This window comes from Lentilactobacillus raoultii, assembly GCF_900411375.1.
GTDB classification, from domain to species: Bacteria; Bacillota; Bacilli; order Lactobacillales; family Lactobacillaceae; genus Lentilactobacillus; species Lentilactobacillus raoultii.
The window spans coordinates 1-87,949 of the sequence record NZ_LS422985.1; the positions used below are offsets into that span (position 1 = coordinate 1).

Annotated in this window: 65 protein-coding genes and 2 pseudogenes; 45 read left to right on the plus strand and 22 right to left on the minus strand. The window is 43.0% G+C overall.

Annotation, left to right across the window (positions count from 1 at the left end; genetic code table 11):
- The first annotated feature begins 691 nt into the window (after positions 1-691).
- The 4 genes from ED605_RS05295 to ED605_RS05310 all read left to right on the plus strand — a co-directional run bounded on the left by ED605_RS05295 (position 692) and on the right by ED605_RS05310 (position 6,640).
- Positions 692-1,990: a glycoside hydrolase family 27 protein gene (locus ED605_RS05295; protein WP_121977862.1), complete on the plus strand. Its 1,299-nt coding sequence runs from the start codon at positions 692-694 to the stop codon at positions 1,988-1,990.
- On the plus strand, positions 1,983-3,347 hold the full coding sequence (locus tag ED605_RS05300; protein WP_121977863.1) for an MFS transporter: 1,365 nt from the start codon (positions 1,983-1,985) through the stop codon (positions 3,345-3,347). Before ED605_RS05295 ends, ED605_RS05300 begins: the two co-directional genes overlap by 8 nt.
- 161 nt (positions 3,348-3,508) lie before the next feature.
- The gene (locus ED605_RS05305; RefSeq protein ID WP_121977864.1) at positions 3,509-5,728 is read left to right on the plus strand and encodes an alpha-galactosidase; all 2,220 of its coding nucleotides are present in this window, start codon (positions 3,509-3,511) and stop codon (positions 5,726-5,728) included.
- A gap of 21 nt (positions 5,729-5,749) precedes the next feature.
- Positions 5,750-6,640, plus strand: coding sequence for an ArsR/SmtB family transcription factor (locus ED605_RS05310; protein ID WP_121977865.1), 891 nt, complete (start codon positions 5,750-5,752; stop codon positions 6,638-6,640).
- Between the two features lie 188 nt (positions 6,641-6,828).
- Here the strand turns inward: ED605_RS05310 and ED605_RS05315 are convergent, their stop codons facing one another.
- Together ED605_RS05315 and ED605_RS05320 are read right to left on the minus strand one after the other, a co-directional pair.
- On the minus strand, positions 6,829-7,437 hold the full coding sequence (locus ED605_RS05315) for a hypothetical protein (protein ID WP_121977866.1): 609 nt from the start codon (positions 7,435-7,437) through the stop codon (positions 6,829-6,831).
- A gap of 28 nt (positions 7,438-7,465) precedes the next feature.
- The gene (locus ED605_RS05320) at positions 7,466-8,356 is read right to left on the minus strand and encodes an ArsR/SmtB family transcription factor (RefSeq protein WP_121977867.1); all 891 of its coding nucleotides are present in this window, start codon (positions 8,354-8,356) and stop codon (positions 7,466-7,468) included.
- Between the two features lie 271 nt (positions 8,357-8,627).
- On the opposite strand from ED605_RS05320, the gene ED605_RS05325 reads away from it, so the two are divergent.
- From ED605_RS05325 to ED605_RS05340, 4 genes are all read left to right on the plus strand, one after another.
- Complete coding sequence (locus ED605_RS05325; RefSeq protein WP_121977924.1) at positions 8,628-9,599, plus strand: glycoside hydrolase family 43 protein; 972 nt, start codon at positions 8,628-8,630, stop codon at positions 9,597-9,599.
- Between the two features lie 152 nt (positions 9,600-9,751).
- Positions 9,752-11,023 carry an oligosaccharide MFS transporter gene (locus ED605_RS05330; protein ID WP_121977868.1) on the plus strand — a complete coding sequence of 424 codons (1,272 nt, stop codon included), beginning with the start codon at positions 9,752-9,754 and terminating at the stop codon, positions 11,021-11,023.
- 232 nt (positions 11,024-11,255) lie between these two features.
- On the plus strand, positions 11,256-12,326 hold the full coding sequence (locus ED605_RS05335; RefSeq protein ID WP_121977869.1) for a sialidase family protein: 1,071 nt from the start codon (positions 11,256-11,258) through the stop codon (positions 12,324-12,326).
- Between the two features lie 102 nt (positions 12,327-12,428).
- Entirely contained in the window at positions 12,429-12,770 is a 342-nt protein-coding gene (locus tag ED605_RS05340) for a hypothetical protein (protein ID WP_121977870.1), read from the plus strand.
- Between the two features lie 177 nt (positions 12,771-12,947).
- Here ED605_RS05340 and ED605_RS05345 read toward each other — a convergent pair whose 3' ends face one another.
- Complete coding sequence (locus ED605_RS05345; RefSeq protein ID WP_121977871.1) at positions 12,948-14,528, minus strand: amidohydrolase; 1,581 nt, start codon at positions 14,526-14,528, stop codon at positions 12,948-12,950.
- 135 nt (positions 14,529-14,663) lie between these two features.
- Here ED605_RS05345 and ED605_RS05350 point away from each other — a divergent pair, with 135 nt between their 5' ends.
- Positions 14,664-15,851 carry a DUF2075 domain-containing protein gene (locus ED605_RS05350; RefSeq protein WP_121977872.1) on the plus strand — a complete coding sequence of 396 codons (1,188 nt, stop codon included), beginning with the start codon at positions 14,664-14,666 and terminating at the stop codon, positions 15,849-15,851.
- A gap of 220 nt (positions 15,852-16,071) precedes the next feature.
- The gene (locus tag ED605_RS05355) at positions 16,072-16,431 is read left to right on the plus strand and encodes a YxeA family protein (protein ID WP_121977873.1); all 360 of its coding nucleotides are present in this window, start codon (positions 16,072-16,074) and stop codon (positions 16,429-16,431) included.
- 78 nt (positions 16,432-16,509) lie between these two features.
- On the opposite strand, the gene ED605_RS05360 is transcribed toward ED605_RS05355, so the two are convergent.
- Positions 16,510-17,190: a CPBP family intramembrane glutamic endopeptidase gene (locus ED605_RS05360; protein ID WP_121977874.1), complete on the minus strand. Its 681-nt coding sequence runs from the start codon at positions 17,188-17,190 to the stop codon at positions 16,510-16,512.
- Positions 17,190-17,540, minus strand: coding sequence for a VOC family protein (locus ED605_RS05365; RefSeq protein WP_121977875.1), 351 nt, complete (start codon positions 17,538-17,540; stop codon positions 17,190-17,192). The genes ED605_RS05360 and ED605_RS05365 overlap by 1 nt, the downstream gene beginning before the upstream one ends.
- Positions 17,541-17,715: 175 nt before the next feature.
- Here ED605_RS05365 and ED605_RS05370 point away from each other — a divergent pair, with 175 nt between their 5' ends.
- On the plus strand, positions 17,716-19,281 hold the full coding sequence (locus ED605_RS05370) for an ABC-F family ATP-binding cassette domain-containing protein (RefSeq protein WP_503100499.1): 1,566 nt from the start codon (positions 17,716-17,718) through the stop codon (positions 19,279-19,281).
- Positions 19,282-19,388: 107 nt separating this feature from the next.
- On the opposite strand, the gene ED605_RS05375 is transcribed toward ED605_RS05370, so the two are convergent.
- A complete protein-coding gene (locus ED605_RS05375) occupies positions 19,389-19,742 on the minus strand; it encodes a hypothetical protein (RefSeq protein ID WP_121977876.1) in 354 nt (117 codons plus the stop codon).
- A gap of 156 nt (positions 19,743-19,898) precedes the next feature.
- Between ED605_RS05375 and ED605_RS05380 the strand changes: the two genes are divergently transcribed.
- Positions 19,899-20,321 carry a hypothetical protein gene (locus ED605_RS05380; RefSeq protein WP_121977877.1) on the plus strand — a complete coding sequence of 141 codons (423 nt, stop codon included), beginning with the start codon at positions 19,899-19,901 and terminating at the stop codon, positions 20,319-20,321.
- A gap of 182 nt (positions 20,322-20,503) precedes the next feature.
- Here the strand turns inward: ED605_RS05380 and ED605_RS05385 are convergent, their stop codons facing one another.
- From ED605_RS05385 to ED605_RS05395, 3 genes are all read right to left on the minus strand, one after another.
- Positions 20,504-21,415 carry a proline-specific peptidase family protein gene (locus tag ED605_RS05385; RefSeq protein WP_121977878.1) on the minus strand — a complete coding sequence of 304 codons (912 nt, stop codon included), beginning with the start codon at positions 21,413-21,415 and terminating at the stop codon, positions 20,504-20,506.
- Between the two features lie 58 nt (positions 21,416-21,473).
- Positions 21,474-23,903: a Xaa-Pro dipeptidyl-peptidase gene (locus ED605_RS05390; protein ID WP_225419053.1), complete on the minus strand. Its 2,430-nt coding sequence runs from the start codon at positions 23,901-23,903 to the stop codon at positions 21,474-21,476.
- A 113-nt stretch (positions 23,904-24,016) separates the two neighbouring features.
- Entirely contained in the window at positions 24,017-25,240 is a 1,224-nt protein-coding gene (locus tag ED605_RS05395) for a helix-turn-helix transcriptional regulator (protein WP_121977880.1), read from the minus strand.
- A 190-nt stretch (positions 25,241-25,430) separates the two neighbouring features.
- Between ED605_RS05395 and uidA the strand changes: the two genes are divergently transcribed.
- Entirely contained in the window at positions 25,431-27,245 is a 1,815-nt protein-coding gene (uidA, locus tag ED605_RS05400; RefSeq protein WP_121977881.1) for a beta-glucuronidase, read from the plus strand.
- Positions 27,246-27,344: 99 nt separating this feature from the next.
- Here uidA and ED605_RS05405 read toward each other — a convergent pair whose 3' ends face one another.
- Complete coding sequence (locus ED605_RS05405; protein WP_121977882.1) at positions 27,345-27,545, minus strand: cold-shock protein; 201 nt, start codon at positions 27,543-27,545, stop codon at positions 27,345-27,347.
- Between the two features lie 405 nt (positions 27,546-27,950).
- On the opposite strand from ED605_RS05405, the gene ED605_RS05410 reads away from it, so the two are divergent.
- The 10 genes from ED605_RS05410 (at position 27,951) to ED605_RS05455 (ending at position 35,795) form a co-directional block, all read left to right on the plus strand.
- Positions 27,951-29,099 (plus strand): cation:proton antiporter, encoded by a 1,149-nt coding sequence (locus ED605_RS05410; protein WP_121977883.1) that lies wholly within the window; start codon positions 27,951-27,953, stop codon positions 29,097-29,099.
- Between the two features lie 28 nt (positions 29,100-29,127).
- A complete protein-coding gene (locus tag ED605_RS05415; protein WP_121977884.1) occupies positions 29,128-29,556 on the plus strand; it encodes a bis(5'-nucleosyl)-tetraphosphatase in 429 nt (142 codons plus the stop codon).
- Positions 29,557-29,562: 6 nt separating this feature from the next.
- Entirely contained in the window at positions 29,563-30,135 is a 573-nt protein-coding gene (locus ED605_RS05420) for a guanylate kinase (protein WP_121977885.1), read from the plus strand.
- 156 nt (positions 30,136-30,291) lie between these two features.
- Positions 30,292-30,735: a Fur family transcriptional regulator gene (locus ED605_RS05425; protein WP_121977886.1), complete on the plus strand. Its 444-nt coding sequence runs from the start codon at positions 30,292-30,294 to the stop codon at positions 30,733-30,735.
- Positions 30,736-30,810: 75 nt separating this feature from the next.
- Positions 30,811-31,470 (plus strand): hypothetical protein, encoded by a 660-nt coding sequence (locus ED605_RS05430; RefSeq protein WP_121977887.1) that lies wholly within the window; start codon positions 30,811-30,813, stop codon positions 31,468-31,470.
- Entirely contained in the window at positions 31,470-32,306 is an 837-nt protein-coding gene (locus tag ED605_RS05435; protein WP_121977888.1) for a DUF6681 family protein, read from the plus strand. Before ED605_RS05430 ends, ED605_RS05435 begins: the two co-directional genes overlap by 1 nt.
- Positions 32,307-32,838: 532 nt before the next feature.
- Positions 32,839-33,579, plus strand: a complete 741-nt coding sequence (locus ED605_RS05440) for an amino acid ABC transporter ATP-binding protein (RefSeq protein WP_121977889.1) — start codon at positions 32,839-32,841, stop codon at positions 33,577-33,579.
- 24 nt (positions 33,580-33,603) lie between these two features.
- Positions 33,604-34,437, plus strand: a complete 834-nt coding sequence (locus ED605_RS05445) for a transporter substrate-binding domain-containing protein (RefSeq protein WP_121977890.1) — start codon at positions 33,604-33,606, stop codon at positions 34,435-34,437.
- Positions 34,434-35,072 (plus strand): amino acid ABC transporter permease, encoded by a 639-nt coding sequence (locus ED605_RS05450; RefSeq protein WP_121977891.1) that lies wholly within the window; start codon positions 34,434-34,436, stop codon positions 35,070-35,072. The genes ED605_RS05445 and ED605_RS05450 overlap by 4 nt, the downstream gene beginning before the upstream one ends.
- 15 nt (positions 35,073-35,087) lie before the next feature.
- Positions 35,088-35,795, plus strand: a complete 708-nt coding sequence (locus ED605_RS05455; RefSeq protein WP_121977892.1) for an amino acid ABC transporter permease — start codon at positions 35,088-35,090, stop codon at positions 35,793-35,795.
- Between the two features lie 86 nt (positions 35,796-35,881).
- Here the strand turns inward: ED605_RS05455 and ED605_RS05460 are convergent, their stop codons facing one another.
- From ED605_RS05460 to hflX, 4 genes are all read right to left on the minus strand, one after another.
- On the minus strand, positions 35,882-36,568 hold the full coding sequence (locus ED605_RS05460; protein ID WP_121977893.1) for an MgtC/SapB family protein: 687 nt from the start codon (positions 36,566-36,568) through the stop codon (positions 35,882-35,884).
- A gap of 186 nt (positions 36,569-36,754) precedes the next feature.
- Positions 36,755-38,428, minus strand: a complete 1,674-nt coding sequence (locus ED605_RS05465; protein WP_121977894.1) for a Cna B-type domain-containing protein — start codon at positions 38,426-38,428, stop codon at positions 36,755-36,757.
- A gap of 372 nt (positions 38,429-38,800) precedes the next feature.
- Positions 38,801-40,201, minus strand: a complete 1,401-nt coding sequence (locus ED605_RS05470) for an APC family permease (protein WP_121977895.1) — start codon at positions 40,199-40,201, stop codon at positions 38,801-38,803.
- A gap of 40 nt (positions 40,202-40,241) precedes the next feature.
- Positions 40,242-41,534 (minus strand): GTPase HflX, encoded by a 1,293-nt coding sequence (hflX, locus tag ED605_RS05475; protein WP_121977896.1) that lies wholly within the window; start codon positions 41,532-41,534, stop codon positions 40,242-40,244.
- A gap of 318 nt (positions 41,535-41,852) precedes the next feature.
- Between hflX and ED605_RS05480 the strand changes: the two genes are divergently transcribed.
- From ED605_RS05480 to ED605_RS05535, 12 genes are all read left to right on the plus strand, one after another.
- A complete protein-coding gene (locus ED605_RS05480) occupies positions 41,853-43,469 on the plus strand; it encodes a peptide ABC transporter substrate-binding protein (protein WP_121977897.1) in 1,617 nt (538 codons plus the stop codon).
- 328 nt (positions 43,470-43,797) lie between these two features.
- A complete protein-coding gene (locus ED605_RS05485) occupies positions 43,798-45,423 on the plus strand; it encodes a peptide ABC transporter substrate-binding protein (protein WP_121977898.1) in 1,626 nt (541 codons plus the stop codon).
- Positions 45,424-45,740: 317 nt separating this feature from the next.
- The gene (locus ED605_RS05490; protein WP_121977899.1) at positions 45,741-47,363 is read left to right on the plus strand and encodes a peptide ABC transporter substrate-binding protein; all 1,623 of its coding nucleotides are present in this window, start codon (positions 45,741-45,743) and stop codon (positions 47,361-47,363) included.
- Positions 47,364-48,014: 651 nt separating this feature from the next.
- Positions 48,015-49,640: a peptide ABC transporter substrate-binding protein gene (locus tag ED605_RS05495; RefSeq protein ID WP_121977900.1), complete on the plus strand. Its 1,626-nt coding sequence runs from the start codon at positions 48,015-48,017 to the stop codon at positions 49,638-49,640.
- A 120-nt stretch (positions 49,641-49,760) separates the two neighbouring features.
- Positions 49,761-50,681 carry an oligopeptide ABC transporter permease gene (gene opp3b, locus ED605_RS05500; RefSeq protein WP_121977901.1) on the plus strand — a complete coding sequence of 307 codons (921 nt, stop codon included), beginning with the start codon at positions 49,761-49,763 and terminating at the stop codon, positions 50,679-50,681.
- A 14-nt stretch (positions 50,682-50,695) separates the two neighbouring features.
- The gene (locus ED605_RS05505) at positions 50,696-51,730 is read left to right on the plus strand and encodes an ABC transporter permease (RefSeq protein ID WP_121977902.1); all 1,035 of its coding nucleotides are present in this window, start codon (positions 50,696-50,698) and stop codon (positions 51,728-51,730) included.
- Positions 51,731-51,739: 9 nt separating this feature from the next.
- Positions 51,740-52,837, plus strand: coding sequence for an ABC transporter ATP-binding protein (locus ED605_RS05510; RefSeq protein ID WP_121977903.1), 1,098 nt, complete (start codon positions 51,740-51,742; stop codon positions 52,835-52,837).
- Positions 52,834-53,796 (plus strand): ABC transporter ATP-binding protein, encoded by a 963-nt coding sequence (locus ED605_RS05515; protein WP_121977904.1) that lies wholly within the window; start codon positions 52,834-52,836, stop codon positions 53,794-53,796. Before ED605_RS05510 ends, ED605_RS05515 begins: the two co-directional genes overlap by 4 nt.
- Positions 53,797-54,214: 418 nt before the next feature.
- Entirely contained in the window at positions 54,215-55,405 is a 1,191-nt protein-coding gene (locus ED605_RS05520) for a betaine/proline/choline family ABC transporter ATP-binding protein (protein WP_162919757.1), read from the plus strand.
- Entirely contained in the window at positions 55,402-56,031 is a 630-nt protein-coding gene (locus tag ED605_RS05525) for an ABC transporter permease (protein WP_121977906.1), read from the plus strand. Before ED605_RS05520 ends, ED605_RS05525 begins: the two co-directional genes overlap by 4 nt.
- Before the next feature lie 15 nt (positions 56,032-56,046).
- Positions 56,047-56,979, plus strand: a complete 933-nt coding sequence (locus tag ED605_RS05530) for an osmoprotectant ABC transporter substrate-binding protein (protein ID WP_121977907.1) — start codon at positions 56,047-56,049, stop codon at positions 56,977-56,979.
- On the plus strand, positions 56,979-57,629 hold the full coding sequence (locus tag ED605_RS05535) for an ABC transporter permease (RefSeq protein WP_121977908.1): 651 nt from the start codon (positions 56,979-56,981) through the stop codon (positions 57,627-57,629). Before ED605_RS05530 ends, ED605_RS05535 begins: the two co-directional genes overlap by 1 nt.
- A gap of 89 nt (positions 57,630-57,718) precedes the next feature.
- On the opposite strand, the gene ED605_RS05540 is transcribed toward ED605_RS05535, so the two are convergent.
- Positions 57,719-58,372 (minus strand): histidine phosphatase family protein, encoded by a 654-nt coding sequence (locus ED605_RS05540; protein ID WP_121977909.1) that lies wholly within the window; start codon positions 58,370-58,372, stop codon positions 57,719-57,721.
- Between the two features lie 546 nt (positions 58,373-58,918).
- Between ED605_RS05540 and ED605_RS05545 the strand changes: the two genes are divergently transcribed.
- From ED605_RS05545 to guaA, 4 genes and pseudogenes are all read left to right on the plus strand, one after another.
- On the plus strand, positions 58,919-65,815 hold the full coding sequence (locus ED605_RS05545; protein ID WP_121977910.1) for a DUF5776 domain-containing protein: 6,897 nt from the start codon (positions 58,919-58,921) through the stop codon (positions 65,813-65,815).
- 74 nt (positions 65,816-65,889) lie between these two features.
- Positions 65,890-68,185, plus strand: a pseudogene (gene helD, locus ED605_RS05550) (RNA polymerase recycling motor HelD).
- Positions 68,186-68,306: 121 nt separating this feature from the next.
- Positions 68,307-69,230 carry a type I pantothenate kinase gene (gene coaA / locus ED605_RS05555; RefSeq protein ID WP_121977911.1) on the plus strand — a complete coding sequence of 308 codons (924 nt, stop codon included), beginning with the start codon at positions 68,307-68,309 and terminating at the stop codon, positions 69,228-69,230.
- A gap of 84 nt (positions 69,231-69,314) precedes the next feature.
- Positions 69,315-70,868, plus strand: coding sequence for a glutamine-hydrolyzing GMP synthase (gene guaA, locus ED605_RS05560; RefSeq protein WP_306419367.1), 1,554 nt, complete (start codon positions 69,315-69,317; stop codon positions 70,866-70,868).
- Between the two features lie 262 nt (positions 70,869-71,130).
- Here the strand turns inward: guaA and ED605_RS05565 are convergent, their stop codons facing one another.
- A complete protein-coding gene (locus tag ED605_RS05565; RefSeq protein ID WP_121977913.1) occupies positions 71,131-72,363 on the minus strand; it encodes a DUF389 domain-containing protein in 1,233 nt (410 codons plus the stop codon).
- A gap of 166 nt (positions 72,364-72,529) precedes the next feature.
- On the minus strand, positions 72,530-73,666 hold the full coding sequence (locus ED605_RS05570) for a DNA/RNA non-specific endonuclease (RefSeq protein ID WP_370824545.1): 1,137 nt from the start codon (positions 73,664-73,666) through the stop codon (positions 72,530-72,532).
- A 524-nt stretch (positions 73,667-74,190) separates the two neighbouring features.
- Here ED605_RS05570 and ED605_RS14735 point away from each other — a divergent pair.
- Positions 74,191-77,007, plus strand: coding sequence for a DUF5776 domain-containing protein (locus ED605_RS14735; RefSeq protein ID WP_225419054.1), 2,817 nt, complete (start codon positions 74,191-74,193; stop codon positions 77,005-77,007).
- Positions 77,008-77,147: 140 nt separating this feature from the next.
- The gene (locus ED605_RS05580) at positions 77,148-79,682 is read left to right on the plus strand and encodes a M1 family metallopeptidase (protein ID WP_121977915.1); all 2,535 of its coding nucleotides are present in this window, start codon (positions 77,148-77,150) and stop codon (positions 79,680-79,682) included.
- 114 nt (positions 79,683-79,796) lie between these two features.
- Here the strand turns inward: ED605_RS05580 and ED605_RS05585 are convergent, their stop codons facing one another.
- Positions 79,797-80,138, minus strand: coding sequence for a metal-sulfur cluster assembly factor (locus tag ED605_RS05585; RefSeq protein ID WP_121977916.1), 342 nt, complete (start codon positions 80,136-80,138; stop codon positions 79,797-79,799).
- Between the two features lie 175 nt (positions 80,139-80,313).
- Between ED605_RS05585 and ilvD the strand changes: the two genes are divergently transcribed.
- Complete coding sequence (gene ilvD / locus ED605_RS05590) at positions 80,314-82,014, plus strand: dihydroxy-acid dehydratase (RefSeq protein WP_121977917.1); 1,701 nt, start codon at positions 80,314-80,316, stop codon at positions 82,012-82,014.
- Between the two features lie 92 nt (positions 82,015-82,106).
- On the opposite strand, the gene ED605_RS05595 is transcribed toward ilvD, so the two are convergent.
- Complete coding sequence (locus ED605_RS05595) at positions 82,107-82,451, minus strand: hypothetical protein (protein ID WP_121977918.1); 345 nt, start codon at positions 82,449-82,451, stop codon at positions 82,107-82,109.
- A gap of 236 nt (positions 82,452-82,687) precedes the next feature.
- Here ED605_RS05595 and ED605_RS05600 point away from each other — a divergent pair, with 236 nt between their 5' ends.
- Positions 82,688-83,254: a CvpA family protein gene (locus tag ED605_RS05600; RefSeq protein WP_121977919.1), complete on the plus strand. Its 567-nt coding sequence runs from the start codon at positions 82,688-82,690 to the stop codon at positions 83,252-83,254.
- Entirely contained in the window at positions 83,241-83,936 is a 696-nt protein-coding gene (locus tag ED605_RS05605; RefSeq protein WP_121977920.1) for a matrixin family metalloprotease, read from the plus strand. Before ED605_RS05600 ends, ED605_RS05605 begins: the two co-directional genes overlap by 14 nt.
- 53 nt (positions 83,937-83,989) lie before the next feature.
- On the opposite strand, the gene ED605_RS05610 is transcribed toward ED605_RS05605, so the two are convergent.
- The 3 genes and pseudogenes from ED605_RS05610 to ED605_RS05620 form a co-directional block, all read right to left on the minus strand.
- Complete coding sequence (locus ED605_RS05610) at positions 83,990-85,339, minus strand: MATE family efflux transporter (protein WP_121977921.1); 1,350 nt, start codon at positions 85,337-85,339, stop codon at positions 83,990-83,992.
- Between the two features lie 150 nt (positions 85,340-85,489).
- Positions 85,490-86,194, minus strand: a complete 705-nt coding sequence (locus ED605_RS05615; protein WP_121977922.1) for a beta/alpha barrel domain-containing protein — start codon at positions 86,192-86,194, stop codon at positions 85,490-85,492.
- Positions 86,195-86,269: 75 nt separating this feature from the next.
- Positions 86,270-87,519 (minus strand): annotated as a pseudogene (locus ED605_RS05620) (MFS transporter).
- A gap of 222 nt (positions 87,520-87,741) precedes the next feature.
- Here ED605_RS05620 and ED605_RS05625 point away from each other — a divergent pair.
- On the plus strand, positions 87,742-87,949 hold a 208-nt coding region (locus ED605_RS05625), incomplete at its 3' end, for a MerR family DNA-binding transcriptional regulator (protein ID WP_121977923.1).

An 87,949-nucleotide genomic window follows, 5' to 3' on the forward strand; every position in this document is an offset into this window, starting at 1 on the left:
AGCACTCCTTTGTATCTTTCTTTTGTCAATTAAAGTATACAGCGCAGGAGCCCTTGCGTTTTAATTTTGATCAGAAAAAGCCAAAAATCACGCAATATTGAAGTGATTTTTAGCTTTCAAGTTTCAGTTATGTTTAATAAAACAATATTGACTTTGTTTACGAAAACGATTACATTTATCTTGCAAACCAATTTATTTGAAGATACATTCAAGGTTGTTGTGAACTTTAGTATTAGTGTACCGGGAGAAGAAATTCATCGTGTATAAAGACGTGGTTGATTTTTAAATTTTAGTTTTAATAGAGTAAGTTAAGAAGCCACAACTAGTTTTATTTTTATTAGAACCAAAACAAAATTTTTATTAAGTCTTTTTTAGTAAAATCGATGGTTCAAATATCAATTATTAATGTTGATTTTTGAAGATAAATACAATAAAAATATTTATTACTGACAACATAATCCTTTTTAAAACGCTAAACAACTAATAAAAATGTTTAATGTTTAGCAAAAAAATCGAAACAATATTAAAAATGTTATTGTAATCGTTTTCTTGGATGATATTATATGGTTGTGCACAGGGACATGACCTAAATGTTAAAGGGGATTGTCTCAATAGATTCATTGGTTTATTGATGACTAGTCATAAAAAACTATAAAGTCACTTAAAGTCATTTAATGAAAGAAGGATGAAAATGCCTGAAAATTTCCGCCAGTTCGCCCAAGTGCCTCCCAAAGGATGGAATAGTTGGAACGGCTATGGTGCTTCAGTTCGAGAGGACGAAGTTAAACGAAATGCTGATCATATGAGCCGACATTTAAAGAAATATGGTTGGAAGTATATTACCGTTGATATTCAGTGGTATGAGCCTAAAGCGGATTCATCAACTTACCATAATTTCTACCCACTGGTAATGGACCAATATTCCCGCTTAATGCCGGATAGCAAGCGATTCCCGTCAGCAGCTAATGGTGTCGGATTTAAACCGCTAGCTGATTATATCCATAATTTAGGATTAAAGTTTGGCATTCATATTATGCGTGGTATCCCACGTCAGGCGGTTCATAGTGCTGCTCCAATTAAAGGGACAGATAAGACGGCCCGAGATATTGCCCTAAATAATATTTGCCCTTGGAATTCCGATATGTATGGCGTGAACGTTGATATGCCTGAAGGCCAACTTTATTACGATTCTCTGATGGCACTTTATGCGTCATGGGGCGTTGACTTTATTAAGTGTGATGACATTGCAAATTCAGTTATTTACAATGGAACATTGAAAAAAGAAGTCGAAGCGCTCCGAAAAGCAATCGATAAAACTAATCGTGAGATTGTGCTGTCACTTTCACCCGGACCGGCGCCAATTGCGAATGGGTCATTTTTTCAAAGAAATGCTAATATGTGGCGAATTACTGATGATTTTTGGGATGAGTGGCGATTACTTTATAACATGTTTGATCGTGCTGAGGAGTGGTCAGCACTCTCGCGACCTGGAAACTGGCCGGATTGTGACATGTTGCCGCTTGGACACATTGGCATCCGCTCTGTTGATGGGCCTGGTGGAAATCGCCAAACTCGGTTTACAAAAGCAGAACAAAAAACGATGATGACCCTTTGGAGCTTGATGCAATCACCACTGATTATGGGTGGCGAGTTAACGGACATGGATGAATGGACTTCTAATCTGTTAACCAATACTGAACTTCTTGAAATGGATAATCATATTATTGAAAAATATCAGCTATTTCGTGATAAGCGATTGATTGTTTGGAAAGCGATAAGTTCAGATGCTAATTACTATGGTCTGTTTAATGTTTCAAATGAAAAACTTAAATTAACTCCAGAACAGTTAGCAAGTATGGGGATTTCGTATACCGGACGGATGATTTGGGAAGACCATGAATTGTCAAAGCTGTCAGCTATTTTAATTGAATCACATGACGTTTGTTTAATTAAGCAAAATTTAGAAGGGAAGGTAACAGGCAATGATTAGTTCAGATCACGTGGAAATTGCGACAAAAAATAAGTCGGACAAACTATCATTAGGACAGCTGATTAATTATTCCTCAGCAAGCCTTGGTGAAAACATTGTTTGGGGACTTGTCGGCACTTATCTACTAATTTTCTATACGGATAGTTGGGGATTGAATGCTGGAGCAGTTGGACTATTAATGTTAATTGCACGATTCGTTGACGCATTTACGGATATCTTTATTGGGATTGGTGTTGATAACACTAACACACGTTGGGGCAAGTTTCGACCATGGATTTTTATGGGTGGAATTATCTGCACAATTGTGACAATTTCATTATTTATTTCACCGAATTTTAGTGCAGGTGGCAAGCTGATTTACGCATACATTACGTACATTGCTTGGAGCATTAGCTATTCAACTGTGGACATCCCGTATTGGTCGATTGCCGCTGCGATCACTCGTGACCCGGCAGATCGAGCAAAGGCAGTCACGATTCCCCGAAGCGTTGCCAATGTCGGTGGTTGGATCGCCAGTGTGATTGTACTACCGCTAGTGGCGCTATTTAACGGCTATACTGGTGCTGCCATTGCGATCTCACTTTTCTATCTCTTGTCAGTAATGGTAACCGCGTTTGGCGTTAAAGAACGCTATGTAGTTCCTCGTCAGGAACATCAATCCTTGATTAAGGTTGTCAAAGGCTTCTTTGGTCAAAATCGGCCATTCAGAATGGTTATCATTGCTTTATTCATTTTGGAAATTACCTACTATACCCGCGGTGCTATGCAGGTTTATTACGTTAAGTATAATTTGAATGCGGTTGCATTTACGGCAGTGTTCTTAGGTGTATGTACAGCTTTCCAAATTGTTGGCGGATTATTTGTTCCTTGGACTCAAAAACACTTTGGAAAACGAAAAACAGCTCTTTTTTCAAATGTTATGATGGGCCTTTCATTCTGCCTAACTGCATTAACGCCAACTAATGTCGTTTTAGTAACGGTTTGGAATTCGATGGTCTCATTCTTCTTTGGGCTTAGTTTTGTGACAATGTCGGCAATGCTACCGGATGTCGTTGATTATGATGAGTGGAAAGGCGGCGAACGTTCTGAAGGTATGATTTTTTCGCTTAACATTTTTAAATCAAAGGTTGCTGCTGGATTATCAAGTGGCGTCGCTGGTTGGGTACTTGCGTGGGCTGGTTACCAGGCCAACCCTACCCAAAGCTCACATACTTTATTTTGGATGATGATGATTTTCTCCCTGATTCCAGGGATCATTGCAATTTTAGGATTTATTCCAATTAAGCGTTATGGCATCACACCACAGGTCCAAGCACAAATGCTTAGTGATCTATCTAAAAAGACTAAAAACAATTAGGTTTAAAAATCGCTTGCATTTACTTCGAAAGTTTGAATAACACCCCAAGTCCATTATTAATAGTAAATGCAAGATAAAACTGGAGTGATTCTGACCACTCCAGTTTTTGATACACGTGGGTATTTTCAAATAACAATTTTTAAAATAAGGAGCAGTAATCTATGGCAATTAATGTGAATCAAAATCAAACACTTTTCCATCTTCAAACAGATCACACCAGTTATATCTTTGATGTGATGCCAAATGGTGAATTAGGACAGTTGTATTACGGCAGCAGAGTTCACCAGAAAAGTGATTATCAAAATTTAGCCTCACGAGAATGGCATAATGATACGCCATCTTGGACGGAGGAAGCACTTGATGTTCAACCGGAATTGTTGAAACAAGAATATGCATCCTTTGGGAAAGGTGATTTTAGATATCCTGCTTTTGAAGTCACTTTGGAAAACGGCAGTAACATTTCAGAGTTGCAATTCACAGGTTATCAAATCCACCCCGGTAAGAATAGATTGCAGGGGCTGCCATCGACTTTTGATGATAATGGTGACGATGCTCAAACATTGGAAATCACTTTGGAAGATTCGTTGAGCAAATTAGAGGTGGTTTTAAGCTATGCTGTTTTTCCACATCAAGATGTTATCATTAGGAGCGCTAAATTTATTAATCGGGGCAATCAAAAAATACAAGTCAATCAAGCGTTGAGTTTACAGTTAGATTTACCTGATGACGATTATGAATTGGTTCAATTTTCAGGAACTTGGGCCCGCGAACGCCATTTATACAGGAACAAAATTCATTCAGGAATTCAAAGCATTAGTAGTATGCGAACAGCATCCAGTCACCAACAAAATCCTTACTTTATGTTGGTACGTCCAAATACCGATGAAGATTCGGGAGAGGCATTAGGAGTTAACTTAATCTATTCCGGCAATTTTTTAGACCAGGTTGAAGTTGATCAATTTAACACCACGCGCATTTTAGCCGGGATTAATCCTACTGGGTTTGGTTGGAACTTAGAACCAGCTGCCAGTTTTCAAACACCTGAAGCTGTTCTAAGCTTTACTGATAAAGGGACCAACCAATTAAGCCAACAACTGGGACACTTTTATCAATTACATCTTGTCAACCCACACTTTGCGCATCAATTAAGGCCATTATTGGTAAACAATTGGGAAGCGACAACTTTTGATATTGATGAGCAAAAACTGGTAAACTTTGCTAAATCAGCAAAGAAACTTGGGTTGGAAATGTTAGTGGTAGATGATGGCTGGTTCGGTCATCGAAATAATGATCGAAGTTCATTGGGGGATTGGTTTGTTAATAAAGCAAAGTTTCCTAATGGCTTAGTCTCATTGGCTGAGCGGGTTCACTCGATTGGGTTGAAATTTGGGCTTTGGTTCGAACCGGAAATGATTTCAAAAGATAGTGAACTTTATGAAGCTCATCCGGATTGGATGATTAAAACACCGGGACGTCATAGCACACCTCAGCGTCATCAATTTGTTCTTGACATGACTCGGTCTGAAGTAGTTGATTATCTTTATTATGCAATGGCTAAGATGATCGATGAAAATAAACTGGATTACATTAAATGGGATATGAATCGCAATATTACTGAAATGTACGGGATGAAATTAAGGGCTGATCAGCAGACAGAATTTTCGCATCGGTATATTTTAGGCGTTTACAACCTCTACGAACGATTAACAAAACAGTTTCCGAAAGTACTCTTTGAATCGTGTGCTTCTGGCGGTGGTCGATTTGACTTGGGAATGATGTACTATGCGCCACAGGCTTGGACAAGTGACAATACGGATGCAATTGAACGACTTAAAATTCAGTACAGCACTTCTTATGGTTATTCCCAATCAATGATGGGAGCCCACGTTTCGGATGTTCCAAACGATCAGGATAAAAGGATTACGCCCCTTAGTACACGGGCTGATGTGGCCTTTTTCGGCGACTTTGGCTATGAATTAGACATCACTCATTTATCTAAAGAAGATGAGGAATTGATTAAGCGTCAAGTTCAATTCTATAAAAAATATCGACAATTATTTCAATTTGGTGATTTTTATCGAATTGATAGTCCTTATGAAAAAGGCGGTAATATTGTCAGTTGGGAAGTTGTTGACTCAAAGAAAGAGAATGCGATTGCAGCACGCTACCAATTGTTAAACGTAGCGAACGCACCATACGCTCGAATAAAATTTAAGGGGTTAGATCCCGACAAGCAGTATCAGGTTAATGAGGACACAGAGGTGTTTTATGGTAGTGAATTGATGAATGCCGGCTATTTTGTCCCGTCAGTTCAATCGACGGTTCAAAGAGGGGCGTCAGCTGATTTTAATGCCAAATTATTTGTTATAAAAGCCAGGTAATTGAAAGCTGAGGGGTATTTGATGGAATTAGATATTACGGACCGTTCGCTCGCTGCTTATAAAGCATTGGCGAGCCCTGTTAGGTTAAAGATTATTCGGGATTTATCAGAACGTAAAATGAGTATCAGTGAGCTTGCAAACAACCTTGGGTTGAGCAGTACAATTACAGCGATGCATTTGGATAAATTAGCTAAAGCAGGATTGATTCAGTTTGAAAAATCCGGTCACAATAAAATGGCAAAGTTAGTGGTAGACCGAATTAATGTCACATTTCCTACAGAAATCTATCCCTCCTTTGATGTCTATGAAACACAAATGCCGGTTGGCTATTTTACCAATTATTCGGTTTCACCATCTTGCGGTATGGCTGGGCCGACAGATTATATCGGTAAAGTAGATGATGCTTCATACTTCATGGATCCGGGCAGAATCAAAGCCGGGATGATTTGGTGGAATGATGGCTTTGTGGAATATCAGTTTCCTAATCACTTAAGCGATAAAGATACGTTACAAATGATAGATTTATCAGCCGAATTAGGGTCTGAGTTCCCGTTTTCCAATAACGTCTGGCCGTCTGACATCACGTTTTACATTAACGGTGTCAAAATTGGCACATGGACCAGTCCAGGAGATTTTTCCGATATTCGGGGCAAATTCACCCCACTGTGGGTACCGGATAATGTTAATCAGTATGGGTTGTTAAAAACAATTCGAATTACGGACCATGGCAGTTATTTGGATGGTCAGCCATTCACCAAAACGTCGATTCAAGATATCGATACGCACCGACATTCTTTTTCGGTTAGATTTGCAATTAGGAAAAATGCCAAACATAAGGGTGGCTGTACGATTTTCGGCAAGGGGTTTGGCAATTACAATCAGGATATCGACTTAAAACTATTTCATAGTTGAATGACTTTGGCAAAAGAACATTAAAAAGCCTTAAAGAATCCGTCATTAAATAAATTGACGGCTTCCCTAAGGCTTTTTTTGAAATTTGTCAAAAATAAATGGTTCTCTGATGATAAAGCTAAATAGTCAAGATCATGATTTTTAAAATAAGCGCGCTATTCTCTGTGGATTACCTGTTTTTGATTTACTCACTTGTCTTGGATTTCACTCGTTGTCGTAAATAGAAATCGGCGAGATAGCTCAACTAAAATTGGGTTCATCGGCGTTGCTAGTTCCCGCCAGTTTCGTTCAATAAAGGGTTGGAATTTGTTCAAGGCACCTTCTTCAAGCTTTTTACTGTCGGTCAGTAAATGGCGTAGGTCAATTGTAAACTCCTGGAGTGTGACTTTGTCGGCTTCAGTTTGCATCTTATCCTTGCAGGCAATTAACTGGGATAAGTAGCCGTCATACGCGGTATTAGTATTTCCAGCATCGCCGGGGGTGAAGTTTGAATGAATGACTTGACTTTCCTTGAGTTTCAATTGCCGTAAGTAGTTTCGACCATCCGGAGTTAACCAGTGCCTGGCTCTGTTACTGAAAAGCTTGACGCCATCCACATAATCCAACTCAAAAGTGGCCGTTAAAATCTTTTCATGTTTTTGATCCATTGATACCAGCTCAGATAAAATGTCGGGTGCCGAGTAGTTGTTATTCTTTCCAAACTCAATTAACTGGCGAACGACTTTTAAATTGATTTGATTAAGCTGGGTTTCCAAATAACTCAAAATAAATTCACGTTTTTTGTCATCAGTTTGCATGATATTGCCACCTCATTTGATAGATTTATTAACTGTGGAAAAGCTTCATCGAGATATCTTGGTCATAGTTGCCAAACCCTTGGCCAAAGATCGTACAGCCACCTTTATGCTTAGCATCATCCTTAATTGCAAAACGCACGGTGATAGTTGGTTGACGCCAGTCAATATCGTCGATTGAAATATCGGTAAAGGGTTGCCCATCTAAATAGCTACCGTGGTTAGTCACTCTGACAATTTTTAATTGGCCGTATTGATTAACGTTGTCCGGTACCCAATCAGGTGTGTATTTACCACGAATGTCAGAAAAATCACCAGGACTGGTCCACGTGCCAATTTCCACGCCGTTAATGTAAAACGTGATATCAGATGGCCAGACGTTGTTCGAAAAGGGGAATTCAGACCCTAACTCCATCGAAAGATCTAACATTTCTAATTTATCCTGCTTCTCCAAATAATTGGGAAACTGGTATTCGACAAAGCCGTTTGTCCACCAAATCATCCCGGCTTTGATTCGATCAGGACTCATGAAATAGGTCGGGTTATCCACTTTGCCGATATAATCATTTTTACCGGCAAGCCCGCAGGACGGGGTGACCGAGTAATTAGTGAACTGGCCAACCGGTACTTGTGTATTGTAAACCGCAAAGGCCGGATAAATGGTCTTAGGAAAATGAACGTTGATATTATCGACTTTCAAGTATGAAATCTTTTTATGACCATGACGTTCAAAACCAATAATGCCGGCTTCAGCAAGTTTGTTTAAGTGCATCAAGACGATGGCACTGCTTAACTTTAATGTTTTTGACAATTCTTGGACGCTCATTCGCTTGGTTGACAGTTCTTGAATAATATTAATTCGTACGGAACTTGCAAGCGCTTTATAGACTTCCAATGAATCTTGGGAAATATCCAAATCCATCCGGCATCACCTTTCAATTTCTATCTTATGTGTTTTTCTTTGTGACGGGTATCGTTATATCGAACTTTTGGATCTTTTGTAGTTAAGATTCATATTTTTATGAATCTTTTTAAATGTAACCGCTTAAGACAACCTTTATATTAGCAAAAAGCCAATTCTAAGTCAAAATAACAATCAAAGTTTACAAAAACCATTGTAATCGTTTTCGGATAACCATATGATAAGAACGTGCACAAGAGATTAAACAAATCACGTGATTGGAAAAGGAGAACTGACAGTGATTGAATACACAAGCCCGTTAATTGTTCAAAGGGCAGACCCCTATATTTATAAACACACCGATGGTTACTATTACTTTACCGCTTCGGTTCCAGCCTATAATTTGATTGAGATTCGCCGGGCCCATACTCTTGAAGGGCTTGCTCATGCGGCGCCACGAACTATTTGGCGCAAACATGAAAGCGGTCCCATGAGTCAGCTGATTTGGGCGCCAGAATTACATTTTATTGATGGTAAATGGTTTATTTATTTTGCGGCGGCTGAAACAACGGCGCTAGATAAATTAGGCATGTTCCAGCACCGCATGTTCTGCATCGAATGCGATGCGGCTGATCCAATGCGCAGTGAAGATGATTGGGTTGAACGTGGTCAGGTTGAAACCGGAATGGACACGTTCAGCCTTGATGCCACTACGTTTGAACACGATGGCAAGCTTTACTACGTTTGGGCACAAAAGGATAACGCGATTAAAGGTAATTCCAATTTGTACATTGCTGAAATGGCTAATCCATGGACTTTAAAGACAAAACCGGTCATGCTTTCAAAGCCGGAATATGACTGGGAAATCCGGGGTTTCTGGGTAAATGAAGGCCCCGCTGTGATTCATCGAAATGGTCGCTTCTTCTTGACTTATTCCGCTAGTGCGACTGATGAGAATTACGCGATGGGAATGCTGACGGTGGCCGATAATGTTGATTTACTGGATGCCGCAAACTGGTCCAAATCAAAAGAACCGGTTTTCAAGAGTGATTTGGCTACGCATCAATATGGACCCGGTCATAATTCGTTCACCGTTGCGGAAGATGGTAAGACCGATCTGATGGTTTACCATTGCCGTAACTATACCGATATTAAGGGTGATCCGCTTTACGATCCAAATCGGCACACCAAAGTTCAGCCGTTCACTTGGAATGAGGATGGTACACCCAACTTTGGCAAGCCAACCCCGTATAACTACGATTAGTTAAATGTCAGTGGGATTAAGGGTTTGTCTGTAAGTTATATAGAAGCTAAATAAATGATGATCAGGAACAGCTTCTGTTTTTGCAATTGTATAAGTGATCTTTTTCACATAATTACAAAATTAACAATTGATTATTTTAGGAGGCAGGCATTATGCAAAATGATGCAAATGTGCCACAAAAGAAAGTAAGTAAGCACTTCTGGGGTTTCCCATTTACCCACTTTACCTACTTCTTTATGTGGCAAATTATTTTTGGGTATTTAACTCTCTGGATGGAACAGGTCGGCCATATGAATGGTGCCGAAGCCGGGGTTGTTTTCTCGGCCATGGCTGGTTTATCACTCTTGTTCCAGCCGGCATTTGGTGTGATTTCCGATAAGCTGTTATTTAAAAAGAATCTGCTATTTACAATTTCAATTGCGGCGATGTTGATTGGCCCCTACTTCCAGTGGATTTTCCTGCCACTGATGTCGATTAACTCAATGCTGGTGGCCATTGTGACTGGAATTTACCTTTGCTTCATCTTTAATGGTGGTGTTTCGGTTATCGAACAATATGTTCAACGGGCAAGTTTGGCCAATGGCTTTGAATATGGACATTCCCGAATGGGTGGTTCGCTAGCTGGAATGGTTGCTTCATTCGTTGGTGGTCAAATTTTCCTGTGGCAGCCCAACTCCATTTTTTGGGCATGTACAATTTCAGCAACTATCCTGACCGGGTTACTATTATTCAGTGATAAAGTTGATATGGATAACGCTTCGGCAGCTGGTGATACTTCCAATTCATTGGATATGAAGCAAATTGGCAAAATTTTCAAATTGAAGAACTTCTGGTACTTGTCAATCTTCTACATTGGGACATCTGCTATTTACGATGTGTTTGATCAACAGTTTATCATCTTCTTCAAGACGTTCTTCCATTCTGCAGCTGCCGGAACGCAGGCTTACAGTTACATGACGACAGCGCAGATTGGTTTAGAATTTCTCTTGATGTTCCCGATGCCTTGGATTATCAACCGTATCGGATCACGAAACGGCTTAATTGCCTATGGTGTAATTTTGGCTATCCGAATTATTGGGTCTGCATTGTCACCAAGTCTGATTTGGGTGATTGTCCTTCGGTTGTTAGCTGGATTCGAAATGCCACTGGTACTGGTTTCTATCATGAAGTACATTGCTGGAGCTTTCGATGTCAGAGTTTACGCGACGGTTTACGCGTTGGCGTCCAACTTTGCTAAACAAATCTCAGTCTTCATCTTCTCAGCGGTTGCTGGTAGTATGTACGATTCAATCGGCTTCCAGCATGCTTATCTGATTTTAGGTGCAATCGTTGCCGTTGTAACGATCTTTGCAGCCTTTGTATTAAAGAAGGAAAATCCGGTTCAGGCTGGTGAACGAGATGAAAACGGGAAGGCTAAAGCCTAAATAATTTGATTAACGCTTGATTGTTAATTTAAAATTCTTGAGGGAATTATTATCTTCACTTGTTGGTAATAGTTTCCTTTCTTGTCTGAAAAAAGTGTAAGCGCTTCATGAAAATGTTGGGCTAATTGTTAATTAGCATAGGAAATAGTATATTTGGAAGTAAATGAGGGATGCTTTTGTTAAAAAGCAGTCAAGATCTTAACGATGTTATGAGTCTCTTCGGGAGGTGTTTATGATTTATAATCAAGTTTCTAATACAAATACCAGCACGGACAATCATATTGTAACTGTCGCCAATCGTCAAAATTTGCCTAATTCCACCGGGCCGGTAGTGTTATATGGCAGGGGAATGGTTACGACTCATCAAAATGATCCGGCTTATAATGGTCGTTTATATGCGACTTCAGAAAATTATGTAACAGGTGAACCATCTTTTAAAATTTTTGAGAGTGGCGATCATGGTAACACTTGGAATAAGGTTAGCGAGGTCAAGGATACCCAAAACCGAGGTGGAATGCGGTATCAACCATTTCTCTATGAATTGCCTGAAAGAATTGGGGATATGCCGGCTGGAACATTGATTTGTGCAGGTAATGCGATTCCCAAAGATTTGAGTACCAGTTCAATTGATCTCTACAAGAGTGTGGATCATGGTAGGTCGTGGACTTATTTGAGTACGGTTGCTCAAGGTGGTAAGGCCACGACAACGACCACCGGTAATGGACCGGTTTGGGAACCATTCTTGACAGTGATTGACCATAAATTGGTTTGTTACTACTCTGACGAGCGAGACAAACCAGCTCATAGTCAACTACTTGCTCATGAGACGTCAACAAATGGGATTAATTGGAGTAAGGAAGTCCAGGATGTTGCTGACCCGGATGCAAAGGGACGTCCAGGGATGGCAACAGTTGCAAAGATGGCAAATGGTAAATATATTATGACCTACGAGGTTGTTGGCCATAACGGCGGAAATTATTCTGCTTATAAGCTTTCAGATGACGGGTTTAACTGGCAACCAACTAATTTAGGTACTAAGTTTGCTTCCGGCGGTTCACCATATGTAACGGTTCTGAGCGATGGGACTGTTGTTGCTAATAGTACGGAAAGTAATGTCTATGTAAGCAAAAATGATGCAAAAGATTGGCAAAGTGTTGATACGCCAATGCCGGGTGCCTATTCACGATCATTAACACCATTGCCAAATGGACAAATGTTGATTGTTAACGGCGGTGGTTATGCCGGACCAACGAGTAATGCCAATCATAGTTTGACATCGTTAGTCTGGAAGCTGCCTTCCTAATATCTCTCTTTGGTGTTGGATAGAATACCTACTATAATTATTATCCAAAGTAGCTTAACATTTTATACTCTTTAATTTTTAAGAGGGAAGAAGGCGTCTTCAATGGCATCAAAAAACTGGGTTCTTTTTTTCATTAAACGAAATTTAAAACAAAAAGGTATTCCCTCCGATAACATTAGTTTTGAAGAAGTGGATGAGCATGCTGTGATTTGGATGGCTCGGCTTTTCTATCCGGAAAATGCGACACAAGGCATAGAGTTACTTTGGTATATTAATAACTTGCTGGAACAGTTTCATTCTCCACTGTACCGTATGCAAATTGAAAAAAGTAGGGACCCTGCAAAACGTGAAGTGGTCGATCAGGTAGCGTTGATATTTAACAAAAAAGATTTTGACGACGTTAATCAGCGCATCGATGACATGTTTGGCAAAGGTAATCGTTAAAGCTGAATGGTACTTGGTTGAGAGCTTAGAGCCCAAGTTGATATTTGACTGGAAGATAAGCCAAGATTTTAATGCAATAAAGAAAATAAGTCTGTGTCATCAACGCACTAAATGGCTTGATGACACAGGCTTATTTGATTGATGATCTTTTAAACCCGTTTCTAAACTGGCCTGAGATTAGTCACCCTTTTGATAAACTTTCTCGCCAGCCATCCAAGTCTGTTCAACCTGAATGTCTTTGATCTTGTCAGTTGGCACCGTGAAGATATCCTGATCAAGAACCACAAAGTCACCAGCATATCCGCGACGAAGCTGACCATTGTGGGTAAAGCCGCCAACTCTGGCACCGGTATTGGTGTAGGCCAAGACAGCTTCCGGCACAGTGATCGCTTCATCGGCGTTAACAACATCTTGGTTGGCTGCCTTTCGGGTAACGGCCGCATAAATGCCGACGAAAGGATTATCGGGTTCCGCCCACGGTGTGCAGGGGGCATCCGAACTTAACGCCAACATCGCGGTTGAATTCAACATCGATTTAATTCGGTAGGCGTTTTTGAACTGTGCTTGATTAAGATAGGACCGGTACGATTCATCTTCAGCGAAAAAGAAGATCGGTTGGGTCACCAACGCGTAGTTCATGCGGGCCCGATTAAGTTCTTTTAGCATTTGATCTGATAAAAGCGAGGCGTGTTCAATTCGAATGGATGGCCGATCATCCAACCAAGGGGTTAAATCAGCCGTGACGTCAATCACTAATTGAATGGCGGCATCTCCCATCGCGTGAATTGCGACTTGGAGGTGGTGCTCACTGGCATACCAAACAGCTTGTTTTAATCGATCGGCATTGGTTAACAGAACACCTGATTTGCCATCCGGATAAGGTTGCTTATTATAGGCGGTTTCACCAGAAATACTGCCATCCATAAAGACTTTAATCCCGGCAATTCGCAGGTCCTCTTGAGTCGTTGGTTTAACCACTTGGCCTGGCATCAACTCGTTGAAAACGTAGTAAATGGCCGTTTTGGGCTTAAAGCCGTCGGTGCGGGCATCTTGATAAAGCTGAAGCGAATCATAGGGTCGAAAGCGGCCCATTAGTTCGCCAATGGCAACGATCCCGTTCGTCAAATAATGATCGGAACTCTTGGCCATGTTGTCGACGTCAGCCAGATAACTTTGGGCCGACTTAGCCTGAATTAATAACTGAGTTGCCGCAACTTCTTTCATATAGCCGTTGGGTCGGCCATCCGGAAAATGGCCAATCACGCCGCCAGTCGGATTTGGCGTATTGGCGTCGATGCCGGCTAATTCCAAAGCCTTGGAGTTGCCGACCGATGAATGACAATCGGAACGATAGATAAAAATGGGTTGGCTGGTTGAGACATCGTCCAGGTCGTCAATAGTTGGGGAGCGGTGTTCGGCTAGATTGGACTCGTCAAAGCCCCAGCCTTCAATCCAAACTGACGGCCCCTGCCCATAAGCCGGTGAATTTTTAAGTGCCGTTTTCATTTCGGCAATGCTGTTAACTGCCGGTGGCGTGCAGGCAACCCCGTGTAAGGCATCGGCAATATACTTAGGATGAGTGTGGGCGTCGACAAATCCCGGCAACACCGTTTTCCCATGGAGATCAATGGCATCCGGATCGGTGACTTCATCAGTTTCGCCGACGTGGGTGACGACGCCGTCCGTAATATTCATGGCCGAGGCAAAATGATTAGCGTCAGTCCCAAGAAAAATCTTGGCATTTTTAAAGGTTGGCATAAGAAACCTCCTTTTCGTTTGTAGGTTACTTTTATTATTGGGGTCCTTGGAAGAAATTGCAATCAATTAAGTGTCTTGAAGGTGATAAAATAGAAACGATCTAACTAATCAACCGAATGAGGTGAATCAATTATCATGCAGTCTTTAGAATCGCATACGTTAAATGCCTTCTCTAAAAATATTCAACTGACCAGTCATCAAAAACAGGTTTTAAAACGAATAACGACTTTTACTAAGCGGCATCTTAATGAAGATGGCCATGCTGTGTTTGTCTTAATGGGGGATGCCGGCACTGGTAAAAGCTTGATTTTGAATCAACTATTTACCGATCTGGCTCAAAAAGTTAATGAGGCTTATTTTCTGGTTAATCATCCTGAACTGCTGAAAGTTTACCGGGAATTAGCTGGCGAGACGCCTCACATGCTTAAAAAGTATTATCAGCGGCCGACCAGTTTTATCAATAAACTGCACAAGCAGCAACGACACGTGAATTTAACAGTCATCGATGAGGCCCATCTGTTGTTAAGCAAAGCAGATCATTACAATAATTATTACGGCGAAAATCAGCTCGAGGACATTATTAACTTAAGCAAGGTGACCATCGTGGTCTTTGATCCGCATCAGGTATTACGAACCAAGAGCTTTTGGACTAAGGATCGATTGTTAAATTTGATTAAGCCTTATCCACATGATTTCGTGCACTTAAAGGAACAATTTCGGATGCAGGCCAGCCCACAGTTAATGGATTGGTTGGATCACTTCATTGACGGTGACCCGATTGGCCCGCTTCCCAAAGAGATCGGCGACTATGACTTTCGGGTTTATCCAGATGCTCAAAGGATGTTTCAGGATATTGTTCGAAAAAACAACCACTATGGCCTTTCCCGAATGACCTCTACCAGTGGTTATCCATCCACCCTAGATGGTGGTAAGCACTTAGTTAATGAAGGGAATTTTCATTTGCCGTGGGATCAATATAACTTTACCAGTACACCCTGGGCCGAACAGCCCCAAACGATTAACGAAGTTGGCAGTATTTACACGGTCCAGGGGTTTGATCTGAACTATATTGGCATTATCATCGGCCCACCGTTTTATTTAACGTCTGATCACCGTTTAGGGGTTGATCCAAGTAAGGTGACCGACGTGGAGATTTTTAAGCACCGTCAGGATTTAACCGGGAAGGATTATGAACACAGTAAAATTATTTTACTGAGAAATTCACTTAATGTCCTGTTAAGACGCGGAATCAAAGGGATGTATCTGCACGCCCATGAGCCAAATTTGGAACATTATTTGGAAAAGATGTCGCTGAAAAAGTGATCAATAAAATGTCACAATCCAAAGTGTTGAGCAAAATTGCTTGGCACTTTTTTTAAACCTATTATAATGATAATCACAACCATAATAGTGGTTTGATCATGATGGCGAGCTGGATTGGTAGGAGACTGGTTCACCAGAGGCTGAGAATAATAATTGACAATTTAGTGTACTACATATATAGTTAGTTGCGTAAGTAATTAACATGATAGGAGGAGCGCACATGAAGAAAGGGACACTTTATACCATTATCGTCTTGGTGGTTTTAGCGGTTGTCGGCGGGGTTTGGTATCACCAAAATTATGGTAAAACTTACTATTATGGCCAAGTTGGCAATCTGGCCCGAACAGAAAAAGAATCGGGTGGTCCCGATGCCTATTATTATAAGATTACCGGGTACAATCAAAATGGTCAGGCTAAACGAATGGAAGTCGGTTCTTTTCAAGGTCACAAGTTTGTTAAGGGCCGCTATATTAAAATCGGCTGGTCTAAAAAACATGGGGTAATGTCCTATGAACAAACCACTTGGAAGAAAATTCCAAAGAAAGCTCAATCAAAATTACCTAAGCCGGTTTATCCATAATTAATTAAGAAGGCTTGCAAAAAACGAGTTTGAAACCAACAGCTGACGGTTTGCTTCAAACTCGTTTTTTAGTGATTCTTAGATCATTGAGATGAAATTGTTTAAAAAGTGGAGGCCGATTGAATAGCGAATATCCCGGAAGTGCATGTAGGTGAAAGATAAGAAGCATCCTAGACCAGAATACATCAACCAGTTAACGTTAAACTGCAACTCATGCGCAAAGCCAAATAACAACCCACTGGCGATGATGGCCAACAAATTATTGAGACGGTTATCTTTATTAAAAAAGTAATTCATAAAGATTCCCCGAAAAATCAACTCTTCAAAAATTGGTGCCAAAACAACGGAGAAAATTGCGTTCCAAACCGGTAATCGGAGTTGATCGGCTTCGACAGCCTTTTGATTATCCGGCGTCATTAAGATGTGCTTGGCAATCAGGTAACTCCACAGCATTTGAAAGGCCAGCATTAACAGAAAGACCACAATAAATTCGGCAACCCGCTTTCGAGTCAGGCCGGTTTTGCCAAATCGACGAGGATTGCTGGCTTGAAGCTGTTTGCCATACCGCCATGCAATGAGTGATAGTGCGGCCGCTGTGACGACCAAAGCAATTCCTAGAAGATGGCGAGTTAAAAAAGGATTGTGAGTATACTCACCGGCGACTTCAAGGAGGCCTGAAGCAAAGAGGTAAACAATTAAAAAGCCAATCCATTTACCAATTTGCCAAGCCTTGGTACCTAAATATTGATGAGGTTGCATTATCTAAACTCGTTAACTTCAATCCGATTCTTATCCGGGTCAAGAATTGTCATTGAATTAACGTTTCTCCTATTTTCAGTTTTTTCATTAGGCTGCTCAACAATGTCGACAAAGTAGTTAATCAAGTGGGCTTGGATATCTGCCATTGAGTCCTTGGCAATTAACCCGAATGAAATTGGCGTTACTTGCTCGACGACTTTAAATTCCAAAAACATTTTGCGCATGTCGGCTCCCAGATGACCATTTGGCAATTTGATGATTGGCAAATCAAAGACCTCATGGTAGAATCGTCGACTGGTTTCGAGATCGGAAACGGGGATAGTAATATATTCGATTTCTCTGATGTTCATAAAAATTTCGTCCTTTTCACTGCGTAATGCTTACATTATATACCAATTGTTGCTCTAAATACTATTGATAATTGTTTAATGATTTACACGGATTGACTCTCCCTGCAATTTAGAGTAACGTATTGAATTGTATGCAGTTATTCAAAGTCAAACCTATTCATGTGAGGTGAACGAGTTGCCACTACTATCAGTATCAAATCTTTCAATGAGTTTTGCCGAGAAGGATTTGTATAAAGATGCCGAGTTTACCTTGGAAAAGGGTGAACATATGGGGGTGGTTGGCCAAAACGGGGTCGGTAAATCAACCTTAATTAAGATTATTACCGATTCGCAGCTGCCACTAACCGGCGACATCAAATGGCAAAAAAATATTAAAATCGGCTACTTGGATCAATACGCCGATATTGAAGATGATTTAACCCTGATCCAGTTTCTACGGACGGCGTTTGCGGACTTGTATCAAAAAAACGAAACGCTGACTAAATTGTATGAAAAGTACGCGGAAACCGCAGATGATAAACTGCTGGAACGCGCTGGGACTATTCAGGATGAATTAGATTCCAGTGATTTTTACGACATTGATACCCGCATTGAGCAAACCGTTGTCGGCTTAGGCCTTGATAGCATTGGTCGGGACCACTTAGTTGGTAAGATGTCCGGTGGTCAACGTTCCAAGATTATTTTGGCTAAAATGTTACTGGCCGATCCGGACGTGATTTTACTTGATGAGCCGACCAACTACTTGGATGTCAACCAAATCGAATGGCTGGTTGATTATTTAAATGGCTTTAGCGGGGCGGCCATGGTAGTTTCCCACGACTACGACTTTTTAGATCGAATCACCAATTGTATTATAAATATTGCTTTTGGTAAGATTACTAAATACCGAGGCAATTTCAAGAAAGCCATGCGTCAGCGACAGGAACGTGAAGAATTTCAACAGAAGCAGTATGAAAAGCAACAGGTTGAAATTGAAAAGGCTGAGCGATTTATTCGTAAGAACAAAGCTGGCTCCAAATCAACGATGGCTAAATCCCGTGAGAAAAAACTGGCCCATATGGAAAAAATTGATCCGCCTTCGACTAATATTTCCGCCAGCTTCAACTTTCCGTATGAAGATACCGGTTCCCACGAAGCGTTAACGGTCGATAAATTATCGGTTGGGTACAACAAACCTTTGTTGGCTCCGGTGACTTTCACCATTTCAATGGGCGAGAAAGTTGGCTTTAGCGGTTTTAACGGGGTTGGTAAGTCGACCTTAATTAAGACGATTCTGAAAAAGATCCCGGCAAAGGGTGGGACCGCCAAGTTTTCACCGTCGGCGATTGTGAATTACTTTAGCCAAGATTTAGCTTGGGACAATAAGCGAATGACGCCGATGCAGATTATCGCGGATAAGTATCCAAAATTGACGCAGCGAACAATTCGAACCAAGCTAGCCAAGTGTGGGCTGGACGCGCAAAATGCCGTCAAACCGATTCATGAGCTTTCTGGTGGCGAGCAGACCAAGGTTAAGCTGGCAATGATGGAGTTTGTTCCCAGCAACTTTTTAATCATGGATGAGCCGACCAACCATTTGGATGAAGAGACTAAGGAAGCCTTGAAGCGGGCAATTGACCGCTTTGCCGGCAACGTGATTATTGTCAGCCATGAAAGCAGCTTTTATGATGGCTTGGTCGACAAAGTCTTAAACGTCGAAAAGTTGAGTTTGCGTGAACGCGCCAAAAATGAAACGCTGTAAATAGTCATAAAATTAACTAAAAAAACGGTTCCTATTTCGATAATCGAAGATGGGGACCGTTTTTATTTATCTTAATTTTGTAAACAGAGATAATTTTAATCTGACGGCTATCTACCAGTATATTCTCTGTAATATTGGTGAATGCAGTGTTTTAGAATCCAACTATCCCGATCCGAAATACTACCGATGTAGTCGGCACTGGTTAAGTCCGGTTTCTTCACCGGCAATGATTGGCCAATATCGACAAATGAAGGTTCTTTTAACCCCGACAAATGCCAGTCTTTAAGTGGGCAAAAGCGGTTTAGTTCTTCATCTTCCTGACTCAGTAGTTTAAAGAAATACCAGTCGGCATCGGCTGGCGAATTCGGGATCTCTGGTCGCCAAGCCTCAGCTGTTGACGTGGGGTAAGGCAAATAAATCCCCTTAACGTGATTGACTCGAAAAATTTTTGCTCTCGACATCTTTTTTCCTCCAGTATAGTTAGCCCGTAATGGGGCCCTCTATATACTACATACGTAAAGAAAGTTTATTTTTTGACCTTTTTTCTAATTTGAAAACAATTTTTAGCCCATTCTGCTATGATTGACATCGACAAGAAAAATGATGGAGGAACTGAGATGCAAACAGGAAATAACCCACAAATCAAATACGATCTTAGTCTGATTAAAAAATGGCAAGCCCAACTTGGTTTTTCGGATGATCAGGTTCAATCCGTGCTTCGAGTGGCTAATTACGCCACCTTTATGGCTGGAAAGGCAGCACCCGAAGCTTATGATCCGGCCACCGACCGATTCAGAAAAGTGGCGTTTCAACGCTTAATGCCAAATTTGGATATGCGCTCAGCTTATCTATTAAACGGCATTAAGTTTGAAATTCGGTCACTAAAATTAACCCCTGATCAGGTTCAAAAAATTACCGGGGTGACTCAATCAGAATACGATCAGTTCTTGGCAGGGCAGTCGGATCGCTTGTTGTATGAGGATGCTTTTGACAGAATGGGCGTGTATTATTATCAGCATGTTGGCAATCAATTAAACTAAATCATTTCTCTTCTGCAAAGCCTTTTGTAAATGTTTGGTTGAGCTAATTTGTAGTTTAAAACCGGCACTTGTTTTCACTTTTGTGAGAATAAGTGCCGGTTTTTTCTAATCAAGAGAGTGTGATTGTTATATCGAAAAAGTCGGGAACCTGGTCATTTAAGTCCTCGACTTTTCATTAATGATTATTGATTAAATGTCCCATCCTCAACCTGACGGATAAAGTCAGCCAAATGTTTGTAGTAAACGTCTGGATTATCAACCATGTGGTGGTGACCACCCTTTGGCGTTGAAACAAATTTAGCATTCGGAATCATCTGCGCCATTCGTTTACCGGTTTCAACCGGCATTGTCTCGTGTTCGCCAAACGTAACCAGAGTTGGCACTTTGATATTTTTGAGGTGATCGGTAAAGTTCCATTCAGCTAATTTGCCGGTAATAACGAATTCATTATCACCTTGGAAGGCCCCGTAAATATCGTTATTGGTGACATCGATCAAGTGAGAGAGTTTTGATGGTTGTTTCCGATCAATATAACCCTTATTTAAGATGTCAACGTATGACTGATATTTTTGGTTATCGTAATCATTGTTAGCTTCACACTTTTTCATGTAAGCAACTTGTTCGGGTGTCAGCGCCTCTTCACGAACTTGTTCCAAGTGCTTGGTGTAATCGTCAATCCGATCCACCATGGAGGAAATAATGGCGCCCTTTAAATGCATCCCGTACTTTTCAGCATATTCCTGAACCAGTAAGCCACCCCAGGATTGGCCAATTAAGTAAAAGTTATCCAGTCCGAGCTTGTCCCGCACTTCATCAACTTCATCCAAGAAGTATTCGTATGTCAAAATGTCTTTTCTGACTTGCGGGTCACTGAAATCCGGACTGTCCGAATACCAAGAGCCTAACTGATCATACATTGTGACCTGAACGTTAAGCCCCTGTTTTTTTAATTGCTTGGCAGCATCTTCCCAGTATTCGTGTTCACCACCGGGACCACCATGAAGGGCTAGAAGATGAATGTCACCTTCGCCCTGAGTATTGGTCCACAAATGATAACCGTTGTTCAACGTAATGATTTTGGTTCCTTGTCGCATTAAAACCACCTGTGCTTTCTAAATTTGTCTAGTTAATCATATGATAACACTTTCGCTTTTATTCAGCATTGGCCCCAAGTAAGGGGAGGGTTAAAGTTGAATCGTCTAAATTGACGGTGTAGTTGATTGACTGATTCCCCCGAATTGTATAATTCATATCAGTTGCGTAAATCACAATTCCCAATTGATGGCCGGCCAACAATCGCCAGAAAGTTGGTTGAAAGGTCAGTTCAAATGAATAAAATTGCCCGGGCCTTAAGTCATCGACTCGATAGGTATTTTCACGGTTCTGCATGTTTAAATGAGCGTCAGTAAACTTTTTGTAAGCTGAGGCCTTTTTTTCAAGCGTAAATTCCTTTAAATCATCTTTTCGCCATTGATAACCGGTGATAATTTTTTGGGCAGCTAACACTTGTGGGGTGGCAGTTAAACGTTTGGCCTTTCCATAATCGATTAGTGCCACGCTTAACAGTCCAATGTCAGCGCTGCTGGCAGCTCGAAGCGTTATCTTGGCCTGGCCATCGACTACCAAATCATGTTTTAAAGGTTCGGAAACCAATTGAATAGCGTGTTGATCCATTTTAGAATGCGATTTGGTTAACAAGGCATGTTGCCACTTGGAAGGTTCCTTAACGTAGTGTTTGAACAAATCTTCATCTAAGTGATCGCTAAAAGTGTTGTTCTCATTTAAATTGGTAAACCGCCGGTCGGCCAGTGAATAGGTGTCGACGTTGGCATCAGCGCCCCAGTCCTGATATGTGCGCCAGGTTTCCGGTTGGGCATTATCCTGCACTAAAACATCTGGCAGCACTTGGTTGGCGTGATTTTCAATCTCATAGAGTTTGTTGGATAACCAGAGATTAACCAAATCGGTGTAATCAACCGATCGGAAATTGTTTAAGTACTCGTGTTGTCCCTGATGCAAAATCAGCTTTTGGGTGATTGGTTCCTGCTTTAACCGGTTTCGCAAATGCCAAACGTGGGATAATTTAACGTTCCAGTCGTTTAACCCGTGAACTAATAATAAGTCACACTTCACATTGACGTGCTTGAGTAAATTTCGGGCGTCCCAAAAGGCGTTGTAATTGCCGGTTGCGCGATCCTGGCCGGTGGTTAAGCTTTTTAGCTGTTTTTGCCAAGTATCCTTAATTTTCAAATAATCGGCAGCCGTCTGTTCACGGCTGAAAGTCAACTCGCCCAAGACGTCGGTATCCTCACCCTGAAAGCCACCCGGGGCAACGACTAATCCGTTTTCCCGATAATAATCGTAGTAATTTGAAATGCCGGCTTCAACCACCGCCGTTTTCAGTCCGGCAACGCCGGTTAAGGCGGCGGCCGTTGACAACGTCCCTAAGTAAGAGCGGCCGGTCATTCCGACGTTGCCGTTACTCCACCAGGCATCGATTTTAATCTGGTCGGTGCGATTGGTAAAGGCGGTGCGATCCCCATGAAGCCATTCAATAATGGCGGTTGCGGACAACGTTTCGTCACGAGTACCAGTGGTTCTGACGCCATCGGAATCCTTGGTTCCAATTCCAGCTGAATAAATGACCGCAAAACCACGGGCTAAGAAGTAATCATTAAGTGAGTAGGTCCAACCCTTAACAAAGGTTTCTTCAGCTACTTCGGTTGATCCTTTAATGCTTCGGGGTGCCGGCAACTCAGGTTGGGTTTCATCGGCCTCAATGTCAGCATAGGTGGCGTGATTAGGCTGCTTGTGTTCAAGTGGATGATTGACGTCATGAGTCAATCGATCAGCGGTTTTGTCATTGGTTCCCTGATCATAAGGACTGGCTGTAAAGATCACCGGGACCTTTAAGCCATCCTCGGTATTAGCCGGCCGAATGATTTCTGCTTTTAGCAAGTCGCGTTGACCATCGTGATCAGTGTCTAAGGAAGACTCAACATAGACGACATCGCGAATCAACTGACTGGTATCAAAGACAGCTTGGGCTTTGCCGTTAAAAAAGAGGGGTCGTTTTAACTGCTGATCGCCAGCAAATTGCGCGTAGTAACCTTGACCAGCCAATTGATCAATTAAAGTTTGGCCAAATTTGGTCCGGGTATTTAATAAGCGGTACCAGGCGTCGATCAATTGATCACGACTGAGGGAATCGGCAACATCAGCGATTGGCAAGCTAAATTTGGTCAGGGCAGCCAATGGATCAGTCAGGTCAAAATCCAAGCCGACTTGAAAACCCAGTAGTTGAAGCGCCACATTGTAAAAAGCCGTTTTGGAAACGCCGCTTTGTTTGATGGTGTAATCGTAAGCGTTAAGTTCGGGTGTGGCCATCAGATTAGCGACCTTTCGAATGCGAACAGCGCGACTTTGGCGTTTTTCTAAATAGAATTTAAGTAATAATGCCCGATACAACATGACCGGATCAGCCATTTTTTGGGTTCTGGCGGACAGAAAGCGAATGTCTGCCAATTCTTTGATGATTTGTTCGTGAGAAGGTTGAACATAGGCGAATTGATTGATTTTCAAAAAGAGACCTCCAATGATTTAAGAAAAATTCTAATTAACCATATTATACCGTAAGTCGCTGATTTTAATAGTGGGAGACAGCTATCTGCCAAAACTGGTTAGATAAAGCTCAGTCAAGGCAACAAATGATGGGGATTCCTTTTTCGGTACTGATGGGGCGTTTCACCGGTTTGCTGTTTAAATACCCTGGCAAAATAAGTTAAGTCGTTATACCCCAGCAGGCCGGCAATCTCAGTGATTGAAAGTTGGGGATTCATCAAATAGGTTTTAGCTAAAGCAATCCGCCGTTGATTAACGAATTGCGTAAAAGTTCGGCCGGTTTCTGATTTAAATTGCCGAGCCAGATAAGCGGGATTGGTGTGAAGGAAATGAGCGGTTGCCGTTAAGGAGATGAAATGACCAAGGTGAATCAAAATAAAGTCGATGGTTCGCTTGATCAAGGGACTCACGCCGCTTATGGCAACGTCTGCAACTAATTGGGTATATTCGTGGAGCATGGCACTCACCAAGTTTTCCAATCCCTGAAGCGTTTGTTGCTTTTCAATCAGGATTGCGTATTTTTCGGAAAGGCTGTCGAGAAATACCGGGTGGACCCCACCGCGGCCGGCCGCAATTCGGCACACGGTATTATTGACAAAACAGATATTTTTGCCTGAACGTAGTGGTTGGTTTGGAATTCGATTGCTGAAAAGAGACACTAGTTTAGGCATGGTTCGTTGAAAATGGGCCAAATTGGTCAGATCACCGGTTGAGACCAGTTGCATCATTTTGGCTTCTAATTGATAGCGCCGATCAATGGCAGCTTGGGTCTGATCGTTAATGGCCGTCACGGTTTGGGCTTGAAGCGGTTGGTCATGATGGTGTAGCCGTTGTGATTGGGGATGGGCAACCGGTCGTGAAAACAACGTGACCAGTAACTGGCCGGTTGCGGCGACGTTTTCAGCATCCAAAAGTGGCAGTGCATTGTAGAACTGGGTCAGTTGACGCTGCTCACTGGCAGTTAACGACGTTTTCAACAGGAGCTGGCTGACCATATTGACAGTCATCGTTTTGGCGATAAAGGGACCTACAAGACAAAGACCGGTTAGGTGAGCTTTCTCGAACATTCCGATGGCTAAATAATCCAATTGCGTGGCGTCATCATAATGTAGATAGAAGTTGGCCGAATGGGCTTTCAAAATTGATTGAACTTGATCGATGTTTGGTGAAAACTGAAATTCAGATGAACTAGCAGCGGTTGACTGATAGGCGACTTGGCCGTTTAAACTAATTAATTGAACGTCTAATTGAGTGATTTTGTGAAATAATTTAGCAGATTCGATGCTGGTTTGATACACGATAATTGGGCCTCCCTTTTGTATTGTGATCGCTTTCAATAAAAGTTAAATAAGTCCAACTTTAGTTAAAATAGTCCGAGTAAGTTAATCTTAAATCAATTATATTAAAGATACTTAATCAGCAGCAAGCCTCAATTTTTCCTTAAAAGGCTTGTTGAAGTCAATTAACTAATCAATGGAGGAATTCAAGATGTTATATCCAATTACGACGGCAAGTCGCACCCTGCTTGATTTATCCGGTTTATGGAAATTCATGATCGATCGGGAAGTTCAACCGATTGACCCAAAGCAGCCACTACCAACCGAAACGGTCATTTCAGTTCCGGCCTCTTTCAATGACCAAACGGCTTCACAGGAAATTCGAGAGCACGTTGGCTATGTTTGGTACGAAACCAATTTTCGAATTGCCAATCCCTTACGCGATCAGCGGCTGGTTCTGAGATTTGGCTCAGCAACCCATGAAGCCTGGGTTTATTTGAATGGTCAAAAGATCACCCATCACAAAGGTGGCTTTACACCCTTTGAAGTGGTGATTAACGACTATTTAAATGATGATAACAACCGCTTAACGGTCAAATTAAGCAACATGTTAGATAAGACGACGCTACCGGTTGGTAATTATAGCGAGTCAACCGATGAAAATGGGCATATAACCCGGCGACTAGATGAAAACTTTGACTTCTTCAACTATGCCGGCCTGCAAAGACCAGTCAAAATCTATTCGACACCCCAAGACTACATTCAAGATATCACGGTTGTTCCAGAGGTTGATCTGGCTCATTCCTCGGCCACTGTTCGGGTTAACACACAGGTGGCTGGTCATTTTGATCAACTGAAGGTCACACTTCTAGATCAGGCGGGCCAATCGGTCGCTGAGGCTTCTGGAACGACGGCTGACTTGACTTTGGCGAATGTCCATTTGTGGCAGCCATTACACGCTTATCTATATACAGCCAAAGTGACTGGGTTTCGAAATAATGAGATAGTGGATACTTACTCTGAACTGTTTGGTATTCGCAAAATTGAAGTTAAAGCCGGTCAGTTTTTAATTAATGGGCAACCCTTCTACTTTAAAGGATTCGGCAAGCACGAGGACACCTATGTTCATGGCCGTGGCTTTAACGAACCAGTGAATGTGTTGGATCTGAGCTTAATGAAATCAATGGGCGCCAATTCATTTAGAACGTCACATTATCCTTATTCTGAAGAAATGATGCGGCTTTGTGACCGGGAAGGAATCGTGGTCATTGACGAAACACCGGCCGTGGGGTTAATTGATTCGTTTAACTTCGATTTATCAGTTTTGGAAAGTGATGATTTTGAAGATGGTACCTGGAAAACTATGAAAACGGCGGCCGCTCATCAGCAAGTCATTCGCGAAATCATGGCACGGGACAAAAACCATGCGTGTGTGGTCATGTGGTCAATCGCCAATGAAGCAGCGACCTATTCGAAAGGTGCCCATGATTATTTCAAGCCGTTATTCGACTTAGCCAGAAAGTTGGATCCGCAAAAACGGCCGTGCACGTATACCAGTATCATGATGGCCAATCCGCGGACTGATAAATGCGTGGATTTGGTCGATGTGATTGCGTTGAATCGGTATTATGGTTGGTATGTTGGTAACGGGGATCTTAAAGCGGCTGAAAAGGCCACTCGGGATGAATTACTGGCATATCAGGCAAAATTCCCTGATAAGCCGATTATGTATACGGAATATGGTGCCGACACAGTCGCTGGTTTGCATAGTAACTATGACGAACCATTTTCAGAAGAGTTCCAGGAAGATTATTACCGAATGGCCAGCAAAGTTTTTGATGAAGTACCACACTTTGTTGGCGAACAGTTGTGGAACTTTGCGGATTTCCAAACTAAATTTGGTATTCAGCGGGTTCAAGGTAATAAGAAAGGGATCTTTACCAGAGCCCGCGAACCAAAGATGGCGGTGCGTTATTTGAAGGATCGCTGGGTCCGGATTCCGAGTTTGGGTTATAAGAAATTGTAAATTAATCAAAAAAGCGCCACGACAAGGATTGACTGTCGTAGCGCTTTTTAGGTAAAAGAAAAAGCCCCTCACCGGAGACTTTTATTTCTTGATTTAACTTTAAGCAGGTGTAACGTTGGCTGCTTGTAAGCCACGGTCGCCCTTTTCAACATCAAGGGTAACTTTTTGATCCTCTTCAAGGGTCTTGAAGCCATCAGCATTGATTGCTGAGAAGTGAACGAATACGTCTGAGCCGTTGTCAAGCGTAATAAAACCGTAACCTTTGTCGCTGTTAAACCATTTAACTGTACCTTGTTCCATAAGATGAAACCTCCGTGCGCCTAGCGCAATTATATATTTTGCATTTGAAACTTTTGAAGTAAGGAGACATCTTTGAAAACGCCGTACCAAATTTCGAAGTTAACTAATACATTGATGATAACTATACCCGCACCTTGGATAAATAGCAAGGATTATTAACCAGTTATTTTGTTATTTTCAAATTAGTTATTGATCAAATGTATGCTGGGCACGGGATGGCAGGTGAAAAATAAGTTAAAATTTATTTTGAAATTTCTGCTTATTAGTAGTTAAAAGTCGGTTGAGTTGGTGGAATGGTGGTTTTTGACTGAAAATAGAACGAATAATAGGCATTACCATGGTGGGAGACTAATGTAAAATGTTATGATTAGGGTAATTAATTTTGATTTGAAAGGCGGGTGTTTCATGGGCTATATCGGACAGATTGCATTGATTTTAATTGCGACATTGCTGGCTGGTGCTGTTAGCCAGCGACTAGCAATGCCGGCAGTCATCGGACAACTGGTAGTTGGCGTGCTTTTGGGTCCAGGTGTTTTTAACGTGTTGCAGAATACGGAGTTAATGCAGGCCGGAGCAGAAATTGGCGTGATTATTCTGATGTTTATTGCTGGGATTGAAAGTGATTTGGATTTATTAAAACGGTATTTTAAGCCGGCGATGAGTGTGGCGATGGTTGGCGTGATTTTCCCAATGGTTGTTTTTTATGGTTATGGTCAGATGATGGGCCAATCATTTGAACGGGCGATCTTTTGGGGCGTTATTTTTGCGGCGACTTCGGTTTCGATCAGTGTTGAAGTGTTGCGGGAGTACAAAAGCTTGAATACTAAGGAAGGTGCCACAATTTTGGGTGCCGCGGTCGTTGATGATATTATCGCGGTTATTTTACTTAGTATTTTTGTCAGCTCATTTGGCGTGGGTGAAGCACAACAAATGAACCTGATTCTGGCAACGTTGCTTCAACTATTATATTTTGTCGGCGTGGTCGTCTTGGTTAAATGGGTGGCACCACTCATTTTGAAATTGGCTAAGCGGCTACCGGTCCGGGGAGCTGTTCCGATTGTTTCGCTGTTTCTTTGTCTATCAATGGCGTGGTTGGCAGACGTGATCGGCTTGAGTGCGGTTGTCGGCGCCTTCTTTGCCGGTGTGGCGGTTTCTCAAACCAACTTCCAAGAAGAGGTTTCCGACAGTGTTAGTTCGGTTGGATACACGTTTTTTATCCCAATTTTCTTTGTCAGCATTGGCTTAGATATGACCTTTGGTGGCCTAATCGACAATCTATGGTTGGTGGTCGTCATGACCCTGTTGGCAATTATCACCAAACTATTTGGCGGGGCGTTTGGGGCGATGTTAGCCAAAATCAGTTGGCCTTCAGCGCTGGCGATTGGTTCAGGGATGGTTTCAAGAGGTGAAATGGCCCTGATCATTGCCCAAATTGGTTTGACTGCTAATTTGATTGCTAAAAATTTATATTCGGAAATGATTATTGTGATTGTTTTATCAACGATTATTGCACCGTTGCTATTAAAATGGAGTTTGAAGCGGGTTAATCATTAAGGATTGAGAAATGAGAGGAGACATTCAAATGGTAACTGAATACGCAAGTGGCGCAGTTGTTTACAACGTTCAAGATGGTGAAATTTGCTACCTACTGTTACAAAGTGCAACTGATGATTTTTGGGGCTTACCAAAGGGCCACGTTGAGCCACACGAAAATCTGATTCAAACGGCAGTTCGGGAAATTAAGGAAGAAACCAGTTTGGATACCCGGATCGATACCAAGTTTAAAGAAACGGTCGAGTATGATATGAAGAATGGTCATCATAAATCGGTGACATTTTTTGTCAGCAAAGTTGCACCGGACGTTAAAGTGACTCGTCAGGTGGAAGAAATTAATTCATTTGGCTGGTTTAACTATCAGCAAGCCTATGATAAATTAACTTATGATAATTTGAGACAATTGCTAAAAGACGCTGACTATTACATTCGGACAAAAGAAGGAATCGGGGCATAGTCATCAATGGAAAATCGCGTTTTTGTAATTACCGGTGCAGCCGGGAGTGGGAAAACCACGATTCGAAATTATTTACATGATCGTTATGGGATGCCAAGAGTGATCACCCATACGACAAGACCACCCCGGGCAAATGAAAAAGACGGGGTTGACTATTATTTTGAAACCAACCAGTCCTTTTTTCATAATCATTACCTGGAATCAGTGCGCTATGCCGGCAATTATTATGGTTCCTCGTATGAAGGGTTGGAAAGTGCTTGGCAAAAGAATCCCTATGTCTGCATTGTGTTGGATGGTGCCGGTGCAGTCACGTATAAACGAAAATTAGGCGAACGGGCCGTGATCATTTTTCTTAAAGTCGGCAACCCGGAAGTTTTAAAACGCCGCATGGAAGGCCGCGGTGATGATACAACTATGGTGACTAAACGGATTAAAAGCCAAGAGTACGTTCGCGACTTAGAGATGCCGGCAGCGTTAATCGGGCATGCCTATGAAATTGTTAATTTGGATTTAACGCAGACTAAAAATCAGGTAGATCAGATCGTGTCCAAGTATTGTCATCCAAATGGTCGTCAATAAGTCGATACACACTGTACTGACTGCTATTGTGGTTTATCCGATAGGTGGTGTAACCACTTGGTATTGGCTGGCGTTTCATGTTACTATATAAAAGATAGTAGATGGTAATTATTACTAGTGTGTCACTCATGTCAATAAAAAGTAAAGGTGATTTTAATGCCTGCAGCAGTTGAAGAAGCAACGCGTTTATTAAAAGATCATAATTTCAAAATTACAAAGCAACGAAAAGCGATGTTGGAATACCTTGTCGATACGGCAACCAAACACTTTGTGGAAGTGACCAGCATTGACAATTTCATGCGCCAAACGTTTCCCAAGATGAGTCATAATACGATTTATCGAAATATTTCTGAATTTGCTGATTTGGGGATTGTCGAGCGTCAGATTCAAGGCGATCGGGCGTCCGTGAAATTTCAATGTGATTTTCAGCAAGAACACCATCACCACTTTATTTGTAATAATTGTGGTAAAGTCATTGAATTACGGGACTGCCCATTAAGTGATGAAATCACGTCGCAGTTGGGTGACTGCGAAATCACGGGACATTTATTCCAGATTTATGGCCTTTGCCCAGAATGTGCTAATTTAAAGAATAATTAATCAAATATTCAGGTTTTGTTGAAGAAATTGTGCGATAATATGGTTTACTAATTCAGAGGATAGGAAGTTTTTTGAATGGATAATCGAATTCCGCCATTAGTAACACCATTTGCAATTTTATCGATTTGTTTGGCACTTGGTGCGACTAACGTTGTGGCTAATAAAGTCACGGGAACCAGTGAAGGAACACCTACTACCACTCAAACCACTAGTCAAAAGAATATGTCCAATTCGATTTACGGTAAGCCAAAGCCGAAAAAGACTGATACCAGTCTGAATGATGATAAAGATAAGGCTAAGACCTCTTCGCAAAAGGCAAAGGAATCTTCGGAAAAAGCTGCCAAAGCTTCTTCTTTAAAAGAAAAGCAGGCAAAAGAATCCTCCGAAAAGCAAGCTTCGTCCGATGTGAACGAAAGCAGTACACCGGAAACGGATCAAACTACCGGAACGAAAGATAATGGCACGACAACCAAAAAATCGGGCACAACCGGTAAGTCGACAACTAAGGCAAAATCAACAACCGGGACAACGAAAAAGTCCAATCAAAATACAGGGACCACAGATGGTACCGATCAAAATCAGAAGACCAATGATCAAACGACGACTGGTCAGACAGATGATAACGGGACAACAACTGGCAATACCGGTACAACCACTAACGATGGGACTGGTAATACCAATACCACCAATGATGGCACAACGACGACTCAACAGAATACTGGAGGTGGCCAATAATGTTTAGTTTTTTGGATATGATTAATCATTACCTTGGCTACTTCAATATTAATGTCGCGGTTAAGAGTCGAATTTACACGGTTCTTGGCTTTTTGGGGAATTTGTATTTGTTTTACATTAGTTTTCGCTTTTTGCAGAACAAATACTATTCCAAGGGGGCATTGCTGCTGGCAGTTTCTCTGATTCTGTTTTACTTTTTGATTTGTAATTTCTTTTACTATTTCACAAAGAAACAGCCATGGTTTGATATCTCGCCAAAATTGGCGCGGATGCTTCATTTGCAACCCCATGAAAAAGAAATTCAAGCAAATTCTAAAATGGGTAACACAGTGATTCAGGAGCCTTATAATCGGAAAGACAACGCGGCAAACGGGATTTTTGACGAGCAGCATGTACTACCTGCCAAAATTGCTATTTCACCGTCCGAGCAGATGAATCTGAATCGCTTGGTTGCCCAAATGGAGCAGCAACAGCTTTTCCGGGCTGACTATAATGGGATGACGGATCGAAAGATTTATGAACTCTTGAAGATTAATGGTAGCAAGCCGATTTATGCGATTGGTAAGGGTGTGATGATGCCTTACTTTGAGATGAAACGTCAGGGTGATTCCTTGATTGTTTATGCGGGGATGAACCAAGCCGAAATCTATCCGGTGGGGTCGATCAAACGGGTTGGTCTTCAATCCATTCGGTCGATTGATTTATCGGATCTAAAACTCTATTTAGCGTCTGTTGAATTATTTGGCGGCCCCTACAAAGAAATTGGCCGGGCCGGCGTTTTGGAACATTCGCAGGACTATACCCTACGAGTGAGTGTGGCGTATAAAAAAGTATAAACTGGTTTCTTAGATGATTGCAGCAAAGTCGGAACACGTGGTAGTGGTTCCGGCTTTTTGTATGCGTTGATCCACACACTGGAGTAGGACTGCTTCGTGAATTAACCGCTTTTCTGCACACACTGGATTAGGACTGTTCCGAAAAGCAACACCGCTCCTGATAAGAGATCAATCTGAAAAATCCAAAGGCAGGATTTCTCAGATTGACGTCTTATTATCCGGGTGTTAACCGCTTTTCTGCACACACTACTTTTCTTTTTTCCCCAATTCCTGTAAAATTGTAATACATTAGATTAATTTAACTGTTTTCTTTTCTTTTCACATTTTGGCTCAGCCATTGAATCATTTTTCTACTTTTATTTGTTATGGAAAACGTGAGAAAGGGTCGCTATGAAGGAACATGGCAGGAAATGTTACATGTTTGTAAAATTAATGTGACAATTTTTTGACCTGATATCACTTTTAACCTAAACTGAGGGTAGATACATTCTTAGACAATTCTAATATTGTCGACTACTTGGAGGAAAATAACATGGCAATGATCGAATTTCAAGATGTCCAAAAGTACTACGGTAGCTTCCATGCGCTTAAAGACATTAATCTTAAAATTGAAGCTGGTGAAACCGTTGTGTTGATTGGACCGTCCGGTTCCGGTAAATCAACGCTGATTCGAACGATTAATGGCTTGGAAACTATTCAAGAAGGGAAATTAATTGTTAACGGCCAGGATTTAGCCAATAAAAAGACCGATATTAACCGAATTCGTAAAAATGTTGGCATGGTCTTTCAGCACTTTAATTTGTATGCCAACAAAACCATTATGGAAAATATTATGTTGGCACCCCGGATTGTGCTGCATCGAAATGAAGACGAAAACCGTAAAATTGCGTTGGAATTATTAGATCGGGTTGGCCTTCGAAGCCAAGCTGAAAAATTACCGGCTCAGTTGTCAGGTGGACAACAGCAACGAATTGCGATTGCCCGTTCGCTGGCCATGCGTCCAAAATGCTTACTATTTGATGAACCCACCAGTGCGCTTGATCCCGAAATGATTGACGACGTGTTAAACGTTATGAAGGACATCGCTCATGATTCTGATATGACGATGCTGGTTGTGACTCACGAAATGGGCTTTGCTCGTGAAGTAGCCAACCGGGTAATTTTCATGGATGATGGTCGAATCTTGGAAGATGACAGCAGTAAAAAATTCTTTGATGGTGAACCATCCAATGAACGTGCCCGTCAATTTCTTGGGAAAATTATTACACACTAAAAACGCTGAATTGGAGGAGACATCATGAAAAAGATCTTATCGAAGATTGGGTTGATGATCGCCTTATTGGTCATGGTGGTTTCACTGGGGGCCTGCAGTAAGTCGTCTGGTGCAAAACGCGATGTTCTAAAGGAAGATCAACAATCTAAAACGATTACCTGGGGTGTCAAGGCCGATACCAAGCTATTTGGTCTTATGGACGTGAAAGATAATCAAATTAAAGGATTTGAAGTTGACCTCGCCAAGGCGTTGACCAAGCAGATAATTGGTAAAAAAGGAAAAGCCCGCTTTATTCAAGTCACTAGTCAGACGCGAATGCCGTTACTGGCAAATGGGAACATTGATGCCATCATGGCAACAATGACCATTACGCCGCAACGTGCTAAGCAAGTTGACTTTACCCGTTCATATTTTGATGCCGGGCAAGCGATTCTGGTTAAGAATGGTAGTCCCATCAAGAATGTTCGCGACTTAAACCATAAGGGAGCGGTTGTTCTGGGCGTGGTTGGATCAAACTCAGTTCAAAATATTAAAAAATTTGCACCAAAGGCCCGCGTTTTGCAGCTATCTGATTATTCGCAGGCTTTAACCGCGTTGAAGTCTGGTCAGGGTGATGCACTGACCACGGATAACGGGATTCTTTACGGGATGTCAATTGAAAACCCGGGTTATTCCGTTGTGGGCGGCACGTTTACCAATGAACCCTATGGGATTGCAACAGCTAAGGGTCAGCGGCCATTCCACAATGCCCTAAATCACGCGCTGACAAAAGTGGAAGACTCAGGTCAATATAACAAACTGATCTATAAATGGTTCCACAATGTTCGTGGCTTTGATATGAAGGGGGCAGAACGATGATAAGCATTTTTCAAAATTACGGTGGTGAATTGCTCACAGGACTTGGCCAGACGCTTTTGTGCAGTATTATTGCACTAATCTTCGCGTTGATTATCGGGTCTGCGTTTGCAATTATGGAAACCATGCCAAACAAAGCCGCTCGAGTGATTGCCCGAGTGTACATTGAAGTTTTTCGAAATATTCCACTTTTGGTCATTACCATGTTTTTCTACGTCGTTATTCCAATGTACGTTGTTAAAATTAGTGGCTTTGCGTCTGGAACTATCGGTCTAACATTGTACTCATCTGCATTTATTGCTGAGACCGTTCGTTCAGGAATTCAGTCAGTAGACCCTGGCCAAATGGAAGGTGCCCGGGCCAACGGGTTATCCTATTGGCAATCGATGCGTTACATTATCTTACCGCAGGCGTTTCGTTACGTGATCCCACCACTGGGCAACCAGTTTATTAATTTGGTTAAGAACTCATCGGTTCTAGCCTTTGTGGCCGGATTTGATTTGATGTATCAAGCAAATGTGATTGCATCGGATTCCTTACAGAGTATGAGCACATACCTATGTGTTGGTTTATTGTACTTGGTCTTGACGCTGCCACTGAGTTACTACATGCGTTATCTGGAAAAAAAATTAGCTTAAGGGAGGAATGACGATATGTTAACTGTATTGGGTGCTTATTCATGGGTTAATATCAAGTTCCTTCTAGAGGGAGCCTGGGTAACAATTTTGGTCTCCGTTTGTTCGATTGCCTTGAGTTACATATTTGGTGTAATTTTAGGGGTTGTGCGTTACGTTAAGATTAAATACTTGTCAGCCGTCGTTGGCTTTGTTATTGATATTATCCGTAATTTACCATTGATTTTGATTATCTTCTTTACCTACTTCGGCTTGCCACATTTAGGCTTTAAACCTGATCCGATTTGGGCGTCGGTGATTGCCATGGCGGTTTTTGAATCCGCAATGGTAGCGGAAATTGTGCGAGCCGGAATTGCCTCGATTCCAGTTGGCCAAATGGAAGGTGCCCGGGCTAACGGGTTATCTTATTGGCAGGCTTTAAGATATATCGTTTTGCCACAAGCAATTCGAAATATGATTCCGGCAATTGTCAGTCAATTTATCTCGTTAGTGAAGGATACGTCTTTGGCCACAATCATTGTCTTGCCTGATTTGATGAATCATGCGCAAATCATTTATGGTCAAAATACGAACTATACGATTCCAATGTTTTTAGCACTAGCGGTGATGTACTTTATCGTTTGCTACTCGCTGTCACTGTTCTCGAAATACCTTGAGAATCGAATTGGTGGCGGTAAGAAGAAATCCAAGGTTGATGAAGCTGCTGAGAATGCCAGTGATGCTTAATTAATGATTATTTCAACGCACAAATAAAATGAGATTAGCAACCACGTGCAGAGTGATTACTAATCCCATTTTTTGTTTGCTGCCACCTAATCAATTACTTCAATTTCCTGAACATCGGTAAATTCAGTCATCTTTTTGACAAATTCATTGGGACTAATCCGTTTCTTTAACCGAATGGTCACACCAAGGGTAAAGGAAGCCGGATCGTATTTTAAAATACGCATTTGAATATTCAGACTGCCAAGGGCTTTTAGTCGGTCCGGTAATTGATCCATTTCGATTAGTTGACCACGCAGGGTAACCTGTAGTCGCAATAAGGAGCGATTTGGGTAGCGTTTTAGGGCTCGAATCCGTCTGACAATCGTTTGGGTGACTAGAATGCAGAGTGTCCCGGCAATGCCGATGATGTACATGTCTGCTCCGATCGCCAACCCAATTGCGGCAGTGGCCCAGAGACCGGCAGCCGTTGTTAAACCATCAATTTGGTGATTGCGGGTCATAATAGCCCCGGCACCGATGAACCCGATCCCGGTGACAACGCCGGCAGCGATCCGTGAGGGGTCGACGCCGATAATTCGGGTATGGCCGGCCAGGTCAAAGAAACCATATTTGGAAATAATCATGAAGAGCGCAGAGCCAACTGCCACTAACATATGGGTTCGAATCCCAGCAGTTTTCAGGCGGGCCTTTCGTTCAAAACCTACCAGACCACCACAGATTGCGGCCACTAATAAACGGCCAATCCACTCTAATTGATAGAGGATAAAGGACATGGCATCACCTTCTTTTAATTGAATTTATTTGGAACATAAGAGTATCCTGTTGTCTATTATAAAATGGGTTGTCAAATAAATACCAAAAAGAAATCTGCATTATAAGATTAAAAAACGTGATCTGATAGCCGGTTGATTAACCGCTTTTCAGATCACGTTTTTTAATTAAGTGTCACAAATCAACTATTACCAGTGCCAGTGCCAAATCCAATCCCAGTCTGGTAAGCATGAATGGTGATGCTTGTGAGCATGATGTTCATGATAAACGTTGACTAGGGTCACTTGGTGATTAACCGGCGTTCGTTGACCCGGCGTAGTGGTTTGGTAATCATGAGGAACTTGTGGTTCTGCCACAGTATAAGTGTAAGCTTGACCCGCCTGATCGTATTGGGGCAGATTGTTAAATGTTGCGGTGTAGTCATTGCAGCTATTTAACCAAAGATCTCGATAAGGATTACCATTTCGGTAAAGGACAACCCTGACATCAGGGGTTACTTTAAGAAACGGCACGTTCTGCCACTGCTTGGTAACTTTAACATAGGTAAAGCAATTCTGCTTTTTGAATGTATTGGTCAGTGTGACATTCCCGTTTGAATCGGGGGCAATCGGCTGATTTTGATTATTTGATTGGTAGCCGGTTGGCACACTGGCTTCATTAACTGTGTATTTAATCAAATGACCGTCTTTGGCGTACTTCTCCAAGCCGGTGAAACTGCCTTTATAAGAGTTGCCAGTGTTTAGAGCAACGGTTTTGCCAGTATCTTGGCCATCAGCATATAATTTTGCCGTCACGGCTGGTGTTTTAACGTTGGTTGGGACGTTTTGCCAAACCTTTTGAACATTAAGATTGGTTGTTTGGTCGACATGATTCCCGTTGGCAGACCCTTTACCCATGGTTAAAACAACCGTCTTGGTATTGGACGTTTTAACCGAGGTGCCGGTCTTGGAATTAGTGACATCGGTAGCCGTCAGCGCAGCGGTATTGGGTAAATCTAATTCCTGACCCGCCGTACTGTATGCATTGTCGTTACTGATATTAGTGGTTGACATGATGTTGATGGCTTTATCCAAGGTTTGGTGCCATTGAAATTTAAAACCGGTTGAAGTGGCTTGGACACTATAATAACTCGTTGGAATGGTTTGTCCAGTCGCATTATCGGTCACGTAAATTGAGCTGGGATTCATGCTTTGAGCCGAAGTGTTACCGAGATTGTCGTTAACGACCACGTTATTCAGTCGATGGTTATTAGGGTTAACCAAGACTTGCCACGTGACTTGAGACAATGTGCCGTTTGGGCGGACAGACTCATTTTTAGCCCAGCCGTTTTTAGCAAGAAAAACAGTCGCCCCGTAGCTCGGCGTGAATTGGCGACTACCAGTGACTGAAAACTGGAGAGAGCCGCTGCGGTTTTGATTATACTTAGACCAGTAAGTTGCGTTGGTAAAAGTTAATTGCCCAGTTGATGTGTTGGGATCGGCTGAAAATTCACCAACGGTTTCGTTCGTATTGGCAGCCTTTACTGGAAACTTTTCCGGCGTTCGGAAACGGGCACCCGTTGGTAGTGTTAATTTAGCGGTATCGCCGTCATTGATTTGGACGCCGTTAGCAACTTTAAAGTGATAGGTTAACTGATGAACCGGGCCGGCATACCATTCGGAAGACGTGGTAGGTGACACTGTGTTGCCGTCTTCTTGGGCATCGGTTGCCGAAAGGCCTGTGACTTTAGCACTTAAATCAGCCGCATTTGCTCGTTGAGGACTGGCAGCTAGTCCAAAGAAGCAAAGGGCAACAGTTAAAGTCACCAGTAACCCAAAATGCTGACCGACAAAGCGTCGGATTTTAACCCAAAAATCATTCAATCTACATCCCTCCAAATTTCTAAGACAGCCAATGTGTCATGAGAATCAATATAAGGACCCACACAACTAATTAACCCCATTGATTATTTTACCTGTTTGAGTGATTTAACAATAACGATTCACATGACTTGGTGTCTTGAGTTACTTCCATGTTATCTTTGGATAAAATGAAATTCAATATATTTAAGTAAGCAGGTAATTATTGGAAAGCGGATGGTGCCTGTCATGCCGGTCTTTATTTGGTTTCGAAAAAATTTAAATTAATTCTCGGGTACGAATTTCTAAAATCTAACTTTGAGCAAAAAAAGCGTTGGCGATAAATCGTTATTTAACGATTACCGCCAACGCTTGGAGTTGATTATTTATTAAGTTTTAACCGTTACTTTTAACTTGGTTATCTTCAAGCGAGTCGTCCTCCTCAATAGGAGCATCTTCGTTTTGCGGTTCAACGATCCCGTGTTTTTTAGTTTCATAATAGAAAACAGGAACACCAACGAGAACGAACACAAAAGACGTCAAAACCCCTGGTAAGTCGGAAATAATCTCACTGATAATCACAAAGAGTGAGCCGCCAATTGCGACAATGGGCGTCAGCGGGAAGAATGGCGTTGAGAAGACCCGGTGCTGGCCAGAATTGCGTTTTCTGAGAAGAAAGACGCCGACAAACGCCATTACGTAAAAGCAGTAAACGGTAAAGATACAGAGTTCAGACAGCCGATCCGCGTTGGAAAAGACAATCATGATTGCCACGATAACTAATTCTGCAATAGTTGAGAAGATTGGCGTGTGAGATTTCGGATGTAAGTAGGCTAACGTCTTTGAGAACGGTAATTGGTTGCGTTTAGCCATAGCATACATAATTCGTGGGAACGTCATGATTTTACCGTTCATACAGCCGACAATGGAAATGATAATCCCAATGCTCAAGATTTTACCGCCGATTTCACCAAATGCGGTTGTGGCAATGAACGGAATGGCACCGGTGCCCATACTGTGGATTTTTTCAGCTGGAATGGCGCGATAAACACCGTAGGAAACCAACATATAGATGGCTAAAACAGACAAGATCCCAAACGTAATGGCTTGGGGCAGTCGTTTTCGAGGATTCTTAATTTCACCACCTAAATTGGCGATTAAGATCCAGCCGTCAAAGGCAAATAGGGTTGCCAGAATGGCGACACCAAAATTGCCGGCAGATTGATGGACTTCAGAAATGCTTTGACCCAGGGCACCCTGTTTGCCAAAGAATAAGCCAAAGATAATTAAAGCGGCCACTGGGACAAGTTTACACAAAGTGGTAATAATCGCAAAGGTAGCACCGTAGCGGTTAGAGAAAAGATTTAAAATCCCCACTAAAATGACGGTGCCAATTGCGATTAATGCGTTGTATCGACTGGGAAAACCGAAGAAATCTGATAAAAGAATCGCTAAGTAGGCGCCCAGTGAAGCAATCATGGCCGGACCATAAATAATAATCTGCATCCAACCGGACAGGAAGCCCCAAATTCGACCATAAATTTTTTCCATGTAGACGTAGAGGCCGCCGGTTTCAGGCATTTGTGAGGCGATTTCGGCAATCGTCAGGCCAGCGGTAATGGTGAGGACCCCACCCGCCAACCAAGCTAACAGGCCCATGGTAGTGGAACCGGCATCATCCAAAACGGCAGATTGACGAACGAAAACACCGGCGCCGATAATCGTTCCGATTACCAGCGATAACGCTGACCAAAGGCCAAGGTCTCGATCAAGCGACACTTCTTTTTGTTGCTTCATGATAGTTCTTCCTCTCTATTGTGACTTAATTTAGTTGAAATTATTGAGGTTCGTTGGGTTGTAAAAGGTACTTTTCGAATCGTTTGGCATCAACACCGTTTAACTCTGCGGTAATCACGGTGCCACTGTCACGATAGTCGGTTTTTAAAATGTTGGCATGATCATTAAGGTAGGAAACCAACTCACCCTTATCAAACGGAATTAACAACGAACGGGTTTGATAGTCTTTAAACACTTTTTCTTTAATCATTTCGCCGAGGGCCTTTAGAGAAGCCGGGTCGGTTGCCGACATCACCAAATTGTCTCCCTCACGAGTCGGGTAGGTGACGGCCATTTTATCGGCCTTGTTAAGTGCGATAATCATCGGAATATGATCGACCCCAATCTCCTTTAACGTCTCTTCGGTAGTCTTAATCATCATTTCGCGATGCGGATCGGAGTTATCAACAACTTGAATCAATAGGTCGGCGTTGGCTGCTTCGGCCAAGGTTGATTTAAACGCTTGAACCAATTGGTGGGGAAGTTGGCTGACAAAGCCGACGGTATCGCTGAGTAGAAAATGACGATGACCAGGTAACGCTAATTTTCGAACCGATGTGTCCAGCGTTGCAAACAGCATATCCTTGACCATGACTTGTTTATCGTCATTGTCACTGTACAGGTTGATCATGCCATTCATGATCGTCGATTTGCCGGCGTTGGTGTAGCCTACCAAAGCTACCGTCGGCGTCTCGCTTCGATCACGTTGCTTTCGCTTGATCTGATCGGCTTTAGCGGCCTCTTTTAATTCGTGGTTAACGTGAGTAATCCGATTTTCCAAGGTTCGTCGGTTTAACTCATACTGTGACTCACCGGCACCACGGTTGGTGAAGCCACCGCCGCTGCTGGTACCGGTTTGCTGATCAAGGCGTTGACTGGCACTGGTGTGCAGGCGGGGAAGTTGGTATTTTAATTTAGCCAACTCCACTTGTAGTTTTGCCTCACGTGACTGGGCCCGGTTGGCAAAAATTTCCAAGATCAGGCCGGTACGGTCAATAATACGAACTTTGGTGGCCTTTTCGATGTTTCGAATCTGGCTGGGAGAGAGTTCGTCGTTGGCGACAATTGTCTCAACACCATCATCGATCACTACTTGAGTAAGTTCTTCAATTTTTCCTTTACCAAAGTAGGTTGCCGGATCCGGTTTATCTAATTTCTGAACCAGGGTTTCGACAACCTTCATGTGGTTGGCTTCAGCCAAGTTGTTTAGCTCGGTCATCGAATAATCGAAGCGGTTCGGATGTTGATTCAACCCGATCGTTACTACTGGTGTCAATGTTTGTGTTAAATCCAAATGAGTTCCTCCTCTAAAGTTCGTGTTCAATTATAGCACACAAGTGTAAAAAAATAGTAGACAATTGTCCTTTTGACATCTAAATATCATTGAAAACGGTTGAGAGTCTCGAGAATATTAAAATAAATAATCCCATTTTTTGAAAAACACTTCATTATATTCTAATGAAGTTGTTGAAAGATCTTAGTGAACTACTGATTTGGTTGGATTATCGTTCAATTTTGATTATCATAAATAGGCGTTGATTTTAATTAAATTTTAATCTAAAATGGAATTCGTTCACATTTTTACAATGACATAAACAAAGGGGCGGTATTAATGAAAATTGGTTCATTTATAAAGTTAGGTGGGATCACGGCACTTGCCGCGCTACTGTTAGCTGGTTGTGGTCAAAACAGTTCACAATCCAAAAAGAAAGAGTTGACTTGGGTCCAACAGAGTAACATGACCACGATGGATATTTCCAAGGTCACGGATCAAATTGGCGCCCAAACGTTGAATAACTCTAATGAAGGATTATTGCGAATGGCCGAACATAACCGGGTAATTCCTGGTGTAGCTAAAAACTACACGGTTTCAAAGGATGGTAAGACCTGGACATTTAATCTGCGCCATTCCAAGTGGAGTGACGGCACGCCAGTTACTGCTAAGGACTTTGTTTATTCCTGGCGGCGAACGGTTAACCCAAAGACGGCCGGTCAATATGCGTACATATTCATGAATATCAAAAATGCTGCCAAAATCAACGCTGGTAAGCTTTCACCAACTAAACTCGGCGTCAGAGCGGATGGTAACTATCGGTTAGTGGTGACGTTGAAGAAACCACAAAGCTACTTTAAATATCTGGTTGCCGATGTTGAGTTTTTCCCACAAAAAGCATCAACGGTTAAGAAATACGGCCAAAAATATGGTACAACCAGCAAGGCCATGGTTTATAACGGACCATTTAAGATGACTGGTTGGACCGGTACCAACGACACTTGGCATTTAGTCAAGAATCCACGCTATTGGAATGCTAAGCAGGTTAAATTGGATAAAGTTAACTTCCGGGTTATTAAGACGCCTGAAACTTTCTTGAATGAATATCAAGACAACAAGGTTCAGGTAACACCGCTAAGTGGTCAACAAGTCAAGCAGTATCGCACCAACAAAGATTATGTTTTGAGAAGCAATGCGGCCACCTGGTACTTGGAAATGAATCAGCATAAGTACAAGTTCTTCCGAAATGTTAACATAAGAAAGGCGTTGTCGCTAACAATTGATCGAAAGCAGTTTACCGGTAAAGTGTTAGCCGATGGGTCGATGCCGGCCAAGGGCTTTGTTGCAGCTGATATGTCGACTCGAAACGGTCAGGATTACGCTGATGCGGCTTATGAAAAGGGTGCGGTTGCATCAAACTTGACATTGGCCAAAAAATATTGGGCCAAGGGATTGAAGCAGACTGGTAAGAAATCAGTATCTTTTAACCTGATGGCTGATGATACCGATGCCGGTAAAAAAACAACTGAATACCTGCAAAGCCGTTTCACTAAGCTACCGGGATTAAAGATCACCAATCAAAATATTCCTTATAAGACTCGGCTGGCCCGGTCACAAGATGGCCAGTTCGATATGGTCGTCACAGAATGGATTGCCGACTTCCCTGATCCAATTACCTTCCTGCAGTTAATGCAGTCAAATAATGCTTACAATAATGGGCCGTGGCAAAACAAGACTTATGATAAACTGACTACCGATGCTGAAGGTAAGGATGCTAATCGGCCAGCCGCCCGGTGGCGTGACATGGTCAAAGCCGGTAAGCTGCTTGCTAATCAAGAAGGGGTCATTCCGCTGTATCAACAGGCACAACCTCAACTGGTCAAACCGGGTGTCAAAGGGATTCAATCATTCCCAACGGCGCCACTTTGGGATTGGCGCAACGTCACTGTTAAGTAACGATTGGTGCGCTTCAGGCTGGTCAATTGAAAAATCAAATCAATTTGGTTGGGAACCGGTTCTGATTGTGCTCGGTTGAAATTAATAGAACGTTTGTGAAAAATGTCTCGTCACGTTAAAGTGGTGGGACATTTTTAGTTGATTTGGTGATTAAAAAATGCTCGAAAGATTATCGTGCCACCGGATCTCCAAACAAAAATTATCAATTGATGAATGAAAAGTAATCGTTTAAAATTTAAGTTATCCGCTGTTGCATTTAGCGGTTAGTGAGTTAAAGGGGAGCAAGGGGCCGGTTAGGGAGCGGCCTCCAAAATGAGGAGTGGGTATTTTGAAGAAGACAAAACAGGTGATTCGATTGAGCGGTGTGGCAGTCACACTCGGGTTATTGCTAATCGGGTGTGGGAACCGAAGCTCTAGCAACGGTAAAAAGCAGCCGATTACTTGGATGCAGACGAGTGAATTATCCTCAATGGATATTTCCAAAATGACCGATATGATCTCAGACACGACACTGAACGGCACTAATGAGGGCCTGCTTCGAGTTGTTAAGGGTAATCGGCTGATCCCAGGGGTGGCTAAGAATTACCATGTGTCAAAGGATGGCTTAACGTGGACGTTTAATCTGCGGCATTCGAAGTGGAGTGATGGCACACCGGTGACGGCCAAAGACTTCATTTATTCCTGGCAGCGAACGGTGACACCGAAGACCGCCGGCGAGTTTGCCTATACGTTTGATCATATTCGCAATGCCAAGGCAATTAATGCTGGCAAGCTGGCCCCAACCAAATTAGGGGTCAGTGCACCAAACCCGTATCGGCTGGTGGTGCACTTAACGAAGCCACAGAGTTATTTTAAATATTTGGTATCGCAGGCCTATTTCTTCCCGCAAAAGGCTGCCGCAGTGAAAAAGTTCGGCTCTAAATACGGCACCACTAGCCAGGACATGGTTTATAACGGGCCGTTTAAGTTGACCGGCTGGACCGGTACTAATGATACGTGGAAGTTGGTCAAAAATAATCAGTATTGGCATAAATCCGCTGTCAAACCTAATCAAATCAATTTCCAAGTGGAAAAGGATCCATCCACTGTGATTAATCAATATCAACGAGACAAACTTGATGTGGCAACCCTCAGTGGTCAGCAGGTTCAACAGTATCGTCATAACCGGCAGCTGCATATTCGTAAAAATGCCCAAATGTGGTTTCTCGAGATGAACCAGAAGCGCGAGCCATTTTTCCGGAATCGTCAAATCAGAAAAGCCCTATCGATGATGATTAATCGCCAACAATTTACCAGCAAGGTGTTGGCTGACGGCTCAACGCCTTCAAAGGACTTTGTGGCTTTGGGGTTAGGCAGCCGAAATGGCCGACAGTTCGCAGATCAGGCTTACGTCAAATCAGCCGTGACCCAAAATGTTGCTAAGGCTAAGCGTTTGTGGGCAGCCGGTTTAAAACAGACTGGTCGAAAGAAAGTGACGTATAATTTGCTGGCTGATGACACTGATGCGGGTAAACGAAGCGCTGAATTTATTCAAAGTGAATTGGAAAAGTTACCTGGATTTAAAGTAACGGTGACTAATCTGCCGTTTAAAACTCGGCTGACGCGTTCATCCAACGGCCAATTCGATATGGTTCTCAGCAGTTGGACTGGGGATTATCCAGATCCAATGACGTCGCTATCAAACATGACATCACATAGTTCTTACAATAATGGTAAGTGGACTAATCATCGTTATGATCATTTGATCGATTTAGCAGAAGGTCGGGATGCCAACCGGCCACAACAGCGATGGCAGGATATGATTCAAGCCGAAAAGGTTTTGGCAGCCGATGAAGGAGTGGTGCCACTTTATCAGGCGGCTGTGCCACAGCTGGTTAAGCCGGACGTTAAGGGGATTCAATTCTTCCCCGAATCACCGGAATGGGATTGGCAACAGCTTGAACGAAAGGGTTAATAAAACAAGACTAACAAATTAATGCGTTTTGAAGGTTAAGGTAGTGAAAGCTGCCTTGGCCTTTTTATAATTGCAAAGTTTTTAAACCGATGCTCATTATTTAGGAAGCAAAATGAAAAATACGTGTGATTGATGGTTTAAAACAGTCTTTCAAAAAGATCAAGGGGCGAATTAAAACCCATTAAATCAAGGAAATTAATGAATTTTGAAAATAATGAGCAAAAAGTTAACTAACGCATTGCTTTTAATGGATTTTTAATCTAATATGGATATGTATTATTTGAGAGTAAAAATATATTGAAGGGGAGTTACGTGATATGAAAATTAGTTCAGTTGCGAAACTTGGCGGAGTAGTATTACTCTCCGCGTTGGTATTAGCGGGGTGTGGTAGTAAATCGTCACAGTCAGGTTCAAGTAAACAGAAGTTGAATTGGATGACGCCGACTACTATTTCGACCATGGATCCATCAAAGTCAACTGATTTATATTCTGGCCAAATGATTAATGCTACTGGTGAAGGCTTGCTGAGAATGCAAAAAAATAACAAAGTTGAACCTGGGGTAGCTAAGAACTATTCCGTTTCAAAAGATGGTAAAACTTGGACCTTTAATTTACGCCATTCTAAATGGAGTGATGGGTCGCCGGTTACCGCTAAAGATTTTGTATTTTCATGGCAGCGAACAGTAAATCCTAAGACAGCTTCACAGTATGCTTACATATTTAACAATGTGCAAAACGCAACGAAAATTGAAGCCGGTAAGCTGTCGCCTTCGAAACTTGGCGTTAAGGCCGATGGTAATTATAAGTTGGTAGTTCACCTTGACAAGCCGCAGAGTTACTTTAAATATATGGTTTCACAAGGTTATTATTTCCCAGAAAAGCAATCTGCAGTGAAGAAGTATGGCTCTGGATATGCTACTAATGCTAATAAAAATGTTTACAATGGTCCATTTTTGTTAAAGGGTTGGACTGGTACGAATGATACTTGGCATTTGGTAAAAAACAGTAAATATTGGAATGCCAAAAATATCAAATTACAACGCTTGAATTTCCAGGCAATTAAGGATCCTTCCACTGCTCTTAACAGTTATCAGAGTAATAAGTTGAACTTTACGACTTTGAACGGAACTCAAGTAAAACAATATAAGAATAATAAGGATTATCACGTTTATAAAGAAGCTTCAACTTTCTTCTTGGAAATGAACGAGAAAAAAGACCCCATCTTTAAGAATAGAAATATTCGGCGAGCAATTTCTTTGGCAATTGATCGAAATCAATTTGTTAACAAGGTCTTAGCAGATGGTTCTCAAGCACCTAAAGGTTACGTAGCAGATGGAATGTCGCAGAAAAATGGAAAAGACTTTGCTGATGAATCTTATGTTAAAGATGCCGTTTCATATAATTTGACACAGGCAAAGAAACTTTGGGCAAAGGGGTTAAAAGAAACTGGCAAAAAGAATGTTTCATTTGGATTGATGTCAGATGATACGGATACTGCTAAGCGAAGCACGGAATTTATTCAAAGCCAGCTATCCAAACTTCCCGGATTAAAGATTACAAATTCTAATGTGCCACTTAAGAATCGTTTAAGCCGTTCACAAAATGGTCAATTTGATCTTGTTATTTCTGGTTGGATTGCTGACTATCCAGATCCAAGTAATTTCCTTGATCTGTTTACTTCTAATAATTCTTACAATAATGGTAAGTGGAAGAATGCAAAATATGATGCCTTGGTTAAAAAATACCAGTCCACAGATGCTAATAACGAAAGTGCTCGATGGAATGATATGATTCAAGCTGAAAAGCTTTTAATGAACGATCAAGGAATTGTTCCACTTTATCAACAAGGGCAATCGACTTTAATGAATTCTAAAGTTAAGGGCGTTCAGTTCTTACCAACGTCACCAGAATGGGATTGGACAAAAACTTCAATTAAATAACTGAAACTTGAAAGCTAAAAATTAACCGAACACCTTAGTCGTCCTGGAATAATCCGTCAGAAAATGGAAATTCAAGCTGACACTAATTCCCTGGTCAAAACGGCCGGTAGATGCGTGAGAAAATGGCAGCACTCCTTTGTATCTTTCTTTTGTCAATTAAAGTATACAGCGCAGGAGCCCTTGCGTTTTAATTTTGATCAGAAAAAGCCAAAAATCACGCAATATTGAAGTGATTTTTAGCTTTCAAGTTTCAGTTAAATAACTTAATTACCTAAGTTAAAAGGATCGAGGATAGCTTGAAATTCTCGACCCTTTTTCTTATTATCTTAAGGATTCCTTTGTCTACCAAGAGCGACTCTGTGAATGTCAGTAGCCAAAATTAATTTTAAAAACGTTTTAATTAGTGTCCCAAAGCGAAACTATCATTTAAAATCAAATTTTATAACTTTCTTTTATAAATTATTTTTGTGATTTGGAATTTTAAAAGCCTTGGTTATCAGTGGTTTGTGGTTGCTAAAAGCTCACAAACTCATGTATGGCAGTCTCGTGAGGGTGGTTTAATTCACCAATGTATTGCTTTTAATAAAGTTTTAATTTAAAATATATTCATTGCCGAGTTAGTCAAAAATATATTGAAGGGAAGTATTCACGATGAAAATTAATTCAATCGCGAAGCTTAGTGGGGCGTTATTGCTGTCCGCGCTGGTACTGGCGGGTTGTGGTAGCAAGTCCTCACAATCAGGTTCAAAGAAGCAGGAGTTGCGTTGGCAGGAGTCAGCTAATTTGCCGACGATGGATCTTTCAAAGGCGACGGATCAGGTTTCATCCGAAACGCTTAATGCCACTAATGAAGGATTACTAAAAATGTCGACGCATTCAAAGGTGACACCGGGGGTTGCCAAAAGTTACCAGATTTCTAAAGATGGTAAGACCTGGACGTTTAATTTACGCCACAGTAAATGGAGTGATGGCACGCCAGTCACGGCTAAGGACTTTGTTTATTCATGGCGGCGAACGTTGGCACCGAAAACTGCTTCACAATATGCGTACATATTTGACCATATTAAGAATGCAACCAAAGTGAATGCTGGTAAAGCACCAGCTTCAAGCTTGGGCGTCAAGGCGGTTGGCAACTATAAATTAGTGGTCACACTTAATCGACCGCAAAGCTACTTTAAGTATTTGGTTGCCGGTGCGGAGTTCTTCCCGCAAAAGGCCTCAGTTGTTAAGAAATACGGTTCTAAGTATGGGACTCAGTCAAAATATATGGTTTATAACGGGCCGTTCAAGTTAACCGGCTGGTCTGGGACCAATGATTCTTGGACGATGGTTAAAAATAACCAGTATTGGAACAAGAAGAATATTAAACTTAACAAAATGAAAATTAGTGTTGTAAAAGATCCTTCGACAACGTTAAATCAGTACAATACTGACAAATTAGATGCCATTACACTGACTGGTTCGCAACAGGTTTCTCACTATAAGAATAATAAGGATTACAAGTCTTACTTAAACGCATCAACTTTCTTTATGGAAATGAATCAAAAAAAGGATCCGGTTTTGAGAAATGCCAATATTCGAAAAGCCCTCTCGTTGGCGATTGATCGTCAGCAATTGACTGGCAAAGTACTAGCAGATGGTTCGGTGCCTGCCAAGGGATTGGTTGCATCTAAGATGGCCTATCGAAATGGTAAAGATTATGCTGATCAAGCAGAAGTTAAATCAGCGGATTCACATAATTTAGCTCAAGCCAAGAAACTTTGGGCCAAAGGCTTGAAGGAAGTTGGCAAGAAATCTGTTTCACTGAATCTATTAGCTGATGATACGCAGACAGGTAAGAACACAACTGAGTTTCTTCAAAGTCAGTTGACCAAACTGCCAGGTCTGAAGATTACTAATCAGAACTTGCCATTTAAGACCCGGCTGCAACGTTCTCAAGATGGTAACTTTGACCTTGTTGTTTCGGCTTGGATTGCCGACTTCCCAGATCCAATTTCATTCTTGTCCCTATTTACTTCCAACAACTCCTACAATAACGGAAAATGGAAGAATACACAGTACGATACTTTGGTTAAAAACGCTGAAGGCAAGGATGCTTTGAATGCCGGTAAGCGTTGGGACGATATGGTTCAGGCGCAAAAAGTCTTGATGAATAATCAGGGAATTGTCCCGCTGTATCAACAAAGTACACCAAAATTAATTAAATCCAGCGTTAAGGGTGTTCAGTTCTTCCCAACAGCTCCCGAATGGGATTGGAGCAAGGTGTCAATTAAATAACTTGAATTTGCGATTCAGGTTGACAGTTCATCTTAATTGGAGGCTGGTTATCTACTGTCCAGCCTCTTTTATGTTAAATGGCGTGAATGATTAGAACAATTAGAAATGTGAGGCACTTTTATGGCAAAGTATTTAGGAAAGAGAATCTTTTACATCATTCTGACTTTGTTTATCGTGACCACCATCACTTTCTTTCTGATGAAGTTTATGCCCGGCACGCCTTTGACCAACCAGGCCAAGCTTTCGCCGAGTCAAATTCATCAGATTTATAAGCAGTATGGGCTCGATAAACCGTTGTGGCAGCAATATCTGACCTATTTGGCCGGTGCGGTCCACGGCAATTTTGGGACGTCGTATCAATTTAGTGATCAGCCGGTCTCTTATTTGATCAGCAGTCGATTGGGACCTTCCTTAACCATTGGTGGTGAAGCCATGGTCGTTGGTGTCCTGGTAGGCATCGTTGTTGGGTCAATCGGTGCCGTTAAACAAAACACTTGGATTGACACTTCAGCTACGATTCTGTCGATTCTTGGGGTTTCAATCCCATCATTTGTTTTGGCGGTGTTACTGCAGTATTATCTTGGTCTAAAGTTACGGTTGTTCCCAATTGCGGATTGGGGCGGCTTTATGTACACGGTCTTGCCAACTTTGGCGTTATCCGCGTCGCCGTTTGCTGAAACGGCTCGATTTATGCGAACTGAAATGGTCGACGTGTTGAGTTCTGATTACATCGAATTAGCGAAGGCCAAGGGACTTAATAAGACTGGAATTATTTATCATCATGCGTTGCGAAACAGTTTGATTCCAATTGTCACGATTGTTGGCCCATTGGCCGTTAACATCATGACCGGGTCGATGGTTGTTGAAAACATCTTCTCGATTCCTGGAATCGGGGAACAATTTGTTAAGTCGATTTTGACCAACGATTACCCAACGATCATGGGGTTGGCAATTGTTTATTGTGCGATGCTATGTGTGGTATTGTTGATCACTGACATCCTGTACGGACTGATTGATCCGCGTATCAGAATTACGAAGTAGGAGGGACATTTCAAATGGCAGACAATGCAAAATCAGTTAAAACCGGTGATTTTCTGCCCTTGTCCGATGCGGATCGTTCACATTTGGATAGCGAGAAAATTGCTGCGCCATCATTGACTTTCTTACAAGATTCGTGGCGTCGTTTGCGACATAATAAAGCGGCGATGATTTGTTTAGTCATCTTGGTGATCTTATTTATCTTATCGTTTGGGTCACACTTTTTCCAAACCCATAACCCGAACGCAACCAATCCGGATTTGGCCAATTTACCGCCTAAGATTCCTGGTATTGACATTAATGGGTTTAACGGCACTATCATGCAGTCCGGTACTCGGATTAATGCGTATGCCCAGGCTCATGCTCACTCAGGGACCTACTTCATTTTAGGCACCGATTATCTGGGCCGGGATCTGTTTTCAAGAATTTTATTTGGAACGCGGATTTCACTAACGATTGCGCTAATTGCCAGTTTCTTTGACTTGGCGTTAGGTGTGGTTTATGGAATTATTTCTGGCTGGCTCGGCGGCTGGGTCGATACATTAATGCAACGAATTATTGAAATTATTTTGTCAGTGCCTAACTTAGTTGTCATGGTGTTACTGATTGTGGTGTTAAAGCCCGGTATGTCAGCAATCATCATTGCCATTGCCATTACCAGTTGGATTAATATGGCCCGGTTGGTTCGAGCGCAGACGTTGGAGTTGAAAAATCAGGAATTTGTCCTGGCGGCTCGGACGTTAGGTGAAAGTTCGTTTAAGATTGCGTTTAAGCATTTATTGCCAAATTTGGCCAGTGTGATTATCATTAACTTGATGTTCACCATCCCAACGGCAATCTTCTTTGAAGCCTTCCTATCCTACATCGGAATTGGTGTGAGTGCCCCACAGGCATCACTTGGTACGTTGATTAGTGATGGCCAAAAGAACTTTCAGTTCCTACCATATCAAATGTGGTACCCGGCAATTGTCTTGTCAGTGATTATGATTGCGTTTAATATCTTGGGTGATGGACTGCGAGATGCCTTTGACCCGAAGAGTAATAGGAAGTAGGTGTTTGAGATGGAAAACGAAAATAACGTTCTTGAAGTTAGAAATCTCAAAATCAACTTCAACACGTATGCCGGTAAAGTTCAGGCCATCCGTAACGTCAGCTTTGACCTGCGAAAGGGTGAAACTTTGGCGATTGTGGGTGAGTCCGGTTCCGGAAAGTCGGTGACGACTCGAAGCATTATGGGATTAAACGCCGGTAACGCTGAAATTGCCAGCGGCACGATTATGTTTAAAAACCAAGATTTATTGAAGAAAACCCGTAAGCAAATGGATCAAATTCGTGGGCGCGACATTGCTGAAATTTTCCAAGATCCAATGACCTCGTTGGATCCGACTATGAAGATTGGCAAACAAATCGCGGAACCACTGATTATTCATAAAGGCATGCGGCGAGAAAAAGCGTATGCTCAGGCGCTTGATATGATGAAACTAGTGGGGATCGAAAACGCTGAGAAGCGAATTAACGATTATCCGCACCAATTTTCAGGTGGGATGCGTCAGCGAATTGTGATTGCGATTGCCCTGGTGAACTATCCGGAAATTCTGATTGCCGATGAACCGACGACCGCCTTGGATGTGACGATTCAGGCCCAAATTCTGGATTTGATGAAAGAGCTTCAAGCCAAAACCAATACGTCGATTATCTTTATCACCCATGATTTGGGCGTGGTAGCTGGCATGGCTGATCGAGTAGCTGTTATGTATGCCGGTAAGATTGTTGAGTATGGGACGGTTGATGAAATTTTCTACAACCCTAAGCATCCCTATACATGGGGCTTGCTGAATTCAATGCCAACCATGGACACTTCGGGTACCGAATTACCATCGATTCCCGGAACGCCACCGGATTTACTGAATCCGCCTAAGGGCGACGCGTTTGCGGCTCGAAATAAGTATGCGCTAAAAATCGATACGGAAAAGGAGCCGCCGTTCTTTAAGGTGTCGGATACCCACTATGCGGCCACCTGGCTGTTAGATCCACGAGCACCAAAAGTGACGCCACCGGAACAGATTATTGAACGTCAGAAGCATTTTGCCAAGTTAACCCACGAAGCAATTGACACTAATCGTGACAAACACGTTGAAGAACAGGAGGAACAACTGTGATCGACTATTCAAAAGCAAAGAAAGTCTTACAAGTTGAGCATTTAAAACAATACTTTAACGTTGGTAAAGCCGATGAAGTCCGCGCGGTTGATGACATCTCATTTGACGTGTATCAGGGTGAAACTTTTGGCTTGGTTGGTGAATCCGGCTCTGGTAAAACGACGACCGGGCGGGCAATTATTCACTTGTACGAGCCAACATCCGGGAAAATTATTTTTAAAGGTGAAGATGTTTCCAAGCTGCATTCCAAAGCTCAAAAGCAGAAGTTTCGTCGTGACATGCAGATGATTTTCCAGGATCCGTATGCGTCGTTGAATCCTCGAATGAAGGTTAAGGACATCGTCGCGGAAGGCATTGATATTAATCACCTGGCTAAAAACGATGCTGATCGAACCAAACAAGTGGAAGATTTGCTTGAGACGGTTGGGTTGAACCGGGACCATTCCAGTCGGTACCCACATGAATTTTCAGGTGGTCAGCGGCAACGAATCGGAATTGCCCGGGCGTTGGCCGTTCAGCCGGAATTCATCATTGCCGACGAACCGATTTCGGCACTGGACGTTTCCATTCAGGCTCAAGTGGTTAACCTGCTTAAGAGATTACAGCGGGAACGTGATTTGACCTACTTGTTTATTGCCCATGATTTATCGATGGTGAAGTACATTAGTGATCGAATCGGCGTGATGCATTACGGACGGATGTTGGAAATTGCGTCTTCCGACGAAATTTACGCGCACCCGTTACATGACTATACGGCAAGTTTACTGTCAGCTGTGCCGGTGCCGGATCCGGAATACGAACGGACCCGGCAGCAAATTCCCTATGATGCCAAACAGGAATTTGATGGCAAACCACGACAATTAGTTGAAATTGTCCCACATCACTGGGTGAGGGCCAGTGAAGATGAAATTCCAATGTACAAAGAACGAGCGCGAAAGCATTCGTTATTGAAAAATTAACTGAATTTAGATTAAACAACGAGGATGGGGGCTTTTACCCCTGTCCTTTTTTGTTTGGCGACGGGCAGGATTAACGACTAACCTATCATTGATGTGTCAGGATGGGAAATCACTTTAATTTAAAGCCAAAAAGTTGTTTTCACGAATAAATATACCCGGTTATAAATAATATTTAGTCATTAATTGTTAACCAGGTTTAAGAATGATTTCAATTAATTTTTAAAAGCCAACATTGGCGATTATAATGGGCTTTAGTAGCCGTTAGAAGTCAACGGCCCGCCGTAATCAATTTGTCACATTTGGTAATCTGTGTTAAAGTGTTAACCATTATTTTTATTACCAGAAACGCTTTTTATCAATGCCTTTTGTGGCATAATGGTTAACTAATAAGTTAGGAGTGACCAACTTGTTCTTAAAAATGGAACATCTCACAAAAACGTACAAAGGCGGTAAAAAAGCCGTTGATGATTTTAATTTAACTGTTGAAAAGGGCGAATTTGTCTGCTTTATTGGGACGTCGGGATCCGGCAAGACGACGACTATGCGGATGATTAACCGAATGCTGAAACAAACCTCAGGTGTGATCAAAATTAATGATCAAGATATTAATCAATTAGATCCTGTGGAACTGCGCCGGAAAATTGGGTATGTGATCCAAAATATCGGTTTAATGCCGCACATGACAATTCGGCAAAACATTACGTTAGTGCCTAGATTATTGAAATGGTCGCAGGATAAGATGGATCGGCGAGCCAAGCAAATGATTAAACTGGTTGAACTACCGGAAAGCTTTCTTGATCGCTATCCTTCCGAATTATCAGGTGGCCAACAGCAGCGGATTGGTGTGGTTCGGGCTCTGGCTGCTGATCAAGATTTAATTTTAATGGATGAACCCTTTGGTGCACTGGATCCGATTACGCGTGAGTCGCTACAGGATTTGGTCAAGGATCTTCAGGAACGACTCGGCAAAACGATCATTTTTGTGACTCACGATATGGATGAGGCACTGAAGCTGTCGACGAAGATTGTCGTGATGGACGATGGCAAAATTATGCAGGTGGCGTCACCGGATGAAATTTTACGACACCCGGCCAATCAATTTGTTGAAGAACTAATTGGGCATGATCGGCTGGTCCAAGCCAGACCAAGTATTACGACTGTCGGCCAGATTATGTTGAAAAACGTGGCGTCCACGACCCCTAATAAATTACTGAAAGATGCTTTGCGGGAAATGCATGAGCGACGAGTTGATTCACTGCTGGTGACCGATGATGAAAAGACTTTAAAGGGGCGAATTGACATTGGCGATATTGATTATCACTACCAAACGGCCACCAGTGTTGGTGATATCATGCACCATGACGTCTTTTACGTTTTGTCTAGCTCACTGATTCGCGACACCGTTGAGCGGATTTTGAAGCGGGGATTAAAAAATGTGCCGGTTGTGGACGATCAGAAGCGGTTAGTTGGGATTGTCACTCGCGCGTCAGTCGTCGATATGGTTTACGATGCGCTGTGGGGCACTGACAGTAATCGACACTCAAGCAATTCAAACGACACTGCTGAAAAAGCATCTGCGACAACTAGTCAGGGTGGTGAGTCGAAATGATGTCGTTCTTAGAAACGTATGGTGGTCAACTTTTGGTAAAAACTTGGCAACATATTTACATCTCTGGAATCTCACTCTTGTTGGGTGTGTTGGTAGCTGTTCCTTTAGGCGTGGCACTAACTCGAGCCAAACGGGTCTCAACGATTATCATTTCGCTGGCGTCGATGCTCCAAACGATCCCGGCTCTGGCACTGTTGGCCTTTATGATTCCAATTTTTGGGATTGGTGCAACGCCGGCAATCGTTGCGTTATTCATTTATTCGCTGCTGCCAATTTTGCGAAACACTTACTTGGGTGTTGAGAAAGTTGACCCGACGTTAATTGATTCGGCTAAGGGGATGGGAATGACCAACTGGCAATCCATCACGAAAGTCGAATTGCCATTGGCTGCCCCCGTCATTATGGCTGGTATTCGGCTATCGGCAACCTACGTGATTGCTTGGGCAGCATTAGCATCCTACATTGGTGCCGGCGGTTTGGGTGATTTTATTTTCAACGGCTTAAACCTTTATCGAACTGATTTGATTTTAGGTGGTTCAATCCCAGTCATTTTATTAGCGCTGATTGTTGATTGGCTGTTGGGAAGACTTGAATCGATTCTCACACCGAAAACGGCCCGGACGTAAGGAGGGTCTTAATCGATGAAAAATATTAAAAAATGGTTATTGACAGTGGTGGCACTGGTCGTAGGCGTAATCGGCTTATCCGGCTGTGGGTTTCCGGGATTGGCTGGTACATCAAACGATACGATTCGGATTGCCTCACAAAACACAACCGAGCAACAGATTATGGCTTATATGCTACAGGATATGATTCAGCATGATTCGAAATTGAAAACGACGATTATCAACAATCTTGGTTCCGGTACGGTGAGTTTTAATGCCTTAAAAAATCATCAGGCCGATATTTCCGCCATTCGCTATGTTGGGACGGATTTAACGACAATTTTGGGTAGAAATGCCGACCGGAATCCTAAACGGGCTGAAAAAGTTGTCACCCGTTATTTTAACCGAAAGTATCACATGACATATTTCCCGTCTTATGGTTTCTCTGACACCTATGCGTTTATGGTGACCCAAAAGAAAGCCAAGCAGTTACATTTAAAAACGATTAGTGACTTGAAGAAGCATGCCAGCAAGATGGACGTCGGCATTGATCAAATTTGGTTAAATCGGAAAGGCGATGGGTATGATGGCTTTAAACAGACGTATGGGTTTCAGTTTGGTAAAGTAGATCCCATGCAGATTGGGCTGGTTTATGATGCGGTTGCCGCTAACAAAATGGATGCCGTTTTGGGGTATTCAACGGATGGCCGGATCGGCAGTTATCATCTAAAGTTGTTAAAGGATAACAAGCATTACTTCCCACCATATAACGCCAGTGCAGTCGTGACCAACCAAGCATTGAAGCGGCATCCTGAGTTAAAACCGATTATTGCAAAATTGGATGGCAAAATTAATCTTAAGACGATGCAGAAATTAAATTATCAAGTCGATAATAATCTAGTGGAGCCGGAAGTGGTTGCCAAACAGTTCTTAGAAAAACATCATTATTTTGAAGGGAGTGGCGATTAATGCAAAATGCCGGGATTTTGAAACAGTTTATCTATTACTATCAGCAAAATGGTGCCTATGTACTATCGCAGTTTGACCGCCATTTCTTGATTTCAATTTATGGTGTTTTACTGGCTGCTATTGTTGGCATCCCAATTGGCATTTTTATTGCCCATCATCATCGGCTAAGCGGCTTGGTGATTGGGGTTGCCAACGTGATTCAAACGGTGCCTTCGTTAGCAATGCTGTCAATTATTATGATTGGGTTGGGCCTCGGCGTGAATACGGTCATCGTTACCGTCTTTCTCTATGCGTTACTGCCGATTATTAAAAATACGTATACAGGCATGAAAAACGTTGACCCTAGTGTCTTGGATTCCGGCACCGGAATGGGGATGACCCGATTTCAGTTATTGCGATTGGTTGAATTGCCACTGTCACTTTCAGTAATTATGGCTGGCATTCGAAATGCTTTAGTGCTGGCGATCGGGATTACTGCCATCGGCACATTCGTTGGCGCCGGTGGTCTTGGAGATATTATTATCCGCGGGACTAACGCCACTAATGGTGGGGCAATCATTCTAGCTGGTGCACTGCCCACTGCCTTAATGGCCATCATTTCCGACCTGGTACTGGGCTGGATTGAAAAAAGAGCCGATCCAACCCGCTAAACGAGGATTTCAATTCGAATTAGATTTATTAAAGATACAAAAGGGATCGCAACTTGCGATCCCTTTTGCTGGTTAAACTAAAGCCAATTTTAAACGTTTTGACTGACATTATTGAAATAGTCAACTGAATAATGGTTGCCATCCCAATTGACCTTTGTCACACTACCGTTTTTGGTGGAAACGTTGACCGGAATATCGCTGAAATGGCTGACGACGTTGCGGATCAGCGTACCATGAGTGGCAATTAATAGCTGGTCGCCATCTTGGGCTTCCTTGACAACTTGGTCAATTGCCGGTTGCAGGCGTTGCCAAAATTTTTGACTGGTTTCGGCATCCCCGTACGGATCAGCAGCTGCAATTATATCCTCAGCTTTATCAATTCCATATTCGGCAATCATTTCATGAAATGAGTTCAGGCCGCGGGGACCGCCAATAATGTGCCAGGTTTTGACATCATCTTCACCTTCCCAATAGCCAAAGTTCAATTCACGAAAACCGGCTAGCGGGGTGGTTGTTTTAACTGTTGACGGGTTTTTAGATAAAATCAAGCGACCGGTTTCAATTGCCCGTGGTAAATCACTGCTGTAAGCGGCGTTAAAGTGAATAGATTTTAAACGATCGCCGGCATCAAGGGCGTCGTTAACCCCTTTTTCGGTAAGTGATGAATCGATAACGCCTTGAATGCGATGATATTTATTTAAGTATGTTTGACCATGACGAACGAAATACAACGAAATTGTCATAGAGAACCTCCATTTAGCATAATTGTTTGAATTACCATTATTGTAGCATAACCGGCTGAAAGAGTGGGAGTAAAGGACGCCAACTTAAGAAAGGTGGTTGATTAAGTGACAAATGGTGCAGAATCAAAGGATTGATTTTTAACCGATTTCGGTGTTAGCTAATGGTTAAGATTAGCAATAAGTAATCAAAAAGTACTGATTGATATCAATAAGACGAAATTTCCCATAATTATTTTAGGACATGATAAAATGACAGCGTCAAAGGGGAATATTATTATTTTATTGTAGCATAACAGGTTCATTAATATTGGTTTTGTACGCACTTTTTTGAAAGCGCTTAACCGGAAACCGGTTTATCAAAATTTTAAAAGTTTTTTATTTGGAGTTAAAGTTAAGGGGGTGTTGCTAATTGACCGATTTATTTTGGGGAAGACAAAGATACCATGATTGTCAGGTAGGACTAACCAAATTTGATTATTTGAAATTAATCGAGTGGATCAATTTAATGCGGATATAATAGCCTTTATTATTCAGGGGGAGATTAAATTGGCAAAGCATCACCCAGCGTTGAAAAATAACGTGATAAATGAAAAACAACATTACAAAATGTATAAGAGTGGTAAGCACTGGCTGTTTGCGGCGATTACGACGGTCACCTTTGTGGTAGGTGGCGCTGCCGGTATTAATGACAAGTCAGTTGCCGCCGATGAGTTAACAACTACTGAAACGCAACAGTCAGTCAATAGTGATTCAAGTTCGATTAACGCAGCTGCAACAACTCAGCAGGTGACGGTTCCTTCAGCTGAAAATAAGTCAGCCGACACTGAAACGTCAACATCTGGGAATAACTCAACCACCGCTGCAACGCAACCAACCGAAACAACTAGTTCATCACCTGCGTCATCAACCGCTCAGCCGGCTGCCGAGGCTACTCACCAAGCGACAACTGAGCATTCCTCAACGGTACCGGCTTCATCGGCAAGCCAGGCGACCCAAAGCACAAGTCAAAATAATGGCCAACAACCGAGTCAGCCAACAGCAGTTAGTGAAGCTAGCCAGACGAGTCAAACGAATCAACCAACCAGTACCGTTCCTAAATCGGCAACGCAAGTTAATGTGACCCAAGCATCGGTTAACTCCGGTGCAGGGAAGGCGGCTGTGGCCTCTTCAACAACAGCTCAAGTAAATCAGGCTGCGCCAGCCGCTAAGACTTCAGCTGGTTCGGCCAGTGTTGCAACTTCATCATCCGCGTCGTTAGCTGATTCAGCGATCACGCAGCCAGCTCAAACGGCAACGAGCACCGCAAGTTCAGCGATTTCAAAAAATGAAAGCGCTTCATCAGCAAACCGACCAACTTCCAGGGCAGTTAGTGCGGCTGTCACCCCACCTAGTGATCCCGCCGCCACTTCTGGTAGTTCGCTTGCGCCAGCGTCTTCAAATGGCGCAAAAGTGGCTGCGGAACCAGCTGATCGGCCAGCGGCTTCACCAGCGGTCTCAATTGCCAAGGCCGAGAAATATGATGGCAAAACCAACGGGGTTGCAGTGGCCGCTTCCAAAGCAACTGAGACGACTGGCCCTGATAGCGCCAATTCAGCAGTAACTTCAACTGAAACAACCGAAACGGCTCAGTCAATTGCCTATCAATCCTACCTTGAGACGTTGAAAACGGTGCCACCGATCGCCAGCAATTATACGGATCAATCCTATAGTCAGTTAATCAACGTCATTAATAATTTAAACCATTTAACAGCTGCTGCCGGGCCGACTGCCCTGCAAGCTGCAACAGCAATGATTAAGCAAGCCGTTAATGAGTTGATTTTAACGGCTGCCAGTGATGGCAAGCAAATTACCACGGCGGTTTTAAATGACGCAGTCACGGCTGCCAACACGACTTATCCAACGACGGATTCGGCAAATTATACGTCGGCGGCCTGGGAAACTTACACCAAAGCTTTAAAGGCCGCAACCGGTGTGGCTGCGGACCCAACAGCGACTGGTAATCGAGCAGCCGTCATGTATAAAAATTTACAGGCAGCTATGGCAATCTTGGCTGCTTCAAGTACCAAAGCAGTGATGGCGCCCTATACTGATTTAGCTAAAAAAGCCAAGACAGCGATTGACAGAGCCGGTTCCTATACAGCAGAATCAATCAAAGCTTTGACCGCGGCCAGTGAAGCCGCCAAAAATCTAACTGATACAACATCTGCCGATACCGCTCAAAAGGTAATAGCGCAATTGTCAGCAGCAATCGATCATTTAGTGCCGGCTGCAAGTTTAGTTGATTTGTCAATAACAATTGATACAGCTGCACCAATTTATCAGGATACCAAGGCAATTGGAAACTATGATTCGGCCAGCTGGTCAGATTTTGCCAGCGCCTACACGTACGCCGCCGCGGTTTTAAATAATAGTGGTGCCACGGCTGACCAAATTAGTAACGCCACCGTGTCTCTCAAGCAAGCCGTTCAGTCTTTAAAGGATCATGATCGAACCACTTATGTTAATCAATTAAATGACGCCATCGTGGGTGGTACAGCACTATTAGCAGTCGGTGACGGCACCGCTTTTGACTCCTCAACGACCAAAGAATTAAGTCAGGCCATTTCTTCTGCCCAGGAAGTGCTTAAAAAGGCATCAAGTTCGCTGGATGAAGTGGTTGATGCCACCAATCAGATTAAGACGGGCATTAATGGATTAAAAACAACTTTCCAACTGACAGTTGACAAGTTGGATAACTTTATTAAAACGGCTACGGGAATTGGATCGACCGGGACTTCAGCAGTGACAACCGATTCTTACAATGCATTATCTCAGGCACTGGCTGCGGCTCAGTATGCTAGATATAATGATGCGAATACGGTCATTTTGGCTGAAGACGTGGCCAAGCTTCAAAGTGCGATTTGGAATGCCGTCCCAGCTAACCAGTCGGCCGCAACCGTTAAAGCCGATTTGAAGAAGGCATTGACTGCGGCACAAAAGGTGACGAAAGATCCGGCAACCATTAAGACGTATGCGGCCGAGTCGGTCGATAACTTGAACAATGCAATTGCGGTTGCCATCGCAACTTTGGATAGTGGGACGACTGATCCGGCAACGCTTCAAGTTGCTTATAATTTGATTAACTTTTATGCGACCAACCTGGGTAAACGTGACGGGGCTAGTTGGAATTGGGGCGTCAACACCTATTTTTATATTCTTGGGGAAACTCAAAAGAACGCTAATACAGTTAATCGTGATGGCACAATCACGTTTGGCGATTATAGTAAAATTGATTCATTTTTAGGCATGAACTACGGGCCGGCTTATACGACAGTTTATACGCTGCCAAGTGCGCTGACCACCTTCTTTAAGAGTCCAAATTGGCAGAATTATGTCAAAGTAGCCTACTATCAGGCAGGTGGATCCGCCAAAGTGGCAACGCCATTGACTAAAAACGGGGCACTTGATCCAAGCAAATCGGTTGCATTGGCTGATGCCATTAACGCCGGCGCCTTTCAGGCAACGGCCACCAGCAATTCCGCCGGTCAAACCGTCCTGACGATTTATAGTCCGGTGGTTGGTGGCGGGACCAGTGCGACCAGCTACCTGTTTACGTTGGATTTAAAAACGTGGTCCGCTGATACCGGTTATTATCTGCCACGGGTGACGTTGGATCCAACCAACAGCCGACCAACCGACATCAGCGCCGCTAACGATCTGACAGTAATGGCACTGCCAACCGGGTTTAATTTCTCACTCTTTGGGACAAAACCCAGCAAAACGGATTCAACTACGTTTGCGAATCGATTTGTCACCACTTCCGATAGTACTCAAACCGGACTTGACTGGAGCGGCAAAGCAACGGGCGGATTAGCAGTGCTGTCAGCTGGCATTCAAAGTGCGGTGCCGGCCATCACACCGATTGATTTAACCCACCCAATCACTCAAGGGGTTAACACAATTACTGGTCAACTTGATTCGGCTGATTGGTCCGCGGCTGTTTCATCAAATAATCAGGGTGACCGTTTACAATTAGTGGTTACCAATCAAACAACCGGCCAAAAAGTCGTTGTCCCGATTAATTCGGATGGGTCCTTCTCGGCGTCGTTTGGGACTCAAAGTGGTGATACAACGATTGGCACCACCCTTAATGCCGGCGATGTGATTCAAGCCCAGGTTCAGCGGGTAAGTGCTGCCGGTCAGGTAACCTATGGGACGGTAGGGATTCTGAGCCCAGCAGTATCAGCGGGCCAGACACCATTTGTCAACATTGATTTTAAGACCGTTAGCCAAGGGTCACAGTTGCTTTCCGGCACGATCACCAGTCTGACACCGGTGGGGACGGCCTTTAATGCCGCCATCACCAATCCTCAGACTAACCTGCCGCCAGCCGGTGATCTAAACGTTTATACGGTCCAAGTGGTCGTGTACAATTCGAATGGGTCACGCGCCTATCAATCAACGACGCAAACCAGCGCTGATGGTAAATGGGCAATAACGATTCCGGCTTTGGCAATCGGTCAATTTATTGATGCCACTGTCCGGGTTCAAACAGGAATTTCAACCGGCACAGGGGATAATCAACCAAGTGGCACGACCGTTAATAATCTCCGAACGACGGTTACGGGGCATTTCTACGTACCAACTAATACGGATGAACTAAGTGCTGCAATTTCAGCAGCTGGACAAACGGTGACGGCCGGCCAGCAAACCACGCCGGCAACGATGGAAGAATGGCAAACACTAGTCTCACAACTTAAAAGTGCTCAAGGTGTTTTAACCGCAGCTCAATCGGTTCGTAATCAAATCACGACAGCCAAGGCGGTTAGTCAAAGTGAGGTTGATGCGGCCGCTAGTGCTTTGAGGGATGTCTTGACCAAAACGATGAAGAGCACGTCGGGATTAACCCAGGCGATTAATGCGGCAAGTCAACTTCAACCAACTGATTATTCACCGGATAGTTATCAGGTTGTCAAGCAGGCGTTGGCCGAAGCTCAGGGGGTTAAAAATAAAGCTGAAACTGATTTGGAAGCGGTTAGCTCAACGGATATATTAACCACCATGAACAACTTGAACCAAGCAGTTAAACAACTGGTACCCAAAGCCAACCTTGACGCGATTACTTCAGCCGGCGCAGTAGCTGCCGAGCAAGCTAAATTGGCGGATCAAGCTGCCCAATCAGCCGTTACTGCTAATCAGGGGACTCGAACTGCCAGTGACGCGGTTAAATCAGCAATTAAAGCTGGTGATTTGAATGCGGCCCAGGCAGCGGTTCAAACGGCCACAACTGCTAAAGATCAAGCGGCCAGTGCTGCTGCCGACGCTCAACAGGCGGCTGCTAAAGCGATCGAAGCGGCTGCATCAGTTGCCGAATTAGCCAAAACAATCAGCCCAGCCGACGCTTCGTTTGCTGACGCGCAAAAATTGGTCTCAGCCGCCAATGAAGCTGCCGACCAGGCCAAAGCCAATGCTCAACAGGCAACCCAAGCAGCCAGTGAAGCAGAAGCAACGCTTAAGACTACTGAAGCGGCTTACAATCAGGCGGTTACTGACGCCAAGACGGCGAGTGACCAAGCCGAGGCAACGACTGCTAAAGCAGCTGAAACTGCTGAGGCCGCTGCCGCTGATGCTTCGACAGCCTATCACACGGCTTCGAATGCGGTAAATTCAATAAACGCGGCCGCTGTTTCAATTAGTTCGGCTCAGACGGCTGATCAGGCCAAGCCCGCTGTTGACGCGGCGACTGCAGCAGCAAAGCAGGCTGCCGATGCTGCACAATTAGCTGAAATTAAAGCTGCTGAGGCGGCCAAAGCAGCAAAAGCGGCTGCCGATGCCGCTAAAATGACTCATAACTCGACGACGGCCACCGATGCCGCTAATCGGGCAGCCCAAGCAGCCGCCGAGGCAGCTCAGACAGCAAAGGCGGCTAAAGAACTAGCTGATTCAGCTGCTAAAACTGCCAATCAAGTAGAAACAGCTTACAACAAATTGACACCTAGCGGCACATCTGAGACTGGTGGTACGACGATTAATCCGAATGATAATCAATCGGCAACCAATTTAGAAACCAATGTTGCCAACGCCGCTAAAACCGCTTTTGATGCGACTTCGACAGCCTATAATGATGCTGCTAAAGCTAATCAAGCTGCTAATACCGCCTTGGCTGAACTGGCTGGCGCTAAAACGGCGACTGCGGCTCAAGCAGCTCTGGATGCGGTTCATGCTGCGGCAAACAATGCACTTGTTGCTGCCACGACGGCTACGCAAAATGCCGGTAAAGCAACCCAGGCAGCTGAAATGGCTGCAGCGACTGCCAAAACGGCCGGTAATGCTGCCATGAACGCGACTGCCGCCACCGCTACTACCTGGGCAAATCAAGCAGACAACTTGGCAAAGAGTGCCACTAATTTGGCAACTACTGCGGCTCAAACCGCGGCCAACGCTGCTAAAATTTACGCAGATGTGATGCTTAAATTGACGACAAATGGCAGTGCAAATGGCAGTGGAACCACGCCAACTCCTTCAACATCGACTAATGCTAATCCAAATTCAGGTAATTCAAACGCCAGCAACTCAGCGTCTGGTGGCAGTGGGGTGGTTGGTTCAATCGTGAGTTCAGATAACGATAATCGGAAACAGCCATCGACTGCCGGTGACACTACCAGTGTTGCTTCGAACCAGAGTGGTGATGTGCATTATTCAACGATTGTTGACAGTATTGCCGACAGCCAGCTAAACCGTTATTGGACTTCCAAGTCTAATCATGGCACATTACTGACGAAGAGAGGGCTCTATCGGTATACCGCAACTGGTCAGCGACTGAACTATATTTCAGCGGGCACTATTTTGCATGTTCAACAAGTTCAGCGAGTTAGTCAACGAACTCAGTTGGTATTGACGGATGGCACCCATGTGACGGGTCGAAAGACATTTAGTAATTTTGTGACGGTTGGTCAAAACTACAATGATGATCTTTACGATGGCTTGATTTATTACGTTGGCCATCAAAATGGTTTGTTTGAGTATTCAACCAAAGATTTTAAGAAGGTTAACCGAGGCCGTCACATTAAGGTTGGCACGGTGCTTCACGTTGCCCGAATTGTCAAGGCCGGGCGGACCACGCGGTATCTTCTCACCAATGGCCAATATGTCACCGCAAATCGGAAATTCGTAAAAAAAGCCAAAATCAGTGCCAGTTATTATACGGGTAAATTGACTGGGAGAACCATCACGGTGAAGACACCAAAAGGAATTTCCAGTTATCAAAATGCCGGATTGTCTTCCAAACAGTTAAAAGGATTGAAGATCGGGACAAAATTAACGGTTAAACGAATTGTTAAAGTAGGCCACACAACCAGGTTCCAATTGACAGATGGTCGTTACACCACGGCAAGGACTAGCGAATTTAAAATTACTAAGAACCCCGTTGCTCTCAAACTGAAATATAAGCTGCCAACTTTGTGATTTCTAAAGCATCTACTGGACTCACCCTCTAAAACATGCTAAACTATTAAGCTAATAATTGTAGGGGGTCCAAAATGGCAGATAATATTAAAGAACAAGAGCAACGCCACCTCGACAGCGTTATCAAGAAAATCAAGGTCTCGGAGACTGATCTTGAAAAGAAAATCAAATCCACTAAAAAAGACGTCAAGGACATTTACGCAAACTTTAACAACGATGTTCGGTTAAAAACGTCGACGTATAGTGGCATGATGGAAACTGCCATGTCAATTCGACAGCAGCAACAAATGCTGTCAGAACGGGAAAATCGACAGGAACATGCTGCCCGTGAGTTGGGGACTTTGACAAAACTTGAGAAAAATCCCTACTTTGCCCGAATTGATTTTCGGGAGGGGACTGAAGCCCATGATGAAACCATTTATATTGGCATGGCTTCTTATACGGATAAACCCGACCATTATTTGATTTACGATTGGCGAGCCCCAATTTCCAGTATTTATTATAATGGTGGGATTGGCCAGGTCACTTACCAAACACCGGATGGCGAACAAACCGTTGATGTTAAATTAAAACGCCAGTTTCAAATTGAGAATGCAAAAATTAAAACTGTTTTCGATACCGAAGAAGTCGTTGGTGATCAGATGTTGCTGGATGCTTTGGGCGGTCATTCTGATACCAAGATGAAGAGTATTGTCACGACGATTCAAAAGGAACAAAACCAAATCATTCGGGATACCAAGTCTGAGTTGTTATTTGTTCAGGGTGCGGCTGGGTCCGGTAAAACGGCCGCAGTCTTACAACGAATTGCCTACTTGCTTTATCAGTACCGCGGTAATTTAAATTCGGGCCAGATCATTCTGTTTTCGCCCAACCAACTGTTTAATGACTATATTAATCAGGTGCTGCCGGAACTGGGTGAACAAAACATGGTTCAGATGACCTTCTATCAATACAGTTCCCATCGACTGCCCAAGTATTAAGGTTGAGACGCTTTCACAACGTTTTGACGATCAGCTGGAAGCCAAAACCCAACAGTTAAACGAGTTTAAGGGTGGTCTGGCCTACTTCAAGGCGGTGAGTGCCTATGCCAACCACTTGAATACTGAAGATATGCGATTTCGTAACTTGATGTTTAATGGCAAAGTGTTGATTCCAAAGGAAAAAATCCGAGACATTTACTATCAGTTTAACGAAAACTATAATCTGCGTAACCGGCTTTCCGCCACTAGAGAAGCGCTTTTAAAGATTTTGAATCGAAAAGTTCACGTTGAAATGAAAAAAAAGTGGGTTGAAGAAGCGGTTCAAAACCTGTCGCGTGAAGAAATTATGCAGATGCATCAGGATGGTGGCGAAGAGATTTTAAACGCTGATAAAGAGTTTAACTTCTTAGCTCGCCGAATTGTTATTAAAGCCTTTCGACGGGTTCAGCGTCAAATCGTTCGTAATCACTTTTTGAGCATTAACAATCAATTCGTTCACATGCTGAGAAGTGTGCCTCAGATTTTGGCACTTGATCAGTATGGCATTGATAGTGATACTTGGAAACAGGATATTGAAGCCACGATCGGCCGTTTAAAAGAGGGGCGATTGTCCCTAGCCGATGCGACGGCCTATATTTACCTTTATGATCTGATGACCGGCAAACGCGGTGAGAAGGATATCAGGTATTTGTTTATTGATGAAGTCCAAGACTATTCGGCCTTTCAACTGGCTTTCTTAAAATTTAGTTTTCCACGAGCTAAATTTACACTGCTGGGTGATTTAAACCAAGCCATCTTTACGCATGAAAACAGCCGAAAACTACTTGGTGAGCTTTCCAATATGTTTCCAGCTGATAAGACTCGGGTGGTTCAACTGACCAAGTCGTATCGTTCTACTGAGCAAATCACTAACTTTACCAAGCATATTTTGACCAATGGTGAAGAAATCGTGCCGTTTAATCGGCAAGGTGAGTTACCGAAAATTTCAATTGCGGCTGGGATAGACGACGCAGTTGAACGGGTGAAGACCCAAGCTGAAGAAAACTTGGCGGAGCATGAAACGACAGCGATTATTGGCAAAACATTGAAAGAATGTCGTCAATTATCCGGTAAATTAGCTGAAGTTGGGGTCAGATCAACTTTGATTCGGACTGAGAATCAGCGATTAGTCAAAGGCATCATTATTGTGCCATCGTATTTGGCCAAAGGGCTCGAGTTCGACAGTGTGATTATGTGGGATGCTTCCCGGGCTTGTTATCCAGATGAACGGGATCGTCAGTTGGTTTATACGATTTGTACCCGGGCAATGCATCGGCTCACGATTGTTGCCAACAAAAAATTGTCACCAATTTTTGAAACGGTCCCTAAACAGGAATACCAATTAGCTTAAATAGATGAAGTCGTGTGCAGGTCAATTACTGTCACGGCTTTTAATCTTAGAAAAAATGCTTTTTTACCTTTATTAAATGGTATAATTTACAGGTATTCTTGACGGGCGGAGATAGCAACTTATGGATGATTTAATTAATTATTATTCGTTTACTAAAGCGGAATGGAAACAGTTCTATAACGATATTGATTTACCACTGACGCAAAGCGAATTGCGGCACATCAAAGCATTTAACGACCAAATTTCAATTCAGGATGTTTCGGATATTTTCAAGCCGTTAGTTCATATGATTCGGCTGCAAAAGGATAATTTTGACAAATGGCAAACTACCAAAGCACGTTTTTTGCATAAAAAAGTGCGGACGGTGCCGTTTATTATCGGGATTTCCGGTAGTGTGGCGGTTGGTAAATCAACGACGGCCAGAGTGCTTGAAGAATTACTGACGAATTATTTTACCGGCGAAAATATTAAGCTGATTACGACTGATGGTTTCTTGTATTCGAATGCGGAATTAAAGAAGCGGGGACTTGCCGATCGTAAGGGGTTTCCCGAAAGTTATGATATGGCTAAGTTAATCGAGTTTTTGAATGCGGTTAAAGCGGGGGTTTCAATTGTCCAATCACCGGTTTACTCTCACCAAACGTATGACATTATTCCCAACCGATTTGATATTATTGATCGACCGGACGTCTTGATCGTTGAGGGGATTAATACGTTGCAGCTGCCAAGTAATGAGCAGATTTATATCAGTGATTTCACTGATTTCTCGATTTATATGGATGCGGATGCGCAGTTAATTGAAAAGTGGTACTTGGATCGGTTTGCCAAGTTAATGGACACAGCGTTTCAAGATCCACATAATTACTATTATCAATACGCAATTGGCGATCGTCAGGCGGCCTTTAAAATGGCTCGAAAAGTGTGGGAGACGATTGACTTACCCAACTTAAAGACAAATATTCTCCCAACCCGGTCAAGAGCTGATATGATTATGCATAAGACGGATCATCATATTATCGACCGGCTATATTTGAGAAAGTACTGATTGTTTGTTTTTAGCTGAACAATATTGACCAATGATGGTCTAATCGTTTATTATTTATGTAACAACTTTGAAAGGGTGTATGATTTGGCAAACGTGGACTTATCAAGCTTCGATAAGATCTTAGTGCTGGATTTCGGGAGTCAATATAATCAATTGATTACTCGTCGAATTCGTGATTTGGGCGTATATTCCGAACTTAAATCGCATAAATTGTCCGCAAATGAGATCAAGCAAATGAACCCCAAGGGAATTATTTTCTCCGGTGGGCCAAATAGTGTTTATGAAGAGGGGGCCTTGCGAGTTGACCCGGATGTTTTTAAATTGGGAATTCCAATTTTAGGAATTTGTTACGGGATGCAATTGATGGCCTTTACCCTCGATGGTCAGGTGGAAAAAGCCGATAATTCCGAATATGGTCATGCTGATATTGACGTGACAGCTAATGATGCGGTTTTATTCGAGAATACGCCGCGCAAACAGACTGTCTGGATGAGCCATGGTGATTTAGTTACCAAAGTGCCATCCGGTTTTGAATCAGTGGCTACCAGCGTTGATTGTCCAATTTCAGCGATGCAGGATGTCAGTCGGAATTTCTACGGCATTCAGTTTCATGCCGAGGTTCGCAATACCCAGTTTGGTAACGAAATTTTGAAGAATTTTGCGTTTAACGTTTGCCATGCAAAGGCCAACTGGACAATGAACGATTTTATTGACCTGCAGATTCAACATATTCGCGAAACTGTCGGTGATAAGAAAGTGCTGCTAGGCCTTTCCGGCGGGGTTGATTCTTCTGTCGTGGGAGTTTTACTGCACAAAGCAATTGGTAAGCAGCTGACTAGTATTTTTGTTGATCATGGTTTGCTGCGGAAAAATGAAGCTAAGCAGGTGATGGATAGTTTAGCCGGCAAGTTTGGCTTGAACATCATCAAGGTGGATGCCCAAGAACGCTTCTTGTCCAAACTTAAGGGCGTCACCGACCCTGAAAAGAAACGAAAAATTATCGGCAATGAATTTATCCAGGTCTTTAATGATGAAGCCCGCAAACTGGATGGGATCGACTTCTTAGCGCAAGGCACACTGTATACCGACGTGGTTGAAAGTGGGACCGATACAGCGCAAACTATCAAATCCCACCATAACGTTGGCGGACTGCCAAAGGACATGAAGTTCAAGCTGATTGAACCTTTGAACAAGTTATTTAAAGACGAAGCCCGTGAAATTGGTGAAAAGCTGGGGATGCCGGACACCCTTGTTTGGCGACAGCCATTCCCAGGACCGGGACTTGGTATCCGGGTATTAGGTGAAGTAACCCCTAACAAGTTACGGATTGTTCGTGACAGCGATTTTATTCTAAGGGATGAAATTGCCAAGGCCGGTTTGCAACGTCAGGTTTGGCAATACTTCACGGTTTTGCCGGGCTTTAAGAGTGTCGGTGTGATGGGCGATGGTCGAACTTATGATTATACCGTTGCTATTCGAGCTGTGAACTCGGTTGACGGGATGACCGCTGACTTTGCCCGGTTACCATGGGATGTCCTCCAAAAAATTTCAACTAGAATTGTGAACGAAGTCGATGGCGTTAATCGAATCGTGTATGACGTGACGAGTAAGCCGCCTTCGACAATTGAATGGGAATAATGATTATTTAAAATATAGCTTATAAACTGATGAAGCAGTATTTTATGATATGCTTGTGATTCTAGAACAGTAAATAATAATCATGTTCCCTATCAAACACCGTATCAAAGTGATTAGCTCTGATAGGGTGTTTACACATTAAACTTAAAAAACAAAAATGGCTCAAAATTATCGAAGTGGTTAAAACCATTAAAAGTAATTTTGAGTCATTTTTGCATTACAATCGGGGAGATTAAAAAACTAATCTAGCCGATTCATTTCGTTATGATTTCACAAACTGAACGACGGCATTCACATTGTGATCCTTTGCCAGTTTGGTGGCTGAATTTTGGATAGCAGCTTGTGACTTTTGACCTCGGGATGTCAATTCAATTGCAATTAATTGTTGCTTGTGATTGCTTTTATCGGTTACTTCTCCAGTGAGGACGTTGGTGATTTGGCGGGGGTAATGTTTTACCAAATTCGATTGAATCTGGTTAAGCGCGTCGTTGTGAGTCGCAGGGGTTGATGGCGAATTTACGGTAGGAGCTGTTTGTGCGTTTCCCTGCTTCATATAATCTTGAAACTCTTTGGCAGTAATGTAGTGGCCTCGGGTGAGCTGCTTAATTGAGAGTGCATAGTGATCCAGATGGTAAGTTTTAAGTGAACGATTCAAGTTTTTGATTTGCTGATCATTTAAGTGGGTGCCAATGACCGTTAGCTGAATCGTTTCGCCAGTGACCGATTGTTGAGCGATGTACTGATCAGGAAGTTTCTCCTCGACAAATTGGGACAGATGCGCATCAACATAGGATTTTTGGACGATTGAGTAGGCTGAAATCGAACTGGGAATAATGATGATAATTGCCACAATAAAAATGATGATTTCTTGCTCAATTGACACATGCAGGCGTTCACCGCTGCGAATTCTAAAGAAGATCGTCCCGACGGCGGTTGCCAGGGCAATGAAGAATGCGTTAATGAGAAATAGATAGCCGGCACCCCAAACAAACGAGCCATCCCAGTGACTAATCCCGTACCCAATTGTGCAGAGCGGCGGCATAAGGGCTGTGGCAATGGCAACGCCAGGCACGATGTTGCCGCCATCTTTTTTTGCTGAACTAATGACACCGGCAAAGCCTCCAAAAAAGGCGATTAAAACGTCCCATAGGGTGGGCTCAGTTCGAGCTAACAACTGATCAGTTGCGGTGTTTAAGGGCGAAATCAAGAAATAGATTGTTGCGCCGGTGATGGCAATGAACATTTGGGCAGCAAACTGTTTGGCGCTTGTCGAAAGCAGTTTTGAATTACTATTTCCCAGTGCATAACCAATTCCCACGATTGGTCCCATGAGCGGGGAAATGAGCATCGCCCCGATAACTGCCGGCGCAGAGTTGATATTCAGGCCGATACAGGCAATGATGATCGCACAGAATAGGATTACCTGGGTTGACCAGTTAACGATTAGTCCCTTGCGAACGTTTTGATTTAAAACCTCAGTCGAAAGTTGTTGCATTCTCAATTCCCCCATCAATCGCATTTTAAAGGTATTTTTAGAATAGCACAGTCTGAAAGAATGCTCATTGAATTGGGCTTACAATAACATCATCACAATCTTGTAAATTCCTTTCTTAAATTCAACTTTCAATGTCTTCAGGATTTGGAAGATTTAATAGTCTGCATCATGGTTGCGCGTACTGATTGCCCCGGATTGCGCGAGTTGCGCCACTGGCACTTGCTTGAGTTTGACTCATATATTGATAATTGCCGGGATTAGTGACTCGTGAGTAGTATTTATGACTATCGGAAACAAATACCATCCCGGCAGCGGCGACCGTCCACTTGCCATCTTTAGTGGTTGACTTAGTGCGCTGAGTGGTTGATGATGGCGTCTTCGTTACGTGGACTGGATGCGATGAATAACTCCTTTGAGGATGCGGGGTTGTTCGAATCGGTTTGGCATTGCTACTGCCAGTACGATAATTAATGCGAATACCTTCAACCGAATTGATGACGACAACTTCAGTATTCAAAGTTCCATCTGATGATTTCAGATTAACGATTGAACCACGGGGAATGGTTTCGCTTCCCTTATAAAGCGGGGTGGTTTCGTAGGAAATGGTTTGGTGAGTATCTGGATGATCCTCCCAGTAGTCTTCGGCGGTTTCTTCTGCGTATCGCATGCCGCCATCTTGATCGGCGCCAACATTTTGAGGACGGGTGCCGGTTGTGAAGTTGTATTGCGACGTGTAAGATTTACTACCAAGCAGGCTGTCACCGATTGAATGACTACGATTATAAAGATAACCGTGGTAGGTGCGACCGGTTAGATGATAAGTAATGGCCACTCTTGGATTATTGTCGGGCCAGGCTGGTGGTGCCAGTGGGTCGCCCTGACGACTTCCCCGAGATGAGGCATATTCATGGTAGGTTAGGACAGCTCTTGCAGTGGCGGAACGGCCCTGGCGATCGGCAGCGAAATGATACTCACCGGCTTTCAAATGGCTAAAACCGGTCAGATGCGCCTTACCAGCCACCCAATAATAATTACCGGTTGGCCCAGCTGCTTCGTGATTGGTATAATAAATCAGTTTCTTTAAAATACCGCGGTGATGATGGCTAACCGGCTTGGTTGATTTGCCAGAAGACGGTGCCCGTTTTGAACTGGCCGCAGCGCGATGATGAGTCGTTTGTTGGCTGGTCATTGCCGTTTTGGAAGAATTGTTATGAGAGGATTGATGACCGCTGTTATCACAGGCTGAAAGCAGTCCGCCCGTTACCAGTAATGAAATCATTCCCAAAAACAACTTTTTCTTAATGTGCATTATTCATTTCCCCCTCCAACCCTTTTGGTTGCCCCTTAGTCGACGTTTGGCTAACACTGCCCCTTTAGAAAGAAAAGCGTTAAAAAGGCGTGCATAACCTCTTAATAATTTAATTATCGCATAAATTCAGATGAATTAAACAAGGAATTGGTGTTAAGTCATAAATTCATGCACCATTAGTTAAAATTAAGTGGGTTCATTATTTGACAATTAATTCTCAAATTAAATGATTTTTAAAACAGATTTTTGTCAGGCATCGAGAAAAAATTTGCTAATTTTAATCATCCATTACGTCGAAAATAGGCGGGAATCAGGGGATTTATGAATGATCTTGATTTCGATTAGTGACGTAAATGCCATCCCATGAATGATGAGTGGGATCACCATTTAATTAGAATATTTTTATGGTTAAAATAATTGGTAAGTGATACATTATCTGATAAAATAAACTTGAAGGGTGGAGAAAGTCATACTAGAGAAGCGATGTTTCTAAAGGATCACCACAGGGGGTGGCTTTCATGAATTTAAATAGGCAAGTTAGACAACAACTAGGTCGATCAGGAATTATACGTCAGATTCCAATGATCTTTTTGCTATTTTTTTCGGCATTATTGTTAGCGCTTTCATTAGCTGGTGCTGTTCGAGCGGCTGATAACCCAAATTTAGTGCCGAGAAAAAATGAATTTAACATTAGTAAAATAAATAAGTTGCAGTATACGTATCGTCATTCATCGTTATCCGAGGTTCAAGGTGCTAAGGCGTGGCGGGGCGCTGACTACGCTAAAGCCATTCAAGCAGATGCTAAAGGGGTGGATTCGGCGACCGGTCAATATTATTTGGATGAATGGATGCCGGATTATGGTTTTCAGTATTTCCTATATGAAGCTGAATTTAAAGATAAATTCAAAGACATCGGTGCGTTTAGAGCCAATTTTACAAAGAACGATCTTAAAGACTTAACATCACTGACCACTGATCAAGCAAAGCAGCAGGCAGCTGACGGTGGGGCCACAATTTATTATTCAGCTTTGATGTCCATGCAAACATTGGAAGGACTTCAGTACGCGACTAAACTGCAAGAGATTAATTTAACACCAAATCTGAATGTGAGTGAAAAAGTCTCTGGGAATGCAAGCCGGAACGGTAATTTGTGGGATATTAGTGCATTGAAAAATCTAAATGAGCTAACTGATGTGACGATCCAGTTCTTTTCACTTAATGATATTTCGGCTTTAGCCAACAAACCTAAATTGAAGTCGGTTTATTTACCCTTTAATCAAATTGCCGATATTTCGCCGTTAGCAACTAATAAGGGGAATCCGGGCTTGGATTTAAAGAGTGGGTTTAGATACCAACACATTCTCTTGGCCCCAATTACTTTGAGAACTGGCACTCAGGCGTATATCAGTCCGTCATTTATTATTAAAGATCTTCAGTCTCAAAATTTGCCGGTGGCACCGTATAATTCAGAGACTGAAAAGGACTCATATCCGGCACTCTATCCCAGCACTTCTGATAGCCAAAACGTCGATCCGATTACGTTGAAATGGACCAATTTTTTGCCGGATCCAAGTGATCGCTATGGTTCTTTATCCAGCCACTGGAAAGATCCTAATTCGACCTTTGAAGGCTGGATCCTGTTGCCCTACCAGTTGAAGGATGACATTGGAAATGTCAATGTCAGCTTTCAATTATTACGGGAGGATGGCAATCAACTACAATTATCACCCGCTATCGTTCTTTCCGGCAATGTTGGCAGCTCGTACAACATCGGAGATAATGCTGATACCAGCTATACACTGACACGATTAATTGGCCAACAAAACTATCAGCCGCTAATGGTTTTGGATGGGACGGGACAGTATAAAGATTATCTGGAAAAAAACGGCAAGGCTAATCAAGTTGATCAAAATGGCACCTACACGGAAGTTTCACAAAATCGAACGGTTCTGTTCACCAAAGGAACTTCTAAGATCAATGTTCAGTACGGGGCGCTTGATGCGAAAGATACCAACCGGTTTGTCCCATTTAATGAATCCGGTTCCCAGGCACCCATCACCGTTGAAAAGGAAGGTACGATTGGGACAGCATTATTGATCGATGATTTAAAACGTGATTTTCCTCATTACAATTACGTTGGCCTCGGCATTATTCAAAACGGGAAAGTTATTAAATTGACCGATTCGACTGTTTTATTCGGCGATGAGCCAAAACAAGTGGTCTTTCTTTACGAAAAAGTCGCTGAAGTGTCAATTGAAATTGATTATCTTGACAGCAATGGCCGCCCGTTGGTCAACGTTTCTAAAACCGCACTTTCAGGTGAACCGGATAGCAAGCCCACAGCTGACCAACTTAAACAACTTCAAAAACCAGTTGATGGGTATACCTTTGACCACTATCAGGATGCAAAGGGGCAAAAAATTACCGACCCAACAGCGCTCACCTTTAGTGCTTTCAATGGTCGATTAACACTGGTTTATCAAAAGAAGTCGGTCACGCCGACACCATCGGGACCATCAACACCTGCAACGCCATCGACCGTCACGCCTTCGAGTTCATCGACTAATCAGCCGAGCGAACCATCAGTTAAACCTGATAGTCAGTCGTCAGCCGTACCAAAGGATGACGTTACCCAACCAGGGACGATTGCTAAGAAGGGCGCCGCCGTCTACGCGTTAAAGAAAGTTTATTTGTACAAAACCAAGACGTTTAAGCAGCATCAGCGAATCGCTGGCTACGTAAAGAAGCCACGAATTAACCGACCGATGTTTGTGGTGACCGACTACGCATATTCTAAAAATGGGGTGCTGCGTTATGTGGTGCGTGACGTTAATCATCACAGCCAAACTGCTGGTAAGAAAGGCTATTTAACGGCTAATTGGCAGTATGTTCGACCGGTTTATTATCAAAAATTGCACAAACAAATAACGGTGATTAATCCGCGCGGTGTTAATGTCTATCAACGGAAGAATCTAACTGGCAAGGTTAAGAATCTTCGCCAAGGAACCCGCTTAACGGTGACTGGATTGGTAAAGCATCATTTGACGACTCGGTATGTTTTGTCAAATGGCCATTATATTACTGGTAATCGAAAATTAGTAATTGCAGGTCGCTTTGATCAACCGCAGAGGATCAAAGTTAAAAAGACAATCTATCGTTACAAGGATGTCAACTTTAACCATCGCTTGGGCAAAGTGAAGGCGGGAACCGTTCTAACGGTTAAGAAATGGTTGTATACCCATCCCAATTCGATGACGACTTTTGGCGTAAAACGCTATCAAGTTCAGGGCGGTTTTGTAACTGCTAAGCCGCAATTTGTTAAAGTAATCAAATAATTGTTTCTCAGGCTGAACCGATGTTAATGGATGACAGCCTGATTTTTTTATTGATGGTCGGATTTTTCAAAAGTTACTCATTTGGCTCAGCTCCTTAAAGTCGTATAATAAACGTAACGACTTAACTCAAGGAGGACCATATGACTGAAATGAAACGCTTTTACGAAACTTTTCAACCCAAGCATTACAGCTTGTACTTGGATATTAACCGGGAAACTAAAAAGATTGCCGGTAAGACCACTATCACAGGGCACGCAACTAAGAAAGCGATTGCCATTCATCAAAGGGACTTAACGGTAGCCAATGTTCAGGCGGATAACCAGAAATTACCGTTTACAATTGACCGTGACAACGATGCAATTCGAATTGAATTGCCAAAGTCGGGGGACGTTACCCTAACGATTACTTATACAGCCCCTTTAACCGACAGCATGATGGGGATCTACCCGTCGTATTATGAAGTTGATGGTGTTAAGAAACAGATCATCGGCACCCAATTTGAAACCAATTTTGCCCGTCAGGCATTCCCATGTGTTGATGAACCGGAAGCTAAGGCAACATTTGATCTGGCCATCAAATACGACGAGCATCCTGGCGAAACAATTTTAAGTAATATGCCGGAGAAAAGGGTGGTCGATGGGGTGCATTACTTTGACACGACGGTTCGAATGTCGACCTACCTGATTGCGTTTGCCTTTGGTGAGTTACAAAGCAAAATGACCACAACTAAGAGTGGGGTTAAAGTTGGCGTTTTTGCGACTAAAGCCCATCAACCAAAGGAATTAGATTTTGCCCTCGACATTGCCAAACGGTCAATTGAATTCTACGAGGACTTTTACCAAACCCCTTACCCGCTGCCACACTCCTGGCAGTTGGCATTACCTGACTTTTCAGCCGGCGCCATGGAGAACTGGGGATTGGTCACATATCGGGAAGCTTACCTGGTACTTGATCCCGATAATACGGCTTTGGACACGAAACAGTTAGTCGCAACGGTGATTGCCCATGAATTAGCTCATCAATGGTTCGGTGATCTGGTCACGATGAAGTGGTGGGATGATCTGTGGTTAAATGAAAGTTTTGCCAATATGATGGAATATGTCGCAGTTGATGCGCTTGAACCGGATTGGCACATTTGGGAAACTTTCCAAACTTCGGAAGCTCCAATGGCACTTCAGCGGGATGCCACCGATGGGGTTCAGTCCGTGCATGTTCAAGTGAACAATCCAGCGGAAATTGACGCCCTGTTTGACGGCGCAATTGTGTATGCCAAAGGTGCCAGAATGCTGGTCATGGTTCGGGCTTTACTTGGCGATAAGACATTGCGAGCCGGCTTAAAGCACTACTTTGAAGCTCACCGTTACGGCAACGCCACTGGAGCTGATTTATGGTCAGCCTTGGGAGAAGCAGCTAATTTAAATGTCGGTGAAATTATGAATTCCTGGTTGGAGCAACCCGGCTATCCGGTCGTGACTGCTGCGGTGGTTGACGGCCAGCTTACCTTAACTCAACAACAGTTTTTCATTGGGGAAGGCAAAGAAGTGGGTCGTCAGTGGCAGATTCCATTGAATAGTAACTATTCAGAAGCCCCGAAGATCATGAATCAAAAGCAAGTCACGCTGGGCAATTACCAGGAATTACGGCAGGCAAACGGCCAGCCATTTAGAGTTAACGTTGGCAATAATTCCCACTTCATTGTGAAATACGACCAGACGTTATTAAATGATATTTTGAATGAGGCTGACTCGCTGGATTCGATTTCTCAACTGCAATTGCTTCAGGATCTGCTATTTTTGGCAGAAGGTCACCAGGTTTCATACGCCGAGCTGGTGCCATTGTTGCCAAAATTTGCAGACAGTCAGTCCAATATTGTCAACGTTGGTCTGTATCGAATTGTTAATGAATTAAAGAAATTTGTCACGCCCGCTTCCGATGAGAAGAAACAATTACAGGCCTTTGTGAACCAACTGAGTGAAAAGCAGGTTGCCCGATTAGGTTGGCAGATTAAAGCCGGTGAATCAAACGATGATCAGTTAGCTCGACCAATCGTTTTGAATGCGGCTTTGTATGCGGAAAATCAACAAGCCATTAAAGCTGCTCATCAGTTATTTACGGCAAATCGTAATCACTTGGCAACATTGCCGGCAGCCATTCGAGCACTTGTTTTGAGAAATGAAGTGAAGAACTTCGGGAGTGCTGAGCTGTTTGACCAGTTGTTGGCAGCTTATCGACAAACCGCAGATGGGAGTTACAAAGCCGATATCTGTGCCGCACTAACTGCCACGACTGATCAAGCTTTAATTACCAAGTTGATTGGGAAATTTGAAGATGCCGATACGATCAAACCACAGGACTTGCGAGCCTGGTTCCGGGGTGTGCTGGCCAATGATGATGGCCAACAGGCAGCTTGGGATTGGATTCGAAATGATTGGCAATGGTTGGAAGATACGGTTGGTGGTGACATGGAGTTCACGACCTATATTACGGTGATTGCCGGGATCTTTAAGACGGCGCAGCGGTTGTCTGAATTCAAGGCCTTCTTTGAACCTAAACTGGCAACGCCGGGGTTAACTCGGGAAATCAAGATGGATACCAAAGTCATTGAAACCCGAGTTCAATTAATTGAAGATGAAAAACAGGCAGTTAATGAGGCGGTTAATACGATTGTTAAGTAACGTCTAACTGAATCATAATGCGCTGAAAGGTGTGACTGGGAATTCTGGTCGCGCCTTTTTGTTTTACCTGTAAGTTAGGGTGGTGAGTGACTAAATTTTTATGTATAGAAAAGGCTACCGAACACTAATCCCCAGCATTGCCCGCCCCAGTCGACTGATCCGAGTCATCTTCCAAGCAGGTGACCAAACCACTTCCACTGAAACCTTGGTGATTTCATCAAGCTGGCTTAACGCATCGATCAGATCCTTTGGTAAGGTGTCAATGCAGCCACAGGCAATTTCAGTGAAAGTAATCACTACTTTGCAGTGACCATCTTCGGCCAAATCCACCTTGTAAATGAGACCGAGATTATAAATGTCTAAGCCGATCTCCGGATCATAGACGGTTTCAAACTTGTCGACCAGTTGATCCTCAATTGTTTTTGCCCTGTCGTTTAATTCAATGTCTTCTCTCATGTAGACTCATCCTTTCAATTTATGCAGTTGCACATTTTTCATAAATTTAGTTTATTTTTAAGTATATAATTTAATTATATTTTAATCAATACTAGAAAAATAAAAAGTAAGTGTTAAAATACGATTATAGTTATCTAAGAATAGCTATTATACATAAACTGAAAGGGGTCTATCTATGGCAGATGATCAAAAGCGGGATTTAAGAATCAGGAGTCATGTTTATGATGGTATGGTTAAATCACCCAACCGAGCTTTGATGCGGGCAACCGGGATGAAAGATGCAGATTTTAAGAAACCGATTGTGGGTGTCATCAGTACGTGGGCGGAGAATACCCCATGTAATATGCATTTACGAGGATTTGGCGAAATTGCCAAAAAGAGTGTCATTGACGCCGGTGGCTGGCCGGTTCAATTTGGCACGATTACCGTGTCCGATGGCATTTCAATGGGGACGCCCGGGATGCGGTATTCACTGCCCTCTCGTGACATCATTGCCGATTCGGTTGAAACGGCGATTAAAGGCCACAACTGTGATGCATTCGTGGCCATTGGTGGCTGTGACAAGAATATGCCGGGTTCTATGATTGCAATTGCCAACGCTGAAGTGCCGGCGATTTTTGTTTACGGCGGGACGATTGCGCCGGGGAAATTAAACGGCAAGGACATTGATTTGGTATCGGTGTTTGAGGCGGTTGGTAAATGGAACCATCATGATATGCCGGCTGAAGAAGTTCGCCAAATCGAATGTAACGCCTGTCCGGGACCTGGTGGCTGTGGTGGGATGTATACGGCTAACACCATGGCTTCAGCGATCGAGGCTTTAGGGATGAGCTTACCTGGATCGGCCTCACATCCCGCCGCTACGGCAGTTAAGAAGCAGGATGTGGCGGCTGCCGGTCAAGCAGTTCTGAATTTATTGAAAAAAGGCATCTATCCCAAAGATATCATGACCCGGGAAGCCTTTGAAAATGCCATTACCGTGGTCATGGCATTGGGTGGCTCTACTAACGCTACTTTGCATTTACTTGCCATGGCGCATGCAGCCAACGTTGACTTAACGCTGGATGATTTCAATACCTTTCAGAAGAAAGTCCCTCACTTGGCTGATCTGAAGCCAAGTGGTAAGTACGTCTTCCAAGATCTATACAAGGTCGGCGGGGTGTCCGCAGTGATGAAGTATTTGTTGGCAAATGGGTACTTACATGGCGACTGCTTAACCGTTACCGGTAAAACATTGGCTGAAAACTTGGCAGAAGTCCCATCACTTAAGGCTGGCCAAAAGGTGATTATGCCGCTTGACCATCCAAAGCGCAAAGACGGCCCATTAATCATTTTGCACGGCAATTTGGCCCCGGAAGGTGCGGTTGCCAAAGTTTCTGGGGTTAAAGTCCGTCATCATGAAGGGACCGCTAAAGTTTTTAATAACGAAGAAGATGCTATTGAAGCAGTTTTAGCAGATAAAGTTGTTGATGGTGATGTGGTCGTTGTTCGTTATGTGGGGCCAAAGGGTGGTCCTGGGATGCCGGAAATGCTGTCGCTGTCTGGAATCTTAGTTGGTAAGGGTCAGGGAGAAACTGTTGCCTTACTAACAGATGGCCGCTTCTCTGGCGGAACTCATGGGATGGTTGTTGGCCACATTGCACCGGAAGCACAGGATGGCGGGCCAATTGCCTACCTGAAGACCGGCGACAAAGTGATCATTGACCAGGATACCCGTGAATTAACCATGAACGTTTCCGATGAGGAATTGGCAAAACGACGTCAAGAAACCACGATTCCACCATTATACTCACGCGGCGCACTGGGAAAATACGCGCATATTGTTTCCAGTTCGGCCAAAGGTGCTGTCACTGATTTTTGGAATCGGCAAGACTAAAATTTAGATTAACAAAACCGGTGTGATTTAATAAATGCGGTCACACCGGTTTTGTTAATCTAAAAATTTTTAGTTGATTTGATTTTCGAGAATTAGTGGCCTGAACTAATTATATGGATAAACTTGGTGATTGGGGGAAGTAGGTTCGGAATAATAATGGCAGTTGTGATAACTCCAACAATCCAAGAAACTCTGGTAGACTGGGCGGCAACGGTTGAGTTAAGTGTTTTAACCTCTGATCTAATTTCTGTAAGACGCTTTTCAATTTCTAGCTGAGAAATTTTAATGTCTTTTTGGATCGAATTAGTCGCCTCATCCAATTTGTTGCGAGTAACATCATGTTTTGAACTATTACCATCATAATTGTCGCTGTTTGATGTGTTAATGGGAACGTCTTGATCTGCAAAAATTCTTGAAATGGTTGCTTTGCTATGCATGAGTGTCGCCGTCCTTTGAGAAGTTGCATTTTCTTGGTCCCTTTTCATTATAACAAAATCAGCGGTTACGAACGAACGTTTCCTACCCGACCAAAATTTCTTTAGTTTTGCTTAATCTTGCTTATATTCTCTTAACATCTTGATAACAAGATATCCGAAATGACTGGTTCTATGGTAAAATCTAACAATAGTTTTAATTGTTGAACGACTTATTTTCAGGAAAAGAAGGAGAATCGATGATCCTGGATATTATCATTTTGTTGTTACTGGTTGGTGGCTTAATCAGTGGGTATCGCGCTGGTTTAATCACCCAATCAGTTCGAATTATCTCGCTGATTCTAGCGTTCGTTGTCGCAATCTATTATTTCCAAGGCACTGCGAATATGGCGATTAACCTGGCTAAAAAATTGGGGTTGACACCTGGTATTCAATGGCTTTACATTGCTGACATCATTGCGTTTGTGTTACTATTTGCGATGACCCACGCCGTTTATTTGATGTTGGGCAGTTATTTAAACGGGCTTGCCAAAATTCCGGGTTTTCACTTGGGCAACGCTTTGCTGGGTTCACTGATTGGTGCGGTCACCCAGTACCTCATTGTCTTTTTCGTTTTAAATTGTCTCATTGCGTTTCCAATTTCCTGGGTCCAGACACAGTATCGGTCATCCCAATTATCTCAATGGATTGTGAAAGAAACCCCAGTTTTGTCAAGGCACGTCACTAAGTCGGCAATCCAGTCAGAAAATGATCGGACGGTCGTTGTTCTAATGCATCGGGAGGCACCAACTAATGAAATGGGTTAACCGGGCTGTCGTCGTGATCGTCGTGTTATTGACGCTTAACGTGTTTGTTCAGCCGGGTGCAATGACGTCGATTGGCAAACGGGTCACCAATGCAATGGATTTGCCGGGCATGCTGAAGACGGAAATTGATCGAGCAACCAAGCATGTTGAAAATGCGCAGAACACTCAAAATAATTCAAATGCCACGCCGATTGAGAACATTGTCCAAGGTCGGACGTTATCTAATCACTACTATTATCGATTTGCAGCCAACGTCCCTGATCGGGCTAAGCGGACCTTTTTACAAGCGGTCCGTCAGTATAATGCAACTGGAATTGTGAAAATAAGTCCACTGACTGACCGGACCAGTTCACAGGTCAATGAGATGACGTTTTACGTTTATCACAAACGATTACGGACCGGTAGTGGCTCAGTTGAACTAGGACTTGGCGGTCCCAAAATCTATCCGTGGGTAGGCAGTCATCATGATGATTTAAATCGTGGTAAAGCCGGCCTTAATATGGAGTATCCTCAAGTGAGTTTACGGCGTTCAGTCGCGTTACATGAAATTGGCCACGTATTAGGATTGGATCATAGCCAGCGACGTGATTCAATTATGTTTCCGGTTGACCAAGGCCGCACGCAACTCTCAAAAGAAGATTTGGCAACGCTTAGAAAAATTTACCATCACTCAACAAAATGAGCTGGTTTCAAGATCACTAACGTGATTTGAAACTCAGCTCATTTTTGAGTTATTCAGCGATTTCTAAGGCGGCGATCAACGATGTAGAGGTGATGGTTCTTTTTAGCATTTAGGATAAGAGCTAAACCAGTTGTCAGTAATTCAGTGATTGGAAAAGTGCCCCAGAAATACGCTAATCCCAGAAACGACAGTAGCCAAGCGATTGGCACTAACAGGAATAATTCTCGGGTTAGGCTAACCCAAATACTTTTTTGAAGTTGATTGGTTGCCTGAAAATAAATTACCAACATCATGGAAATTCCGGCCGGCACAAAACTGCTGCCGATAATTTTGAAAGCGTGAGTGCCGATAGTCAGTAACTTTGGATTAGCACTATAAAGATGAAGCAGTTGGCGGGGAAAGCCAATGAACACGATGGTGCCCAAGACTGTCACCGAGCAGGCAATCAGTAGCGCTAATCGGACAGATTCCTTGATTCGCCAAAGTTGCTTGGCACCAAAATTGAAACTGATAGTTGAAAGCAGCACCTGCTGGAGCCCTTCCAACGGGATGAAAAAGAAGGCCTGTAATTTATAATAAATTCCTAAAACCGTAATTGCCAAGCTGCCAAATGGCTTAAGGATTAAATTTAAGCCGACAATATAAACCGTATAAAGCGACTGTAACAAAATTGCTGCACTGCCCTGACGGTAGATGGCGCGACAAGCAGCTGGACTGAACCGACCATTAAATTGGTAGAAGAAGTGAGACTGGACTGTGACGATTAACACTGCCAACAACTGACCGGTAATGGTTGCCAAAGCTGAACCGGCAATGCCCAATTTGGGGAAGCCCCAATCACCAAAAATCAGTAGTGGATTTAGCAGACAATTTAAGAGGTTGCCACTGATTTGGGCGATCATTGGCCATTTCATTTGGGCTTTGGCCTGCAATAATTTAGTGAAAATGGCCTCTAAAAAGAGGCTGAAGGACCCTATTAAAATGATGGTGGCATATTTAATTCCCAGGGACTGAGCGAGTGGATTACTGGTCGAAAGCTGATAGTAAGGGGCCACAGTCACTAGGCCAACGCCGACGATCAACAGATAATTTAAGCCACCCAGAAATAAGCCACTTTTGGCAATCACTTCCTGCTGATCAGTTGCCTGTTGACCGTCTAGTCGGGTAATCAAAAGGTTAACGCCGGTCCCGGTTCCGGTGGCTAAGGCGATCATGAATAACTGAATCGGGTAAATAATTGCCAGGGCAGTCAGTGCGTTAAGATTATATTGGGCCACAAAGTAACTATCGACTACGTTGTAAACGGACTGCACCAGTAATGACAGCATGACTGGCGGGGCCAGTTTCAGCATTAAATCCGGGATTGAGGTTTCTTTTAAATTCGGTTCTTGATGAACAGACATTGCCACCACCTCACTTTGTTCTTATTAATGATAGCACCTGGTAGCTCATAGCAAAGAAAAAGCACCCTGACGCCTGCAAAGAGAAAACGTGGGGTGATCCAAAATAAGTGATATTGAATGGTTAACGAAACGTTGATCATGATAGACGGATCATTGATGGTCTCGGCGGTAAATTTCCATTTTCTTTTGAAAGGTCGATTCCGTCACGCCGTAAGCAGTGAAGGTGATTGCGTTGGCCCCGGCATTGATGGTTTCTTGAATTTGTTCACTGGTTTTACCACCAGATGCGATAATTGGAAAGTGTGGGTTGATGTCGGCCAATTGCTGACGCAACCAGCGAACCAGGCTGGCCGTATTTTTACCACCGGCGACATTAAATGCATCGACACCAGCATTGATGCGCTCCTGCACGTCGATTGAGTCGTTTACAACGGTGTAAATAATCGGAATATCGACAACGTGTTCAACACTCAAAATGGTTTCAACCTTGGCCGGTGCATTTAAAACAACTGCTTGGGCACCGTTTTCTTCGGCAAAACTACCGATAGTCGCTGAGCGCAGGCCCTTGGTCAGTCCACCACCAATGCCAGCTAAAATCGGCACATTTGAAACAGCTGAAATAGCGCTCAGAATTTTTGTGTTGGGTGTCCATGGGTAAACGGCCAGCACAGCATCGGCATTACTGTTGGCAATGACCGCGACGTCCATTGTATAAATGATACTTTTAATGCGTTTACCAAATAGCCGAATACCGGATGCATTTTTAATGACGTCCGGACTTCTGACAATATCCTGTCTGAGTTCAGATGAAATATCAGGGACAAATTTTTTGTTGGCGTTCGTATTGGAATCCATGGTTGATTCCTCCTTATCAAATAGGTTATCATTTATTATTATAAGGATCTTGGCAAGGATTTAAAAGCCGGAAAATCAAGCTTTCTGTTTGAGTCGCCGTTGCAGTTGCCGATCGTAATTTCTGACAACTGGAATTAGTAGACTGGCTAAGCCGGCCGCAATTGCGCTGACCCCTGCGATAATAAGGAGAAGTTCGACACCAAGAGAGTCTGCCAGGGGACCGGCAATTACTAATCCCATCGGACCGGTTAGGTTAAGTAATGAATTTAAAACGCCAAGGACCCTGCCGAGTTGCTCCGGGGAAAAGCTTTGCTGAATCATCGCCATTAACAACGTATTGAAATATGGGTTGGCCAGACCCGCTGGAATGTTTAGAAGAATAAACCAGTAAAAGCCCTGTTGATTGCCTGGTAGAAAGCCACTAATTGCAGTCGTGATGCCAACAATGAAAAAGGCAGTGATTACCAGGGGCATCCGATTTTTCCATTTGCCAAACAAACCGATAATAGTGCCACCGATTAACATCCCGGCTGAATAAACAACTTCGATTAGTCCAGCCTGACCAACGCTGCCATGAAAATAAGCCATGGTCATCAACGGATACATCCCAACGCAGGGCATATAGAGCAATGTGAAAACAGCCCCAATGATCGTCATGTATCTGAGTCCTTTAATTACCATTAGCTGATGGAAGCCTAGTATTGTGTTGTGAAGAACTTGAAGTTGGGTTTCTTGCTTCTGGTTGGCCGGAATCTGGCCAAACATCAAAATACCAATTCCCAGAACGACTCCCAAAACATCCAGCAAAATCAATAGGTTAATTGGGATGATTGAAAACAGCATTGCACCAAGGGCTGGCGCAATTAATAGATTGGCAGATTGGACCATCCCTAATTGGCCGTTAACCCGGGTGACCTCTTGAGTGGGAACAATTGTCGGTAGGATTGCTTGGATCGTCGGCATCTGAAAGGTTTGCGCAATCGATCTCATCAGTAGCGAGACAAAGATTAGCCAAAGGGGAAGCGTTTGAAAAAGTGTTCCGGAAATCGATAGAATCACAGCAAAAAAAGCCGCAACGATATCGGGGACAATTAATAGGCCTTTTTGTTTAAGCGGTCAACTAAAGGGCCGACAAATGGGCTTAACAGGGCCATCGGTAGCATGCCCAAAATAGTCGCAAAACTTAAAATGGTTGCGGAACCGGTTTGCTTGGTTAAGTACCAAATAATTGCATATTGAACAATCATGCTGGTGATCCCGGTTAAAAGTTGACTGGTTAAAAACAAATAGCTGTTTTGACGCCAGTTGTTAATAGACAAATCCATAATGGTCTCCTACTTTGAATGAGTGAAAGTGATGTCTATAGTTTACCTTATTTTGGTTGGCATTTTTGAATAAGACGCATCCTTAAGGCTGACATTCACTAAAGAGTGTGATACGCTCTTTGAAGTAGTTAAAAGACGATGGACTAAGGAGCGTGAAAACTACTAATTAAAATATATATTAATATGTATCAATGTGGTATAATGTATATGAGGTGAATATACATGAAACCCAAAGAAATGGCTGAACGGTTAGGCGTCTCGGTTAAAACCCTTCAAAAATGGGATCGCCAAGGCAAATTACCTGCCAAAAGAACGGTGACGAACCGGCGTTATTACACTGAGGCTGATTATTTAAAAGCCATTGGTCAGCCCAAAGCTAATCGGAAAAATGTTATTTATGCCCGAGTATCAACCGCAGCGCAGAAAGATG

Bases quoted from the DNA above. Each gene is read 5' to 3' on its own strand.
- ED605_RS05295 (WP_121977862.1), top strand. From the start codon at position 692: ATGCCTGAAAATTTCCGCCAGTTCGCCCAAGTGCCTCCCAAAGGATGG.
- ED605_RS05300 (WP_121977863.1), top strand. From the start codon at position 1,983: ATGATTAGTTCAGATCACGTGGAAATTGCGACAAAAAATAAGTCGGAC.
- ED605_RS05305 (WP_121977864.1), top strand. From the start codon at position 3,509: ATGGCAATTAATGTGAATCAAAATCAAACACTTTTCCATCTTCAAACA.
- ED605_RS05310 (WP_121977865.1), top strand. From the start codon at position 5,750: ATGGAATTAGATATTACGGACCGTTCGCTCGCTGCTTATAAAGCATTG.
- ED605_RS05315 (WP_121977866.1), bottom strand. From the start codon at position 7,437: ATGCAAACTGATGACAAAAAACGTGAATTTATTTTGAGTTATTTGGAA.
- ED605_RS05320 (WP_121977867.1), bottom strand. From the start codon at position 8,356: ATGGATTTGGATATTTCCCAAGATTCATTGGAAGTCTATAAAGCGCTT.
- ED605_RS05330 (WP_121977868.1), top strand. From the start codon at position 9,752: ATGCAAAATGATGCAAATGTGCCACAAAAGAAAGTAAGTAAGCACTTC.
- ED605_RS05335 (WP_121977869.1), top strand. From the start codon at position 11,256: ATGATTTATAATCAAGTTTCTAATACAAATACCAGCACGGACAATCAT.
- ED605_RS05340 (WP_121977870.1), top strand. From the start codon at position 12,429: ATGGCATCAAAAAACTGGGTTCTTTTTTTCATTAAACGAAATTTAAAA.
- ED605_RS05345 (WP_121977871.1), bottom strand. From the start codon at position 14,528: ATGCCAACCTTTAAAAATGCCAAGATTTTTCTTGGGACTGACGCTAAT.
- ED605_RS05350 (WP_121977872.1), top strand. From the start codon at position 14,664: ATGCAGTCTTTAGAATCGCATACGTTAAATGCCTTCTCTAAAAATATT.
- ED605_RS05355 (WP_121977873.1), top strand. From the start codon at position 16,072: ATGAAGAAAGGGACACTTTATACCATTATCGTCTTGGTGGTTTTAGCG.
- ED605_RS05360 (WP_121977874.1), bottom strand. From the start codon at position 17,190: ATGCAACCTCATCAATATTTAGGTACCAAGGCTTGGCAAATTGGTAAA.
- ED605_RS05365 (WP_121977875.1), bottom strand. From the start codon at position 17,540: ATGAACATCAGAGAAATCGAATATATTACTATCCCCGTTTCCGATCTC.
- ED605_RS05375 (WP_121977876.1), bottom strand. From the start codon at position 19,742: ATGTCGAGAGCAAAAATTTTTCGAGTCAATCACGTTAAGGGGATTTAT.
- ED605_RS05380 (WP_121977877.1), top strand. From the start codon at position 19,899: ATGCAAACAGGAAATAACCCACAAATCAAATACGATCTTAGTCTGATT.
- ED605_RS05385 (WP_121977878.1), bottom strand. From the start codon at position 21,415: ATGCGACAAGGAACCAAAATCATTACGTTGAACAACGGTTATCATTTG.
- uidA (WP_121977881.1), top strand. From the start codon at position 25,431: ATGTTATATCCAATTACGACGGCAAGTCGCACCCTGCTTGATTTATCC.
- ED605_RS05405 (WP_121977882.1), bottom strand. From the start codon at position 27,545: ATGGAACAAGGTACAGTTAAATGGTTTAACAGCGACAAAGGTTACGGT.
- ED605_RS05410 (WP_121977883.1), top strand. From the start codon at position 27,951: ATGGGCTATATCGGACAGATTGCATTGATTTTAATTGCGACATTGCTG.
- ED605_RS05415 (WP_121977884.1), top strand. From the start codon at position 29,128: ATGGTAACTGAATACGCAAGTGGCGCAGTTGTTTACAACGTTCAAGAT.
- ED605_RS05420 (WP_121977885.1), top strand. From the start codon at position 29,563: ATGGAAAATCGCGTTTTTGTAATTACCGGTGCAGCCGGGAGTGGGAAA.
- ED605_RS05425 (WP_121977886.1), top strand. From the start codon at position 30,292: ATGCCTGCAGCAGTTGAAGAAGCAACGCGTTTATTAAAAGATCATAAT.
- ED605_RS05430 (WP_121977887.1), top strand. From the start codon at position 30,811: ATGGATAATCGAATTCCGCCATTAGTAACACCATTTGCAATTTTATCG.
- ED605_RS05435 (WP_121977888.1), top strand. From the start codon at position 31,470: ATGTTTAGTTTTTTGGATATGATTAATCATTACCTTGGCTACTTCAAT.
- ED605_RS05440 (WP_121977889.1), top strand. From the start codon at position 32,839: ATGGCAATGATCGAATTTCAAGATGTCCAAAAGTACTACGGTAGCTTC.
- ED605_RS05445 (WP_121977890.1), top strand. From the start codon at position 33,604: ATGAAAAAGATCTTATCGAAGATTGGGTTGATGATCGCCTTATTGGTC.
- ED605_RS05450 (WP_121977891.1), top strand. From the start codon at position 34,434: ATGATAAGCATTTTTCAAAATTACGGTGGTGAATTGCTCACAGGACTT.
- ED605_RS05455 (WP_121977892.1), top strand. From the start codon at position 35,088: ATGTTAACTGTATTGGGTGCTTATTCATGGGTTAATATCAAGTTCCTT.
- ED605_RS05460 (WP_121977893.1), bottom strand. From the start codon at position 36,568: ATGTCCTTTATCCTCTATCAATTAGAGTGGATTGGCCGTTTATTAGTG.
- ED605_RS05470 (WP_121977895.1), bottom strand. From the start codon at position 40,201: ATGAAGCAACAAAAAGAAGTGTCGCTTGATCGAGACCTTGGCCTTTGG.
- ED605_RS05480 (WP_121977897.1), top strand. From the start codon at position 41,853: ATGAAAATTGGTTCATTTATAAAGTTAGGTGGGATCACGGCACTTGCC.
- ED605_RS05490 (WP_121977899.1), top strand. From the start codon at position 45,741: ATGAAAATTAGTTCAGTTGCGAAACTTGGCGGAGTAGTATTACTCTCC.
- ED605_RS05495 (WP_121977900.1), top strand. From the start codon at position 48,015: ATGAAAATTAATTCAATCGCGAAGCTTAGTGGGGCGTTATTGCTGTCC.
- opp3b (WP_121977901.1), top strand. From the start codon at position 49,761: ATGGCAAAGTATTTAGGAAAGAGAATCTTTTACATCATTCTGACTTTG.
- ED605_RS05505 (WP_121977902.1), top strand. From the start codon at position 50,696: ATGGCAGACAATGCAAAATCAGTTAAAACCGGTGATTTTCTGCCCTTG.
- ED605_RS05510 (WP_121977903.1), top strand. From the start codon at position 51,740: ATGGAAAACGAAAATAACGTTCTTGAAGTTAGAAATCTCAAAATCAAC.
- ED605_RS05520 (WP_162919757.1), top strand. From the start codon at position 54,215: ATGGAACATCTCACAAAAACGTACAAAGGCGGTAAAAAAGCCGTTGAT.
- ED605_RS05525 (WP_121977906.1), top strand. From the start codon at position 55,402: ATGATGTCGTTCTTAGAAACGTATGGTGGTCAACTTTTGGTAAAAACT.
- ED605_RS05530 (WP_121977907.1), top strand. From the start codon at position 56,047: ATGAAAAATATTAAAAAATGGTTATTGACAGTGGTGGCACTGGTCGTA.
- ED605_RS05535 (WP_121977908.1), top strand. From the start codon at position 56,979: ATGCAAAATGCCGGGATTTTGAAACAGTTTATCTATTACTATCAGCAA.
- ED605_RS05540 (WP_121977909.1), bottom strand. From the start codon at position 58,372: ATGACAATTTCGTTGTATTTCGTTCGTCATGGTCAAACATACTTAAAT.
- coaA (WP_121977911.1), top strand. From the start codon at position 68,307: ATGGATGATTTAATTAATTATTATTCGTTTACTAAAGCGGAATGGAAA.
- ED605_RS05565 (WP_121977913.1), bottom strand. From the start codon at position 72,363: ATGCAACAACTTTCGACTGAGGTTTTAAATCAAAACGTTCGCAAGGGA.
- ED605_RS14735 (WP_225419054.1), top strand. From the start codon at position 74,191: ATGAATTTAAATAGGCAAGTTAGACAACAACTAGGTCGATCAGGAATT.
- ED605_RS05580 (WP_121977915.1), top strand. From the start codon at position 77,148: ATGACTGAAATGAAACGCTTTTACGAAACTTTTCAACCCAAGCATTAC.
- ED605_RS05585 (WP_121977916.1), bottom strand. From the start codon at position 80,138: ATGAGAGAAGACATTGAATTAAACGACAGGGCAAAAACAATTGAGGAT.
- ilvD (WP_121977917.1), top strand. From the start codon at position 80,314: ATGGCAGATGATCAAAAGCGGGATTTAAGAATCAGGAGTCATGTTTAT.
- ED605_RS05595 (WP_121977918.1), bottom strand. From the start codon at position 82,451: ATGCATAGCAAAGCAACCATTTCAAGAATTTTTGCAGATCAAGACGTT.
- ED605_RS05600 (WP_121977919.1), top strand. From the start codon at position 82,688: ATGATCCTGGATATTATCATTTTGTTGTTACTGGTTGGTGGCTTAATC.
- ED605_RS05605 (WP_121977920.1), top strand. From the start codon at position 83,241: ATGAAATGGGTTAACCGGGCTGTCGTCGTGATCGTCGTGTTATTGACG.
- ED605_RS05610 (WP_121977921.1), bottom strand. From the start codon at position 85,339: ATGTCTGTTCATCAAGAACCGAATTTAAAAGAAACCTCAATCCCGGAT.
- ED605_RS05615 (WP_121977922.1), bottom strand. From the start codon at position 86,194: ATGGATTCCAATACGAACGCCAACAAAAAATTTGTCCCTGATATTTCA.